This is a genomic window from Lentzea sp. NBRC 102530 (assembly GCF_030269365.1).
Taxonomy (GTDB): domain Bacteria; phylum Actinomycetota; class Actinomycetes; order Mycobacteriales; family Pseudonocardiaceae; genus Lentzea.
The window spans coordinates 1-114208 of the sequence record NZ_BSTF01000022.1 but is presented as its reverse complement, the minus strand read 5'-3'; the positions used below and the strand labels follow the sequence as shown (position 1 = coordinate 114208).

110 protein-coding genes (1 of these 110 cut by a window edge) are annotated in these 114208 nt (G+C 69.7%); 64 read left to right on the top strand and 46 right to left on the bottom strand.

Annotated features, from left to right (window positions below; genetic code table 11):
- The 3 genes from dmpG to QSK25_RS40010 form a co-directional block, all read right to left on the bottom strand.
- Positions 1-192, bottom strand: partial view of a 4-hydroxy-2-oxovalerate aldolase gene (gene dmpG / locus QSK25_RS40020; protein WP_285646353.1) — the beginning only. The gene continues 711 nt to the left of window position 1, outside the view; 192 of the gene's 903 nt are visible here — the first part of the coding sequence; its start codon is at positions 190-192; its stop codon lies off the left edge, out of view.
- 93 nt (positions 193-285) lie between these two features.
- A complete protein-coding gene (locus QSK25_RS40015) occupies positions 286-1215 on the bottom strand; it encodes an acetaldehyde dehydrogenase (acetylating) (RefSeq protein WP_285646352.1) in 930 nt (309 codons plus the stop codon).
- The gene (locus tag QSK25_RS40010) at positions 1215-1991 is read right to left on the bottom strand and encodes a 2-keto-4-pentenoate hydratase (protein WP_285646350.1); all 777 of its coding nucleotides are present in this window, start codon (positions 1989-1991) and stop codon (positions 1215-1217) included. Before QSK25_RS40010 ends, QSK25_RS40015 begins: the two co-directional genes overlap by 1 nt.
- Positions 1992-2071: 80 nt before the next feature.
- Between QSK25_RS40010 and QSK25_RS40005 the strand changes: the two genes are divergently transcribed.
- Positions 2072-2836 carry an IclR family transcriptional regulator gene (locus QSK25_RS40005; protein WP_285646348.1) on the top strand — a complete coding sequence of 255 codons (765 nt, stop codon included), beginning with the start codon at positions 2072-2074 and terminating at the stop codon, positions 2834-2836.
- Positions 2837-2867: 31 nt separating this feature from the next.
- Here the strand turns inward: QSK25_RS40005 and QSK25_RS40000 are convergent, their stop codons facing one another.
- Entirely contained in the window at positions 2868-3875 is a 1008-nt protein-coding gene (locus QSK25_RS40000) for a DUF2891 domain-containing protein (RefSeq protein WP_285646346.1), read from the bottom strand.
- Between the two features lie 165 nt (positions 3876-4040).
- On the opposite strand from QSK25_RS40000, the gene QSK25_RS39995 reads away from it, so the two are divergent.
- A complete protein-coding gene (locus QSK25_RS39995) occupies positions 4041-5429 on the top strand; it encodes a class II 3-deoxy-7-phosphoheptulonate synthase (protein WP_285646345.1) in 1389 nt (462 codons plus the stop codon).
- Between the two features lie 64 nt (positions 5430-5493).
- Here QSK25_RS39995 and pknB read toward each other — a convergent pair whose 3' ends face one another.
- Positions 5494-7527 (bottom strand): Stk1 family PASTA domain-containing Ser/Thr kinase, encoded by a 2034-nt coding sequence (pknB, locus tag QSK25_RS39990; RefSeq protein ID WP_285646344.1) that lies wholly within the window; start codon positions 7525-7527, stop codon positions 5494-5496.
- 77 nt (positions 7528-7604) lie between these two features.
- Between pknB and QSK25_RS39985 the strand changes: the two genes are divergently transcribed.
- Positions 7605-7973, top strand: coding sequence for an Rv2175c family DNA-binding protein (locus QSK25_RS39985; RefSeq protein ID WP_285646389.1), 369 nt, complete (start codon positions 7605-7607; stop codon positions 7971-7973).
- A gap of 95 nt (positions 7974-8068) precedes the next feature.
- Here the strand turns inward: QSK25_RS39985 and QSK25_RS39980 are convergent, their stop codons facing one another.
- From QSK25_RS39980 to QSK25_RS39970, 3 genes are all read right to left on the bottom strand, one after another.
- Positions 8069-8989 carry a phytoene/squalene synthase family protein gene (locus QSK25_RS39980; protein WP_285646342.1) on the bottom strand — a complete coding sequence of 307 codons (921 nt, stop codon included), beginning with the start codon at positions 8987-8989 and terminating at the stop codon, positions 8069-8071.
- Positions 8986-10434, bottom strand: coding sequence for a polyprenol phosphomannose-dependent alpha 1,6 mannosyltransferase MptB (mptB, locus tag QSK25_RS39975; protein WP_285646341.1), 1449 nt, complete (start codon positions 10432-10434; stop codon positions 8986-8988). The genes QSK25_RS39980 and mptB overlap by 4 nt, the downstream gene beginning before the upstream one ends.
- Before the next feature lie 169 nt (positions 10435-10603).
- A complete protein-coding gene (locus QSK25_RS39970; protein ID WP_285646340.1) occupies positions 10604-11665 on the bottom strand; it encodes a polyprenyl synthetase family protein in 1062 nt (353 codons plus the stop codon).
- 124 nt (positions 11666-11789) lie between these two features.
- On the opposite strand from QSK25_RS39970, the gene metF reads away from it, so the two are divergent.
- On the top strand, positions 11790-12671 hold the full coding sequence (gene metF, locus QSK25_RS39965) for a methylenetetrahydrofolate reductase [NAD(P)H] (RefSeq protein ID WP_285646338.1): 882 nt from the start codon (positions 11790-11792) through the stop codon (positions 12669-12671).
- 9 nt (positions 12672-12680) lie between these two features.
- Here the strand turns inward: metF and QSK25_RS39960 are convergent, their stop codons facing one another.
- Positions 12681-13343, bottom strand: a complete 663-nt coding sequence (locus QSK25_RS39960; protein WP_285646337.1) for a DUF3153 domain-containing protein — start codon at positions 13341-13343, stop codon at positions 12681-12683.
- 99 nt (positions 13344-13442) lie between these two features.
- On the opposite strand from QSK25_RS39960, the gene QSK25_RS39955 reads away from it, so the two are divergent.
- Both QSK25_RS39955 and QSK25_RS39950 read left to right on the top strand, forming a co-directional pair.
- Positions 13443-15095 (top strand): DUF885 domain-containing protein, encoded by a 1653-nt coding sequence (locus QSK25_RS39955; protein ID WP_285646335.1) that lies wholly within the window; start codon positions 13443-13445, stop codon positions 15093-15095.
- 80 nt (positions 15096-15175) lie between these two features.
- Positions 15176-15574: a hypothetical protein gene (locus tag QSK25_RS39950; RefSeq protein ID WP_285646334.1), complete on the top strand. Its 399-nt coding sequence runs from the start codon at positions 15176-15178 to the stop codon at positions 15572-15574.
- Here QSK25_RS39950 and QSK25_RS39945 read toward each other — a convergent pair.
- On the bottom strand, positions 15519-16040 hold the full coding sequence (locus tag QSK25_RS39945; RefSeq protein WP_285646332.1) for a VOC family protein: 522 nt from the start codon (positions 16038-16040) through the stop codon (positions 15519-15521). The genes QSK25_RS39950 and QSK25_RS39945 overlap by 56 nt on opposite strands.
- Positions 16041-16064: 24 nt before the next feature.
- On the opposite strand from QSK25_RS39945, the gene QSK25_RS39940 reads away from it, so the two are divergent.
- Positions 16065-17636 carry an alkaline phosphatase D family protein gene (locus tag QSK25_RS39940; RefSeq protein WP_285646330.1) on the top strand — a complete coding sequence of 524 codons (1572 nt, stop codon included), beginning with the start codon at positions 16065-16067 and terminating at the stop codon, positions 17634-17636.
- On the opposite strand, the gene QSK25_RS39935 is transcribed toward QSK25_RS39940, so the two are convergent.
- Positions 17613-18359 (bottom strand): maleylpyruvate isomerase N-terminal domain-containing protein, encoded by a 747-nt coding sequence (locus tag QSK25_RS39935; RefSeq protein WP_285646328.1) that lies wholly within the window; start codon positions 18357-18359, stop codon positions 17613-17615. The genes QSK25_RS39940 and QSK25_RS39935 overlap by 24 nt on opposite strands.
- Positions 18356-18823: an SAV_6107 family HEPN domain-containing protein gene (locus tag QSK25_RS39930; protein WP_285646325.1), complete on the bottom strand. Its 468-nt coding sequence runs from the start codon at positions 18821-18823 to the stop codon at positions 18356-18358. Before QSK25_RS39930 ends, QSK25_RS39935 begins: the two co-directional genes overlap by 4 nt.
- Positions 18824-19026: 203 nt before the next feature.
- Between QSK25_RS39930 and QSK25_RS39925 the strand changes: the two genes are divergently transcribed.
- From QSK25_RS39925 to QSK25_RS39910, 4 genes are all read left to right on the top strand, one after another.
- Positions 19027-19533 carry a YbaK/EbsC family protein gene (locus QSK25_RS39925; RefSeq protein ID WP_285646323.1) on the top strand — a complete coding sequence of 169 codons (507 nt, stop codon included), beginning with the start codon at positions 19027-19029 and terminating at the stop codon, positions 19531-19533.
- Complete coding sequence (locus QSK25_RS39920) at positions 19530-20093, top strand: GNAT family N-acetyltransferase (protein ID WP_285646322.1); 564 nt, start codon at positions 19530-19532, stop codon at positions 20091-20093. The genes QSK25_RS39925 and QSK25_RS39920 overlap by 4 nt, the downstream gene beginning before the upstream one ends.
- Before the next feature lie 82 nt (positions 20094-20175).
- Positions 20176-20805, top strand: coding sequence for a GntR family transcriptional regulator (locus QSK25_RS39915; protein WP_285646320.1), 630 nt, complete (start codon positions 20176-20178; stop codon positions 20803-20805).
- Positions 20802-21788: a 1-aminocyclopropane-1-carboxylate deaminase gene (locus tag QSK25_RS39910; protein WP_285646318.1), complete on the top strand. Its 987-nt coding sequence runs from the start codon at positions 20802-20804 to the stop codon at positions 21786-21788. Before QSK25_RS39915 ends, QSK25_RS39910 begins: the two co-directional genes overlap by 4 nt.
- A gap of 154 nt (positions 21789-21942) precedes the next feature.
- Here the strand turns inward: QSK25_RS39910 and QSK25_RS39905 are convergent, their stop codons facing one another.
- Positions 21943-26487, bottom strand: a complete 4545-nt coding sequence (locus QSK25_RS39905) for an ATP-dependent helicase (RefSeq protein ID WP_285646317.1) — start codon at positions 26485-26487, stop codon at positions 21943-21945.
- 109 nt (positions 26488-26596) lie between these two features.
- On the opposite strand from QSK25_RS39905, the gene QSK25_RS39900 reads away from it, so the two are divergent.
- From QSK25_RS39900 to QSK25_RS39870, 7 genes are all read left to right on the top strand, one after another.
- Positions 26597-28444 carry an Hsp70 family protein gene (locus QSK25_RS39900; protein ID WP_285646315.1) on the top strand — a complete coding sequence of 616 codons (1848 nt, stop codon included), beginning with the start codon at positions 26597-26599 and terminating at the stop codon, positions 28442-28444.
- 53 nt (positions 28445-28497) lie between these two features.
- Positions 28498-29754 carry an MFS transporter gene (locus tag QSK25_RS39895; protein ID WP_285646313.1) on the top strand — a complete coding sequence of 419 codons (1257 nt, stop codon included), beginning with the start codon at positions 28498-28500 and terminating at the stop codon, positions 29752-29754.
- A gap of 9 nt (positions 29755-29763) precedes the next feature.
- Positions 29764-29958, top strand: coding sequence for a DUF3046 domain-containing protein (locus QSK25_RS39890; RefSeq protein ID WP_285646311.1), 195 nt, complete (start codon positions 29764-29766; stop codon positions 29956-29958).
- A gap of 147 nt (positions 29959-30105) precedes the next feature.
- A complete protein-coding gene (recA, locus tag QSK25_RS39885; protein WP_285646310.1) occupies positions 30106-31152 on the top strand; it encodes a recombinase RecA in 1047 nt (348 codons plus the stop codon).
- 13 nt (positions 31153-31165) lie between these two features.
- Positions 31166-31672: a regulatory protein RecX gene (locus tag QSK25_RS39880; protein WP_285646309.1), complete on the top strand. Its 507-nt coding sequence runs from the start codon at positions 31166-31168 to the stop codon at positions 31670-31672.
- Between the two features lie 78 nt (positions 31673-31750).
- A complete protein-coding gene (locus QSK25_RS39875; RefSeq protein WP_285646308.1) occupies positions 31751-32203 on the top strand; it encodes a MarR family winged helix-turn-helix transcriptional regulator in 453 nt (150 codons plus the stop codon).
- 180 nt (positions 32204-32383) lie between these two features.
- Positions 32384-33187, top strand: a complete 804-nt coding sequence (locus QSK25_RS39870) for an alpha/beta fold hydrolase (RefSeq protein ID WP_285646306.1) — start codon at positions 32384-32386, stop codon at positions 33185-33187.
- 70 nt (positions 33188-33257) lie between these two features.
- Here QSK25_RS39870 and QSK25_RS39865 read toward each other — a convergent pair whose 3' ends face one another.
- A complete protein-coding gene (locus QSK25_RS39865; RefSeq protein WP_285646302.1) occupies positions 33258-34058 on the bottom strand; it encodes a S1 family peptidase in 801 nt (266 codons plus the stop codon).
- A 146-nt stretch (positions 34059-34204) separates the two neighbouring features.
- On the opposite strand from QSK25_RS39865, the gene QSK25_RS39860 reads away from it, so the two are divergent.
- The 3 genes from QSK25_RS39860 to QSK25_RS39850 are packed head-to-tail and all read left to right on the top strand — an operon-like array spanning position 34205 to position 36920.
- Positions 34205-34966, top strand: coding sequence for a hypothetical protein (locus QSK25_RS39860; protein ID WP_285646301.1), 762 nt, complete (start codon positions 34205-34207; stop codon positions 34964-34966).
- A gap of 42 nt (positions 34967-35008) precedes the next feature.
- Positions 35009-35776 (top strand): RNA ligase family protein, encoded by a 768-nt coding sequence (locus QSK25_RS39855; RefSeq protein ID WP_285646300.1) that lies wholly within the window; start codon positions 35009-35011, stop codon positions 35774-35776.
- On the top strand, positions 35769-36920 hold the full coding sequence (locus QSK25_RS39850; protein WP_285646299.1) for an AAA family ATPase: 1152 nt from the start codon (positions 35769-35771) through the stop codon (positions 36918-36920). The genes QSK25_RS39855 and QSK25_RS39850 overlap by 8 nt, the downstream gene beginning before the upstream one ends.
- Before the next feature lie 32 nt (positions 36921-36952).
- Here the strand turns inward: QSK25_RS39850 and QSK25_RS39845 are convergent, their stop codons facing one another.
- Complete coding sequence (locus QSK25_RS39845) at positions 36953-38182, bottom strand: DUF4142 domain-containing protein (RefSeq protein ID WP_285646298.1); 1230 nt, start codon at positions 38180-38182, stop codon at positions 36953-36955.
- 257 nt (positions 38183-38439) lie between these two features.
- On the opposite strand from QSK25_RS39845, the gene QSK25_RS39840 reads away from it, so the two are divergent.
- The 3 genes from QSK25_RS39840 (at position 38440) to QSK25_RS39830 (ending at position 42185) form a co-directional block, all read left to right on the top strand.
- The gene (locus QSK25_RS39840; protein WP_285646297.1) at positions 38440-38967 is read left to right on the top strand and encodes a sigma-70 family RNA polymerase sigma factor; all 528 of its coding nucleotides are present in this window, start codon (positions 38440-38442) and stop codon (positions 38965-38967) included.
- A 2-nt stretch (positions 38968-38969) separates the two neighbouring features.
- On the top strand, positions 38970-39398 hold the full coding sequence (locus QSK25_RS39835) for a zf-HC2 domain-containing protein (RefSeq protein ID WP_285646296.1): 429 nt from the start codon (positions 38970-38972) through the stop codon (positions 39396-39398).
- A gap of 246 nt (positions 39399-39644) precedes the next feature.
- Positions 39645-42185 (top strand): helix-turn-helix transcriptional regulator, encoded by a 2541-nt coding sequence (locus QSK25_RS39830; RefSeq protein WP_285646294.1) that lies wholly within the window; start codon positions 39645-39647, stop codon positions 42183-42185.
- Here the strand turns inward: QSK25_RS39830 and QSK25_RS39825 are convergent.
- The 5 genes from QSK25_RS39825 to edd all read right to left on the bottom strand — a co-directional run bounded on the left by QSK25_RS39825 (position 42145) and on the right by edd (position 48388).
- Positions 42145-43380 carry an MFS transporter gene (locus QSK25_RS39825; RefSeq protein WP_285646293.1) on the bottom strand — a complete coding sequence of 412 codons (1236 nt, stop codon included), beginning with the start codon at positions 43378-43380 and terminating at the stop codon, positions 42145-42147. The genes QSK25_RS39830 and QSK25_RS39825 overlap by 41 nt on opposite strands.
- Complete coding sequence (locus QSK25_RS39820) at positions 43380-45344, bottom strand: PEP/pyruvate-binding domain-containing protein (protein ID WP_285646292.1); 1965 nt, start codon at positions 45342-45344, stop codon at positions 43380-43382. Before QSK25_RS39820 ends, QSK25_RS39825 begins: the two co-directional genes overlap by 1 nt.
- Positions 45345-45555: 211 nt before the next feature.
- Positions 45556-46179, bottom strand: a complete 624-nt coding sequence (gene eda, locus QSK25_RS39815; RefSeq protein WP_285646388.1) for a bifunctional 4-hydroxy-2-oxoglutarate aldolase/2-dehydro-3-deoxy-phosphogluconate aldolase — start codon at positions 46177-46179, stop codon at positions 45556-45558.
- A 32-nt stretch (positions 46180-46211) separates the two neighbouring features.
- Positions 46212-46466, bottom strand: coding sequence for a hypothetical protein (locus QSK25_RS39810; RefSeq protein ID WP_285646291.1), 255 nt, complete (start codon positions 46464-46466; stop codon positions 46212-46214).
- A 65-nt stretch (positions 46467-46531) separates the two neighbouring features.
- Positions 46532-48388: a phosphogluconate dehydratase gene (gene edd, locus QSK25_RS39805; RefSeq protein WP_285646289.1), complete on the bottom strand. Its 1857-nt coding sequence runs from the start codon at positions 48386-48388 to the stop codon at positions 46532-46534.
- A gap of 227 nt (positions 48389-48615) precedes the next feature.
- On the opposite strand from edd, the gene QSK25_RS39800 reads away from it, so the two are divergent.
- The 6 genes from QSK25_RS39800 to QSK25_RS39775 all read left to right on the top strand — a co-directional run bounded on the left by QSK25_RS39800 (position 48616) and on the right by QSK25_RS39775 (position 53361).
- Positions 48616-48906, top strand: coding sequence for an Rv0250c family protein (locus tag QSK25_RS39800; RefSeq protein ID WP_285646288.1), 291 nt, complete (start codon positions 48616-48618; stop codon positions 48904-48906).
- 86 nt (positions 48907-48992) lie between these two features.
- On the top strand, positions 48993-49757 hold the full coding sequence (gene sdhC, locus QSK25_RS39795; RefSeq protein ID WP_285646287.1) for a succinate dehydrogenase subunit SdhC: 765 nt from the start codon (positions 48993-48995) through the stop codon (positions 49755-49757).
- Between the two features lie 9 nt (positions 49758-49766).
- Complete coding sequence (locus QSK25_RS39790; protein ID WP_285646286.1) at positions 49767-51635, top strand: fumarate reductase/succinate dehydrogenase flavoprotein subunit; 1869 nt, start codon at positions 49767-49769, stop codon at positions 51633-51635.
- Positions 51632-52381, top strand: a complete 750-nt coding sequence (locus tag QSK25_RS39785) for a succinate dehydrogenase/fumarate reductase iron-sulfur subunit (protein ID WP_285646285.1) — start codon at positions 51632-51634, stop codon at positions 52379-52381. Before QSK25_RS39790 ends, QSK25_RS39785 begins: the two co-directional genes overlap by 4 nt.
- Before the next feature lie 173 nt (positions 52382-52554).
- Complete coding sequence (locus tag QSK25_RS39780) at positions 52555-52956, top strand: hypothetical protein (RefSeq protein ID WP_285646283.1); 402 nt, start codon at positions 52555-52557, stop codon at positions 52954-52956.
- A 27-nt stretch (positions 52957-52983) separates the two neighbouring features.
- Positions 52984-53361 (top strand): hypothetical protein, encoded by a 378-nt coding sequence (locus QSK25_RS39775; protein ID WP_285646282.1) that lies wholly within the window; start codon positions 52984-52986, stop codon positions 53359-53361.
- Between the two features lies 1 nt (position 53362).
- On the opposite strand, the gene QSK25_RS39770 is transcribed toward QSK25_RS39775, so the two are convergent.
- Positions 53363-54019, bottom strand: coding sequence for a response regulator (locus QSK25_RS39770; RefSeq protein WP_285646280.1), 657 nt, complete (start codon positions 54017-54019; stop codon positions 53363-53365).
- A 114-nt stretch (positions 54020-54133) separates the two neighbouring features.
- Here QSK25_RS39770 and QSK25_RS39765 point away from each other — a divergent pair, with 114 nt between their 5' ends.
- Complete coding sequence (locus tag QSK25_RS39765) at positions 54134-54409, top strand: hypothetical protein (RefSeq protein ID WP_285646279.1); 276 nt, start codon at positions 54134-54136, stop codon at positions 54407-54409.
- 50 nt (positions 54410-54459) lie between these two features.
- On the opposite strand, the gene QSK25_RS39760 is transcribed toward QSK25_RS39765, so the two are convergent.
- The 4 genes from QSK25_RS39760 to QSK25_RS39745 form a co-directional block, all read right to left on the bottom strand.
- A complete protein-coding gene (locus QSK25_RS39760; RefSeq protein ID WP_285646278.1) occupies positions 54460-55353 on the bottom strand; it encodes an amino acid ABC transporter permease in 894 nt (297 codons plus the stop codon).
- Positions 55350-55997, bottom strand: a complete 648-nt coding sequence (locus QSK25_RS39755) for an amino acid ABC transporter permease (protein ID WP_285646277.1) — start codon at positions 55995-55997, stop codon at positions 55350-55352. Before QSK25_RS39755 ends, QSK25_RS39760 begins: the two co-directional genes overlap by 4 nt.
- Before the next feature lie 79 nt (positions 55998-56076).
- The gene (locus tag QSK25_RS39750) at positions 56077-56970 is read right to left on the bottom strand and encodes a glutamate ABC transporter substrate-binding protein (protein ID WP_285646276.1); all 894 of its coding nucleotides are present in this window, start codon (positions 56968-56970) and stop codon (positions 56077-56079) included.
- A 40-nt stretch (positions 56971-57010) separates the two neighbouring features.
- Positions 57011-57739: an amino acid ABC transporter ATP-binding protein gene (locus QSK25_RS39745; RefSeq protein ID WP_176960056.1), complete on the bottom strand. Its 729-nt coding sequence runs from the start codon at positions 57737-57739 to the stop codon at positions 57011-57013.
- Positions 57740-57898: 159 nt separating this feature from the next.
- Here QSK25_RS39745 and QSK25_RS39740 point away from each other — a divergent pair, with 159 nt between their 5' ends.
- Both QSK25_RS39740 and QSK25_RS39735 read left to right on the top strand, forming a co-directional pair.
- Positions 57899-58573, top strand: coding sequence for a response regulator transcription factor (locus tag QSK25_RS39740; RefSeq protein ID WP_266042156.1), 675 nt, complete (start codon positions 57899-57901; stop codon positions 58571-58573).
- A 56-nt stretch (positions 58574-58629) separates the two neighbouring features.
- Positions 58630-60015 carry a sensor histidine kinase gene (locus QSK25_RS39735; RefSeq protein WP_285646274.1) on the top strand — a complete coding sequence of 462 codons (1386 nt, stop codon included), beginning with the start codon at positions 58630-58632 and terminating at the stop codon, positions 60013-60015.
- A gap of 51 nt (positions 60016-60066) precedes the next feature.
- Here the strand turns inward: QSK25_RS39735 and QSK25_RS39730 are convergent, their stop codons facing one another.
- Entirely contained in the window at positions 60067-61272 is a 1206-nt protein-coding gene (locus tag QSK25_RS39730; protein WP_285646273.1) for a peptidoglycan DD-metalloendopeptidase family protein, read from the bottom strand.
- 223 nt (positions 61273-61495) lie between these two features.
- Between QSK25_RS39730 and QSK25_RS39725 the strand changes: the two genes are divergently transcribed.
- The gene (locus tag QSK25_RS39725; RefSeq protein ID WP_285646272.1) at positions 61496-62437 is read left to right on the top strand and encodes a hypothetical protein; all 942 of its coding nucleotides are present in this window, start codon (positions 61496-61498) and stop codon (positions 62435-62437) included.
- Between the two features lie 10 nt (positions 62438-62447).
- Here QSK25_RS39725 and QSK25_RS39720 read toward each other — a convergent pair whose 3' ends face one another.
- Positions 62448-63371 (bottom strand): TAXI family TRAP transporter solute-binding subunit, encoded by a 924-nt coding sequence (locus QSK25_RS39720; RefSeq protein ID WP_285646271.1) that lies wholly within the window; start codon positions 63369-63371, stop codon positions 62448-62450.
- A 131-nt stretch (positions 63372-63502) separates the two neighbouring features.
- Here QSK25_RS39720 and miaB point away from each other — a divergent pair, with 131 nt between their 5' ends.
- Entirely contained in the window at positions 63503-64987 is a 1485-nt protein-coding gene (miaB, locus tag QSK25_RS39715; RefSeq protein ID WP_285646269.1) for a tRNA (N6-isopentenyl adenosine(37)-C2)-methylthiotransferase MiaB, read from the top strand.
- Between the two features lie 26 nt (positions 64988-65013).
- Positions 65014-65490 carry an Rv2732c family membrane protein gene (locus tag QSK25_RS39710; RefSeq protein ID WP_285646267.1) on the top strand — a complete coding sequence of 159 codons (477 nt, stop codon included), beginning with the start codon at positions 65014-65016 and terminating at the stop codon, positions 65488-65490.
- Between the two features lie 62 nt (positions 65491-65552).
- Here the strand turns inward: QSK25_RS39710 and QSK25_RS39705 are convergent, their stop codons facing one another.
- Positions 65553-66905 (bottom strand): DUF349 domain-containing protein, encoded by a 1353-nt coding sequence (locus QSK25_RS39705; protein WP_285646265.1) that lies wholly within the window; start codon positions 66903-66905, stop codon positions 65553-65555.
- 171 nt (positions 66906-67076) lie between these two features.
- Here QSK25_RS39705 and QSK25_RS39700 point away from each other — a divergent pair, with 171 nt between their 5' ends.
- From QSK25_RS39700 to dapF, 3 genes are read left to right on the top strand one after another with little or no spacing between them, the layout of a single operon-like run.
- Positions 67077-67757, top strand: a complete 681-nt coding sequence (locus QSK25_RS39700) for a class III extradiol dioxygenase subunit B-like domain-containing protein (RefSeq protein WP_285646263.1) — start codon at positions 67077-67079, stop codon at positions 67755-67757.
- Positions 67754-68677, top strand: a complete 924-nt coding sequence (gene miaA, locus QSK25_RS39695) for a tRNA (adenosine(37)-N6)-dimethylallyltransferase MiaA (RefSeq protein WP_285646262.1) — start codon at positions 67754-67756, stop codon at positions 68675-68677. Before QSK25_RS39700 ends, miaA begins: the two co-directional genes overlap by 4 nt.
- Positions 68665-69459, top strand: a complete 795-nt coding sequence (dapF, locus tag QSK25_RS39690; protein ID WP_285646261.1) for a diaminopimelate epimerase — start codon at positions 68665-68667, stop codon at positions 69457-69459. The genes miaA and dapF overlap by 13 nt, the downstream gene beginning before the upstream one ends.
- 22 nt (positions 69460-69481) lie before the next feature.
- On the opposite strand, the gene QSK25_RS39685 is transcribed toward dapF, so the two are convergent.
- Together QSK25_RS39685 and QSK25_RS39680 are read right to left on the bottom strand one after the other, a co-directional pair.
- The gene (locus QSK25_RS39685) at positions 69482-70363 is read right to left on the bottom strand and encodes an SMP-30/gluconolactonase/LRE family protein (RefSeq protein WP_285646259.1); all 882 of its coding nucleotides are present in this window, start codon (positions 70361-70363) and stop codon (positions 69482-69484) included.
- The gene (locus tag QSK25_RS39680) at positions 70356-71597 is read right to left on the bottom strand and encodes an MFS transporter (RefSeq protein ID WP_285646257.1); all 1242 of its coding nucleotides are present in this window, start codon (positions 71595-71597) and stop codon (positions 70356-70358) included. The genes QSK25_RS39685 and QSK25_RS39680 overlap by 8 nt, the downstream gene beginning before the upstream one ends.
- A 58-nt stretch (positions 71598-71655) precedes the next feature.
- Between QSK25_RS39680 and QSK25_RS39675 the strand changes: the two genes are divergently transcribed.
- The 3 genes from QSK25_RS39675 to QSK25_RS39665 are packed head-to-tail and all read left to right on the top strand — an operon-like array spanning position 71656 to position 74596.
- A complete protein-coding gene (locus QSK25_RS39675; protein WP_285646255.1) occupies positions 71656-72156 on the top strand; it encodes an ArsR/SmtB family transcription factor in 501 nt (166 codons plus the stop codon).
- Positions 72157-72182: 26 nt separating this feature from the next.
- Complete coding sequence (gene hflX / locus QSK25_RS39670) at positions 72183-73643, top strand: GTPase HflX (protein ID WP_285646254.1); 1461 nt, start codon at positions 72183-72185, stop codon at positions 73641-73643.
- The gene (locus tag QSK25_RS39665; protein ID WP_352236889.1) at positions 73640-74596 is read left to right on the top strand and encodes an SdiA-regulated/phytase-like domain-containing protein; all 957 of its coding nucleotides are present in this window, start codon (positions 73640-73642) and stop codon (positions 74594-74596) included. The genes hflX and QSK25_RS39665 overlap by 4 nt, the downstream gene beginning before the upstream one ends.
- Positions 74597-74674: 78 nt before the next feature.
- Here QSK25_RS39665 and lexA read toward each other — a convergent pair whose 3' ends face one another.
- Entirely contained in the window at positions 74675-75352 is a 678-nt protein-coding gene (gene lexA / locus QSK25_RS39660) for a transcriptional repressor LexA (RefSeq protein ID WP_502881945.1), read from the bottom strand.
- A gap of 222 nt (positions 75353-75574) precedes the next feature.
- Between lexA and QSK25_RS39655 the strand changes: the two genes are divergently transcribed.
- The 3 genes from QSK25_RS39655 (at position 75575) to QSK25_RS39645 (ending at position 79490) form a co-directional block, all read left to right on the top strand.
- A complete protein-coding gene (locus QSK25_RS39655; RefSeq protein ID WP_285646252.1) occupies positions 75575-75859 on the top strand; it encodes a hypothetical protein in 285 nt (94 codons plus the stop codon).
- Between the two features lie 273 nt (positions 75860-76132).
- Positions 76133-76603 carry a transcriptional regulator NrdR gene (gene nrdR / locus QSK25_RS39650; RefSeq protein ID WP_089924179.1) on the top strand — a complete coding sequence of 157 codons (471 nt, stop codon included), beginning with the start codon at positions 76133-76135 and terminating at the stop codon, positions 76601-76603.
- Between the two features lie 64 nt (positions 76604-76667).
- Entirely contained in the window at positions 76668-79490 is a 2823-nt protein-coding gene (locus QSK25_RS39645; RefSeq protein ID WP_285646248.1) for a vitamin B12-dependent ribonucleotide reductase, read from the top strand.
- A 90-nt stretch (positions 79491-79580) separates the two neighbouring features.
- Here the strand turns inward: QSK25_RS39645 and QSK25_RS39640 are convergent, their stop codons facing one another.
- The gene (locus QSK25_RS39640) at positions 79581-80102 is read right to left on the bottom strand and encodes an HNH endonuclease (RefSeq protein ID WP_285646244.1); all 522 of its coding nucleotides are present in this window, start codon (positions 80100-80102) and stop codon (positions 79581-79583) included.
- 98 nt (positions 80103-80200) lie between these two features.
- Between QSK25_RS39640 and QSK25_RS39635 the strand changes: the two genes are divergently transcribed.
- The gene (locus tag QSK25_RS39635) at positions 80201-80752 is read left to right on the top strand and encodes a hypothetical protein (RefSeq protein ID WP_285646243.1); all 552 of its coding nucleotides are present in this window, start codon (positions 80201-80203) and stop codon (positions 80750-80752) included.
- On the opposite strand, the gene QSK25_RS39630 is transcribed toward QSK25_RS39635, so the two are convergent.
- Complete coding sequence (locus QSK25_RS39630) at positions 80727-81512, bottom strand: LysR family transcriptional regulator (RefSeq protein ID WP_285646241.1); 786 nt, start codon at positions 81510-81512, stop codon at positions 80727-80729. The genes QSK25_RS39635 and QSK25_RS39630 overlap by 26 nt on opposite strands.
- 37 nt (positions 81513-81549) lie before the next feature.
- On the opposite strand from QSK25_RS39630, the gene QSK25_RS39625 reads away from it, so the two are divergent.
- The 3 genes from QSK25_RS39625 (at position 81550) to QSK25_RS39615 (ending at position 85717) form a co-directional block, all read left to right on the top strand.
- The gene (locus QSK25_RS39625) at positions 81550-82446 is read left to right on the top strand and encodes an ADP-ribosylglycohydrolase family protein (protein WP_285646239.1); all 897 of its coding nucleotides are present in this window, start codon (positions 81550-81552) and stop codon (positions 82444-82446) included.
- Between the two features lie 87 nt (positions 82447-82533).
- Complete coding sequence (locus tag QSK25_RS39620) at positions 82534-85032, top strand: PEP/pyruvate-binding domain-containing protein (RefSeq protein WP_285646236.1); 2499 nt, start codon at positions 82534-82536, stop codon at positions 85030-85032.
- A gap of 28 nt (positions 85033-85060) precedes the next feature.
- Entirely contained in the window at positions 85061-85717 is a 657-nt protein-coding gene (locus tag QSK25_RS39615) for an EcsC family protein (RefSeq protein ID WP_285646234.1), read from the top strand.
- On the opposite strand, the gene QSK25_RS39610 is transcribed toward QSK25_RS39615, so the two are convergent.
- A complete protein-coding gene (locus QSK25_RS39610) occupies positions 85714-86472 on the bottom strand; it encodes a bestrophin-like domain (RefSeq protein ID WP_285646232.1) in 759 nt (252 codons plus the stop codon). The genes QSK25_RS39615 and QSK25_RS39610 overlap by 4 nt on opposite strands.
- A gap of 87 nt (positions 86473-86559) precedes the next feature.
- On the opposite strand from QSK25_RS39610, the gene QSK25_RS39605 reads away from it, so the two are divergent.
- From QSK25_RS39605 to QSK25_RS39590, 4 genes are all read left to right on the top strand, one after another.
- A complete protein-coding gene (locus tag QSK25_RS39605; RefSeq protein ID WP_502881944.1) occupies positions 86560-87756 on the top strand; it encodes a DUF6923 family protein in 1197 nt (398 codons plus the stop codon).
- A gap of 213 nt (positions 87757-87969) precedes the next feature.
- A complete protein-coding gene (locus tag QSK25_RS39600; RefSeq protein ID WP_285646227.1) occupies positions 87970-88131 on the top strand; it encodes a hypothetical protein in 162 nt (53 codons plus the stop codon).
- A gap of 139 nt (positions 88132-88270) precedes the next feature.
- Positions 88271-88699, top strand: a complete 429-nt coding sequence (locus QSK25_RS39595; protein WP_285646224.1) for a CBS domain-containing protein — start codon at positions 88271-88273, stop codon at positions 88697-88699.
- A 25-nt stretch (positions 88700-88724) separates the two neighbouring features.
- Entirely contained in the window at positions 88725-89654 is a 930-nt protein-coding gene (locus tag QSK25_RS39590) for an MBL fold metallo-hydrolase (protein ID WP_285646221.1), read from the top strand.
- Positions 89655-89732: 78 nt separating this feature from the next.
- On the opposite strand, the gene QSK25_RS39585 is transcribed toward QSK25_RS39590, so the two are convergent.
- A complete protein-coding gene (locus QSK25_RS39585; protein WP_285646218.1) occupies positions 89733-90278 on the bottom strand; it encodes an SRPBCC domain-containing protein in 546 nt (181 codons plus the stop codon).
- A complete protein-coding gene (locus tag QSK25_RS39580; protein WP_285646215.1) occupies positions 90262-90609 on the bottom strand; it encodes an ArsR/SmtB family transcription factor in 348 nt (115 codons plus the stop codon). Before QSK25_RS39580 ends, QSK25_RS39585 begins: the two co-directional genes overlap by 17 nt.
- A 91-nt stretch (positions 90610-90700) precedes the next feature.
- Between QSK25_RS39580 and QSK25_RS39575 the strand changes: the two genes are divergently transcribed.
- Together QSK25_RS39575 and QSK25_RS39570 are read left to right on the top strand one after the other, a co-directional pair.
- Complete coding sequence (locus QSK25_RS39575; RefSeq protein WP_285646212.1) at positions 90701-91663, top strand: DUF3500 domain-containing protein; 963 nt, start codon at positions 90701-90703, stop codon at positions 91661-91663.
- The gene (locus QSK25_RS39570) at positions 91641-92306 is read left to right on the top strand and encodes an endonuclease V (protein ID WP_285646210.1); all 666 of its coding nucleotides are present in this window, start codon (positions 91641-91643) and stop codon (positions 92304-92306) included. The genes QSK25_RS39575 and QSK25_RS39570 overlap by 23 nt, the downstream gene beginning before the upstream one ends.
- Here the strand turns inward: QSK25_RS39570 and lspA are convergent.
- The 3 genes from lspA to QSK25_RS39555 are packed head-to-tail and all read right to left on the bottom strand — an operon-like array spanning position 92278 to position 94583.
- On the bottom strand, positions 92278-92763 hold the full coding sequence (gene lspA, locus QSK25_RS39565; RefSeq protein ID WP_285646207.1) for a signal peptidase II: 486 nt from the start codon (positions 92761-92763) through the stop codon (positions 92278-92280). The two genes, QSK25_RS39570 and lspA, sit on opposite strands and share 29 nt — an antisense overlap.
- Positions 92764-92812: 49 nt before the next feature.
- On the bottom strand, positions 92813-93280 hold the full coding sequence (locus tag QSK25_RS39560) for a YybH family protein (protein ID WP_285646205.1): 468 nt from the start codon (positions 93278-93280) through the stop codon (positions 92813-92815).
- Positions 93281-93284: 4 nt separating this feature from the next.
- Positions 93285-94583: a 6-phospho-beta-glucosidase gene (locus QSK25_RS39555; RefSeq protein WP_285646202.1), complete on the bottom strand. Its 1299-nt coding sequence runs from the start codon at positions 94581-94583 to the stop codon at positions 93285-93287.
- Positions 94584-94874: 291 nt separating this feature from the next.
- Here QSK25_RS39555 and QSK25_RS39550 point away from each other — a divergent pair, with 291 nt between their 5' ends.
- Positions 94875-96899 carry a helicase domain-containing protein gene (locus tag QSK25_RS39550; RefSeq protein ID WP_352236884.1) on the top strand — a complete coding sequence of 675 codons (2025 nt, stop codon included), beginning with the start codon at positions 94875-94877 and terminating at the stop codon, positions 96897-96899.
- Here the strand turns inward: QSK25_RS39550 and cutA are convergent.
- A complete protein-coding gene (gene cutA / locus QSK25_RS39545) occupies positions 96882-97196 on the bottom strand; it encodes a divalent-cation tolerance protein CutA (RefSeq protein WP_285646197.1) in 315 nt (104 codons plus the stop codon). The genes QSK25_RS39550 and cutA overlap by 18 nt on opposite strands.
- On the bottom strand, positions 97193-98194 hold the full coding sequence (gene add / locus QSK25_RS39540) for an adenosine deaminase (protein ID WP_285646195.1): 1002 nt from the start codon (positions 98192-98194) through the stop codon (positions 97193-97195). Before add ends, cutA begins: the two co-directional genes overlap by 4 nt.
- A gap of 108 nt (positions 98195-98302) precedes the next feature.
- On the opposite strand from add, the gene QSK25_RS39535 reads away from it, so the two are divergent.
- Together QSK25_RS39535 and QSK25_RS39530 are read left to right on the top strand one after the other, a co-directional pair.
- Complete coding sequence (locus tag QSK25_RS39535) at positions 98303-100102, top strand: Xaa-Pro dipeptidyl-peptidase (protein WP_285646193.1); 1800 nt, start codon at positions 98303-98305, stop codon at positions 100100-100102.
- Between the two features lie 174 nt (positions 100103-100276).
- A complete protein-coding gene (locus QSK25_RS39530) occupies positions 100277-101317 on the top strand; it encodes a DUF4192 domain-containing protein (protein ID WP_285646191.1) in 1041 nt (346 codons plus the stop codon).
- On the opposite strand, the gene QSK25_RS39525 is transcribed toward QSK25_RS39530, so the two are convergent.
- From QSK25_RS39525 to QSK25_RS39510, 4 genes are read right to left on the bottom strand one after another with little or no spacing between them, the layout of a single operon-like run.
- Positions 101287-103290, bottom strand: coding sequence for a S9 family peptidase (locus QSK25_RS39525; RefSeq protein WP_285646189.1), 2004 nt, complete (start codon positions 103288-103290; stop codon positions 101287-101289). The genes QSK25_RS39530 and QSK25_RS39525 overlap by 31 nt on opposite strands.
- 6 nt (positions 103291-103296) lie before the next feature.
- On the bottom strand, positions 103297-104259 hold the full coding sequence (gene galE / locus QSK25_RS39520) for a UDP-glucose 4-epimerase GalE (protein WP_285646186.1): 963 nt from the start codon (positions 104257-104259) through the stop codon (positions 103297-103299).
- A 36-nt stretch (positions 104260-104295) separates the two neighbouring features.
- Positions 104296-105471: a galactokinase gene (gene galK, locus QSK25_RS39515; protein ID WP_285646183.1), complete on the bottom strand. Its 1176-nt coding sequence runs from the start codon at positions 105469-105471 to the stop codon at positions 104296-104298.
- On the bottom strand, positions 105468-106163 hold the full coding sequence (locus tag QSK25_RS39510; protein ID WP_285646182.1) for an iron-dependent transcriptional repressor DtxR: 696 nt from the start codon (positions 106161-106163) through the stop codon (positions 105468-105470). Before QSK25_RS39510 ends, galK begins: the two co-directional genes overlap by 4 nt.
- A 78-nt stretch (positions 106164-106241) precedes the next feature.
- Between QSK25_RS39510 and QSK25_RS39505 the strand changes: the two genes are divergently transcribed.
- Positions 106242-107093 (top strand): sulfurtransferase, encoded by an 852-nt coding sequence (locus QSK25_RS39505; protein ID WP_285646180.1) that lies wholly within the window; start codon positions 106242-106244, stop codon positions 107091-107093.
- A gap of 26 nt (positions 107094-107119) precedes the next feature.
- On the opposite strand, the gene QSK25_RS39500 is transcribed toward QSK25_RS39505, so the two are convergent.
- A complete protein-coding gene (locus QSK25_RS39500; RefSeq protein WP_285646178.1) occupies positions 107120-107725 on the bottom strand; it encodes a DUF3558 domain-containing protein in 606 nt (201 codons plus the stop codon).
- Between the two features lie 78 nt (positions 107726-107803).
- Here QSK25_RS39500 and QSK25_RS39495 point away from each other — a divergent pair, with 78 nt between their 5' ends.
- From QSK25_RS39495 to QSK25_RS39475, 5 genes are all read left to right on the top strand, one after another.
- Positions 107804-108976 (top strand): acetoin utilization protein AcuC, encoded by a 1173-nt coding sequence (locus QSK25_RS39495; RefSeq protein ID WP_285646177.1) that lies wholly within the window; start codon positions 107804-107806, stop codon positions 108974-108976.
- A 6-nt stretch (positions 108977-108982) separates the two neighbouring features.
- Entirely contained in the window at positions 108983-111628 is a 2646-nt protein-coding gene (locus QSK25_RS39490) for a bifunctional acetate--CoA ligase family protein/GNAT family N-acetyltransferase (protein ID WP_285646174.1), read from the top strand.
- Positions 111629-111802: 174 nt separating this feature from the next.
- Positions 111803-112633 carry a glutamate ABC transporter substrate-binding protein gene (locus QSK25_RS39485; RefSeq protein ID WP_285646172.1) on the top strand — a complete coding sequence of 277 codons (831 nt, stop codon included), beginning with the start codon at positions 111803-111805 and terminating at the stop codon, positions 112631-112633.
- Positions 112634-112664: 31 nt separating this feature from the next.
- Positions 112665-113432 carry a GntR family transcriptional regulator gene (locus QSK25_RS39480; protein WP_285646170.1) on the top strand — a complete coding sequence of 256 codons (768 nt, stop codon included), beginning with the start codon at positions 112665-112667 and terminating at the stop codon, positions 113430-113432.
- Positions 113433-113737: 305 nt separating this feature from the next.
- The gene (locus tag QSK25_RS39475) at positions 113738-114085 is read left to right on the top strand and encodes a hypothetical protein (protein WP_285646168.1); all 348 of its coding nucleotides are present in this window, start codon (positions 113738-113740) and stop codon (positions 114083-114085) included.
- Positions 114086-114208 lie beyond the last annotated feature (123 nt).

Here is a 114208-nt window from a genome sequence, read left to right as displayed (position 1 = left end):
CGCGCGCTTCAGGTCGTGCAGCGTGCCGATGCCGGGCAGCAGCAGCGTCGTGAGCTTGGCCCGCGTCAACGCCGCCGCGGCGGCCTCGATCCACTCCCAGTCGGTGTGGCTGCCCGGTCCGTAGACGAGCGAGCCGCCGCTGAGGCCGTCGCCGTGCGAGACCTCGACGGCGTCGACACCGGCGTCGTCCAACGCTTTCGCGATCTCGGCGACCTTACTTCGGGTCGATGCGGTGCCGCAGGGCGTGCATGCCGTCCCGGAGCGTCACGTCCTGGAGGTAGAGCTTCATGCGCGCACCGTCGCTTTCTCGGGCGCGGTCGCCATCGTCTCGGCGACCTGGAGCGCCGCGCTGGTCATGATGTCGAGGTTGCCCGCGTAGGCAGGCAGGTGGTCGGCCGCGCCCTCGACCTCCAGGAGCACGGTGACCTGGTGCGTCACCGGTTCCCCGGTCAGCGTGTGCGGCTGGTCGACCGGGTCGATCTGCACCGGCTGCTTGAGGCGGTAGCCGGGGACGTAGGCGGCGACCTGGGTGATCATGTGCTCGACGGACTCGCGGATCCGGTGCCGCGTCTGCGGATCCGGTGCGTGGACGAGCGCGAACACCGTGTCCCGCATGGTGATCGGCGGGTCGGCCGGGTTGAGCACGATCACGGCCTTGCCCCGCTTGGCGCCGCCCACGTCCGCGATGGCCTGCGCGGTCGTCTCGGTGAACTCGTCGATGTTCGCCCGCGTGCCGGGTCCGGCGCTGCGCGACGAGATCGACGCGACGATCTCCGCGTACGGCACGGGCGTGACCGTGTTGATGGCGGCGACGATCGGGATCGTGGCCTGGCCGCCGCAGGTGACCATGTTGACGTTCGGCGCGCCGAGGTGCTCGTCGAGGTTGACCGTCGGCACCACCATCGGCCCGATCGCGGCGGGAGTGAGGTCGATGACCTTTTTGCCGTGCGCGGCGAGGACCTCCGCGTGCTGCGCGTGGGCGCCTGCGGACGTCGCGTCGAAGACGATCTCGACGTCCTCGAAGCCGGGCATCGCGACGAGACCGTCGATGCCGTCGGAGATGGTGGCGACGCCGAGCCCGCGGGCCTTGGCGAGGCCGTCTGAGCCGGGGTCTATGCCGACCAGCGCCGCCACCTCCAGCACGCTGGACCGCCTGAGCACCTTGATGACGAGGTCGGTCCCGATGTTGCCCGACCCGATGACCGCGACCTTCATCAGGCGTCCCTCCCGAAGCTCGCCCGGACCGTGCCGAGACCGGTGATGGTCGCCTCGACCTCGTCGCCCGCCCGGACGGGCACCACGGGACCGAGCGCGCCGCTGAGCACGACCTCGCCCGCCCGCAGCGGGGTGCCGAGCGCGGCCGACGTCGTGGCGAGCCAGGCGAGGGCGGACAGCGGGTCGCCCATGCAGTCGGCGCCGGTGCCGGTCGAGCGCTCCTCGCCGTTCACGCTGAGCACCATGCGGACGTCCTTCGTCGCGACGTCCCGGAGGTCCTTCCGCTCGCCGCCGAGCACGTACAGCCCCGCCGAGGCGTTGTCGGCGACCGTGTCGGCGAAGGTGATGTCCCAGCCCTCGACGCGGCTGTCCACGACCTCCAGCGACGCCAGCACCGCCCCGACCGCCCTCGCGACGGACTCCTCGTCGAACGGGCCCTCGACGAGGTCCTCGCTCAGCACGAACGCCACCTCGGCCTCGACCCGCGGCTGCAACAGCCGCCCGGTCGGCAGCACGTCGCCGTCCTCGAACGCCATGTCGTCGAGCAGCACGCCGTAGTCGGGCTGGTCGACCCCGAGCTGCCTGCGCACGGCGGGCGAGGTGAGACCGATCTTGCGTCCGACCCGGCCGGCGCCGTCCGCGACGCGCGCGGCGATGTTGAGCTGCTGCACCTCGTAGGCCTCGGCGTCGCCGACGAGGTCCCGGACGGGCGCACACGTGACCTTGTCGCGGCTCGCCTGCGCGAGTCGCTCCGCTGCGGTTCGGACTTCGTTCATGCCGCACATCGTGGAGCCGGTCCCCGGCCCGTGGACACCGCAGAGTTCCGGTCAGCGGAACTCGGTGGCACGATCGGACGATGACCGAGGTCCCGAACACCCTGCTCGGCAAGGTGATGACGGTGCTGAACGCCTTCGGAGCCGACGACGACGAACTCGGCTTCGCCGAACTGGGCCGCCGCACCGGCCTGTCCAAGGCGACCCTGCACCGCCTGCTCGGGGACCTCGCCGAGGTCCGCCTGCTCGACCGCGGCACCCGCGGCTACCGCCTGGGCGGCCACCTGTTCCAGCTCGGCATCCGCGCCTCGGTCGAACGCCGCCTGGTCGAGGTCTCCACCCCGTACCTCGAAGACCTCTACGAACGCACCCACGAGACCGTCCACCTGGGCATCTCGGAGGGCCACGACGTGCTCTACGTCGCCAAGATCGGCGGGCACCGCCAGACCCCGACGCCGTCCCGCCTCGGCGGCCGGATGCCGCTGCACGCGTCGGCGATCGGCAAGGCCCTGCTCGCCCACTCACCCGCGGCGCTGCGCACCGCAGTCCTCTCGGCCCCGCTGGAACGCCGGACACCACGCACGATCGCGACGCCGGGCATGCTGCGGCGGCAGCTCGCCACCATCCGCGAGACGGGCGTGGCCTACGAGTTCGAGGAGTCGCGGATCGGCCTGTGCTGCGTGGCGTCGCCGGTGCTCGGGCACGACGGCGAGGTGGTGGCGGCGGTGAGCGTCGCCGGGCCGACGACCCGGTTCGACCCGCGCGCCCACGCCGCGTCGGTGCACGCGGCGGCGACGGGCATCGCGCTCACCCTGATCCGCCGCGCGAGCCTGACCTCCGCCCACTGATATCCGATATATCAGTGGCCGTCTCCTGGGTTCAGAAGGCCTTCACGTCGAGGTACGCGCCGAACGTCCCGAGCCAGTGGTCGGCCATGTACCCGTGCCCGCCGAACACGTAGCCCCACCCGGCGTCGCGGTGCGCCGACGACGCCGTCCGGGCCAGGTCCACGTACCGGTGCCCCTCCGGCAGGGCGTCCGCGATCGCCTCCCAGTTCCAGGCGCGCGACAACGCGAGGCCCGCGAGGTGCGAGCCGTACGGGTCGCCGGGGTCGTCGACCGGGAACGGCTCGCGCAGCACCCGCCAGCGCTCCGCGGTCAGGTCCGGCAGGTAGGCGTCGAGCCAGCCGGCGAACGCGTCGGCGGGCAGGGCGCGGCGCATCAGGTCGGCCGTCGTCAGCGCGGGGGAGAGGAAGTCGGCGGCGTCCGGTTCGAAACCGCCGTACCCGGCCTCGTCGCCGTGCCAGCGCAGCGCGGCCGCGACGCACGCGCCGGCCAGTTCGGTGTCGCCGACCGCCTGAGCGGAGTCGAACACCAGGCCCGTCGCGAACGCCGTGTTGCTGTGCGTGCCGGTGCGGATCGGCAGGCGCGCGGCCGAGATCCACTCCAGCCAGCGGTCGCGCAGCACGTCCGCGATCGGCGCGACCGACCACGGCAGGCCCGAGGTGCGCAGTTCGGCGTCGAGCAGCAGCAACCAGGCCCAGCCGTACGGGCGTTCCCAGTGTCGTCCGGCCGGCGAGGCGAAGAAGTCGGCCTCGACGGCGCAGTTGTCGGCGGTGACGAGCTTGTCGAGGGCGTTGCGTGCCGTGTCCGCTCCCGAGAGAGAGGGACGCAGCCGCAGCAGTCGCACGGCCAGCCACGTCTGGTGCACGCACGAGTGCCAGTCGAACGACCCGGCGAACACGGGGTGCAGCACCCGTTGCGGCACGAGGCGGTGATCGCCGTCGATCACGTGCGTCCAGTGCACCGGGTGGTCTCGTTGGATGTTGTCGATCGCGATGCCCAGCAACCGGGTCGCGGTGCCGTCATCCAATCGGGTGGCGTCCATGGCCCACATCATGCAGCGAGACGTCTCGATAGGGCAGAGGCGGGTCGTTGACAGGTAACAGACTTCACCCGGCTGCCCGGTGGGCCACGTCGCGTGGAAACCACGTGCTGGACAGCTGACGGGCCCGGGAGGGTCTCTCAGTGTGGGACAACTAGGATGAGCAGCGTGAACTGGACCGTGGACGTGCCCATCGACACGCTTCCCGAGCTTCCGCCGCTGCCCCCCGAGATGCGCAAGCGCCTGGACGACGCCCTGTCGCGCCCGGCCGCCCAGCAGCCCGAGTGGCCCGACGCCGAACAGGTGCGTCGCGTGCGGACCGTGCTCGAGAGCGTGCCGCCGATCACCGTGCCCGCCGAGATCGACCGGCTGCACACGCAACTGGCGCAGGTCGCGAACGGTGAGGCATTTCTACTGCAGGGCGGTGACTGCGCGGAGACGTTCGCTGACAACACCGAGCCGCACATCCGCGCGAACATCCGGACCCTGCTGCAGATGGCCGTGGTGCTGACCTACGGCGCGAGCCTTCCCGTGGTGAAGGTCGGCCGCATCGCCGGCCAGTACGCCAAGCCGCGTTCGTCCGGTATCGACGCCCTCGGCCTGCCGTCCTACCGCGGCGACATCATCAACTCCCTGGTCGCGACCCCCGAGGCGCGCATCGCCGACCCCGGTCGCATGATCCGCGCCTACGCGAACGCCGGCGCGGCCATGAACCTCCTCCGTGCGCTGACCGGCGCGGGTCTCGCCGACCTGCACCGCGTGCACGACTGGAACCGCGACTTCGTGCGCACCTCGCCCGCGGGCGAGCGCTACGAGGCGCTGGCCGGTGAGATCGACCGCGGCCTCAAGTTCATGTCCGCCTGCGGCGTGAACGACCAGTCGCTGCACGGCACCGAGATCTTCGCCTCGCACGAGGCGCTGCTCCTCGACTACGAGCGCGCGCTGCTGCGCCTCGACACGACGGGCGACGAGCCGCGGCTCTACGACCTGTCGTCGCACTTCGTGTGGATCGGCGAGCGCACCCGTCAGCTCGACGGCGCGCACATCGCGTTCGCGGAGATGCTGTCCAACCCGATCGGCCTCAAGATCGGCCCGACGACGTCGCCGGAACTCGCCGTCGAGTACGTCGAGCGCCTCGACCCGCACAACCGCCCCGGTCGCCTGACGCTCATCTCGCGCATGGGCAACCAGAAGGTGCGCGACGTGCTGCCCGCCATCATCGAGAAGGTCGAAGCCAGCGGCCACAAGGTCATCTGGCAGTGCGACCCGATGCACGGCAACACGCACGAGTCGTCGACCGGCTACAAGACCCGGCACTTCGACCGCATCGTCGACGAGGTCCAGGGCTTCTTCGAGGTGCACCGCCGCCTCGGCACGCACCCCGGTGGCATCCACATCGAGCTCACGGGTGAGGACGTCACCGAGTGCCTCGGCGGCGCCCAGGAGATCTCGGACGACGACCTCGCCGGCCGCTACGAGACGGCGTGCGACCCGCGCCTGAACACGCAGCAGTCGCTGGAGCTCGCGTTCCTCGTGGCCGAGATGCTGCGTTCCTGAGCGTTCCCGACTGACGAAAGCGAAGGGCCCCGCGTCGAGAACGCGGGGCCCTTCGCTGTGCGGCCTAAAGACCGACGATCGTGATCTCGGTTCCGCGCCGCACCCGCTGACCCGGCTGGATCGACTGGTTCACCACGGTCGCGTTGTTGCTCTTGTTGAACTCGACCTTCACCTTCAGGCCGGCCCGTTCGAGCTCCTCCTTGGCCTCCCGCACCTTCTTGCGGGCGACGTCGGGCACCTCGACCTCGCGGTTGTTCTCGAAGAACACCGTGACGCGCTTGCTCTGCGTCGGGTCGAGCACGGTGCCCGCGGGCGGGTCCGTGCGGGCCACGCGCGACCCACCGTTCTCGGCGGCGTCCTCGCCACCCGCCTCGACGACCTCGATGCCCGCGCGCTGCAGCTCGGCGAACGCCTCGTCCTTCGTCTTGCCGACGACGTTCGGCACCGGCAGGCGCGGCGGCGGGCCCTTGCTCAGGATCAGGGTCACCGGCGAGTCGATGTCGAGGGTCGTGCCCGGCCGCGGGTCGACGCCCACGACCTTGCCGATCGGCACGGTGTCGTGGAACGCGTCCTTCGCCGCGTCCTTGGCGGCCTTCAGACCCGCCGCCTGGATCTCCTTGGTCGCCGCGTCCACCTCGGCACCGGTCTGGACGAACGGCACCACGGGCTTGCCGCGCGAGACGACGATCTTCACCGCGTCGTTCTTGCGCAGCTCCGCGCCGGCGGCGGGGTCCGAGCTGATGACGGTGCCGTTGGGCACGTCGTTGGACGCCACCTTCTCGACCAGGCCCGTCAAGTCGGCCTTCTGCAGCAGCAACATCGCGTTCTGCTCGGACTGACCGTTCAGCGCCGGCATCTCCGTGTACCGGTTCGCGTTCACGTAGTAGGCGAACGAACCGATGGCGACCAGCAGCACCGCGGCCACCGAGCCCCAGATGATGTAGAGCTTCTTGCGCCGTTGGCGCTGCTCCTCGGCCAGTTCGGCCTTCGTCTTCTTCTTCGGCGGGGTGCGCCTGCGCGGCGGGTCCTGCCGCTGCATCGTGCGCGTCGCCGAGATACCGGGTGGGGGCGTGGGAGGACCGGTGTTGATGGTCGTCATGGCCGCCGCGCCGGTGTTCGGCGGGCCGATCGGGGGCTTCGACACCGGCCTGGTCAGCTCCGCCACCGACGGAGGCGTCGCGCCCACCGCGACCGGGACCGGCCGCATGACGACCGTCCGGTCGTTCTCCGGCAGCGAACCGGGCACGGGCACCGGCTGCGGCGTGAGGCCCAGCTCCGTGCCCACGCGCTCCAGCTCGGCCAGGAACGCGTCGGCGTTCGCGGGCCGAAGCACCGGGCTGCGCCGCGTCGACTTGCGCACCAGCGTGTCGAGCGCCAGCGGGATGTCGGGAACCGACGGGACGTCCGAGTTCACGTGCTGGTAGGCCACCGAGAGGGGCGTTTCGCCCCGGTACGGCGCCTGGCCCGCCAGCATCTCGTAGAGCACGATGCCGGCCGCATACACGTCACTGCGCGCGTCCGCGGCGCCCGTTTCCACCTGTTCGGGTGAAAGATAGGCAACGGTGCCGAGGATCTCGCTGTCACTCGTGACGCCGTTGACGCCGATCGAGCGCGCCAGCCCGAAGTCCGCCACCTTGACCTGGCCACCCGGTCCGATCAGCACGTTCTCCGGCTTCACGTCCCGGTGCACGAGCCCCGCGCGATGTGCCGCGCCCAACGCCGACAGCACCGGCCCGAGGATGCTCAACGCGACGGCGGGAGCGAGCTTGCCGCGCTGGTTGAGCAGGTCACGGAGGTTGCCACCGTCGATGAGTTCCATCACCAGGTACACCTGGTCACCGTCGACGCCCTGGTCGTGCACGGACACCACGGCCGGGTGGTGCAACTGGGCCGCGGCCCGCGCCTCGCGCTCGAAGCGCGCCACGAACGCGGGGTCGGCGGTCAGGTGAGGATCCATCACCTTGATGGCGACATCGCGATCGAGGCGGGTGTCACGACCTCGATAGACGGTGGACATGCCACCCCGTGCGAGCACGGAGTCCACCCGGTAGCGCTGCTCCAGCAGTCCACCCATCACGTTCGAAACCGACCTCTCCACAGTGCGAGATGGTAAAGCTCAGGATGACCCGGTTGGCGGAAGGGCGTTCCCAGTTCGGTTATGGCATTGTGACCCCCGTGAGTGCGATTCCTGCCGCTGCGGATGTACTGGCTGCCGACCTGGAGGTTCTCGACCTCCCGGAGGTCGCCGACCGAATGGGGCTTCCGGTCACCCGGGTCCACCAACTGCTGCGCGACGGGCAGCTGCTCGCCGAGCGGCGCGCCGGCGTTCTCGTCATCCCGGCGGCGTTCCTCGCCGCCGGAGGAGCCGTGGTCAAGGGTCTGCCCGGCACCATCACGGTGCTGCGCGACCAGAACTTCTCCACGGCCGAGATCCTGCGCTGGCTCTTCACGGAGGACGAGAGCCTCCCTGGCACTCCGATCGAAGCATTGCGCGGAGACCGTGGGCGCGAGGTAAAGCGCCGCGCGCAGTCCATGGGCTTCTAGGACAGCCGACACGGCGGTTCCGGGCGTCTCCGCAGACGGGAGACGCCTGGGGCCGCCGTGTGCGTATCCGGAGGCCGTTGCGGCTAAAGCAGGCCTCACCGCTGCGTCACACGGGCTCGGGACGCACGTGCGAGGGGCGCGCGGGCGAGGAGGGCGCGGCCCGCACCGGGCACCGCCACGGCCAGCCGCCGCCACCGCGGCACGGCCACGCGCCGCCACAGCACTTCGCAGCCGACGAGCCCGAGGATGTCGCGGTACAGCGTGAACGCGGTCCGCACGCACGGCCGCGACGACGGCGTCAGCATCCCGATGCCCGGCTCCGCCGACTGATATATCGCATACGAGTGCGCGACGAGGTCGTCGAGCGCGTTGCGCACCCGCTCGTCCGCGCGACGAGTTCGTCGAACCCACCGCAGCAGGTCGAGGTCGACGCCGTGCGCGGCGAGGACGTCCTGCGGCAGGTAGACACGACCGCGGTCGAGGTCCTCGCCGACGTCGCGCAGGAAGTTCGTCAGCTGGAACGCCACCCCGAGCCGCGCCGCGTGCGGGGCGGCCTCCTCGCGCGGCACGACGGTGCCGAGCACGGGCAGCATCTGCAGGCCGATGACCTCCGCCGAGCCGTGCACGTACACGCCGAGCGCGTCGAGGTCGGCGTACTCCGTCACGTCGAGGTCCATCCGCATGGACGTGAGGAAGTCGGTGAACAGCGACCGGTCGATGTCGTAGCGGCGCATCGTGTCGGCGAGCGCGTTCAGGACCGGGTTCGACGGTTCCCCGCTGGTGAGACCACTGTCCAGAAGACGTTCGAGGCGGTCGAGTTCGCCCGCGCGGTCCTCGACCCCGGCGGCGTCGACGATCTCGTCGGCCCAGCGCGCGAACGCGTAGAGCGCGTGCACGGCGGGCCGCTGCTCGGGCCGCAGCAGCGTCGTGGCCAGGAAGAACGTCTTGCCGTACCGCGCGTTCACCCGGCGGCACGCGGCGTAGTCCGACGCCAGGCCTGCTGTCGCGGGGCTCATTCGTAACGGGTGGACAGGCCGAACGGGTCCGGCTTCACCAGCGACCGCGCCGCGACACCCGACACCACCAGCGCGAAGAACAGGTAGCCCCACGAGTACAGGGCCGTGTCGCCGTTCGGGAACGTCACCAGCATCAGGAACAGCGACGCCACCACCACGGTGACCAGCGCGCCCGTCGTCCAGGCGAACCCGGCGGCCAGTGCCAGCGGCCAGCTGAAGTACCAGGGCAGCGTCGCCGGCGACAGCAGCGCCACGGCCAGCATCGTCAGCGCGCCCCGCCGGATCGCGTCGCGCACCTCGCCGTCCCGCGACGCCCACCACTGCGTGTAGGCGATCCACACCAGCACCACGGACCCGATGCCGCGCGCGACGCCGAGGAAGATGCCGCCGTCGACGTAGACGAACCAGTTGACGACCATGCGCACGAAGTCGCCGACCGCGCTCGGCAGCGACAGCCAGTTGATGATCATCGACGAGCTGCGCAGCGCCGGGATCCAGCCGAGGCTCACCCCGGCGATCGCCGTGCACACCGCGAACGTCCCGAGGAACGCGACGAGGCCGGGCACCAGCGCCTTGCGGAACTGGGTCTTCTTGTCGCCGTCGAGCCGCGCCGCCCAGATCCAGACGAGGAACGGCACGATCACGACCGCCGTCGCCTTGACCGAGAACGCGAGCGCGAGCAGCACGAACCCCAGCACGTGCCTCCGGTCGAGCACGAGCAGCACACCGGCCGCCATCAGCCCGATCATCAGCAGGTCGTTGTGCGCGCCGCCGATCAGGTGGATCAGCACCAGCGGGTTCGCCGCGACCAGCCACAGCGCGATCGCCGACTTGCCGCCCAGGTGCCTGCTCAGGCCCGGCAGCGCCCAGCACAGCAGCACGAGGCCGCCCGCGAGCGAGAACCGCATGGCGACGACGCCGAGGATGACGCTCGCGTCCGTGATCCACACGATCGCCTTGGCGACCAGGATGAACAACGGCCCGTACGGAGCCGGCGTGTGCTGCCACACCCAGCTGACGTTCTCGGAGAGCGTGCTCTGCAGGACCGCGGGCCCGACCGTGTACGGGTCGTACCCGCTCAGCGCGAGTTGCCCCTGGGCCAGGTAGCTGTAGATGTCCTTGCTGAACAGCGGCGGCGCGAACAGCAGCGGCAACGTCCAGACCGTCACCGCGACCAGCACCGCGAAGTCGCCGATCTCACCCCACCGCACGAGGCGGCCGAGCCGGATCCACGCCCAGATGACGAGGCCGAGCCCGAGGTACAGGACCATGCTCGCGAGGTCGCGGCCGTGGCCGTAGCGCAGCCAGCTCAGCCCCACCTGGGCGAGCAGCGGGTCGCGCTCCAGGATCGCGCCGGCACCCATGCCCCCGAGCGCGATCAGCGCCACGCCCAGCAGGCCCAGCATGGTCGTGCGGATGGGGATGGCGTAGGTGTTCGTGCGCACGACTGGATCAAGCTCCTGTGGAGACGCCTCGGAGCTCGTGCGGGGGAGGGACGGGGTTGCTGCCATCGCCCGAACATCGTTGCACAACGCGCGGAAGCATCAGCAGGCAACAGCCCACACGGTCACGAGCAGTTAACCAACTCTCAGGAAAGAGCCCTCAAGATCGACTTCAGAAGGCCCGCTTCGTCGAGCTGATCGCGAGGTCCGCGAGCTTGGTCGCGGCCGGTTCGGCGACGGGGGCGTCGTCGAGGGCGGCCAGCGCGCTCTTCGTCAGCTCCTCGATGCGCTCCTCGACGGCGTCGACGGCGCCGACGTCGACGAGCGCGCGGCGGACCTCCTCGACGGTCTCCAGGTCGAGGTCGGGCTTGCCTAGAGCGATATCCAACACATCGGCACCGAACTGCATGCCCAGGGCCACGAGCAGCGTGCGCTTGCCCTCGGCGAGGTCGTCGCCCGCGGGCTTGCCGGTGACCTCGGGGTCGCCGAACACGCCGAGCAGGTCGTCGCGCAGCTGGAACGCGACGCCGATGTCCGCGCCGAACGCCCGCAGGCCGTCGATCAGCTCCGGCGAGCCGCCCGCCATCGCCGCGCCCATGTGCAGCGGCCGTTCGACGGTGTACGCCGCCGTCTTGAGCCGGTCGATGCGCAGCGCGGCGTCGGGGGAGGAGTCGCCCGTGGCCTGCGTCAGCACGTCGAGGTACTGGCCCGCGAGCATCTCCGTGCGCATGTCCCGCCACGGCTCGCTCATCCGGCGCAGCACGTCGGCCGGCAGTCCGGCGGCGAAGAGCATGTCGTCCGCCCACGCCAGCGCGACGTCACCGATCAGCACGGCCGCGGACATGCCGAAGCGTTCCGACGACCCGAGCCAGCCCTGCTCGCGGTGCCGCGCGCCGAACGCGATGTGCACGGTCGGCTTTCCCCGGCGCACCGACGAGGCGTCCATCAGGTCGTCGTGGATCAACGCGCACGCCTGGATCAGCTCCAGCGAGCTGACCGCCGTGAGCACCTCGGCCGCGAGTTCGCCGTCGGGGTCGCCCCCGGCCGCGCGCCAGCCCCACCACGCGTAGGTCGGGCGGATGCGCTTGCCCCCGCCCAGCACGAAGTCGGAGAGCGCGTCGACGGCGCTCGCGAAGCTCGGGTCCATCGCCTCGCCGGACGCTCGCCGGGAGGCCAGGTACGTGGTCAACGCTTGTTCGACGCGTGCGGGCAGAGCCCTGTCCTTATCGGTCATGCCGATCGGGTGGTGGGACACACGTCCATGGTCCGCTGTGTCCCGGGACACGCGCATGTCGGGGCCGCGTACCACATGGTGAGCTGGTGTCTCACCCACCGGAAGACCCACTAGGGTTGGAGCCATGACGTCGGTGGTGGAACGGCTCCAGGGGGAGTCTCCCAAGTTCTCGGTGGAGTTCCTCCCGCCGCGAGACGCGGAGGACGAGAAGGTCCTCTGGAAGGCCGTCCGCGAGCTCGAGGGCCTCGACCCGGCGTTCGTGTCGATCACCTACGGCGCCGGCGGGTCCCGGCGCGACCGCACGATCCGCGCCACCGGCCGCATCGCGCAGGAGACGACGCTGCTGCCCGTCGCGCACCTCACCGCCGTCGACCACTCGGTGGCCGAACTGCGCAACGTCATCGGCTGGTACGCGGCGATCGGCGTGCGCAACGTCCTCGCGCTGCGCGGCGACCCTCCCGGCGACCCGATGGGCGAGTGGGTCGCGCACCCGGAGGGCCTGAACTACGCCGACGAACTCGTGTCGCTCGTGCGCGAGCTCGGCGACTTCTGCGTGGGCGTGGCGGCGTTCCCGTACGGGCACCCGCGCTCGGCCGACCTCGACACCGACCTGAAGTTCCTGCTGCGCAAGCTCAACGCGGGCGCGGACTACGCGGTGGCCCAGCTGTTCCACGCGCCGGAGCCGTTCCTGCGGCTGCGCGACCGGGTGGCGGACGCGGGCTGCACCGCCGCGATCCTGCCGGGCATCATGCCGATGCTGTCGCCGCGCGGGCTGTCCAAGATCGTGGAGCTGTCCGGTGCCGATCTGCCGCTCGACGTCGCGCGCCGGCTGGAGCCGTACCTCGACGACGTCGCGGGGTTCCGGGCGACCGGCATCGACATCGCGACCGAGATGTGCCAGCGGCTGCTCGACGAAGGCGTTCCGGCGCTGCACTTCTACACGATGAACAGGTCGAAGGCGACGAAGGAAGTGCTGGGGCGCCTGGGCCTGGTGGCGCGCGCCTAGATCGTCGCCCTAGATCGTGACGTTGCGTTTGTGCGCGATGAGGGCGAGCACGACGACGATCAGCGCGGCACCGCCGGTGAGCCCGGCGACCAGCAGCGCCCAGCCGAAGAACGACTGGGAGTTCTCGCCCGCGTACTGCACGGTCGCCTGGAGCATCGAGGCCTGACCGGGCTTCGGAGACCACGCGATCGTGTTGTTCTCCTCCTCTCGGCCGTTGGTGTTCACGATCTTGCCGGGGAAGCTGACCTTGACCTGGATGTCCGCGCGTTCCACCGGGACCTGCGTCAGGTCGACCGACCCCGACAGCGTGACAAGATCACCCGACCGGCGGAAGTTGAGGCTGTAGCGGCTGTTGGACGAGCTGGTGGCCGTCGACAGCGTGCGCATCTCGTCGAACGACAGCCCGTTGAAGAACAGCTGCGTACCGGCGTAGGACTCCACCCGGTACGGCTTGGTGGTCACCCGGCTCGCGAGCTCCGGCGGCACCTTGAGCTGCGGGCCGGGATCGTTGTCCTGTGTCGGAGGGGTGGCCGCGACGATCTCGCCGGAGATGCGGTCGTCGTCCGACACGGCCATGGCGGCGTACACGCGCACGCAGCCACTCAGCGAAAACAGGGTGAGCAGCAAGAAGACCGGCAGCAGCAGTGCCCGGGAACGACGCACGGCGGACATCCTGCCAGGGTGGTCCAAACGACGCAGGTCCCCTCCGAAGGTCGTGAGCTTGACTAACTACCTTTTGGTGCCGAGGGGCGCGAGGTAGCGTCTCGAAACATGGCATCCGTGCACGACATCAGCAACAAATTCGTCCGCGACTTCGTGGCGCTCGACCCCATCACGGCCACGAGCCTGGGCTTCGCGGGCTCCGACGACCAGCTGACGGACCTCTCCCCGGACGGGCACGCCGCGCGCGACGACCTCGCCGCCCGCGCCCTCGCCGACGTCACCGCCGCCCAGCCCGCGGATGCCTCCGAGGAGGCGGCCCGCGCCGTCTTCCTCGAACGGATCGGCCTGGAGCACGAGCTGTACGAGGCCGGGGAGACCGAGTCCTCGCTGAACGTCATCGCGAGCCCGATCCAGTCCGTGCGCGACATCTTCGACCAGATGCCCACCGACACCCCGGAGCAGTGGGCCACGATCGGCCGCCGCCTCGCCGCCGTGCCCGCCGCACTGGACGGTCTGCGCGCCTCTCTCTCGCACGCCGCTTCCCGTGGGAACGTCTCCGCGCTGCGTCAGGTCACGCAGGTCGCCAAGCAGTGCGACACGTTCGCCTCCACCTTCTTCATCCCGTTCGCCGCGTCCGCGAACGTCGACGGCGCCGTCCGCACCTCTCTCGACGCGGGCGCACAGGCCGCAGCCGCCGCCTACTCCGACTTCGCGGCGTTCCTGCGCACGACGCTGGCCCCGCAGGCGCCGGCCAAGGACGCCGTCGGCGAGGAGCGCTACCGCCTCGGCTCGCGCTACTTCACCGGCTCGCGCCTCGACCTCGCCGAGGCCTACGCGTGGGGCTGGGAGGAGTTCCTCGGCATCGAGGCCGAGATGAAGGAGATCGCGGCGCGGCTCAAGCCGGGCGCCTCCCTCAAGGAGACCGCCGAGTACCTCGACGAGCACCCCCGCTACCAGGTGCACGGCCAGGACGGCCTGCGCAACTGGATGCAGGAGCTGTCCGACAAGGCCCTGCTCGACCTGCGCGACGTGCACTTCGACCTGCCCGACGCGCTGATGAACCTCGAGTGCAAGATCGCCCCGCCCGGCGGTGCCGTGGGCGCCTACTACACGCCGCCGACCGCGGACTTCTCCCGTCCCGGCCGCATGTGGTGGTCGATCGCCGAGGGCAAGTCGGTGTTCCCGACCTGGCGCGAGACCTCGACGGTCTACCACGAGGGCGTGCCGGGCCATCACCTCCAGTGCGCCACGGCGGTGTACCAGTCCGAGACCCTGAACGACTTCCAGCGCCTCATGTGCTGGGTGTCGGGCCACGGCGAGGGCTGGGCCCTCTACGCCGAACGCCTCATGCGCGAGCTCGGCTACCTCGGTGACGACGGCGACCTGCTCGGCATGCTCGACGCGCACCTGTTCCGCGCGGCCCGCGTCATCATCGACATCGGCATGCACCTGGAGCTCGAGATCCCGGCCGGCACCGGCTTCCACCCCGGCGAGCGCTGGACGCCCGAGCTCGGCCTGGAGTTCATGCTGACCCGCACCCTCTCCGAGGCGGCGCACGTCCACGACGAGATCGACCGCTACCTCGGCTGGCCGGGCCAGGCGCCGTCGTACAAGATCGGCGAACGCCTGTGGCTCGCCGCCCGCGAGGACGCGCGGACCCGCAAGGGCGCCGACTTCGACCTCAAGGTGTTCCACAAGGAAGCCCTGGAGATGGGCGCGATGGGCCTCGACACCCTGCGCGAACGCCTCGCCGCTCTCTGACCGACCGGGTGGTCCGCACCCGATATCCGATGTATCGGGTGCGGAGCGCGCCGCTTCTCGCGCTGGGGTGAGGAAGCCTGATGGACCTGCCTGAACTGTGCTTCCACCTGCGGCACCGGCGCCGGATGTACCTGCCGGACGACCGCTACGCGAGCGCCGTCGCGTTCGTCGTCGGCTTCGACCAGGCGCACGACGGGGTGCCGCTGGCGGGGTTCCAGGAGTACGTGGCGGCGCGGGTGGGCATGACCGGGTCGCCGCTCGTGTGGTCGTACCTGCTCGCGGGCGAGCTGGTGCCCGACGTCGTCGTCGCCGGCGACCGGGTGCCCGCCGAGCTGGACGTCCCGCTCACCGACCGGTTGGTCGAGGTGCTGGAAGCGTTCGTGGTCATCAGCGGGGGAGAACTGATATCCGATGTATCGGAGATCAGGGCGCGGCGAGCTGAGCGGGATCGGCGTAGCGGACGCGCACCCGGTTCGTGATCGGCTCGGGGTCGTCGGTCCGCACGAACTCGAGCCACGGCCCCGGTTCCGGCCGCACCGACGCGAACCCGTCACCGCTGCGGACCACCGGGTGCCCGGTCGCCGCGGCCGACGCCTGCGGGTCGGGGGAGTCGACGACGACGGCCGCGATCACGCCGGGGTACTCGGGGCGGGGTTCGAGGACGCAGAACTCGTTGCCCTGCGGATCGCGCAGCACCACCCACGGCACGCCCGCCTCCGACGCGGACTGACCGACGTCGGCGTGTTCGGCGCCGAGCTTCAGCGCCCGCGCGACGATGTCCGCCTGGTGTTCGGGCGAGGTCGAGGCCAGGTCGACGTGCACCCGGTTCTTCTCGATCTTCGGGGCGTCGCTCCACACGAACGTCAGCTCGATCTCGTCGCCGGCGAACTCGGACCAGAACGCGGCCAGCGCGGAGGGATCCGCCGACTCGAACGTGATTTCCACTCGTGCGAGGGTACTGTCTCGCGCGTGGCGAAGCTGGTGCTCGGACCTCTCCTCAGGTATGTCGACGCAACGTCCGCGACGGTGTGGGTCGAGACCGACTCGTCGTGCGAGGTCGCGGTGAACGGACGTACCGCGCGCACGTTCCAGGCGGGTGATCAGCACTTCGCGCTCGTGCGGCTGGAAGATCTGGGGCCACGCACCGAGTACGAGGTCACGCTCGACGACGAACTCGTCTGGCCGGAACCCGGCAGCGAGTTCCCGAAACCCGTCATCCGCACCACCGAGGTCCGCCGGATCGCCTTCGGTTCCTGCCGCGCCGCTCCCACCCAGCCGCTCGGGCCCGACGCGCTGGACGCGTTCGCGCAACGGCTGATGAAGACACCGGAGCAGGAGTGGCCGCAGGCCATGATCCTGCTGGGCGACCAGGTCTACGCGGACGAGCCGACCGAGGAAACCAAGCAGTGGCTGAAGAAGCGTCGTGACGGCACCGAGGAACCCGACGGCGAGGTCGTCCACTTCGGTGAGTACGCCCGGCTCTACCACGAGACCTGGGGCGACCCGGAGATCCGCTGGCTGCTGTCCGTCGTGCCCACCGCGATGATCTTCGACGACCACGACGTGCGCGACGACTGGAACACCTCGGAGACGTGGCGCAAGCAGATGGCCGACAAGCCGTGGTGGAAGGACAGGGTCCGCGGCGCCATCGCCTCGTACTGGGTCTACCAGCACCTGGGCAACCTCAGCCCGGCCGAGCTGGCGAAGGATCCCTTGTACGCCAAGGTGAAGGCCCAGGACACGGACGTGCTGCCGTTGCTGGAGGAGTTCGCCGAGGCCGCCGACAAGGAGGTGGACGGCCGCAAGTCGACGTGGTGGAGCTTCCGCCGCGACTTCGGCAGGGCCCGGCTGCTCATGGTCGACACGCGCTGCGGCCGCATCCTCGACGAGGGCGCCCGGCAGATGGTGAGCGACGACGAGTTCGCCTGGATCGAGCGCAACACCGAGCACGACGACGAGTACGACCACCTGCTGATCGGGTCGTCGCTGCCGTGGCTGATGCCGCACGCGCTCAGCCACATCCAGTCCATCAACGAGATCGGCGCGCAGAAACCGGGCTGGCAGGGCTGGGCCGCCGAGAAGATCCGGCAGGCCGTCGACCTGGAGCACTGGCCCGCGTTCCGCGCGTCGTTCGACCGGCTCTCCCGCATGATCGAGAAGGCCGGGAACAACGGCGCCGCGACGGTGTGCGTGCTGTCCGGCGACGTCCACCACAGCTATGTCGCCGAAGCCGAGTTCGCCAGGCCCACCAAGGCGTTCGTCGCGCAGCTGGTGTGCTCGCCGATCCACAACGAGGCGCCGAAGATCCTGCGGCCGGGGTTCCGGCTGTCGTGGTCGCGGCCGGCCTCGAAGGTGTTCCGGCGGCTCGCGACGTTCGTGGGGGTGCCGCAGGACCTGGTGCACTGGCGCAAGACCAGCGGCCCGCACTTCGGGAACTCCGTGGCGTTGCTGGACTTCGACGGCCGCCGCGCCCGTTACCGCCTCATCTCGGCAACGGGCGGGGAGACCGCCTCGGTGTCACTTGGTCGCGAGCCGCAGTAGCGCCCACAGCTGCGCGATCGCGTCGTGGTCGCCGATCGTCTCGACCATCCGGTCGGGCAACCGGCCCCACAGCCAGCGGTACATCGTCATCGGGCTCGCCGACACCTGGGCGTCGGCGAGGTGCGCGTCCTCCGGGTCGACGACGCGCCACGCCGACGCACCCTGCGGACCGCAGCGCGTGAGCCACAGGTGGTCCTCCACCCCGATCGCGACGAGGCTGTCCCGCGATCCCAGCACCCCGAGCACGTCCAGCTTGTGGCCCAGCCACAACGTGAGCACCTCGTCGACGCCGTCGACCGCCACCTCGTCGGTGACGGCGCCGACCTCCATGCCCGCGGCGCCCTGGACGTCCATGCGGTGCAGCGTCGTCTCGTGCGCGAGCCGGCGTCGCCAGAACCCGTGGTTCTGCTGCTGCGGCCACCACGTCGCGCATGGTTCGTCCTCGTCGTGCGCTTCGAGCCGGGCGATCACGGCCTGCGCTCCCGTGCGCATGAACTCCAGCGGGTCGGCGCCGGGTTCCGGGTAGTCCTGCCACTCGCCGGGTTCGGGTTCGCGGCCCAGGTCCATCCACGCCAGCGCACCGCGGTAACCGCCGCCGACGTGCCGCACGGTCTCCCCGAGGTTCAGTCCGGGACAGGCCGGCACGCCCTTGTGCGGTGGCTGGCCGATCGCGGACATGGCCAGCAGCTCCGCCTCGTGGCGGAGCACTTCCAGGTGGTTCACCTCCGCGCCTCGCTCATCACGCGGTCGACGAGCGTCACGAACTGAGCGGTCTGGCGCACCAGGTCGTCGGCCGTGCGCGCGTCGACGTGCCGGGTGATGCCCGCGAGCACGGCCGCCCGCGTGGACGACCACGACGCGAAGAACGCCGCCCACTCACCGAGTTCCGGCGCGATCGCGGTGAGCAGCACCCACGCGCTGGTCGGCCGGGAACGCCCGCGATGAGGGCGTCCGCGCAGCGCGAGCACCGCAGCGGCGGCCCGCAACGCGGCGAGGTAGGCGGTCGCGAACCGCTCGGAGGCCTCGGGCGCGCGTTCCGCCTCGGCGAGCGAGTCGTGGGCCTGCCGCAGCAACGCCAGCGCGGACGCGGGCGGCAACGACAGGGGTAACGGTTGTGGCCTCGGTATGGGCAACGGAATCGGGACGGCGACTGGGAAGGCTGCCGGATTCGAAAGTTCGGCTGTCATCTCGGCCTCCTCGTGGCGTCGGCGAACGACGTCACCGCCGAGGGGAAGCCGGCGGCTCTCGGAGGTGGGGTGCTTCCCCCACCCCACCTCCGAGGCATGGTGAGACTCGAACACATGTTCGAGTCCCCCTCAGCGTAGCTCCCGGCCGATGGATTCCTCAACCCGCCCCACCACGTGGGCGCGAGTCGTGGTCTGATGGAGACGTGAGTGCGCTCGAACACCCCGGAATCCGCAGGGTCGCGGAATCCCTGCCGCCCGCCACCGCCGAACGCATCGTCGTGCTGCCGGACGCCGTGCGGACAGCGGCGGCCGCGGCGCAGGCGGTGGGCGTGGAGGCGGGCGCGATTGCGAACAGCCTGGTCTTCGCCGCCGTGCGCGACGGCGAGGCCGCTCCTCTGCTCGTGCTGACGTCGGGCGCGCACCGCGCGGACACGTCGCTGATCGCCGCGCTCGTGGGCGCGGACGCCGTCAAGCGCGCCGACCCCGAGTTCGTCCGCGAGCACACGGGCCAGGTGATCGGCGGCGTCTCGCCGGTCGGGCACCCGGCGCCGATCGAGACCCTCGTCGACGAGTCCCTCTCCGGCTACACCGAGATCTGGGCCGCCGCGGGTCATCCGCACGCCGTCTACCCGACGACGTTCGCGGACCTGGTGGAACTGACCGGTGGCCGCGTCGCCGCGGTGGCTGTTTCCGGGGCGGTGCCGGCGTGACGGCGTCGCCGCGCCTGGAGCGCATCGTCGAGTTCACCGCCCAGGAGTTGAACGTGCGGCTGGGCGAGGCCCTCGCCCTGTACGTGACGGCCATGAACTACCCGCCCGGCACCGTGGAGCAGCGCGCCCCGATGTGGCTCGCGCACATGATGCGCGAGGACTGGCGCTGCGTCGTCGCGCTGGGCGAGCAGGACGAACTCGTCGGCATCGGCTACGGCTACCGCGGCGCGTCCGGTCAGTGGTGGCACGAGCAGGTGCGGCGCGGCCTGATGCAGGTCTCGCCGCCGCCCGTCGTCGAGGAGTGGCTCACCGACTACTTCGAGCTCACCGAACTGCACGTGCTGCCGCGCGCCCAGGGCCGCGGCCTCGGCGAGGACCTGCTGCGCCGCTTGATGGAGGGCGTGCCGTCCTCCCGCGTGCTGCTCTCCACGCCCGAAGGCCCGAGCAAGGCGTGGAAGCTCTACCGCCGCGTCGGCTTCGTCGACGTCCTGCGCCACTACCAGTTCACCGGCGACCCGCGCCCGTTCGCGGTGCTCGGCCGCACGCTCCCGGTCGTCTGACCCCGCGCTCCGCCGCCCCCGAGTCCTGTGGCTCGGGGGCTTTTTGTTGCGATCACCCAGCTCTCGCCCTACTCTCACCAATATGCAATATATTGGATATGGGTCACTGAAGGAGCGGGCGGCGGCCGAGATCCGGACGGCCATCGTGCGCGGCGACCTCGAACCGGGCACGCCGATCAAGGACGTCGAACTCGCCGAGAAGCTCGGCCTGTCCCGCACCCCGGTGCGCGAGGCGCTCGCCACGCTGACCGACGAGGGCCTGGTCGAGACCAAGCCGCACGCCTACACGCGGGTCACCGCACTGGAAGCGGAACCCGTGCGCGACGCCCTCGTCGTCGTGCAGTCCATGCACTCTCTCGCGATCGGCATCGCCGTGCCGAAGATGACGGCCGAAGACATCACCGCGATGCGCGCCGCGAACAAGGCCTTCCAGGCCGCGCTCGACGCCGACGACGCCACCGCCGCGCTGGCCGCCGACGACGAGTTCCACGCCGTCGCCGTCCGCTGCTGCGACAACTTCGCCGTCACCGCGACCATCGACCGCTACACCCCGCTGGTGCGCAGGCTCGAGCACAGCCGCTTCTCCTCGCCGCACGCGCGCCACTCCGTGACGCAGCACCAGCAGATCATCGAGGCCTGTGAGAAGGGCGACGACCTCCGGGCCGCCGCGCTGGCCGATGAGAACTGGAGCACCCTCAAGGAGGAACTGTGAACAGATTCCCGCTGCTCTTCGGCCCCTCGCCCGTCCACCGCCTCGACCGCCTGACCACCCACCTGGGCGGCGCCGCGGTCTGGGCGAAGCGCGAGGACTGCAACTCCGGCCTCGCCTACGGCGGCAACAAGACCCGCAAACTCGAGTACCTAGTCGCCGACGCCCTGGCCACCGGCTGCGACACCCTCGTCTCCATCGGCGGCATCCAGTCCAACCACACCCGCCAGGTCGCCGCCGCCGCGGCCCGAGCCGGCCTGAAGGCCGTACTGGTGCAGGAGAGCTGGGTCGACTGGGCCGACACCGGCAGCGACCGGGTCGGCAACATCCTGCTCAGCCGCATGATGGGAGCCGACGTCCGGCTGGTCAGCGCCGAGTTCGGCATCGGCGTCAAACCCGCCTGGGAACAGGCGATCGAAGAGGTTCGCGCCTCCGGCGGCAAGCCCTACCCGATCCCGGCCGGCGCCTCCGACCACCCGCTCGGCGGCATGGGCTTCGCCAACTGGGCCGACGAGGTCCGCCTGCAGGAAGCACAGCTCGGCGTCTTCTTCGACACCATCGTCGTCTGCTCCGTCACCGGCAGCACCCAGGCGGGCATGGTCGCGGGCTTCGCCGGCGAGAGCGGCCGCCGGGTGCTGGGCATCGACGCCTCCGCCAAGCCCGCCGAGACCCTCGACCAGATCACCCGCATCGCCCACAACACCGCCAAGCTCCGCGAGGTCACGGTGTCCGAAGAGGACATCCTCCTCGACGACCGCTTCCACGCCGGCACCTACGGCATCGCCGACGAGTCCACCGTGGACGCCATGCGCCTCGGCGCGAGCCTCGAAGGCATGATCACCGACCCGGTCTACGAGGGGAAGTCCCTGGCAGGGCTCATCCACCTCGTGTCATCGGGCGAGATCGGCCGCGACTCGACCGTCCTCTACGCCCACCTGGGCGGCCAGCCGGCCCTGAACGCCTACAGCTCGCTGTTCCCCGCCTAGGACACGCCCAGGCGTCCTGCGGCACGATCGTGGCAGGCGCCCGAAACGCCGGTGCGGCAAGGCATTTCGCGAGCGTTGGGGCGGTTGCGGCGAGACCGCCGTGGTCCGGCGGTGGACCCCGGCGGTGTGGCCGGGCAGCAGGTGGGATCGGTCGTCAGGCGCGCAGCCGCAGGCCCTTCGGGGTGGCGCGGAAGCCCGCCTCCTGCAGGACCGTGGCCAGGTGGGAGGTCAGGGCCACCTCGCCGTCGGCTCGCTGGACCGCCAGCTGGCCCAGCCAGCCGTCGCGGACCGCCCGGCTGAGGGCGTTGGCGGCGGTGCGGAGGGTGGGCTCGTCGTCGGTGAACGACAGCAGGGACTTGCCTCCTCTCTCGACGTAGAGGGCCGGGGTGCCGTCCACCAGGACGGCCAGCGCCCCTGCTTTGCGGGCCGGCCGGTGTTTGCCCTCGCCGAGCGGGTCCGGCCAGGACAGGGCCGCCCCGTAGGGCTGGGCCGGGTCGGCCGCGGCCAGGACCACCGCTTCCTGGTCGGACGCCGGTGACTGGCCCGGTGGGCGGGAGAGGGCTCGCATGCGGTCGACGGCGCCCCGGGCCGCGAACTGGGCCGCGCCCAGGCCTTCGACCACGTAGCCGCGGATCACCTGGCCGGACTCCTCCATCGCGCGCAGCACCTTGTAGACGCCGCTGAAGCCGCCCGTCACCCGCTCGGTGTCGAGGGCGCCCCTGGTCAGGACGCCGTGGCGTTCCAGGAACGCCTCCGCCCTGGCGTGGGCGCGACGGGTCGGGTCCTGGGCCGGGACCACGGCCAGGGACCAGCGGCCCGCGGCGGTGGGCGGGCCGCTGCGGGACGGCATGTCCGGGCGAGCCGCTCGCAGGCGGGCGTAGCGACCACGCGGAACCGCCCGGCGGGGTTTGTGGGCCGCTCCGCCGCCGGAGACCATGGCGCGCAAGGGGGACAGGGTGTCGTTGGTGACCAGGCCCGCCCACACCAGGTCCCAGAGGGTGCCGACCACCTCTGCGTCGGTGCACGCCACCGACAGCGAGGCCCGGTCCACCACCTGGCGGAAGAACAGGGCGCCGCCCGCCAGCGCCTCCAGGACGGCGGTGTGCAGCGGCGACTCCGGGACCGACTCCTGCACCAGGTCGGGCAGCAGGAGGTCGGCCACATCGGTGGGGGCCAGCGCGATCCAGCCGTCACCGCCGCTCAGGGCACCGCAGCCGGTCCAGGTCACCTCGCCGGACGCCGTCAGCTCGTCCAGCAACGCCGGGTAGTAGCCGGGCAGGCGCGACGGCAGCAGCAGGGACTCCAGCGCGCTCGCCGGGAGCGGGGCGCCCGCCAGCTGTTCCACCACCGAGAAGACGTCGTCGATCGTCGGGGCCGAGCGCAGGCGGCGGCCCAGGCCGTGCCACTGCGGCAGGAACCGGCCCAGGGCCGCCGGCTCCACCGGTTCGACCTCGGAGCGCAGCAGCGCCAGGGAGGCCCGGCGCAGCCGGCGCAGGACGTCCGCGTCGCAGTACTCGGTGTGCGTGCCGCCGGGGCGCAGTTCGCCGCGCACCAGGCGGCCGGTCGCGGCCATCCGTTCCAGCACGGCCGTCACCACGGCCACGCCCAGACCGAAACGGGCGGCGGGTTCCGCGGCGGGGAACGGGCCGTGCGTGCGGGCGTAACGGCTCAGCAGGTCGCCCAACGGGTCCGCCACCGGTTCGGTGAACGCCTCCGGCACGCCCACCGGCAGGGCCACGCCCAGAGCGTCGCGGACCCGGCCCGCGTCCTCGATCGCGATCGTGCGCTCCTCGCCCGCGATGCGGACCCGGATCGCCCGGCGTTGCGCCAGCAGTTCGTCGAGCCACTCGCGGGGCACACCCCGCTCCAGCGCCTCGGCGTCGGAGAGATCTCCCAGGAACCGCAACAGGTCCGCGGTGTCCTCGGCGTGCCGGGGGCGCCTGTCCTCGCTCAGCCGCTGCAACGCGCGTTCGACCTCGGTCACCACGTCCGGGTCGAGCAGTTCGCGGATCGCCTCGGAGCCCAGGAGTTCCGCGAGCAGCGTCGAGTCGAGCGACAACGCCGCCGCGCGCCGTTCGGCCAGCGGCGCGTCGAGTTCGTAGAGGAACATGCCGACGTACCCGAAGAGCAGGCTGCGGGCGAACGGCGACGGCGACTGCGTCTCCACCTCGACCACCCGCACCCGCCGCGCGCGGACGTCCGACATCAGCTCGCGCAGGCCCGGCACGTCGTAGACGTCCTGCAGGCACTCGCGCATCGCCTCCAGCACCACCGGGAAGCGCTCGTACTTCGAGGCGACCGACAGCAGCTGCGCCGACCGCTGCCGCTGCTGCCACAACGGCGTGCGGCGGCGCGGATCGCGGCGGGGCAGCAGCAACGACCGGGCCGCGCACTCGCGGAACCGGGCCGCGAACAACGCCGAGCCGCCCACCTCCGCGACCACGATCTGCTCGACCTCGTCCGGGTCGAGCAGCACGTCCTCGGCGCTCGCCGTCACCTCCGCGCCCTCGTAGTCCAAAGCGTCCGGCAGCCGCAGCACGATGCCGTCGTCGGAGTGCGCCGCCTGCACCTCGACGCCGCGCTTCTCCCGCAGCCGGGCCGCGATCGCCAACGCCCACGGCGCGTTCACCTGAGCACCGAACGGCGAGTGCACGACGAGCCGCCAGTCGCCCAGTTCGTCGCGGAACCGTTCCACCAGAACGACTCTGTCGTTCGGGACGTGCCGGGTCGCCTCCCGCTGCTCGCCCAGGTACGCGAGCAGGTTGTCCGTCGCCCACTCGTCCAGACCGGCCGACGCGGCCCGTTCCCGGGCCGCCGCGTCCTCCATCGTGGACACTTCGCGCAGGAACTTCCCCATCGCCCGGCCGAGTTCCAGCGGACGGCCCGGCGCGTCGCCCTTCCAGAACGGCATCCGCGCGGGCTGCCCCGGCGCGGGCACCACGATCACCCGGTCGTGCGTGATGTCCTCGACCCGCCACGACGACGTGCCCAGCAGGAACGTGTCGCCGACGCGGGACTCGTAGACCATCTCCTCGTCGAGCTCGCCGACGCGCGAGCCGGGGCCGTTCTCCGAGGCCGGGGTCATGACCGCGAACAGCCCCCGGTCGGGGATCGTGCCGCCGGAGGTGACCGCCAGCCGCTGCGAGCCCGGCCGGCCGCGCAGTTCGGAGTTCACCCGGTCCCAGGTGATCCGCGGCCTCAGTTCGCCGAACTCCTCGGACGGGTAGCGGCCCGACAGCATGTCGAGCACCGCGTCCATCGCCGAGTCCGGCAGCCCGGCGAACGGCGCCGCCCGCCGCACCAGCGCCGTCAGGTCGGAGACGAGCCACGACTCCATCGCCACCATGGCGACGACGTGCTGCGCCAGCACGTCGAGCGGGTTGCGCGGGAACTTCACGGCCTCGATCGCGCCGTCGCGCATCCGTTCCGCCACCACCGCGCACGACACCAGGTCGCCGCGGAACTTCGGGAACATCACGCCCCGCGACACCGCGCCCACCTGGTGCCCGGCCCGGCCGACGCGCTGCAGGCCGGAGGCGACCGACGGCGGCGCCTCGACCTGCACCACCAGGTCGACCGCACCCATGTCGATGCCGAGCTCCAGCGACGACGTGGCCACCACGCACGGCAACCGGCCCGACTTCAGGTCCTCTTCCACGGCCGTGCGCTGCTCACGCGACATGGACCCGTGGTGCGCGCGGGCGACGGACGCCGTCTTCTGCACCGTCATGCCCGACTGCCCGATCGCCTCCGCCGGGAAGGACTCGAGCTCCGCGGCCTCCTCGGCGAGTTCGTTCAGGCGCGCGGTCAGCCGTTCCGCGAGCCGCCGCGAGTTCGCGAACACGATCGTCGACCGGTGGGCCCGCACCAGTTCCAGCACCCGCGCCTCGACCGACGGCCAGATGGAGGTGCGTTGCTCGGCGCCGGCGGCCGACCCCGACACCTCGCCCGTCGGCTGGCCGAGCAGCGTCATGTCCTCGACCGGCACCTCCACCTCGACCTGGATGGTCTTCGGCGTCTTCGGCTGCACGACCGTGATCGGCCGCCCGCCGGACAGGAACGTGCTGATCTCCTCGACCGGCCGCACCGTCGCGGACAACCCGATCCGCTGCGCCGGCCGCTCCAGCAACGCGTCCAGCCGTTCGAGTGACAACGCCATGTGCGCGCCGCGCTTGGTGCCCGCCACCGCGTGCACCTCGTCGACGATCACCGTCTCCACGCCGCGCAGCGACTCCCGCGCCGACGACGTGAGCAGCAGGAACAACGACTCCGGCGTCGTCACCAGCACGTCGGGCGGGGTGCGCCCGAACGCCCGGCGCTCCTCCGGCGACGTGTCACCCGTGCGCATGCCGACCGTGATCGACGGCTCCGCGAGCCCCAGCCGCTGCGAGGCCTGCCGGATCCCGGTGAGCGGCGCGCGCAGGTTGCGTTCGACGTCCACCGCCAGCGCCTTCAACGGCGACACGTACAGCACCCGGCACCGGCGTTTCGGCTCCGCGACGGGAGGCGACGACGCCAGCCGGTCGAGCGCCCACAGGAACGCCGCCAGCGTCTTGCCCGAGCCCGTCGGGGCGATGACCAGCGCGTGCTCGCCCGCCGCCGCGGCCGCCCATGCCCCCGTCTGCGCCTGGGTGGGCGCGGCGAAGGCCCCGGCGAACCACTGCCTGGTCGCCGGTGAGAATGCCTCCATCACGTCCATGGCGACCATCATGACGCCGGGGTCCGACAATTTCTGATTACGCAGGTCCGAGCACCCGGCAGAGGCCGCTGTGGCACGATCACCCCGTACGTCCTGCGAGGGGAGCACGGTGCGCGTCCTGTCCGTCGACCTGGGCACCGCCAACACGGTTGCGGTGCTGTCCGACCACGGAGTCGTGGATGTGGACGGGGGGCCGACGATGCCCTCGTCCGTCTACCTCGACGAGGACGGCTCCCTGCGCGTCGGCAGAGAGGCGGAGCGGCGCTCCCGCGAGGACCCGTCGCGCTACGAGGCCAACCCCAAGCGCCACATCGACAAGGCGACGATCAAGCTCGGCGAGCAGAACCTGCCGGTCAACGACGCGCTCGCGGCCATCTACGCACGCGTGATGGAGGCCGTGACGGCGCTGCTGAAGGGCGAGCACCTCGACGAGATCCGCCTGACGCACCCGGCCGAGTGGGGGCCGAGCAGGCGCAACAGGCTGCTGTCCTCCGCGCGCCTCGCGGGCATGACCGGCGAGCTCGTGCCGGTGCCCGAGGCCATCGCGGTGGCCTCGCTCGGCGGCGGCCGCCCGCTCGCCGTCTACGACTTCGGCGCCGACACGTTCGACGTCTCCGTGCTCGACGCCCAGCACCGCATCCTCGCCGACGGCAGCCTCAGCGACGTCGGCGGTCTCGACATCGACCAGGCGCTGCTCGAGCACATCGGCCGCATGGTGTCGCACAAGGACCCGGCCGGCTGGCAGCGGCTGCTGCGCCCCACCACGATCGACGACCACCGCGCGCGCCTGGGCCTGCGCGAGGAACTGCGCCTGGCGAAGGAGGACCTCTCCGAGCTGCCCCAGGTCGAGGTCCTGATGCCGGAGCCGTTCGAGAAGGTCGTCATCACCCGCGCCGAGCTGGAGGGGCTGGTCAGGTCGAGCCTGATCCGCACCACCGAGGTCCTGATCTCCGCGGTCCGCAGGGCCGGGGTCACGCCCGAGCACGTCTACCTCGTCGGCGGCTCCTGCCGGATGCCGCTGGTCGCGCAGATGATCGCGGAGAAGGTCGGCATCGTCCCGACCAACCCCGACCACCCGGAGACGATCGTCGCGTCCGGCGCGCAGGTCGTGGACCGCGAGATGATCACGCTCAAGACCGAGGACGACAAGCCCAAGTTCGTCGAACCGCCCACGGTCGTGACCGCGCCGGTCAGCCCCGCCGTGACCGGGCCGCACCCGGTGAACCCGAACGTCAGCGGCCCGAACCCGGTGGTCAGCGGCTCGTATCCGAGCGGGTCCTACCCGAGCGGCGCGTACTCGGCGAGCGGCACCTACCAGCTCACCAGCCCGTACCCGAACCCGAACGTCAGCGGCAGCTACCCCGCGAACTTCCCGCAGCAGCAGGCGCCCAAGAAGAACACCAAGAAGGTCTTCATCGGCGTCGGCGCGGCCGTCGTCGCGGTCGCGGCGATCATCGGCGCGACCGTCGCGCTGTCCGGCCCGAACCTGCCGAGCGCCGACGAGTGCAAGGACGACGTCTCGCAGGACGAGCAGGGCTTCACGAAGTGCCTGCGCCAGCTCGCGGGCCACGTGCCCGACGGCGGCGGGTGCGAGAAGGCCGACTCCGCGCAGATCACCGGCATGGAGGAGATCAAGGGCACCGTCGTGAGCTGCACGATCCGCGACGGCTACGCGGTGCAGTACATCCTCACCGACAGCGTCACGGGCGCGGAGAACAACGCCGACGCCATCACCAAGTCGTTCCAGACCGACCGCGTCGAGGCCGACTGGACCGGCAACGGCCTGCAGGGCGACTACCGCGCGGCCACCTCCAGCGGCACCGGCGTGCTCGTGTTCCGGGCCAAGGACCGCCCCATGTTCGGCATCCTCACCAAGAACGCCGAGGAGAACGCCGACGAGCTCAAGCCGGACGAAATGGCCGATTTCTTCGAGAAGTCGGTGCAACCGGGCGAGTAACCGCCCCCGATGGACCTGTCGCAGCGAGGTCCGGCCGTGCCACGATCGTGATCATGGTGACCGTCGCGCCGCAGGTCGAACGCGTGCAGCGCAAGGTCGTCCGCGTGCTGACCGGCACCCAGGTCCTGGGGTCGGCGGCGGTGACGATCGGCCTCGCGTTCAGCACGCTGATCGCCGCCTCGCTCTCCGGGTCCGAGGCCGTCGGCGGCCTCGCGCAGACGGCGGCCGTGGCCGGAGCGGCGTTGCTGGCCCTGCCCGGCGCCCGGCTCGCGCAACGCGGCGGGCGTCGTCCCGCGCTCGTCCTCGGCTACGGCATGGGCGGGCTCGGCGCGGTGATCGCCGCCGTCGCCGTGGGCCTCGGACTGTGGCAGGTGCTGCTGGTCGGCCTGCTCCTGTTCGGCGGGGCGTCCAGCGCGAACTACGCGGCCCGCTACGCCGCGACGGACCTCGCGCACCCGCACCGCCGCGCCCGCGAACTCTCCCGCGTCGTGTGGGCGGCCATGATCGGCGCGGTCATCGGCCCGAACCTCGCCGACCCCGCCGGACGCGCGGCCGGCGCCCTCGGCCTGCCGGCGGGCGTGGGCCCGTTCCTGCTCGCGGCCGTCGTGCTCGGCGCCGCCGTGCTGGTGATCCAGTTCGGACTGCGGCCGGACCCGCTGGTCGTCGTGAAGAGCACACGACCGGTTGAATCCGCCCACTGCGCAGGGGGATCGAGCGCCACTCCCGGTGGCCTGAAGATCTGGGGATCACTCGGTCCCATGGCCCGGCTCGCACTCGTTGGTGTGATGTTGTGCCACACCGCGATGGTCGGGCTGATGTCGATGACACCGGTGCACATGAACCACGCCGGGTCGTCGTTGCGCGTCGTCGGCGTCGTGATCAGCCTGCACGTCGCCGCGATGTACGCCGCCAGCCCGTTGTTCGGGTGGATGGCGGACAAGATCGGGCGCGTGCCGGTGCTCGCGATCGGCGCGTCGCTGGTGGTGGCGGCCTCCGGGGTCGCCGGGATGGCGCCCTCGCACGACGCGCCGCAGCTCGCCGCGGGACTCGCGCTGCTCGGGTTCGGCTGGTCGGCCGGGCTGGTGGCGGGCTCGGCGCTGCTGACCGAGTCCGTGCCGGTGGACGACCGGCCCGCGGCGCAGGGTCTGTCCGATCTGGTGATGAACGTCGGTGGCGCCATCGGGGGAGCGGTGTCCGGCGTCGTCGTGACGGCGTGGTCGTACGCGGCGCTCGGGCTGATCGTCGGGTTCACCGCGCTGCCGTTGCTCGTCGTGTGCCTGCTGACCTCACTGCGCAGGCCCGTTCGTTAGGGTCTCCCGGTGCGCATCACCATGTTCCGCAAACTCATGGCGGGGGAGTTCGGCCAGGTCAGGGCCGAGATGATCGCCCACGACCACGTCCTGTCGTCGCTCGGCGGCCGCACCGCGGACCAGGCACTGGAGGCCGGGATCGGCGCGAAAGAGGTCTGGATCGCGGTCTGCAACGCGTTCGAAGTTCCTGAAAATCGTCGTTGAGCAGCCGGTTCGGAGTGTCACGTGTGCTCGAACACGTGTTCGGCTACAGTGGCCGCGACCCCCGGCTTCGCAGAATTGTCAGACCCCGCCAGTAGCGTCAGGTCCAACATGACGAAGCAACGGCAGACGACAAAAGGTGGACCCAAGATGGCACCCGCAGCACCCGACCGGGACAAAGCGCTCGAGCTGGCCCTGGCGCAGATCGACAAGCAGTTCGGCAAGGGCTCCGTGATGCGCCTCGGCGAGGAGGGCCGGGCCCCGATCGAGGTGATCCCGACCGGCGCGATCGCGCTGGACGTGGCGCTCGGCATCGGCGGTCTGCCGAAGGGTCGCGTCGTCGAGATCTACGGTCCTGAGTCCTCCGGTAAGACCACCGTCGCCCTGCACGCCGTCGCGAACGCCCAGAAGGCCGGCGGCATCGCCGCGTTCATCGACGCGGAGCACGCCCTCGACCCGGAGTACGCGAAGCGGCTGGGCGTCGACACCGACGCACTGCTGGTCTCCCAGCCCGACACCGGTGAGCAGGCGCTCGAGATCGCGGACATGCTGGTCCGCTCCGGCGCGCTCGACATCCTGGTCATCGACTCGGTCGCCGCCCTCGTGCCGCGCGCCGAGATCGAGGGCGAGATGGGTGACAACCACGTCGGTCTGCAGGCCCGCCTGATGAGCCAGGCGCTGCGCAAGATCACGGGTGCGCTCAGCGCGTCCAACACGACCGCGATCTTCATCAACCAGCTGCGTGAGAAGATCGGCGTGATGTTCGGCTCCCCGGAGACCACGACCGGTGGTAAGGCGCTGAAGTTCTACGCCTCCGTGCGTCTGGACGTGCGCCGCATCGAGACCCTGAAGGACGGCGGCGAGCCCGTCGGCAACCGCACCAGGGTCAAGGTCGTGAAGAACAAGGTCGCGCCGCCGTTCAAGCAGGCCGAGTTCGACATCCTCTACGGCAAGGGCGTCTCCCGCGAGGGCTCGCTCATCGACATGGGCGTCGACCAGGGCATCCTGCGCAAGTCCGGTGCCTGGTACACCTACGAGGGCGACCAGCTGGGCCAGGGCAAGGAGAACGCCCGCAAGTTCCTGCTGGACAACCCGGACATCGCCAACGAGGTCGAGAAGCGCATCAAGGACAAGCTCGGCATCGGCGCCACCCTCGACGCCGAAGAGGCGGCCCCCGCCGCGCCGGTCGAGTTCTAAGAGGTAGTGGGGTTTGGACGAGGCTGAGGAGCAGCGCAAGGCGCGGGACATCTGCTACGCGCTGCTCACCGCCAGGGCCCGCTCCCGGCAGGAGCTGCACGACGCCCTGCTGCGCAAGGGAATCAGCGCCGGTGCCGCCGAGGTCGTGCTCGGCAAGTTCGACCGCGCCGGCCTGATCGACGACGCGCAGTTCGCCGAGATGTGGGTGCGGTCCCGGCACACGTACAACGGCCTGGGCCGCCGCGCCCTGGCCATGGAACTGCGCCGCAAGGGCGTGGCGGACGAGGTGGTGGCCGAGGCCGTCGCCGCGGTCGACAGCGAGGCGGAGGAAGAACGCGCCCGCGAGTTGGTCCGCAAACGCCTGCGCACCCTGTCCGGCGTGGACGAGACGACGAAGATCCGCCGCCTCGTAGGAGCGTTGGCGCGCAAGGGTTATGCGGAAGGCCTGGCCTACCGCGTGGTCCGCGACGAGCTGCGCGACGCGGGCGACGAGGCGTCGGCGCTCGACGAGCCGTGGTAGCCGCTCAGTCGGGAACGTCTGAGCGGCGGCGTTCGCGGTAGCACCGAGTTCGGCGCTACCGCGAGTAATCTGGTTGACGTGAGCACCACTCCCGACGCGTCGTCCGCGGTGACCCCCACGGTCTCCGACCTGCTCTGCTTCGACCTCTACACGACGTCGCGAGCGGTCACCGGCTTCTACCGCCCGATCCTCGACAAGGCGGGCATCACCTATCCGCAGTTCCTGGTGATGCTGCTGCTGTGGGAGCGGGACTCGCGGCCGATCAGGGAGCTCGTCAAGGAGCTCGACCTGGAGTACAGCACGCTCTCGCCGCTCATCAAGAGGCTGGAGAAGAGCGGCCTGCTGGTGCGCGTCACGCACCCCGAGGACGAGCGCTCGGTGCTCGTGCAGCTCACGGACAAGGGCCGCGACCTGCAGTGGATCGGCGCCGAGATGACCAACCAGCTCGGCAAGGCCCTCGGCATGACCAGCGAGGAGATCACCGTCCTGCGCAAGGCGCTGCACCGCGTGAAGCACGGCGCCGAACGCTAGGCGCACCGTCGTTGCCGGACAACGGGTCTGCGTTCTGAGCGTCGTTCTGCGGGCCTTCACCCACCGGTGAGCTGAAACACATCGCGCACGAGGTAACTCGTCGGGTAACTTACATCGTGCACGACCTAATCGAGCGCGATGCGACACCTTCAAGGTGCCCGACGAGAGAGTGAGAGAGCAATGCGAGTTCGCAAGGTGATCGCGGTCCTGGGAACGCTGCTGGCGCTGGGTGCCGTTGTCCCGTCCAGCGCGGGCGCTGCCGACGAGACCGCCGAAAAGCACGGTGCCAAGAAGCCCACGGTCGTGCTGGTGCACGGTGCGTTCGCCGACGCGTCCAGCTGGAACGGCGTGGTGGACCGCTTGCAGCGCAAGGGTTTCCCGGTGGTGGCGGTGGCGAACCCGCTGCGTTCGGTCTCCGGTGACGCGAACTACCTGAAGCAGGTGCTGGCCTCGATCGACGGCCCGATCGTGCTCGCCGGGCACTCCTACGGCGGCATGGTCCAGTCGGCCGCGGCGGCCGGCAACAAGAACGTGAAGTCGCTCGTCTACATCGCGGCGTTCGCGCCGGAGAAGGGCGAGAGCGCCCTCGGGCTGAGCAACAAGTTCCCCGGCAGCACCCTCGGGGACGCGGTGCGGCCGATCCCGCTCGGTGACGGCACCACCGATCTGGTGATCGCGCAGGACAAGTACTGGCAGCAGTTCGCGGCCGACGTGTCCCGCAAGGACGCGACGATCGCGGCGGCGACCCAGCGGCCGATCAACGACACCGCGCTGAACGAGGCCGCCGGTGAGCCCGCGTGGAAGACGATCCCGTCGTACTTCCTGGTGGCCGGCAAGGACAAGAACATCCCGCTCGCCGCGACGAAGTGGATGGCCGAGCGCGCCCACGCGCGTGAGCTGGTCGAGGTCAAGAACGCGTCGCACTCGGTGGCCGTGTCGCACCCGGACACCGTGGCTGACCTGATCGTGCGCGCCGCACGGTAAGCACGGCTGGGGACGGGGAAACCGGGACGCGGGCAGGGGCGTCCCGGTTTCGCCGTGTCTGGGGCCGGAGCTACTGCGGCTTCACGACCGTGCAGCCGGGCAGGGTGAGGTCGAGGGTGGAGCCGCGGCCGAAGCAGGCGACCAGGCCGGCGGTCTGCTGGCCGTAGCTGATGCCTTTGTGGACGGTGATCTCGCCGGTGGCGTCGACCTCGCACGGGTTGTTCATCGTGCAACGGCCGCCGCTCTCGTTGCCCGTGTTGTTGACGCCGACGACCTTGCCGCTCGCCGCGTCGATGATCGGCGAGCCCGACGTACCGCCGATGGTGTCGCAGTACGGGGTGTAGCGCAGCGAGTCGTTCCAGGTCCACTTCGCTTCCCTGACCTGGTGGACGACGGCGTCGACCCGACACGAGTAGATCTTGGTCCAGTAGCCGGAGACGATCCGGATGCCGGACCCGGCTGCGGGGCCGGACGCGGACAGGTCGAGCGCGCGGGCGCCGTGCTTCTGCTGGAGCTGGCGGTAGGTCTGGTCGAGCCGGTAGAGCGCGGCGTCGGTGCCGGTCATGGTCGCGTAGACGATCTCGGTGCTCTGCAGCTTCGCGAGGGGTCCGCCGGAGCCGTTGAGCAGCGTGAAGTCGCGGTTCGCCGGGACGTCGGCGAGCGCGGTTCCGGGTTTCATCAGTTCGACGCAGTGGCCGTTGGTGAGCACGAGCGCCTGGTCGGACGAGGTCGAGCCGGGCAGGCGGACGAGCGAACCCGAGCAGTTGTCCAGCTTCACCGCGCCGGTGAAGCCGGCGGCCTGGGCGGGAGTGACCATGACGCCGAGGGCGGTGAACGCGGTGAGCAGAGTTGCGACGAGTCGTCGTGCCATGCACGGATCGTAGTCGATCAACTACCTTCGGGAGTCGGCTGACTGGCCGCTCCGTAACTCGATCGGGTGACGGAGCTGGGTGGAGCTAACAGTCGAAGCGGACCAATCGACGTCGTGGTCACACATCGCAACCGCCAGGAGCCGTGATGACCTACCCGATGCCGCCCGCCTACGCCGAACCCCCGGCCGCACCGCCGAAGCCCGCCCGGTTCGGCGCGCTCGCCTGGACCTCGGTGATCCTCGGGATCGTCGGCATCCTCAGCTCGTGGCTCATCTTCTTCAACAACCTCACCGCGATCGCCGCTTTCGTCGGCGTCGTGCTCGGCATCATCGCGTTGTTCGGCACGCGCAAGGTGCTGGCGGCGATCGGCGTCGTCCTGTGCGTGGTGGCGATCGTGCTGACGGTGGTCGCGCAGAAGGCCGCGGTCGAGGAGCTCGACAAGATCCTCGGCGACACCAACCAGGGCCAGGCCGGCACTCCCGGTGAGACCGCGAAGCAGGACGCGCTGGTGCAGAACCCGACCTGGGGCAAGCGGTTCACCTGGGACAACGGCCTCGCGGTCGACGTCGCCGCGCCGGTCGCGTGCCAGCCGGGCCAGTACGCGGCGCCGTCGTCGATCGCCCGCGCGGTGAAGTTCGAGATCACCATCACCAACGGCACGAGCGCCGCGTTCGAGACCGCGCTGATGTCGATCGGCACCGACGCGCAGTTCAACGGCCAGAAGGCCGAGATGGTGTTCGACAGCAGCGGCGGCTGCGACAGCACGTACGACTCGGCGACCGTGTTGCCGGGCAAGACCTACACGTTCCACGTCGCCTACGCGGTGGGCGCGCAGCCCGGTGAGATGCAGCTCGTGTTCGAGCCGACGTTCAACTCCGCCAAGGCCGCGTTCGTCGGGCAGGCGTAAACCGTTCGCTCGCGGGCACACCGACGGGTTACAAATCGGGGCATGTTGCGCAAGTACCCGCGAACGCCCCACCTCGAGGGCTCGCGCCTGCAACCGGGCGACGAGGACCTCGACCAGGTGCCGTTCCGCGCGATCGCGGGGCGGCACCTCGTCGTCGAGGAGAAGCTCGACGGTGCCAACGCGGGCATCAGCTTCGACTCCGGCGGCGTGCTCAAGCTCCAGTCCCGCGGTCATTTCCTGGCGGGCGGGCCGCGTGAACGGCAGTTCGCGCCGTTGAAGGCGTGGGCCGCGACGCACCAGGGAGTGCTGTGGGAACGGCTCGGCACGCGGTTCGTGCTGTACGGGGAATGGCTCTATGCCAAGCACACCGTGTTCTACGACGCGTTGCCCCACCACTTCTGCGAGTTCGACCTGCTCGACCGGGAGACCGGCGCGTTCCTGTCCACACCGGAACGGCGGCGGCTGCTCGCCGGGACGCCGGTGGTGCCGGTGCCGGTGTTGCACGAGGGGGAGTTGCGCCGGCTGAAGGACCTGACCGCCCTGCTCGGCCCGTCGACGTGCCGCACCTCGGGGTGGCGTGAGGCGTTGGTGGCCTCGGCCCGTGCGTTGGGGCAGGACCCGCAAGTCGTTGTCGCGGAAACGGATTCCGACGACGACATGGAAGGCCTCTACATCAAGGTGGAGGAGGGCGGGCGCACGGTCGAGCGCTACAAGTGGGTGCGGCCGACGTTCCTCACCGCCGTGCTGGACTCGGGCAGTCACTGGCATGACCGTCCGATCCTGCCGAACCAGGTGGTGGCCCGTGGTTGACCGACCCACGTTCGAGCAGCTCTGCCCGAACGGTCCGGAGTGGACTCTCGACTGGGACGCCGTGCGTGCGGCGTTCCCGTGGGTGCGTGCTCTCGAAGGCGTGCCGCAAGATCCCTTGCACCACGCCGAGGGTGACGTCGCGACACACACCCGCATGGCGTGCGAGGCCTTGGCGTCGTTGCCCGAATGGCGCGCGCGACCCGAATCAGACCGCGTGCGGTTGTTCGCGACGGTGCTGCTGCACGACGTCGCCAAGCCGTTCCGCACCCAGGTCACCGACGGCCGCATCACCGCTCACGGCCACTCGCGTGCCGGTGATCTGATGGCCCGCACCCTGCTGTGGGAGATGGGCCGCCCGATCGCCTGGCGCGAGCACGTCGCCGCCCTGATCCGCCACCACCAGGTGCCGTTCTGGGCGCTCGAACGGCCGGACCTCGACCGCATCGCGTTCCGGGTGAGCCTGCTCGCGCGCAACGACGACCTCGCGACCCTCGCCCGCGCCGACATCCTCGGCCGCGTCTGCTCCGACGCCGACGTCGTGCTGGAGAACATCGCGCTGTTCGAGGAGTACTGCCGCGAACGGGCGTGTCTGGACCGGCCGCGCGAGTTCCCGTCCGGCCACGCGCGCTTCCAGTACTTCCGCACGCCCGGCCGTGATCCGTCCTACGCCGCCTACGACGACACGCGCGTCGAGGTGACGGTCCTGTCCGGACTTCCCGGTGTCGGCAAGGACCACTGGATCGCCACCCACCGTCCCGGCTGGAGGGTGGTCAGCCTCGACGCGGTGCGACAGCGGCTTGGTATCGCACCCGATGGCGACCAACGAGCCGTTGCCGCCGCCGCGTTCGAAGAAGCGCGAGTGCTGCTGCGGGCGGGGGAGCCGTTCGTGTGGAACGCGACCAACATCTCCCAGCAGATCCGCGAACGCTGCATCGGCCTCGCCGCCGACTACCGGGCACGGATCACGCTCGTCGGGCTCGAGGCGCCGAAGAACGTGATCCACGCCCGCAACCAGACCCGTCCCGACCCGGTGCCGGCCGCGGTGATCGACCGGCTCGCAGCCAAGTGGGAGGCCGTCGACGTGACCGAGGCGCACGTCGTCGAGGTCGTCGACACAAGCAGGGCCGACATCGCGTTGCGCTGACACATCGGTTGGCGAGGGCGATATCCGATGTATCAGCGGCGGTGTTCGCCGTGGTGGCCCACCGCCCGGACGAGCCAGAGGGTGCCGGCGCCGGCGACGACGAGCACGGCGATGCCGGTGAGGACGCCGACGCTCGTGAACGAGTCGTCGGGCTGGGGTTGCGGACTGCTGTTCGGTGTGGACTGCGTGATGGCCGGGATGTCGGCCATCTGCAGCGAGTTCGCCTTCACCAGGCCGGTGCCCTCCAGCAGGAGCATGTGCTTGAGCAGCAGGGTCAGCGCGGTCTGGGCGGCGATGCGCGCGGGCAGGTTCCTCGTCGTGGCCCGCGCCTGGGCGACCTGCGTGATGAGCGTGCCGTCCGCGGCGCGGGACAGGTTCGCGTACATGCTGTCGAGTTCGTCGCCCGAGCTCGCCGAGATGGCGTTCGCCCACGACTTCTGCTCCGTGGTCGGCTCGGACGGGAGGTCCACGCCGACCTGGCGGGCCGCGTCCGTGACCGCCTGCGTCAGCTGCGTGTGCTCGGCGGCGAGCTGGCCCGCCACCTTGCGGACCTTGGCGTCGCGGGCGCGGTCGGAGCTCTCGCGGCTCGCCGGTTTCTGCCACAGCGTGTGCTGGGTGAGCAGAACGAGTAGTTCCCGGTCCGACGGTTCGATGTTCTGGCCGATGACGCGCACCGCGTTCACCTGTGCCTTGGCCGTCACCAATTCGAATGCGGACGGGTCGACCTTGCCGGTGTTCTCCAGGGTCGTCATGGTGCGGACCAGCATTTGCACGGTCTGGTGAGCCAGCGTGCGAATCGCGGTGTTCTGCGTTGTCGCGCGTGTTTGCACGGCCATCACCAGAAGGCCGCCCTGCGCCTGCCGGACGATCGTCGCGTAGGCGCTGTCGTGGTTCTCGCCAGTGCGTTCCGCCATCTCGCCGATGAGTGACTGGTGTTCACTGCTGACGTCGTTCGGCAGGACCACGCCGAGTCCTTCGGCGGATTTGAGGAGGTCGACGTCGAGTCGTGAATGACCCTCGAAGACGTCCCGTCCGGCATTGCTTATCGACGCATTCGTGGTCCGCGCCGGAGCTTCGTTGCTGATCGGTACCAACCAGGAGTTCGCTTGGCGCAGAGACACCATGAACGAACGATCCGACGGCTGCACTTCTGTCGATTGCGCATTGGCCGGGACGGCTCCGATGAAAGCTCCCAGAAATACGGCTGACAGGATGACAAACAGTGCTGCCTGCTGTCCCAGCGTGCCCAACTGGTGACGCATAGTGCCCGTTCCTCCCCGCGATCGAGCTGCCTTCGAAGGTGATACGCGCTGGTGGGGCCTGAGTTCACGGGTGCGCAAGAATAGGTATGTGATGTGGATCACATGAGCTTTGGCGAACCATTAAGGTCGAATTTACGTACCCGAGAGCTTTTCGCGTTCACGAGGTACGATCCGGTGGATTCCACGCTCGGCCACCGAGTCGCTAGGTCTGCCGCCCGAAGCGAACGTCGCCGATATCTGGGGAGGTCGTCAGCTTCATGGGTGATCAGGGCAAGGTCGCGCAAGTCCATCGGGACGAAGAATTGCTCACGTTGCTCTACGGGCAGTTCCAGAGGATGTTGTTCTCGCAGGTCCTGTGCCTGACCAACTACGACCGCCAGTGGACGGAAGACGTCGTCCAAGAGACGTTGATCAGGGCGTGGCAGAACTCCGAACACCTCGTTCGGGAACCGGGTATGTTGCGTGGCTGGCTTTGTACTGTGGCTCGTCGCATTGTGATCGACGGATGGCGGAGCCGGCAGGCGCGCCCGCAGGAAGTGGAATTGTTGCGACCGGACATCGCCGAATCTCCGGACGACACCGAACAAACACTTTCGGTGATGGTTATCACCGACGTAGTACGCCAATTGAGTGATGAACACCGTTCCGCAATCTACGAAACGTATGTCATGGGACGAACGGTGAAGGAGGCCGCGCACGTTCTCGGAGTCCCGGAAGGAACCGTCAAGTCCCGGCTGTACAAGGCGATGCACACGATCCGCCGGGCGCTGCAGGACAGGAGCTAGTGATGGTGACCCGTCAACCACATCACGAGCAGCAGAACGACGAGAACCGCGCGGTCGTGGACCGAGAAGGGCCTGCGGGACCGTGCGGTGACGTGGCGGCGTACGTGCTGGGTGTGCTCGACCCGGCCGAGCACGTCAGATTTTCGAGGCACCTAGCCGGGTGCGGGGACTGCGAGCGCGACGCGGCCGACTTCGGCATGTTCGCGCCCGTGCTGCGGCCGGTGCTGCGGACCCGCCCACCGGTGCGCGAGCCGTGCTCGATCGCGCGCAGCGTCCTGGTGGTGGCGGCGGGCGTCGTGGTGGCCGTCGCCGCGGTGCTCTCGGTCGTGGAGTCGCTGTCCTCGCACGCGTCCGACACCGTGGACGTCAGCACGCTCACCCGCGCCGCACCCTCTCACCACGAGGGATTCCCGCTGGTCGAACGCATGTGAGCCGGGACGAGAGCCGGTCAGCAGACGGGCAAGGCGCAACCACGCGCGCACCAGCCCGGCGAAGACCATCACTCGCTCCCGTTCTCGACTGCGGCCGATTCCGCGAACAGCTCACAGTTCCGTCAGCCGTTACCTGTGGGTAAGTTTGCCCGACGACGAAGCGCAGGTCTCTACGGTCGGCACCGAAGGAAGACCGGAACCTTCGACCTGCGGTCCTCTCGGTACCGAAGGCAGGGGTAGGCAGAGATGACATCTCCACTGCTCGGCCGGGACGCGGAACTCGCGACTCTCGGACGCTTGCTGGACGACGCGGTCATGGGCACGGGCTCGTGCGTCGTCGTCACCGGTGGGTTCGGCATCGGCAAGACGGCGGTCCTCGACGCGCTCGCCGCAGACGCCCGCGAACGCGGCTTCACGGTCCGCCTCGCCAAGAGCGCCCGGCTGGAAAGCCACCTGCCCGGCGCCGTCGTGCGGCAGCTCGCGCCGTGCCTCGCCAACGAACACGACCTCGAAGAGCTGTACGCGCGCGCCGCGAACTCCGCGCGCAAGACGCCCATCCTCATGGTCATCGACGACGTCCACGTCGCCGACACCTTCTCCAAGCGCGCGCTCGCGTACCTGCGCCCGCGACTGAGAGACATGCCCGTCGTCATCGCGCTCGGTGCGTCCCAGGGGTATCTCGCCACCGACGAGGTCACGCTGCCCGAGATCGCCGGCGCCCACCCGCACCGCCTCGACCTCGACGGCCTCGACGTCGTGACCGTCGAAGCGCTCACCGGGAACCACCCGGACCGGGACCCCAAGCGCTGCCACGAACTCACCGGCGGCAACCCCTACCTGCTGCAGGCGTTGCTGCGCGAGGAAGGCGAGGGCTCGGCCGCGGTCGGCGAGATGGTCGGCGTGCGGCTGCGCGAGTACACCGGCGCCGCCGAGGTCGCGCGGTCCGCCGCCGTGCTCGACGGGGACGCGGGCCTCGAACTGCTGTCCGCGCTCACCGGGTTCGACGCGCTGCCCGCCGTCGACACGCTCGTCCGGCTCGGCGTGCTCGCCGACACCGACCCGCTGACGTTCCTGCACCCGTTCGTGCGCAACAGCATCCTCGCCGACATGCCGGTCGCCGTCCGGTCCGCCGCGCACGCCCGCGCCGCCTGGCTGCTGTTCGAGTCGGACGCCCCGGACGAGCGCGTCGCCGAGCACGTGCTCAAGGCCAGGTCCGTCCGCTTGCCGTGGGCCGTCGACCTGCTGCGCGAGGTCGGCGGTGTCGAGCACCTGGAACGCGCGCTGGACGAACACCTCTCCGAACCCGACCGGCTGGCCGTCGAGGTCGAGCTCGGCCACACCGAACACCTGCGGGACCGGAAACAGGGCCGCGACCGGGTCCGCGACGCGTTGATGCGCTGCGAGGACCCGCACCTCGCCGCGAACGTCGCGCTGTCGTTGATCCAGCGCATGTGCACCGGCACCGACGCGCACTTCGCCGTCTCGCTCGCGATCATGGTCGTCGCCCGGCTGCTGCCCGAGGACCGCGACCTCGTCTGGAACCTCGTCTGCACCACGTACCTGTTGTCCGCCAACAGGGACGCGCACATGGCCAACTGCGCGGGCAAGTACTTCGAGGACCTCGTCGGCGAGATCCCGCAGGCCCCGGAACTCCAGCGCGCCCGGTCGGCGTTGCTCGCGGTCGGCAACGCCCGCAGCGGTGACTCGTACGCCGAAGCCGTCGAACACGCGCTGGAAGCACTCGAAGGCGACTGGGTCGACGTCTTCGGCGAGCCGTACCTCTTCACGTTCCTGGTGCCCGTGCTCGGCGACAACCCCGAGCACATCACCAAGTTCTGGCTCTCGCACAGCACCGCGCCGGTCTCGCACGACCCGCACCTGCGCCGCGGGATGCTCAGCATGATCGCCCGCGCCGGAGCGTTCCACAACAACGGCGACCTCGCGCGCGCCTACACGTTCCTCACCCCGCCGGTGTCGACGGGCAACCGGGACTGCCCCGCCGTCGTGCTCGCCACCGCGAAGCTCGCCGAGGTGTGCATCGAGATGGGGCAGTTCGACGAGGCCGCCCCGCTGGTCGCCGAGGACGGCGACCTGTTGCAGCACATCAACGTCGTCTACGCGCGCGGCCGGCTCAAGCTCGCGTCGTGCCACGCCGAGGGCGGGCTGGAGGACCTGCTGGAGGCGGGCCGCCGCCTCGCCGAGCGGGACATGCCGAACCCGGCGCTCATGCCGTGGCGGCACCACGCCGTGCGCGCGCACCTCGCGATCGGCAACCGCGAGGACGCTGCCCGCCTGGCGCACGAGGAACTCGACCTGGCCAAGCGCTGGGGTTCGCCGCGGGTGATCGGCACGGCGCTGATGAGCGTCGGCATCAGCACCGACGACGTCGAGGTCCTCCTTGAGGCGGAGGAGGTGCTGGCCTCGTCACCGCACCGGCTGCTGCACGCCCAGTCGTCGTACTGGCTCGGCCACCACCTGCGTCGCAAGGGCAGGGCCGACGCCGCGGCCCCGCACCTGCGGCGGGCCTACGACCTGGCCCGGCACCTGAGCGCGCACCCGCTGGCCAAGCTCGCGGGCGACGAGGTCCGCGACGAGGACGACCAGGTGCAGGGCCTTACCAAGCAGGAGAACCGGGTCGCGCGGATGGCGGCGCAGGGCCAGACGAACCGGCAGATCGCCGAAGCCCTGCACCTCACCCGCCGCACCGTCGAACTGCACCTGTCGAGCGCCTACCGCAAGCTCGGCATCACGGGACGAGCTGAGCTCGTCGCCGCCTTGTGGTCCTGACGGCGAGCAGCAGACCCGCCAGCAACGCCATCACGATCACGGTGACGGCCGCCGACAGCACCAGGAACTCGTCGAGCCTGCCACTCGTGAGGTAGGCGCCGAGCGCGATCGCCACGACCGCGCACACGGCACGGTCCATGATGGACTCCATCGAGAGAAGCGTCGCACGGTAACGGGAATCCGGGATCGCGTCGTTGAGCAGCTTCTTCTGGACGGGGAAGCTCATGCCCGCCGTGACGGAGAACAGGCACAGCAACACGATCGTCACCACCCCGCCGGACGGCACGATGAACCCGATCGCCAGCGCCATCACGATCGTCAGCAGGAACACGGACTTCGCCGGTCCGATCTTCCGCGAGAGCCAGTGCGGACGGGCGGCGGCCAGCGCCTCGAAGACCGTCATCGCGGCGAGCACCGAGCCGTACCAGGTGACCGGGACGTCCTTGGTGTCGAGGACCGGCTGGAACAGGTTCACCTGCAGGATGCGCACCAGTGTGAACATCGCGATGCCCTGGATCATCAGGAGCAACAGCCAGCGGGAGGTCCTGAGCGCGCCGAACGCACCGCCGACGCCCGCGAGGAGCTTCGCCGTCTTGCCCTCCGGCCTCGTCCAGCCGGGGATCGGCGGGAGTTTCAGCGCGAAGACGACGGCGATCGCGGCGTTGATCGCCGTCAGCCAGTACGGCGACGGCATGTTCCACTGCATCAGCAGGCCGATCACCGGCCAGTACACGATCTTGCCGATCAGGCTGTACGACCGCCCGACACCCTCGACCCTGAGGTAGAGGTGCCCGGCGTCGTGCGCGTGCAGGTACTCGTACAGGTACGCGCTCTGAGCGCCGGAGATCAACGACCTGGCCAGCGCGATCAGCAGGAAGTGCACCAGGAACCCGGTGTAGTTCCCGGCGAGCACCGGCACCAGGTTCGCGACGACCAGCACGCTCGCGCCGAGCCACAGCGACGTGCGGTAGTCGAAGCGGTCCGCGACCATGCCGGTCGGGATCTCCATGAGGCAGAACGCGATGTAGTAGATCGACTGGATGCCGAAGATCTCGGCGTCGCTCAGCCCGAGCTGCTTCTGGTACTCGTAGAAGACCGGGATCCACAGCAGCAGCCCGAAGAAGAACTGGAAGCCGTACGTCAGGCGGACGGCACGCGCCACTTCCGGAGTCGCCGGTACGCGGAGACCCAGCATCAGATCGAGTACGGCCGCAGCTGCAGGACGTACAGGACGTCGTCGGTGGCGAGCCACTCGATGTCGACCGGCGAGTCGAACGTGTAGTCCGGCGAGAAGTGCGCCTGGAGCAGGCGGCCCACGATCGCGAGCCGTTGCAGCTGCTGGTGGGCTCGGGGGCCGAGGTCCTCGGTGGCGTCACCGAGGGAGACCGTGCGGCCGCCACCCTCCACAGTGGAGTAGAGGTACTGCATCGGCTGTGTCGAACCCTCGACCACGTCGGTGACGTTCGGCGAGACGTTGACGTAGACGTTGCGGAAGTCGGTGCGGTTCATGGGGTTCGTCGTGACCATGACACCGCCGAAGTCGGCCTTGACCTGCTCCTGGATCACGACGCCCATGAAGCAGTCGTCCAGCGAGATGCCCGCCTGCTGGCGGAGCCGGACGCTGCGCGCGGACACGAGCGACGCCCACACCTCCTTCACCGACTCGACGATCTTCTCGGCGCTGGTGACGTGGTTGTACGACTCGTAGATGCCCGCGGCGGAGAACCCGGCGAGGTCCTCGGCGTTGGACGAGCTGCGCACGACGAAGGTCTTGACGCCGGCGAGGTTCTCGACCAGCGCGGAGTCCAGTTCGGACAGCAGGTAGTCCGGCACGCGGGTCTTGCGGATCAGCTGCTGGAGCTCGACGCAGAGCGGTTCGATCTCACGGGCGTTGAGCTCCAGCGCCATCTTGAGCTTGCCGATGGCCTGCTGGATCTTCGGCGACGACTCCAGGAAACCCTGGTGCAGCGAGAACGGCAGCGCGACGCCGCGCGGCACCCGGACCCGTTCCGCGAGCAGCTGCTGGGCGGCCTGCAGCAGGTCGTCGCTCTCGGCGTCGAGCAGCTTCGCCAGGTACGGCAGGAGGTTGTCGCGCGGCGGGCGCGGCACCGAGAAGAACCCGAGCAGACGGCGCGGCGACTCGGTGGCGAGCACGTGGTGCAGTTCGCCGAGGTTCGCGGCCTTCGTGCCGTAGCGGTGGCGGTCGTTGTAGCGGATCTTCGCGAGGTTCACGACCGGGTTGTAGGTGTGCTCGGGCTCGTCGAGCGTGACGCGCTGCGCGTACCAGGCGGGCCGCTGCCCGAGGTCCTGCGGCTCGTCGATCAGCCGCAACCCGACCCCGGCGCTCTTCGGCGACACCTCGTACTCGACCCACTGGCCGTCGAGGTTCTCCCGGTCGATCAGCTCGAACGCGCCGATCTGGATGGCGTTCGGAATCGACCAGCCGGTCGCCAGGACGTTCGTGTGCGACAACGGCGTCGTGTGGCTCGCGTTGATGATGCCGGCGAGCCGCGGAATGTCGTCCGGAACGCGGTGCATCACGACGATGTCGAACCATTCGAGGGTGTTCTCGCGGTACTCCCGCTCGTCGCGGAATGCGCGCAACCGGCCCTTGGCCGTGCCCGCGTTCAATGCGACGAACTCCGCCGTGGAGAAGAGTTCGTGCGCGAGGATCCGCGGCAGCCGTTCCGCCGGAATGTCGGCGACGGCCTGTTCCTGGAGGTGGTTCGCGGGCTTGAAGAACAACGGCGTGGCGGCGTCGACGTTGCGGCGCACCTCGGCGTGGAAGAACTCGATCATGTCCGCCGACATGGTGTCGACCTCGACGGTCTCCAGCGAGAACATGTTCCGGTCCTCGCGCTGGTGCAGCGACAGGATGCCGAGGAAGAACCGCCGGTCAGAGGCGTGGTAGAAGCTGTGGTTGAACTCGTCGATCCGGGCCCGCAGCTCGCTTTCGGCGATCCCGAGGATCTCGGTGCCGATGTAGATCGCGTGGAACTCGTGGCGTGCGTTGTTGAGGAAGTGGATGGTGTCGTTCTGCCGGTCCACCACCACCTTGACGAATGAATAACCACCCAGACTGCCGGACAGCTGGTTGAATGCTGACAGGGTCAGCGGTTCCCCGACCAGCCCCGCCACGTCGGCTTCCTGGACAGCCACATCCGCTCCTCTCGTTTTTGCAAACGAGTGAGTGTGACATCGCCGCGGGTGGGGTTATTCCAGTCCGAATCTCATTTGGTTCGAGTCCGGTTCACCTTCCCTCAACCTCTTGTTAATTGGAGACCGGCGTCACCGCCTGTTGGGTGAAGAATCCAACGTGGTGGGACGCCGGTCTCGTGAGGTGAGCCGAACTTCCGGTTCGTGATCTGGGTTACCCGAGCTGGGTGGACTCCCTGGCGAGCTTCTCGATCCGCTCCCAGTCGCCCTGCACGAGGGCGTCCTTGGGCGCGAGCCACGAGCCGCCGACGCAGCCGACGTTCGCGAGCTTCAGGTAGTCCGGCGCCGTCTGCGGGGTGATGCCGCCGGTCGGGCAGAACCGGACGTGCGGGATCGGCCCGCCGATGGACTTCAGGTAGTCGGCGCCTCCCGCGGCCTCGGCGGGGAAGAACTTGAGCGCCGTCAGCCCGCGCTCGGCCAGCCGCATCACCTCGGACACCGTCGCCGCGCCCGGCAGGTACGGCAGCCCGGTCGCGTCGGCGGCGTCGAGCACCCGCTCGGTCGTGCCGGGGGTGACGAGGAACGCCGCCCCGGCCTTCGCGGCCTGCTCCGCGTGCTCCGGCGCCGTCACCGTGCCCGCGCCGATCACGATCTCCGGCACCTCGCGGGCGACGTTCTCGATCGCGGCGAGCGCGGCCGGGGTGCGCAGCGTCAGTTCGATGACGCGGACGCCACCGCGCAGCAGCGCCTGGGCGAGCGGCACCGCGTGGTCGGCGTCGTCGACCACGACGACGGGGATGACGGGCGACAGGCCGAGGAGGTCCGCGCCGGTGCTCACCCGAAGAACGTCGCTGGGACTGTCACCGTTGGTCACTGCTGCTCTCCTTGCCGAGGTCCTGCTGTTGATGATCCAAAACCGATGTATCGCACATCGGCGTACTGCACGACGTTGACGCCGATGTTGACGACGACGTTGACGAGGTTGATGTGGACGTTGACGAGGTTGATGCCGTCAATACCGACGTTGACGACATTGACCACGTCAACCTCGGCATCGAGGCCGTCAACGTCGAGGTTGACGACATTGACGACATTGACGACGTTCGCCTCATTCCAGCCCGTCACCGTGCCGGCCGCCCACCGGGAGTGGCCGCTGTCACGTCCACCACCCCGGCGGACTGGCCATCCACCTAGTGGTGCGTGACCGGCGCGAAGTGGTCGGCCGTGATCGGGCCGAACACGGTGGCCCCGCGGTCGGCCGGTCCCACGCTCCGCCGCAACGCCGCGAACAGCTCACGCCCGGTGCCCATCCACTCCCGGCTGGTCGGCGGGAAGTCGACCAGCGGCCGCGACGCGAGTTCGTCGGCGGGCACCTGCACCTCCAGCGTCCCCGCCGAGGCGTCCAGCCGCACGACGTCGCCGTCGCGCACCCGTCCCAACGGCCCGCCGACCGCCGCCTCGGGCGTCAGCTGGATCGCGGCCGGGATCTTGCCCGACGCGCCGGACATGCGGCCGTCGGTCACCAGCGCGACCTTGTAGCCCCGGTCCATCAGCACGCCGAGCGGCGGGGTGAGCTTGTGCAGCTCGGGCATGCCGTTGGCCTGCGGTCCCTGCTGCCGGACGACGACGACCACGTCGCGGTCGAGCTCGCCCGCCTTGAAGGCCTCCTGGAACGCCTCCTGCGTGGTGAACACGCGGGCGGGGGCCTCGACGACGTGGTTCTCGACGGCGACGGCCGAGACCTTGATGACCGAACGGCCGAGGTTGCCCGACAGCATGCGCAGACCGCCGTCGGAGGCGAACGGCTCGGTGACGGGACGCAGGACGTCGAGGTCCAGGGAACGGCCGGGGCCGTCGACCCAGATCAGCTCACCGTCGGCCAGCAGCGGTTCCTGGCGGTAGCGGTCGAGGCCCGGCCCGGCGACGGTGTTCACGTCGGCGTGCAGCAGGCCCGAGTCCAGCAGGGTGCCGACGACGAACTGCACGCCGCCCGCCGCCTGGAAGTGGTTGATGTCGGCGCTGCCGTTCGGGTAGACGCGGGCGATCAGCGGCACGACGGACGACAGGTCGGAGAAGTCGTCCCAGCTCAGTTCGATGCCCGCGGCGGCGGCGATGGCGACGAGGTGCATCGTGTGGTTCGTCGAACCACCGGTGGCCAGCAACGCCACCACGCCGTTGACGACGGCCTTCTCGTCCACGATGTGCGCGATCGGGGTGTAGTGCTCGCCGCGGGCCATCTCGACGGCGCGGCGGCCGGCGTGCTCGGTCAGCGCGCGGCGCAGCGGGGTGCCCGGCGGCACGAACGACGCGCCCGGCAGGTGCAGGCCCATGACCTCGACGACCATCTGGTTCGAGTTCGCGGTGCCGTAGAACGTGCAGGTGCCGGGGGAGTGGTACGAGGCGGCCTCGGCCTCCAGCAGCTCCTCGCGGGTGGCCCTGCCCTCCGCGTAGAGCTGCCGGACGCGCGCCTTCTCCTTGTTCGACAGGCCCGACGACATGGGCCCGGCGGGCACCAGGATCGACGGCAGGTGCCCGAACGACAGCGCGCCGATCAGCAGGCCGGGCACGATCTTGTCGCACACGCCCAGCAGCACGGCGGAGTCGAACATCTCGTGCGAGAGCGCCACGCCGGTCGACATGGCGATGACGTCGCGGCTGAACAGCGACAGCTCCATGCCGTCGCGGCCCTGGGTGATGCCGTCGCACATGGCGGGCACACCGCCGGCGAACTGGGACACACCCCCGGCCGCGCGCACGGAGTCCTTGATCCAGGCCGGGTACTCCTGGAACGGCTGGTGGGCCGACAGCATGTCGTTGTAGGACGACACGATCGCGACGTTGGACTTGCGCAGCGCGCGCAACGCCGCCTTGTCGCCGCCGGTGATTCCGGCGAAGCCGTGTGCCAGGTTGCTGCACGCGAAGCCGGACCGGGACGTTCCGTCCTGCGCGGCGGCGGCCACGCGCTCGAGGTACGCACGGCGCGAGTCGGCGCTGCGGGCGGCGATGCGGCGTGTCACCTCGGTCAGAACAGGATGCAGTTCGGTCATGGGGGTCTCCGGGTCATCACGGGCCGTGGTGGGGCCCTTACGAGACGACAACGGTGGCGTCCCACGGACGGGCGTGACGCCACACACACTAAGTCATGGCTGGTCGTAGACACAAAAACGATTCAGTAACTGGGACTGGACCAGTTTTGAATCTTGGCGTGTGGTGCTTGTCACATGGCTTGAGATTGGGCAGAGTGCGGGGCACGACCTTGGAACGGAGGTGTCCCATGAACTCCACGGAGATCGTCGAGCTGCGCCGGGTCATCGGTCAGATGCGGCACGCCGTCAGCAATCTGCGCGCCAGGTACGGCGACGTGGCTGCGGTTCAGCGTCTGGCCAACGACGTGGAACGCATGGACATCGACGCTTCCGAACTCGTCGACCTCAGCACCCCCAGGCAGCGGGAAGCGCCTCAAGTGGAACGCGAGGTCGTGGTCGTGCCTGACACGCCTTACGACGAGTCGCTCTGGAAGGACGCGGACGACGAAGGACTCGGTGGGTACCGGAACCGGACCTGACCCAGCCCGAACTCACGGCCCTCGCGGACAGCGGGGGCCGTTACGCGTTTGTTCCACAACGACGTGGACCCCCAGAAAGGTGACCAATGGCGAGGGCAGAGATCGCCGCCAGGACTCTGCGCACGGACCGATGGTGGTTGCCGCCGCTGACGACGTTCGTCGGCCTGCTGCTCATCTCGATCTACGCGGCGTTCCGCACGTTCCAGGGGGACTACTACTGGGTCGACCAGTACCACTACCTCACACCGATGTACTCGCCGTGCCTCACGGAGGAGTGCGTCCCCGCGGCATCGCACTTCGGGCAGTGGTTCCCCGCGCTGCCCGGGTTCCTGACACCGCCGCTGCTGATCATCCCGTTCCTGCTGGGATTCCGGATCACCTGCTACTACTACCGCAAGGCCTACTACCGCGCGGCCTGGGCGTCGCCGCCCGCGTGCGCCGTGGCCGAGCCGCACAGCAAGTACACCGGTGAGACCCGGTTCCCGCTCATCGCGCAGAACCTGCACCGCTACTTCTTCTACGCGGCCTCGTTGCTGTTGCTGGTCAACATCTACGACGCGGTCTCGGCGTTCAGCACCGGCCTCGGGCTGGGCAACATCATCCTGCTGGTCAACGTCAGCCTGCTCGCCGCCTACACGCTGAGCTGCCACTCGTGCCGCCACATCGCCGGCGGACGGCTCAAGCACTTCTCCAAGCACCCGGTCCGCTACTGGATGTGGACGCAGATCTCCAAGCTGAACAACCGGCACATGCAGCTGGCGTGGGCTTCGCTGATCTTCGTCTGCCTCACGGACCTGTACGTCGCGCTGGTCGCCTCGGGAACGATCTCCGACCTCCGCTTCATCAACTAAGGAGTGGTTTTGCCCGAGCTGGAAAGGCATTCGTTCGACGTTCTCGTGATCGGCGCGGGTGGTGCCGGTCTGCGTGCCGCGATCGAGGCCCGTGAGCACGGCCTGCGCACCGCCGTTCTCTGCAAGTCGTTGTTCGGCAAGGCCCACACCGTCATGGCCGAGGGCGGCATCGCCGCCGCCATGGGCAACGCGAACGAGAGCGACAACTGGCAGGTGCACTTCCGCGACACGATGCGCGGAGGCAAGTTCCTCAACAACTGGCGCATGGCCGAGTTGCACGCACAGGAGGCGCCGCAACGGGTCTGGGAACTGGAGACCTACGGCGCGCTGTTCGACCGCACCAAGGACGGCCGGATCTCTCAGCGCAACTTCGGCGGCCACGAGTACCCGCGCCTCGCCCACGTCGGCGACCGCACCGGCCTCGAACTGATCCGCACGCTGCAGCAGAAGATCGTGTCGTTGCAGCAGGACGACTTCAAGGAGTTCGGCGACTACGAGGAACGCCTGCGCGTCTTCCAGGAGTTCACCGTCACCGAACTCGCGAAGGACGGCGACCGGATCTCCGGCGCGTTCGGCTACTGGCGCGAGTCCGGCCGGTTCGTGCTCTTCGAGGCACCGGCGGTGATCCTCGCGACCGGCGGCATCGGCAAGTCGTTCAAGGTCACGTCGAACTCCTGGGAGTACACCGGGGACGGGCACGCGCTCGCGATGCGCGCCGGGGCCTCGCTGATCAACATGGAGTTCATCCAGTTCCACCCCACGGGCATGGTCTGGCCGCCGTCGGTCAAGGGCATCCTCGTCACCGAGTCCGTGCGCGGTGACGGTGGCGTGCTGCGCAACTCCGACGGCAAGCGGTTCATGTTCGACTACATCCCCGAGGTGTTCAAGGACAAGTACGCCGACAACGAGGCGGAAGCCGACCGCTGGTACGCCGACCAGGCGAACAACCGGCGCCCACCGGAACTGCTGCCCCGCGACGAGGTCGCCCGCGCGATCAACTCCGAGGTCAAGGCCGGGCGCGGCTCACCCCACGGCGGCGTCTTCCTCGACGTCTCGACGCGGCTGCCCGCCGAGGAGATCCGGCGCCGGCTGCCGTCCATGCACCACCAGTTCAAGGAACTGGCCGATGTGGACATCACCGCGCAGCCCATGGAGGTGGGGCCGACGTGCCACTACGTCATGGGCGGCGTCGAGGTCGACCCGGACACCGGATCCTCCTCCGTGCCAGGCCTCTTCGCGGCCGGTGAGGTCTCCGGCGGCATGCACGGCTCCAACCGCCTCGGCGGCAACTCGCTGTCGGACCTGCTCGTCTTCGGACGCCGCGCGGGTGCCGGAGCGGCGGAGTACGTGCGAGCGCTCGGCGACCGGCCGGTCGTCCCGGAGGACACCGTCACCGAGGCCAGGGCCACGGCGCTCAAGCCGTTCCAGGAGGAGGGCGGCGAGAACCCGTACACGCTGCACATGGAACTGCAGCAGTCGATGAACGACCTCGTCGGCATCATCCGCCGCGCCGGCGAGATGGAGGAGGCGTTGCAGCGGCTGGAGAAGCTCAAGGAACGCGCCCGGTCGCTCACCGTCGAGGGCCACCAGCAGTTCAACCCCGGCTGGCACCTCGCGCTCGACCTGCGCAACATGCTGCTGGTGTCGGAGTGCGTGGCGAAGGCCGCGTTGCTGCGCACCGAGTCGCGCGGCGGGCACACCCGCGACGACCACCCCGTGATGGACGCGGAGTGGCGCCGGAAGCTGTTGGTGTGCACCACTTCCGACGAGGGCGTCCGCGTCGAGGAGAAGCCGCAGATCCCCATCCGGTCCGACCTGCTCGACCTGTTCGAGCGCACCGAGCTGGAGAAGTACCTCACCGCGGAGGAGCTGTCATGAGCTACCAGGGGAAGTTCCGGGTGTGGCGCGGTGACGACTCCGGCGGCGCGCTGGAGGACTTCACCGTCGAGGTCAACGAGGGCGAGGTCGTCCTCGACATCATCCACCGGCTCCAGGCCACCCAGGCGCCGGACCTCGCGGTGCGGTGGAACTGCAAGGCGGGCAAGTGCGGCTCGTGCTCCGCCGAGATCAACGGACGGCCGCGGCTGCTCTGCATGACCCGCATGTCGGTCTTCCAGGAGTCGGAGACGATCACGGTCACGCCGATGCGGACGTTCCCGATCATCCGCGACCTCGTCACCGACGTGTCCTTCAACTACACCAAGGCGCGCGAGGTCCCGTCGTTCGCGCCGCCGAAGGACCTGGCGCCGGGCGAGTACCGGATGCAGCAGGTCGACGTGGAACGCTCGCAGGAGTTCCGCAAGTGCATCGAGTGCTTCCTGTGCCAGAACACCTGCCACGTGGTGCGTGACCACGAGGAGAACAAGGAGGCGTTCTCGGGCCCGCGGTTCCTCATGCGGGTGGCGGAACTGGAGATGCACCCGCTCGACACGGCCGACCGCGTCGACCAGGCGCAGGACGACCACGGCCTCGGCTACTGCAACATCACCAAGTGCTGCAGCGAGGTGTGCCCCGAGCACATCCACATCACCGACAACGCGCTCATCCCCATGAAGGAGCGCGTCGCCGACCGCAAGTACGACCCGGTCGTCTGGCTCGGCAACAAGCTGTTCCGGCGGTCCTAGCGGTGTCGCGGGCCGGGGATCCTATCCCCGGCCCGCGGTACGCGGAACAGTTCTCCTCCTTTTGCCACTTTCGTGGGATCCCCCCCGATTTCACCGGGCCGGTGACGAAGTCCCGGTGCTGTACTGATGACGGATCGCGGTGGAGCGGTCCACATCGAATTGGGGGATTCGAAATGCGAATCTGTTTCGCTGCCCTTGTGGCGGCGTTGTTGTCATGTCTGTTCGTCCCGTCCGCGTCGGCGGAAACGTCGTCGTGCAACCCCTACCAGTCGGAGGGGAACGGGACGGTGAACATCTTCCTCGTCGCGCCCACGGGCGAACCGTGCACCATCGCGAGGGTGGTGACGCAGCTGGCGGGGGCGCCGGTGATTCCGACGCAGACCGGGTTCTTCCGGGTGTTCGGCCCGAACGGGCACATCAGCGACAGTCAGACCAAGTTCTGGACGTCGTCGGAGTCCTATCGCGCCGAGGTGAACCAGAAAACGCACGAGGGCACATTGTGGTGTTCGGAGTTCTGGATGCAGACAGGATCCACGTTCACCCGCGCCGACAATCCCGTGTGCATCGAACTCTGACAGTTCCGACAAGTCCTGGGGGACGTTGTGAAGATTCGTGAGTTCTTGGTGGCCGCCGTGATCGCGGCCGTCGTGGTACCCCTGGTGGCGCCGGCCGCGCACGCGGGCGGCGTGACGGGGACGTGCGGCGCGGTGCCGACGCAGAGCGAGTGCCAGATCGCGGCCCTGGACTTCCCGGGCGGCAGGCTCTCGATCGACGTGGACATCGACCGCAGGTGGCCTTACACCAACTACCGCACCACCTGGGACGTCTGGGACAGCCAGGGGCCGACCGGGTGCAAGCGCGAGATCTGGTCCGACGACCCGCCCGGGTCGTGGACCTGCGAGAACATCCACGCCGGCGGGATCACGCTGAGCGTCGACAAGCAGACGACGGACTTCGCCCACCTCGGCCTGCGCTGGTAGCTCACCCGGCGAGCCGCGGGACGACCAGCCCGGACTCGTACGCCATCACCACGGCCTGAGCCCGGCTGGTCAGCCGCAGCTTCGTCATCACGCGGTTGAGGTGCGTCTTCACCGTTCCCTCGGTGACGGTGAGGCGCGCCGCGATCGCGGTGTTCGTCAGCCCGGTGCCGACGAGTCGCAGCACCTCGCGTTCGCGGCCCGTCAGCTCCTCCAGCCCCGCGTCACTCCCGCGGGCCGCCGTGCCGCCCCTCAGGTAGGCCGCCACGAGCCTGCGCATCACCGTCGGGCCGAACTGCATCTCCCCGGACGCCACGGCCGTGATGGCGGCGATGAGGCGGGCCGGTTCGGACTCCTTCAGCACGAACCCCGCCGCGCCGAGCCGCAACGCCTCGTGGACGTACTCGTCCAGGTCGAACGTCGTCAGCACGAGCACCCGCGCGGATCCCGCGACGGTCTTCAACGCCGCCAGCCCCGGCAGGCGGATGTCGAGCAGGATCACGTCGGGCCGCGCCGTCCGCGCCAGAGCGCAGGCGGCGGCACTGTCGGCGGCCTCGCCCACGACGGTCAGGTCAGGTGCGGCGTTCAGCAACGCGACCAGGCCCGCTCTGAACAACGGCTGGTCGTCGACCACGAGCACGCGCGTCACAACGTCCCTCATTCAGGTGACGTCACCGCCGGCAGATCCCCCACCGGGAGCGTACCGCGAAAGTTGACGGGAGATCCACTGTCCGTGAGACGACCCGGTTCCGCTTCCGCCGCTACGTTCCGGCTCATGCGCACCGCATCGGCCGACCTGCTCGCCGTCCGCACGGTCACCGTGGACGGCTCGGACGTCTACCTCCGCGTCACCGACAGCCCGGTCGACCTGGAGATCCGGTGGTTCCGCGACGGACGGGTCGCGGGGGCGCCCGTGCTGTTCCCCGCGGGTGACCGCTCGCGCAGGCTGCTCGGCGCGAACTTCCCCGCGGGCACCACGTTCAGCCTCGACGTCGTGGGGGAGCAGACCGGGCGCTGGCGCGGTGTCGTCGACTGGAACGTCCGGAGATGACGAACGGGGCGTGTCCGAAGTGGACACGCCCCGTCTCGTTCGAGGACCGGTCAGACGGTGACGCCCGCACCGGCCGCCGCCGAGGCGTTGCCGAGCTGGACCTGCCCGGCCGCGTCGCCGTCGGTGTGGATGACCTTCTTGTTGCGGCGGTTGCGCTTCTCGAGGTAGGTCGCGAGCCACGTCAGCAACAGGCACAGTCCGATGTAGATCAGCGCGACCACGATCATCACCGAGATCATCGGGCGACCGAAGTTCACCGCGTCGCCACCGATGCGCGTACCCCACCGCAGCAGCTCCTCGAACGTGATGAGGAAGCCGAGCGCGGTGTCCTTCAGCAGCACCACGAGCTGGCTGATGATGGTCGGCAGCATCGCCCGCAACGCCTGCGGCAGCAGCACGAGCGTCATCACCTGGGTCTTGCGCATGCCCAGCGCGTACGCGGCCTCGCTCTGGCCCTTCGGCAGCGAGTTGATGCCGGCGCGGAAGATCTCCGCGAGCACCGAGCCGTTGTACAGCATCAGGCTGATCACGACCGCCGTGAACGCACTCAGCTTCACCCCGGCCACGGGAAGGCCGTAGTAGAAGAAGAACATCATGATCACGAGCGGGATCGCGCGGAAGATCTCGACGATCACCGCCGCGGGAGCGCGCACCCAGGCGTGGTCCGACAGCCGCGCGGCCGCGAAGATCGCGCCGAACACGAGCGCCAGCACCGCGCCGACGGCGAACGCGGCCAGCGTGTTGCCGATCGCCTCCACCAGCGACAGCTGGATCACCTTGTAGTTGATCCAGTCGAGCCTGCGCGCCGTGAACTGGTCGGTGACGATGAACCGCATGACCACGTACACCACGGCCGCGATCACGGCCGCGATGCCGACGACCGCCATGATCTTGTGACGGACGCGGGCCTTCGGGCCCGGGACGTCGAACAGCACCATGCTCATCGGGCCACGCTCCAGCGCTTCTCGAAGACCTGCTGCACGTAAGTCAGCGGCATGACCAGGATGACGAACCCGAGAGCGACCCAGAGGAGTCCCAGCAGGACGTTGTCACCCTGGTCCGACAGCTGCTCACGGATGTTGCCCGCCTGGAAGACGGCGAACCCCGACGCGACGGTCGTGTTCTTCAGCAACGCGATCATGGTGCTCGTCATCGGCGGCACCACCGAGCGCAACGCCTGCGGCAGCACCACGTTGCCGAGCATCTGCGTGAACGTGAGACCCAGCGCGCGGGAGGCCTCGGCCTGCCCGACCGGCACCGTGTTGATGCCCGACCGCACGACCTCGCAGACGAACGCCGCCGTGTAGAGCGACAGCGCGACGACCGCGGCGGTGTACTCGTCGATCTTCAGGATCTCGAGCAGCGGGTACGCGAACACGAAGAACACGAAGACCAGCGTCAGCGGCGTGTTGCGCAGGATCGTCACGTACGCCGTGCCGATGCCGCGGAACACCGGCACCGGGCTGACCCTCAGCGCGGCGAGGAGCGTACCCAGCACCAGGGACAGCACCGCGGAGATCGCGAAGAGCTGAAGGGTCTGCCCGAACGCGTCGAGGAAGAATGAGAAGTTCTTGGTGAGGACGTTCATCGGTTTCCTTGCCGTCCGTCCGCCTTCAAAGGAACGGCCGGCGGACCCGCGTGGGATCCACCGGCCACGTGAACAACCGTCAGTACCGGTCGATCTTCGGCTTCTCCGCGGACGAGCCCGACTTGCCGAGCGTGCCGTCGTAGATCTTCTGCCAGGTGCCGTCGTCGAGCGAGGACTGCAGGATGTCGTTCACCTTGTCGCGCAGCGCCTTGTCGTCCTTGGGCAGGCCGATGCCGTACGGCTCGCTGGAGAACGTCTTGCCGACGACCTTCAGCTTGCCCTCCTCGGCGGCGGCGTAGCCCTTGAGGATCGCGTCGTCGGTGGTGACGGCGTCGACCTCACCGTTGAGGAGCTTGGTGACGCACTGCGAGTAGCCCTGGAACTCGAGGACGTTGCCGGGCTCGGTGAGGCCCTTCTCCTTGACGTTCTTGGCCGGGGTGGAGCCGGTGACCGAGCAGACCTTCTTGCCCTTGAGGGCGTCCGGGCCGGTGATGTCGGTGTTGTCCTTCTTCACCAGCAGGTCCTGGCCGGCGACGAAGTACGGGCCCGCGAACGCGACCTTCTCCTTGCGGCCCGCGTTGATCGTGTAGGTGCCGACGTAGTAGTCGACGTCCCCGTTGATCAGCGCCTGCTCGCGAGCGGCCGACTGGACGGTCTTGTACTGGATCTTCTCGGGGTCGAAGCCGAGCTTCGCCGAGATGAGCTTCGCGATGTCGATGTCGAAGCCGCTGTACTTGTTCGTCGTCGGGTCCTTGTACCCGAGGCCCGGCTGGTCCTCCTTGACGCCGACGATCAGCGAACCGCGCGACTTCGCCTTGTCGAACGTGGGCGAACCGGCGACGGCGACGTCCTTGGCGACCTCGAACAGACCGGCGGGCGCGGCGCCCTGGTCGGCCGGAGCGCCTTCCTTGCCACACGCGGTCAGGGCCAGTGCGCCCGTCAGCAGCACCGCCGCAAGGGTGCGAACCCTCATCGTCCTTCTCCTGCCATTCGTTCTGGAAGTGGGCTGACTACTAGTGAGTCAGGATCTTGCCAAGGAAGTCCTTCGCGCGGTTGGACTTCGGGGCCGAGAAGAACTCTTCCGGGGTCGAGTCCTCGACCACCTCGCCGTCGGACATGAAGATCACGCGGTCCGCGGCCTTGCGGGCGAAGCCCATCTCGTGCGTGACGACGAGCATCGTCATGCCGTCCTTGGCCAGGCCCGTCATGACGTCCAGGACCTCCTGGACCATCTCCGGGTCGAGCGCGGACGTCGGCTCGTCGAACAGCATCACCTTCGGCTTCATGGCGAGCGCGCGGGCGATCGCGGCGCGCTGCTGCTGGCCACCGGAGAGCTGGGCGGGGAACTTGTCGGCCTGGTTCGCGATCCCGACGCGCTCCAGCAGTTCCATCGCGGTCTTGCGCGCGTCGGCGGCGGGCGTCTTGCGCACCTTCACCGGGGCGAGCATGACGTTCTCGACGATGGTTTTGTGGGCGAAAAGGTTGAAGGACTGGAACACCATGCCGACATCGGCGCGGAGTCGGGCCAGTTCTTTTCCTTCGGCGGGAAGCGGCTGGCCGTCGACCTCGATGACACCGGAATCGATCGGCTCGAGGCGGTTGATGGTCCGGCACAGGGTCGACTTACCGGAACCCGACGGCCCCAGCACGACCACGACCTGCCCCTTCGGCACTTCCAGCTGCACGTTCTTGAGCACGTGCAACGGGCCGAAGAACTTGTCCACACCCGCCACACGAATCATCGGCGGTGCAGAGGCGGCAGTCATCCAGTCCTCCATTTGGGGTCGTCGGCGTTGGCGGAAACCTAGGTGTCCGCCACCACACCAGTCCAGGACATTGAGCAAGACTTAGGGTCTCAACTCTGTCACAGGCAGACATCGGTTGCCCGGGAGGTAGCGAAAGTGCGCGTGCTGCTCGTCGAGGACGACGACAGGGTCGCCGAGGCCTTGGTCCCCGCCCTGACCAGACGGGGTTTCCACGTGGACCGGCAGGCCACGGGCCGCGGCACCCTCGACCGCCTGGCGGGCGTCGACGTGGTGCTGCTCGACCTGGGCCTGCCCGACATGGACGGCGTGACGCTGTGCCGTGCCATCAGGGCCGCGTCGGACGTCGCGATCATCGTGGTGTCCGCGCGGGGGGAGATCGACGACCGGATCCTCGGCCTGCACGCCGGGGCCGACGACTACCTCGTCAAGCCTTATGACGTGGGAGAACTCGTCGCGCGGGTGCACGCCGTGCGGCGTCGTCGCGGCGCGGACCCGGTCGGTGTGGGCGCGGTGTCCACGGAGGTGTTCGAGACCGGGGACGTCCGGGTCGACCTGGGGCGTCACGAGGTCACGGTCGCGGGGGAGTCGGTCGCCCTGTCCCGCAAGGAGTTCCAGGTGCTCGCCCTGGTGATGGCCGCGGGTGGCGCGGTGTGCACCCGGGAGCGCATCCTCGCGGAGGTGTGGGGACGCACGTGGTCCGGTGCGAACCGGACGCTCGACGTGCACGTGGCCACGCTGCGGACCAAGCTCGGGAGGCCGTCGTTGCTGGAGACCGTGCGGGGCGTCGGCTACCGGCTGGGGCAGGTGTGATCTCGATTGGGTGATCTTTCGCGTCGGCGTGTCGCGACCGGGCGGGGTGACGGGCTGTGAGGTCGCGACTGCTGGGCGTGGTGCTCGCCCTGATCGTGCTCGTGCTGGTCGGTCTCGGCGTGCCGCTGGGCCGCAACGTGGCGGCGGCCGAGCAGCAGGAGATGTTCCTCGACCGGCTCACCGACACGAGCCGGTTCGCGTCGCTCGCCGCCCGGCCGCTGATCGACGACAAGCCGGACCTGCTGCTGCCGGAGCTGCAGCGCTACGACGAGCTCTACGACATCGGCGTGGCCGTCGTGGCCAGGGACGCGCCGACGGTGCCGCTGGTGGCGTCGCGCAACGACCTCGCGCTCGGCGAGAGCGGCGTGCAGGACCTGGTCAGCAAGGCCCTGGCCGGGCGGCTGCCGGTCGCGCCGCCGGTGCTGCAGCCCTGGGACACCTCACGGCTGGTGCTCGCCGAACCCGTGCTGGTCGACGGTGAGGTGCGTGGCGCGGTGATCACGTTCTCGCCGACCACGAAGACCCGCTTCGAGGTGCTCGCCTGGTGGTCGCTGCTGCTCGCGGCGAGCCTGCTGGTGCTGGCGCTCGCCGTGCTGCTGGCGCTGCCGGTGGTGCGCTGGACGTTGCGGCCGGTGCAGGCGCTCGACGACGCGACGGGCAAGCTCCTCGCCGCCGTGGTGGCGGGCAGGCCGGTGCCGCCGGTGGGCGCGGAGAGCGGGCCGCCGGAACTGCGGCAGCTCAGCCGTTCCTTCGACCAGATGGCCGCGAACGTGAGCGATGTGCTGGCGTCGCAACGGGCTTTCGTCGCCGACGCCTCGCACCAGCTGCGCAACCCGTTGACGGCGCTGAAACTCCGGCTGTCCAACCTGGAGGGTCACGTCGACGCCGAGGCCGAGGTGCACCAGGTCGAGGCGTTGAGCGAGACCGACCGCCTCAACCGCATCCTCGACGAGCTGCTCGCGATGGCGCGCGCCGAGTCGAGTTCGGTGGACCCGGTGCCGGTCGACGTCGACAAGTCCGTGGCGGCACGGCTGTCGGCGTGGCAGTCGGCCGCGGCGGCCAAGGAGGTGCACCTGGTGCTCGACGGGCAGAAGGTGGGCCTCGCGCTCGTCCCGCCGCGCGGGGTCGAGACGATCCTGGACGCGTTGCTGGACAACGCGTTGAAGTTCACCGCCGAGGGCACGCTGATCGTCGTGGACGCGCGCAAGGCCGACGGGGTGATCACGTTGTCCGTCGCCGACCACGGTCCCGGGTTGCATCCCGACGAGCTCGAACGGGCCACCGACCGGTTCTGGCGCAGCCCCGCGCACCAGAACGTGCCCGGCTCCGGGCTGGGGCTCTCGATCGTGCGGCTGGTGGTCGAACGCGTCGACGGGGCCGTGCGGCTGGAGTCGCCGCAGGACGGCGGCCTGAAGGTCGTGGTCGAACTCCCGGCCGTGTAGCGAGCGCCGCCGGTCCCGCCCCACCACGGGGTGGGACCGGCGGCGCCTGGGTCAGCAGGCCGGGGCCACCGGGTCGTTCGAGCCGGTGTCCACGAAACCGTCGCTGATCCACTTGCCGTCCTGCAGCCGGTTCCACAGGTCCGTGCTGCCCCAGACCCCCTCGACGGCACCGCCGCGGCTGGTGCAGGCGATGGACACCACCGCGCCGTCCGCGACCGTCCCCGCGACCGGGTGCTCCAGGCCGGGGCCGGACCGCAGGTTCACCGTGGTGTTCGGGCCCGCGTCGACCGTGCCGGTAGGCGTCGTCGTGCCACCACCGCCGTAGTTCGTGATCCGGCCGCCGACGCCCACCCGCGTGCTGCCGCGCTGCGCGTAACCGCCGTACGCCTGCGAACCCTCGTAGAAGGTCCAGCCGCCGATCGTCATCCCGTTCACGCTGATGTGGGAGTTGCCGCGCAGCAACGAGAAGTGCACGTGCGCCCCGGTGCTCGAACCGCCGCACGGCAGCTCGTTGCCGATGTTGCCGAGGTACGTGCCGGTGCGCACGGCGCTGCCGTCGGCGAGCGTCGTCAGGTTGTACATGTGGTAGTAGGTGGTGCTGTAACCGTTGTCGTGCACGACTTTCACCAGTGCGCTGCGGCCCACGACGCAGCTCTTGTAGACACGGCCGTTGCCCGCGGACAGCACGCGGCCGTCACCGCCGTTGAAGTCGATGGAGCTGAACGGCCGGCTGTTACCGCTGTTGCCGTGCGGGCCGCCGCCCATCCACCACGCCACGTTCACCGGCCACGGCAGGCCGAGACCGGTCGGCGCGAGTGCTTGCGCGCGGTTGCTCTGGTTGGCCGCGAAGGTCCGTTTCTCGCCGTCGCTGAGCACGCCGGAAGGCGCCAGCGCGGCGAGTTCGGCGAACCCGGACGTGCCGTCGAGCTCGACGCGCCACGCGGATCGTTCCTTGCGGGCCAGGAACAACGCCATGTGCGGCGCCCCGTGGTCCTGACCGTGGGCCATCGGGACGGTGGTGCTGCCGAACACCCACGCACCGGACGTGCGGGTCGGCTCGAACAGCGGTTCACGCAACGTCTGCGTGTCCCACTCCCGCTTCAACGCCTCGCCGTGCTGGTGGAGCATGGTGGCGCGGACGGTGGCGGCGAGATCGGGTGGGGCGGCGATCGCCGACGGCGTGACGAGCACCGCGGCGCCGGCCACGAACGCGGAGAACAGCGCGGTGAATCGCCGCGCGGACAACGGACGGGACATGTGCCCTCCAGGGAAGTCAGCACAAGGCAGGGGGTCGGCGGCTTCGGCAGGGGGCCGCCGCGCTGATGACATACCGGTGGACCGGCACGGTCAAGGTCGTCCCCGCAGAGGACCCACCACTGTGGAAGGCCCGCCAAAACTGTGGAGGAATACCCACCTTCTGTCGGGTTTTCGGGCCCGATCGGCCTTCTAAACTGTTTCTTCCACAGTCGAAGGGCACGCCGTGGCGGTTCCTCCCGATGCGGGCGACGAGGTCGACGTGCGGTTGCGCGCCGGTCCGTTCCACGCCGCGCTGCGGGCCGCCATCGAGCACCGCGGCCTCACCCTGGAACGCCTGCGCGACCGCCTCGACCGCCGGGGCATCCACGTCAGCCTGTCCACGCTCAGCTACTGGCGACTGGGCCGCAGCCGTCCCGAACGAGCCGACTCGCTGCGCGCGGTGCAGGCCATCGAGGCCATCCTCGGCCTGCCCAGGCACTCCCTCGAGGCGTTGCTCGGACCGCCGCGCCCGCGTGGCCGCTGGGCGTCGAAGCAGCGGCGCACCCGCGACTTCGGGCAGATGCTGGAACCCGCGCAGTCGCTGGCGGAGACCGTGCAGGCGCTCGTCGGACCGTCCGACGGCGACCTGCGCCTGTGGTCGCAGGACGACGCGGCCGCGGTGGACCGCCACGGCGCGCTCCGCTCGGTCCACACCAGACAGGTGCTGCGCGCGGTCGCGGGCCGGCCCGACCGTTACGTGGCCGTGTACTGCGCGGACGACGGCACGCCGCCGGACGCGTTGGAGGTGGAGGCCGTGCGCGACTGCCGGCTGGGACGCGTGCGGCGGCACTCCCGGGAGCCGGTGATCGCCGCGGAGCTGCTGTTCGACCACAGCCTGCCCGTGGGCCGCACGCACCTGCTGGAGTACCGGTTCACCATCGCCGAGACCGGCGCGCGGTCCCGCGACTACCGCCGCGCGTTCCGGTACCCGGTGGGGACGTACGTGGCGAGCGTGCAGTTCACCGAACCCCGCCTCCCGGTCCGCTGCTACACCCTCGCGCAGCCGGGGGTGGACGCGACCCTGGCGCACGGCGACGAACTCGCGCTCACCCCGGGGCGGGTGCTGCACCTGACGGCGAAGGACGTGCGGCCCGGCGTGCTCGGCATCGGCTGGGACTGGTTCTAGACCCCGGAGATCAGACCTTGGTCTCCCGGTAGTAGCGCATGGCCCCGTTGTGCAGCGGTACCGGCGAAGTCTCGATCGCCGACCGTTGCTCGATCGTGCGGGCGGCCGAGTGCGCCTTCACGAGTTCGGGTTGCCCCTCGAACAGCTGCCGCACCAACGCCTCGGCCACGTCGTCCGGCATCTTCTCGTTGACCAGCAGGAAGTTGCGCACGACGAGGGTGATGACGGGCCCGACCGGGTCGGTCTGGAGGTTGTAGGTGGACGCGGGCAGCGTCGCCGAGCCGTAGACCGGCTTCTCCTTGCGGAACGTCGACAGCACGTCGCTCAGGTCGAGCATCCGCACGCCCAGACCCTTGGTGAGGTCGGTGATCGCCTTGGTGGGCAGGCCGCCGGACCAGAAGAACGCGTCGAGCCTGCCCTCGCGCATCGCCTGCGCCGAGTCGTCGAGGTTGAGGTTCACCGCCTCCGGGGTGACGCCCGCGGACTTGAGCAGCGCGCTCGCGATGATCTCGACGCCGGACTCCCGCCCGCCGATCGACACGCGCTTACCCGAGAGGTCGCGCAGCTTCGTCACCGGCACGTCGGCGCGGACGATGACCTGGAGGTAGTCGTCGTGCATGCGGGCCAGGGCGCGCAGCTTCTCCGAACCGGGGACGCCCTCGAGCGCGTCCGCCTGCGAGAAGCCGACCTGGGCCTGGTCGTTGATCAGCCGGGTGATGTTGTCCTTGGACCCGGCCGTGGCGACGACCTGGGGTTTCACGATGCCGAGGCGGCCGCTCCAGATGTCCGCGAGGCCGTTGCCGAGCGAGTAGTAGACGCCGCCAGGGCTGCCCGTGGCCATCGTGATCTTGACGTCCGCGACCGTGCTGCTACAGCCCGTCACGAGCGTCGCGGCGGTCAGCAGGCTCACGGCGGCATGCATTCGTCCCAGCACCAGCGCATCGTGCCACGGGGGTCGTGCGCGATTGCACCCGACGAAGGTCCTGCCTGGTCAACGTGTGGATGCGCCCGCCTAGGGGCGGTCCGCGCGACTTGGGCGTGTGACCAGGAGTTATGGTTTCGGGCGTGAGTACCGCGCAGGTTCGCAAGAGCTTCCAGATCCGCACGTTCGGGTGTCAGATGAACGTGCACGACTCCGAGCGCCTCGCCGGACTGCTCGAGGACGCGGGTTACGAGCGGGCCGTCGAGGACGAACAGCCCGACGTCGTCGTCTTCAACACCTGCGCGGTCCGCGAGAACGCCGACAACAAGCTGTACGGCACGCTCGGCCACCTCGCCCCGCAGAAGGCGGCGAAGCCCGGCATGCAGATCGCCGTCGGCGGCTGCCTCGCGCAGAAGGACCGCAGCGAGATCGTGCGGCGCGCGCCGTGGGTCGACGTCGTGTTCGGCACGCACAACATCGGGTCGCTGCCGGTGTTGCTGGAACGCGCTCGGCACAACGAGGAGGCGCAGGTCGAGATCCTCGACGCGCTGGAGACGTTCCCGTCGTCGCTGCCGGCCGCGCGCGACTCCGCCTACTCGGGCTGGGTGTCGATCTCGGTGGGCTGCAACAACACCTGCACGTTCTGCATCGTGCCGTCGTTGCGCGGCAAGGAGAAGGACCGCCGTCCGGGCGACGTGCTGGCCGAGGTGCAGACGCTGGTGGACGAGGGCGTGCTGGAGGTGACGCTGCTGGGCCAGAACGTCAACTCCTACGGCGTCGAGTTCGGCGACAGGCTGGCGTTCGGCAAGCTGCTGCGCGCGTGCGGGGAGATCGACGGGCTGGAGCGCGTCCGGTTCACCTCGCCGCACCCCAAGGACTTCACCGACGACGTCATCGCCGCGATGGCCGAGACGCCGAACGTGTGCCACAGCCTGCACATGCCGCTGCAGTCCGGTTCGGACCGGCTGCTCAAGGCGATGCGCCGCTCGTACCGCACCGAGAAGTACCTGGGCATCATCGAGAAGGTCCGCGCCGCGATGCCGGACGCCGCGATCACCACGGACATCATCGTCGGCTTCCCCGGTGAGACCGAGGAGGACTTCCAGGGCACGCTCGACGTCGTGCGCCAGGCGCGGTTCTCGTCGGCGTTCACGTTCCAGTACTCGAAGCGCCCCGGCACGCCCGCCGCCGACCTGCCGGACCAGCTGCCGAAGGCCGTCGTGCAGGAGCGGTTCGACCGGCTCGTGGCGTTGCAGAACGAGATGACGCACCAGCTCAACATCGAGCAGGTCGGCCGCACGGTCGAGGTGCTCGTCGCCACCGGCGAGGGCAAGCGCGACGCCGAGACGCAGCGCATGAGCGGCCGCGCCCGCGACGGACGCCTGGTGCACTTCACGCCCGGTGGTACCGCGCCGCGTCCCGGTGACGTCGTGGAGACCGTCGTGACCTACGCGGCCCCGCACTACCTCGTCGCGGACGGCGAACCGCTGTCGTGGCGCCGCACGAAGGCCGGTGACCGCTCCGAGGCCGGCATCAAGCCCAAGACCGCGGGCGTCGGCCTCGGTCTGCCCTCGTTCGGAGCGCCCGCGCCGCTGCCCGCCGCCGTCTCCGGGTGTGCGGCTCAGTGAGCGATCCACGAGAACAGGACGACTTCTTGCGCAAGGAAATCGACGCCGTCGAACACCAGGCCGCCAAGCGCATCGACCCCGGTACGGGCGCGCTGACGATCTCGATCGCGGTGCTCGCGATCCTGGTGTCGCTGATCCTGCCGTGGGTGGGGGAGCACACCGGGCTCGCGGTGCTGCTCGGCGAGTCGGACCTGTTCCTGCCCCGGCTGTTCTCGTTCCTCGCGCTCGGCGTCGGCGTGGCCGGGTCGGGCATCACCCTGGCCGTGCGCCGCTGGGGCCTCGCGTGGGTGTGCTCGCTCGGCCTGTTCGCGGGCTCGATCATCGGGGTGCTGTCGATCTGGACGCAGCAGACCACGACGAGCAACAAGACCATCGGTCCCGGCCCCGGCGCCGGCCTGATCATCGCGGCGATCGCCACGATCGTCCTGCTGGTGAAGTGGCTGAAGATCGCGGCCTCGCGCCCGCCCCAGCTCGGGGAGACGCAGCGGTCCGACCAGCAGTAGGCCCTGAAACGTCCGAGAGCCCCTCTTCCAGCCGGAAGAGGGGCTCTCAGTCGTTAGAGCCTCTAGCGGGTCGCCAGGGCCTGCTCAGCGGCGGCGAGCCACTCGCGCCACTGGGCGGCCTGCGCCTCGGCCTGCTCGGTGCGGCGCTTGTCGCCCGCGGCACGGGCCTTGGCGGCCTGCGCCTCGAACTGCTCGACGCGCTCGCGGAACTGCGCCACGCGGGCCTCGGCCTCGGGGTCGGACCGGCGCCACTGGGCGTCGACCGCGCCGCGGACCCGCTCCTCGATGGCGCGGAGCTTGCCCTCGAGCTCGCGGATGCGCTCCCTCGGCACCTTGCCGATCGCGTCCCAGCGCTCCTGGATCTTGTAGAGGGCGTTGCGCGCCGCCTCGAGGTCGGTCGACGGGTCGATGCCCTCGGCCTCGGCGAGCAGCTCCTCCTTCAGCTTCGCGTTGGCCGAGAACTCGGCGTCCCGCTCGCTGAACGCCTCGGAGCGCTTCTGGAAGAACGCGTCCTGCGCGGCCCGGAACCGCTGCCACAGGGCGTCGTCGGCCTCCTTGGGCGCACGCCCGGCGGCCTTCCACTCGACCATGAGCTCCTTGTAGCGACCAGCCGTGGGGCCCCAGTCGTCGGAGTCGACGAGCTTCTCGGCCTCTTCGACCAGCGCCTGCTTGGAGGACTTGGCCACCGAGCGCTGGCGGTCGAGGTCCGCGAAGTGGGAGCCGCGACGGCGGTTGAACGCGTCGCGGGCCTTCGAGAACCGGCGCCACAACTGCTCGTCGGTCTTGCGGTCGACGCCGCGGATGGTCTTCCACTCGTCGAGGATCTGGCGCAGCCGGTCGCCCGCGACCTTCCACTGCGTCGACTCGGTGGCGATCGACTCGGCCTCGTCGACGAGCGCCTGCTTGCGCTGCACGGACTGGGCGCGGGCGGCCTCCTTGGCCTCCTTCGCCTTCTCCATGCCGGCCTCGGCCCGCTCCAGCACGTGCTCGACGCGGGCGGCCAGCGCCTTGAGGTCACCGACGACGGCGGCCTCGGCCAGCTGCTCCTTGACGTGCTTCGCGCTGGTCAGGGCGTGCTTGGGGTCGCCGGCGCCGGACGCGAGCCGCGACACGAGCAGCTCGACCTCGGTGCGCAGGTCGTCGAAGCGCCGCGCGAAGTGCGCGAGACCCTCGACCGGCTCCCCGGCCTGCCACGACCCGACAGCGCGTTCGCCGTCCTCGGTCTTCACGTACACGGTGCCGTCGGCGTCCACGCGCCCCCAGCGGTCAGGGTGGTCCGACGCCACGGGGACGGCCGGGGTGCCGGCCGGCGCCGCCGCGGTCTCCTTGGGCGTTTGTTCGACCCCACCCTCGGCTGCACCCTCGACCGGTGCGTTCTCCGCCACGGCCTGCGGTGTGCTGTCCTGCTCCGACATCGCCGGTTCCTCCCGTCTGACGCCCGTGCCTGCCACGGGCGCCCCGCCACCAGGCGGGGCCGATGCGATACGGGCGCTGGAGGGTCTCCCGTCCCCAGTTCCCCGCGCGCATTCAAACAGGTCAGAGCTCGACTCGGTACTGGGAGTCCACGATAGGTAGCCTCGTTCGTTGTGATCACCCGCGCTGCGGTGGTGCCGCACCCGCCTCTTCTGGTGCCAGAACTGGTGTCCGGCGCCGCTTTGGAAACCGAGTCCGTGCGCGCCGCAACCCTTGCGGCAGCAGGGAAACTGCCAGGTCCGTGGATCGCCGTGGCGGTCGGCGACGGAGGGCGCGCGACGTACGCGCCGCCGTTGTCGGGAAGTTTTCTCGGTTATGGGGTCGACGTGCGGGCGTCACTCGGCGGTGACCTGCCCGCGGACGCCACGATTCCGTTGCCGGTGCTCATCACCGCGTGGCTTCGGGAACGCTGCGCGGTCGAGGTGTCACGCGTTGAACTCGTTCCCCGTGACCTGCCCGTTTCCGACTGTGTCTCGTTTGGACGACAACTCGCTGCCGAGGACTGCGGACTGCTGGTCCTCGGTGACGGATCGACACGGCACGGGCCGCGTTCGCCAGGAGCGGACGACGAGCGTTCGGGACCTTTCGACTCCTCGGTGCACGACCTGCTGGCCGCCGCCGATGTGGACGGCCTGCTCGGGCTCGACGTGGAGCTGGCCGCCGAGCTGGGCGCGCAGGGCCGGGCCGCGTGGCAGGTCCTCGCCGGGGTGCCCGGCCCGTGGCGTTGTTCGTCCGCCGAGTTCTTCGCACCGTTCGGCGTGGGCTACCACGTCGCTGTCTGGGAGCGCCCGTGATCACCCCCTCGAAAAAGGTTCCGATCGCCGTTGTCGGCCCTACCGCCACCGGCAAGTCCGACCTCGCCGTTTCGCTCGCCGAACGGTTCGGGGGAGAGGTCGTCAACGCCGACGCCATGCAGCTCTACCGGGGCATGGACATCGGCACGGCCAAGATGCCCGTCGCCGAACGACGCGGGGTGCCGCACCACCTGTTCGACGTCCTGTCGGTCACCGAGACCGCGTCCGTCGCCGCCTACCAGCGCGAGACCAGGGCCGTCGTGGAGTCGCTGCTGGCCGCCGGGCGGGTGCCGGTCCTCGTCGGAGGTTCGGGACTCTACGTCCAGGCCGTGCTGGACGACCTGAAGTTCCCCGGCACCGACGACGCCGTCCGCGAGCGTTTCGAGGCCGAGCTGGCGTCGGTGGGCTCCGAGGCGCTGCACCAGCGGTTGCGGGAGCTCGACCCGGCCGCCGCGATCGCGATCCTGCCGTCCAACGGCCGCCGCATCGTGCGCGCGCTGGAGGTCATCGAGCTGACCGGGCAGCCGTTCTCGGCGAACCTGCCCAAGCCCGGTCCCGCCCGCTACGGCACCGTCCAGATCGGCGTCGACCGCGAGGTGTCCGAACTGGACTCGCGCGTCGACCAGCGGGTGGACGCGATGTTCGCGGCCGGACTGGAGGACGAGGTCCGCGCCCTGGTCCGGATCGGTCTGCGTGAGGGCAGGACGGCCTCCCGCGCGCTCGGCTACCAGCAGGTGCTGTCCGCAATGGACGGAGCCTGCACGATCGACTTCGCCGCCGAGGAGACCAAGCGCGCCACCCGCCGGTTCGTGCGCCGCCAGCGTTCCTGGTTCCGGCGTGACCAGCGCATCACCTGGCTCGACGGTGCTGACCCTGATCTTTTGACCGCCGCCGGTAACCTGGTGCCGTGGAGTTCGTGAAGGGGCACGGCACGGAGAACGACTTCGTCATCCTGCCCGACCTCGATGACCAGCTGGACCTGACCGCCGCGCGCGTGCAGGCGCTGTGCGACCGCCAGCGCGGCCTGGGCGCCGACGGCGTGCTGCGCGTCGTCCGCGTGGACGGCAAGTGGTTCATGGACTACCGCAACGCCGACGGCTCCATCGCCGAGATGTGCGGCAACGGCCTGCGCGTCTTCGCCCGCTACCTGGTCGACGCCGGTCACCAGGAGCAGGGCGAGTTCGTCGTGGGCACGCGCGCGGGCGACCGCACCGTGACGACGCACCCGGACGGCTCCGTCACCAACGACATGGGCCCCGCCCGCGTCACCGGCACCTCCATCGCCGCGGTCGACGGCGCCGGCATCGGCGGGTTCGCCGTCGACGTCGGCAACCCGCACCTCGCCTGCGTCACCGAGACGCCGGTCGAGTCGTTCGACCTGACCGTGCCGCCCGGCTTCGACCCGGTGATGTTCCCGCACGGCGTCAACGTCGAGCTGATCAACGTCATCGGGGACGGCGCGCTGCGCATGCGCGTCTACGAACGCGGCGTCGGCGAGACCCGCTCGTGCGGCACCGGCACCGTCGCGTCCGTCGCCTCGTGGCTCGCGGGCCAGGGCCGCACGACGGGGTCGGCGACCGTCGACGTCCTCGGCGGCCAGGTCTTCGTGACCGTCGAGCCGACGACGTCGACCCTCACCGGACCTGCCGTGCTCGTCGCGCGCGGCGAGCTCGACAAGTCCTGGTGGGACGCCCTCGCATAACTGATGTATCGGCTGCGACACATCAGTTCAGGTCGTAGACCTCGATCTTCCCGAGCCGTTCGGGCTTGACCACCTTCGGGTTCGAGTCGGGCGCGGTCAGGCACACCAGCCGTTCGCCGACGACGGCGACGGCGAACACCGTCTGCGTCGTCTCGACCCGGTGCGTGATCGTGCCGCCCTCGGTCACCCGGAACACCGCGGGCTGCAACGCCGGCGCCACCCACACGCCGTCACCGTCGCCCGCGATCCCGTCCGGCGCGATCCCGAACTCCTTGACGTCGGCCCACGTCCTGCGGCCGCGCAACGACCCGTCGAGGTCGACCGAGAACGCGGTGAGCTTGAACGCGACGGTCTCGGCGACGACGAGGATCTGGCCGCTCTCCGACTCGCCGGCCGGATCGGGCAGCAGCGCCATGCCGTTCGGGAACTTGAGGTCCTCGGCGACGACGCCGACGGAACCGTCGGGCCGCACGAGCGCGAGCGAGGCGCCCAGCGGGTCGAAGTCGGGTTCGAGCAGGCGCGGGATGCCGACCTCGTCGATCAGGCCGTGCAGGTCGAACCCGAAGTTGCCGACGTACGCGCGGCCCTCGCCGTCGACGAGCATGTCGTTGGCGTGGAAGGTCGCGATATCCGATATATCGGCGTGGACGACGAGGTCGTCGCCCTCCAGCCGGCGCACCGTCCGGTCGAGCATCGAGACGACGAGCAGGCGTCCGTCGGGCAGCGAGCCGAGGCCCGAGGGCTGCCCGTCGAAGGCGACGACGACCTCGTCGTCACCCGTCGCGAGGTCGAGGGCGTGCACCTCGCCCGCGTAGAAGTCCGAGTAGTAGAGGCGCCCGTCGGGGCCGCGCCGCGGCCCCTCGCCGAAGTGCAGACCGTCCCGCACAACCTTCGTGTCAGCCATGCGCCTCGACGCTAGCCGTGGTGGGCAGGTCCCGCATAGTCCGCAACGGCGAGAACAGCACCCACAGCATCCCGGCGACGGAACCGACCAGCGACACCCACAGCGTCGGCACGATCCCGATCCACGACCCGAGCCCGCCGCCGAGCAAGGCGCCCAGCGGCGTCGCGCCCCACACGACCCACCGGATCGAGGCGTTCATCCGCCCCAGCAGGTGGTCGGGGCAGATCGCCTGCCGGTAGCTCACCTGGCCGACGTTGTAGACGACGACGCCGAACGCGCTCACCGCGAGTCCGGCCATCGCGAACGCGATGCCCCAGCCGGGCTTGGTGAACGGCATCAGCAACACGAACGGCCAGGTCAGCAGCGGCACGAGCCAGATCAGCCGCGCCTGCCCGAGCAGGACGCCGAGCCGGTGCGCGACCACCGCGCCGAGCACCCCGCCGACGCCGCTCGCGCTGAAGACCAGGCCCGCGGTGCCCTCGCTCAGTCCCGCGACCCGCAGCAGGAACAGCACGCTGACGGCGTTCTGGATGCCGTGGAAGAAGTTCGACGTGCCGGTGCAGGCCACGATCTTGCGCAGGGTGGGGTTGCCGAAGACGAACCTCAGCCCCTCCACGACCTCACGGCGCAGGTGCGGGTCGGGGTGGCGTTCCGGCGCAGGCTCCGCCGCCTTGATCCGGAACAGGAAGAACGCCGAGCTCAGGTAGCCCAGCCCGGTCGCGAGCACGCCGTTCGCGGCGCCGAGGAACTGCGCCACGTACCCGCCGATCGCAGGCCCCGACACGTCGGCCACGGACAGGCTGGCCTGGAGCTTCGAGTTGCCCTCGACGAGTTGCTCGCGACCCACCAGCGACGGCAGGTACGACTGGTAGGCGACGTCGAAGAAGACCGTGCAGACCCCGATCGCGAGGCTCACGACGACCAGCTGCGGCAGGTCGAGCACGCCCATCCACCACGCGACCGGCACGCTCAGCATCAACGCGGCGCGCACGACGTCCATCGCGATCATCAGGGGCTTGCGCCGCATCCGGTCGACCCAGACGCCCGCGGGCAGTCCGATCAGCAGGAACGCCATCGTGCTCGCCGCGGCCAGCAGGCCCATCTCGAAGGGCGTCGCGTGCAGCGCGCCGGCCGCGAGCAGCGGGATGACCGTGATGCCGATGCTCACGCCGAACTGGCTGATCGTGTCTCCGACCCACAGCCGGCGGAAGTCCTGATGCCCCCAAAGCGTCATGGCGGCGAGTCTGCGCTGAGTGATTGGAAACTGTCAATCGCTCGCCTACACTGGAGTCGTGCCACTCTCCGGGAAGCGACGCCCCGCGACGCAGGAGGAAGCCGCCGCGCTGAGCTCTGAGCTGCGGATTCGGATGATCCGCCTGACGTTCGACCGCCCGCTCACGAACAAGGAGCTGGCCGAACGCCTCGGCAAGGACCCGGCCACGACGCTGCACCACGTCCGCAAGCTCGTCGCCGCCGGATTCCTCGAGGCGATGCCGCCGCGCGCGGGCAACCGGGGGGCGAAAGAAATCCCCTACCGGTCGACAGGGCTGTCCTGGCAGCTCGACAACAGCGAAAATGCGGTCGCCGTCGGCGAGGCGATGTTGCACGCTTTCCTCGGCGAGGTTGCCGACATCGGGCTCAGTGACGTGGAGCAGAGCCGCCTGGTCGTCACCGTCGACCCGGAGGAACTAAAGCAGCGGCTCGCGTCGTTGATGGATGAGCTGGCCGCGCAACCGGTCAAGCCGGATGTTCCCCGTGTGGCGATCTACCTCGCGGTGTATCCGGGGGACTGAACTGTCCGTGGGACGATGAAGGGCAAATGACGGAAAACATCCAGAGCACAGAGTTCGACCCGGAGTTCGACAGCACCTGGGACGAGGACGACTTCTCGACCGGTGACTTCGAACTCGCCGAGCGCGCCGCACTGCGCCGCGTCGCCGGGCTGTCCACCGAGCTCGAGGACGTCACCGAGGTCGAGTACCGCCAGCTTCGCCTGGAGCGGGTCGTGCTCGTCGGGGTGTGGACCGAGGGCACCGCGGCGGACTCCGACGCGTCGATGGCCGAGCTGGCCCGCCTCGCCGAGACCGCGGGGTCCGAGGTGCTGGAAGGCGTCGTGCAACGCCGGGACAAGCCGGACGCCGCGACGTACATCGGTTCCGGCAAGGTCTCCGAACTGCGCGACGTCGTGCAGGCGACCGGCGCGGACACGGTGATCTGCGACGGTGAGCTCTCGCCCGGCCAGCTGCGGCAGCTGGAGGAGAAGCTCAAGGTCAAGGTCATCGACCGCACCGCGCTGATCCTGGACATCTTCGCGCAGCACGCGCGGTCCAAGGAGGGCAAGGCGCAGGTCGAGCTGGCCCAGCTGCAGTACCTGATGCCCCGCCTGCGCGGCTGGGGTGAGACGTTGTCGCGGCAGGCCGGTGGTCGCGCCGGTGGCGGCAACGGCGGTGTGGGTCTGCGCGGTCCCGGTGAGACCAAGATCGAGACCGACCGGCGCCGGATCCGCGCGCGCATCGCCAAGCTGCGCCGCGAGATCGCCGCGATCGGCGTCATCCGCGAGACCAAGCGGGGCCGCCGCACGGCGAACGAGATCCCGAGCGTCGCCATCGCGGGCTACACGAACGCGGGCAAGTCGTCGCTGCTCAACGCGTTGACGGGCGCGGGCGTGCTGGTGGAGGACGCGCTGTTCGCCACCCTCGACCCGACGACCCGCCGCGCGCTGACGCCGGAAGGCCTGCCGTACACGCTGACCGACACGGTCGGCTTCGTCCGGCACCTGCCGCACCAGCTGGTCGAGGCGTTCCGCTCCACGCTCGAGGAGGTCGGCGGGTCCGACCTGCTCGTGCACGTGGTCGACGGCTCCGACGCCATGCCGGAGAAGCAGGTCAAGGCCGTGCGCGAGGTCCTCGCCGAGATCAACGAGGAGTCCGGCACGCCGATGCCGCGCGAGCTGCTCGTCGTGAACAAGATCGACGCGGTGGGCGACCTGGGCATGGCGCGGCTGCGCCACCTGTTCCCGGACGCGTCGTTCGTGTCGGCGCACGCGGGCCTCGGCATCGAGGAACTGCGGGTGCGCATCGCCGAGCTGATGCCGCGTCCCGAGGTCGTCGTCGAGGCGCTCGTGCCGTACGCGCGCGGCGAGGTCGTCGCCCGCGTGCACCGCGACGGCGAGGTGCTGTCCGAGAAGCACACGGAGTCGGGCACGCTGCTGTCCGCCCGCGTGCGCCCGGACCTCGCCGGCGTCCTCGAGGAGTTCGCGACGAACGGGACGCCTGCTTGATCCTCCCGCCTCCGCCGGTGGACGTGTGCCCGGTAGCAATGCAGGAGCTCTCCGGGCTCACGTCCAACGGCACCGACTTCTTCGCCGTCAGCGACAGCGACAACGGCACGCTGCGCATCCAGGTCACGGGTCGCGACTGCGTCGTGAAGCGCACGATCACCGCGCCCGTCGACCCGTTCGACGTCGAGGACCTGGCGATGACGCCGGACGGCACCCTCTGGGCGTCCGACACCGGCGACAACGGCAAGTCCCGCCCCACGGTGGCCCTGCACAAGGTCTCGCCCTCGGGTGCCGTGGAGCGGTACCGCCTGACCTACCCGGACGGCAAGCACGACGCCGAGGCGTTGATCGTCGACAAGTCCGGGACGCCGTACATCGTCACCAAGGAACCCCTGGGTTCCGCACTGGTATATCGCCCGACGGGTCCCCTGCGAACCGATGTACCAGTTCCGATGGAGCAGGTCGCGCGCGTGTCGTTGTCGACGACCGACACCCCGGGCGGCCCGCTCGAAGGCACCCTCGACTCGCGTCTCGTGACCGGTGCCGCCCAGACCGCCGACGGCTCCGTCATCGCGCTGCGCACCTACACCGACGCGTACCTCTACCCGGTCCCGGACGGCGACATCGTCAAGGCCCTGGCCGGCGACCCCGTCCGCGTCCCCCTGCCGGACGAACCCCAGGGCGAGGCCGTCGCGTTCGACCCGGACGGCACCCTGCTGTCCGCCTCCGAAGGCGTCGGCACCCCGATCCGGGCCGTCGCGGGTGCCGCGGCCCTGGCCCAGCCACCGCCGCCGACGACCACGACGCCTCCGCCCGCGGCGGCCGAGCAGCAGTCGACGTCGTCGGAAGCGCCGGCCGGCTCCTGGCAGAACTGGCCGCTGGCGCTGACCCTGGGCGGCCTCGTGCTCGTCGCCGCCCTCGTCATCGGCCTGCGCCTGCGCCGCCGTGCCTGAACTCGGGGCCTGACCACACGACGATGCCCCGGCACTGATATCCGATATATCAGTGCCGGGGCATCGGTCTGCCGTGAGCTACGGAAGGCGCCTGAGCACGGTCACGACCTTGCCCAGGATGGTGGCCTCGTCACCGTTGATCGGCTGGTAGGCCGTGTTGTGCGGCATCAGCCACACGTGGCCGTCCTTGCGCTTGAACGTCTTCACCGTCGCCTCGCCGTCGATCATGGCGGCGACGATCTCGCCCTGGTCGGCCGTGGGCTGCTTGCGGATCACGACCCAGTCGCCGTCGGTGATCGCGGCGTCGATCATCGAGTCACCGACGACGCGCAGCAGGAACAGCTCGCCCTCACCGACGATCTCGCGCGGCAGCGGGAACACGTCCTCGATCGACTCCTCCGCCAGGATCGGGCCACCGGCGGCGATCCGGCCGACCATCGGCACGTACGCGGGCGTCGGCTTGGACATCGGGTCGAGACCGGGGTCGATCTCGGTGGGCAGCATCCCGACCGCGCGCGGCCGGTTGGGGTCGCGGCGCAGGAAGCCCTTCCGCTCCAACGCGCGCAGCTGGTAGGCGACCGACGAGGTCGACGTCAGGCCGACGGCCTCACCGATCTCGCGCACGCTCGGCGGGTAACCGAAACGGTCGACCCAATCGCGAATCACGTCGAGCACCTTGCGCTGCCGCAAAGTCAGGCCGGCGTTTCCCGCGATCTCGCTTACCTCTGTCTCCACGAGAGCGGGGTCCGGGTCGATCGTCTTGCCTGCCACGGTCGCTGTCCTCCTCGCCGCCCCCAGTTCGAATGGGATTCCGGCCTCCGTCGATCTTCGTGGTCGACGGTAGTCGTGTTTGCTGCACAGATCAAACACCTGTTCGAGGTATTTGGGCGCGTGTTGTGGCGTTCGAGGAGTCGGTCTGGTAGAAATTCGCACGGACGTTCGATCGAACCCCTGTTCGATCAAGGTGGCTGACCTGCGATGGAGGTCGTGATGGCGGTGCTCGTCGAGAAGCGGTTGCGCGTTGCTGAGGACGCGGATGTCGCAGCAGGTCGTCCACTCCGTTCGGGTCCCCGGGTCATGCCGCGGCGACCCGCCACGAGGCCGCACCCCGTCGTCGTCCCGGCCAAGCGCGAGTCCAGCTCGTGCGAGGTCCGTCCGCAGCGCGAGTCGTTGTTCGAACTGGTCGCGGTCGGCGTCTTGAGCGCACTCACGGTGGTCGCGCTCGGCGTCCTCTACCTACAGCAGGCGGGGGTCACCCCGTAGGTCTGCCCCTACATCTTGTGTTTCGCTGCCCGCAGGTGACGTGGACGCTCCGTCACCGGCGGGCATTTTTGCGTAATCGCCGCTGATCGTCGCCGGTTCGCCCAACAGGGTGACACGCGACGCGCCGTGTCGAGTTGCGTTGCCGTCCGCCGCGATCTAGGTTCTACCCCTACATCTAGTGGTTGCACCGTTGTAAGTAGTCCACAGGTTGTGGGTAACCCGACCAGTGAGGCTGCTGCGTCGGATGCTGCGCGGGGGAAGGGGTGAGGTGGCGTGCGGTGTCCGTTCTGCCGCCATTCGGACTCGCGGGTGGTCGACTCCCGCGAGGTCGACGAGGGACAGGTGATCCGTCGTCGGCGCTCCTGCAACAGCTGCAGCCGCCGGTTCACCACGGTCGAAGAAGCGGTTCTCGCCGTGGTCAAGCGCTCCGGGGTGACGGAGCCGTTCAGCCGCGACAAGGTGGTCGTCGGCGTGCGCAGGGCGTGCCAGGGCCGCCCGGTCGACGAGGACGCGTTCCAGGTGCTCGCACAGCAGGTGGAAGAGTCGATCCGGTCGACGGGGTGCGCGGAAATCGCGAGTCACGAGGTCGGTCTCGCCATTCTCGGCCCCCTGCGTGAGCTCGACGAGGTCGCTTATCTGCGCTTCGCGAGCGTTTACAGGTCCTTCTCGTCCGTCGAGGACTTCGAGAAGGAAATTCTTGATCTTCGCACTGCGCGTGCCGAGGAAGCACCGGCCGAGCAGTGATCCGCGCGCACTTAAGCGCGCGCGGCAACCATCTTTCTAAGCACCAGCACGAGGGAGATCCACCGTGACCGAGACCGTCGGCGGCTCAGCCAAGAAGACAGCCGCACGGGCGGCTGCCAAGCCTGCCGCGCTGAAGGTCCAGCGCGTCTACACCACCGAAGGCCGCCACCCCTATGACGAGGTCACGTGGGAGCGCCGCGACGTCGTCATGACGAACTGGCGCGACGGCTCGGTGAACTTCGAGCAGCGCGGTGTCGAGTTCCCCGAGTCGTGGTCGGTGAACGCCACCAACATCGTCACCAGCAAGTACTTCCGCGGTGCCGTCGGCAGCGAGAAGCGCGAGCAGTCGCTGCGCCAGCTGATCGACCGCGTCGTGAAGACGTACGTGGGCGCCGGCAAGGAGCACGGCTACTTCACCGGTGACGCGGACGCCGAGATCTTCGAGCACGAGCTCACCTACATGCTCCTGCACCAGGTGTTCAGCTTCAACTCGCCGGTGTGGTTCAACGTCGGCACGAGCTCGCCGCAGCAGGTCAGCGCGTGCTTCATCCTCGCGGTCGACGACACGATGGAGTCGATCCTCAACTGGTACCGCGAGGAGGGCCTGATCTTCAAGGGCGGCTCCGGCGCCGGCCTGAACCTCTCGCGCATCCGTTCGTCGAAGGAGCTGCTGTCCTCCGGCGGCACCGCGTCGGGCCCGGTGTCGTTCATGCGCGGCGCCGACGCGTCCGCGGGCACCATCAAGTCCGGTGGCGCCACCCGCCGCGCGGCCAAGATGGTCGTCCTCGACGTGGACCACCCGGACGTCGAGGAGTTCATCGAGACCAAGGCGAAGGAAGAGAACAAGATCCGCGCGCTGCGCGACGCCGGGTTCGACATGGACCTCGGCGGCGCGGACATCGTGTCGGTGCAGTACCAGAACGCGAACAACTCGATCCGCGTCTCGGACGAGTTCATGCACGCCTACGAGAGCGGCGGCGACTTCGGTCTGCGCGGCCGTCAGACCGGCGAGGTCATCGAGCGCATCGACGCCAAGGGCCTGTTCACCAAGCTGGCGAAGGCCGCCTGGGAGTGCGCCGACCCCGGCATCCAGTACGACGACACGATCAACGACTGGCACACCTGCCCCGAGTCGGGCCGCATCACCGCGTCCAACCCGTGCTCCGAGTACATGCACCTGGACAACTCCAGCTGCAACCTCGCGTCGCTCAACCTGATGAAGTTCCTCGGCGACGACGGCCGCTTCGACGCCGTCACGTTCGCCAAGGCCGTCGAGCTGATCATCACCGCGATGGACATCTCGATCTGCTTCGCGGACTTCCCGACCGAGCCGATCGCGGACACCACCCGCAAGTTCCGCCAGCTCGGCATCGGCTACGCCAACCTCGGCGCGCTGCTGATGGCGACCGGCCACGCGTACGACTCCGAGGGCGGCCGCGCGCTCGCCGCGACCATCACCTCGCTGATGACGGGTGTCTCGTACCGCCGTTCCGCGGAGCTCGCGGGCTTCGTCGGCGCCTACGACGGCTACAAGCGCAACGCCACCGCGCACCAGCGCGTCATGCGCAAGCACGCCGCCGCCAACGACCTGATCCGCACCTACCACGCGAACGACTCCGCGGTGCACAAGGTCGCCACCGAGGCCTGGCAGCAGGCCCTGGAGATCGGCGCGAAGAACGGCTGGCGCAACGCCCAGGCGTCCGTGCTGGCCCCCACCGGCACCATCGGCCTGATGATGGACTGCGACACCACCGGTATCGAGCCGGACCTGGCCCTGGTCAAGTTCAAGAAGCTCGTCGGCGGCGGCTCGATGCAGATCGTCAACCAGACGGTGCCGCGCGCCCTCAAGGCGCTGGGCTACCTGGACGAGCAGATCGAGGCGATCGTCGAGTTCATCGGCGAGCACGGCCACGTCGTCGACGCGCCGGGCCTGCGCCGCGAGCACTACGAGGTCTTCGACTGCGCCATGGGCGAGCGTTCCATCGCGCCCATGGGCCACGTGCGGATGATGGCGGCCACCCAGCCGTTCCTGTCCGGCGCGATCTCCAAGACCGTCAACATGCCGGAGACGGCGACGGTCGAGGACGTCGAGGAGATCTACTACCAGGGCTGGAAGCTCGGCCTGAAGGCGCTCGCGATCTACCGCGACAACTGCAAGGTGGGCCAGCCGCTCTCGGCCGGCAAGTCCGCGAAGGCCGCCGAGGAGAAGAAGTCCGAGACGGTCGTCGAGTACCGCCCGGTCCGCAAGCGCCTGCCGAAGAAGCGCCCGTCGCAGACCGTGTCGTTCACCGTCGGCGGCGCCGAGGGCTACCTGCACGCCGGCTCGTACCCGGACAACGGCCTCGGCGAGATCTTCGTCAAGCTCGGCAAGCAGGGCTCCACGCTCGCCGGCGTGATGGACGCGTTCTCGATGTCCATCTCGGTGGGCCTGCAGTACGGCATCCCGCTCGAGTTCTACGTCTCGAAGTTCCAGAACCTGCGCTTCGAGCCGGCGGGCATGACCGACGACCCGGACGTCCGCATCGCCACCTCGGTGCTCGACTACCTGTTCCGCCGCCTGGCGCTCGACTACCTGCCGTACGACAAGCGCGCGCAGCTCGGCATCTTCACCGCCGACGAGCGCTCGGCCCAGGTCGCCAGCGAGTACGGCGCCCCGGCGTCGTCCGACGTGGACCTCGAGGGCCTGCGCGGCTCCGTCGAGGCCGCCCCGGCCGTCGAGGTCGAGGCCGCCGCGCCGAAGCAGGTCGGCAGCTCGACCGAGCTGCTGGAGCTGCACCTGGGCAAGGCCGCGGACGCGCCGCTGTGCATGACCTGTGGCACGAAGATGCGTCCGGCCGGCTCGTGCTACCTGTGCGAGGGCTGCGGCAGCACCTCCGGCTGCAGCTGATCGCGTCCGTCTGCCCCTGCCGCTGGAGGCAGGGGCAGACGCTGACAGCCAGTCACGATAGTTAGACGCTGTAACAGAAGTGGCGGGTCGTCACGGCAGTGCGATGCCGTGGCGGTCCGCCAGTTTCTTCTCGACCTCCGCGATCACGCAGGCGATGGTCGACGGGTTGAGCCGCCCCTCCCCGAACCGCACCACGGTCTTCGCGAACTCGTCCGCCGCCAGAGCCCGGCACTCCGCGTTCAGCGACCGGTGGTCGACCGGGGCCTCCTTGAAGCACTCCAGCGGCTTGCGCCCGAAGATGACCTCGAACTCCTCCCAGCCGCGCAACGTCCAGTACGTGTCGAACGACGACGTCGACGTCGCGCGCAGCCACCGCCACAGGTACTGCGGATCCACGTGGCTCGGCGACTCGCTGACGCAGCGCCCGCACAGCAGCACGACGTTGTCCGTGGTGCGGCCGCCACCCATCGACGCGGGCACCACGAGGTGTTGCTCCAGCGAGGACCTGTAACCGCAGCGCCAGCATCTCTCGTGTGCTGTGCTCCAGTCGATGACGAGGTCGACCTCGTGCTCGACCCAGTACGCGACGATCTGCTGGTTGCTGATGCGCATGTGATCCTTCCCCAGGCGTTGCTTCCCCTGTCGGTGACGAAGGCGATTCCGTTTCACCCACTCGCAACTGATAGAACATCTCGCAGTAAGGGGGAGAGATGCCTTCGTTCGACGACTTGCGCCGGTACCTGCTCGGTCAGCTCAACGCCGCTGTCCGGCGTCCCGGCATGTACGGCGGTGAGGCGGTGATCCTCACCCTGCTCGACGCGTTGGCGTTCGCCGACGACCGCACCGACCGGTGGCAGAACGAGCTCGACGCGCTGGTGAAGCGCGGCGCGGCCAACGCGGCGATGGTGAGCGGCGCGGTCCACGAGGCCCTCGGCCACCGCAGCGAGGACGTCATGGCGTCGGTGTACGCGGACCTCGCGCACCGCCAGGGCTGGCTGAGCCTCGACGCCGACAGCCGCATCCCCGGTGTGCTGGGGGAGCGGGACTGCCTGCTCGACGACGTCATCGCCGAGTACGGTGAGCCGCCGTTGTGGCTGGGCGGCACGAACCCCAAGTACTCGAAGACGCTCGGCTACCCGGACCGTTCGGGCTCGCTGGTGTTCTTCCACTTCATGCCGGAGCTGCGGCTGATGGCGACGCGGCGCGGCGACGGCGGCTTCCGCGACAGCTTCGTCTTCACACCTGCTGGGCTATCGCGATGAACTCGGTGAGCAGCGGCGTCTGCCGGTGCGCCGCCCACGCCAGCGCGACCTCATCCGGTGCCATGTCCGAGACCGGCACGTGCACGAGGTCCTCGCGCGAGTAGAACACCGCCGTCGACAACGGCAACACGGCCACACCGCCGTGCAACGCGACGTGCTCCAGCTTCTCCTCGACGGTCCGGATCTCCGGCATGGTGGCGTGGTGCACGCGCCGTTCCCCGGCGAGGTCCGCCTCCAGCACGCTTTCCTTGCCCGCCAGCCGATGCGACGCGGGCAACACCGCAACACGCGGCTCGGTGAACAGCGGCAGGCACCGAAGTCCGTCGAGAGGCACGGGCAACCGCACGTACCCGACGTCGACGCGCCCGTCGTGGATCACCTCGGCCTGGTCCTCCCACGTCGTGCGCAGCACGTCGATCCGCACCCCGGGATGCCGCGCGGCCAGCACCCGCACCGCGGGCGTCACGATCAGCCCCGGCATGAACCCGACGGTGAACGACTCGGACCCCACCCGCCGCAGCAACGCCGAAGCCTGCGCGAGCAACGGCCGTGCGTCGTCCAGCAGCCGCACACCGGAAGCCGTCAGAACCGTGCCCGACGACGACCGGTCGAACAGTTGCGCGCCGAGCTCGGCCTCCAAAGCACGGATCTGCCGCGACAACACCGGCTGCGCGATGTGCAACGCCTCCGCCGCGCGGCCGAAGTTCAGATGCTCCGCCACAGCAACGAAATAGCGCAGCTTCCGGAGGTCCAAATCCATGTGCCCAGCGTAGGCCAAACCGGTAAAATCGCAGGTGATGCGCATAGTTCTGCACACTCGTGCGCGCCTGGACCTCGCATACGCCTCGCTCGACGGACTCTCCGTCGGCGACGCTCTGGGCGCTCAGTTCTTCATGGTCGGCCGCTCGTTGCCCGACCTCGTGGCTGGCAAGCCGCCGCGGGGCCCGTGGGAGTGGACCGACGACACCGAAATGGCCTGCAACCTCGTCACCGAACTGCGTGACCACGGCGAGGTCGACCAGACCCGCCTCGCCACCACGTTCTCCGAACGCTGCGAGCCCTACCGCGGCTACGGCGCCGGTGCGTTCACCATCCTGCGCAAGATCCGTCAGGGCACCCCGTGGAAAGACGCGGCCTCCAGCGCGTTCGACGGCCAGGGTTCGTGCGGCAACGGCGCCGCGATGCGGATCGCACCGCTCGGCGCGTACTTCGCCGACGACCCGAAAACCGTGACGGCACAAGCGATCCGGGCCAGCGAGGTGACGCACCAGCACCCCGAGGGCGTCCTGGGCGGCCTCGCCGTGGCGCACGCTTCGGCGATCGCGGCTAGGGCCCGGCTGACGGGCTCGCCGCCGTGTGATCTGCTCGGCGAGGTGCTCGACCACCTCGAAGACTCCTTCGTGCGCAAGGGGATCGAGAAGGCGCGCAAGATCGGCACCGCCGAGGAGGCCGCGTACGTGCTCGGCAACGGCTCGCGCGTGACGGCCCAGGACACCGTCCCGTTCGCGCTCTGGGCCGCCGCCCGCCACCTCGGCGACTACCGCGCCGCCGTCACCACGTGCGTCCGGGCGGGTGGCGACATCGACACGACGGCCGCGATCGTCGGGGGCGTCGTCGCGCACCCGCCGGAGGAGTGGCGGCGTGAACGCGAGCCGCTGCCGGAGTGGTCCGACCGTGCTGAACAGGAGTTTTGACCTCGGCGGGCGATTTATTCATCGCGTGTTGAGTTTTTGGCCGAACCCTCGTACCCTCCTCTTCAGGGAGAACCTGGAGGGGTCGCCATGGCGTTCACGATCGGCTTCAAGTCCATCGACGGCACGATGCTCGCGACCGTGGGCGGCAAGGCTGCCAACCTCGGTGAGCTCACCAGGGCTGCCCTGCCGGTGCCGCAGGGCTTCTGCGTCACGACCGACGCCTACCGCGAGGTGGCCGAGGCCGACGCGCTCGCGAGCACGACGCCGGAGAACGCCCGCCGAACGTTGCTGGAAACCCCTGTCCCGCAGGAGATCCGGGACGCGATCGTCGCCGAGTACCGCGAACTCGGCGACGACATCCCGGTTGCGGTGAGATCCAGCGCCACGGCCGAGGACCTGCCGTTCGCGAGCTTCGCGGGCCAGCAGGACACGTTCCTCAACGTCGTGGGCGAGGACGCGGTGGTCGACGCCGTGCGCCGCTGCTGGGCGTCGTTGTGGACGGACCGCGCCGTCAGCTACCGCGAGACGAACGGCATCGACCACACCACCACCTACCTGGCCGTCGTCGTGCAACGGATGGTGCAGTCCGCGGTGTCCGGTGTGATGTTCACGGCGAACCCGGTCACCGGCAAGCGCGACCAGGTCGTCATCGACGCGAGCCCCGGCCTCGGCGAGGCCGTCGTGTCCGGCGCCGTCAACCCCGACCACTTCGTCGTCGACGGCGGCGAGATCGTCGAGAAACGACTGGGGGACAAGAAGTTCGTCATCCGCTCGCTGCCCGGTGGCGGCACCGAGCACGTCGACGTCGGCGAGAGCGCCGAGCAGTGCCTCACCGACGGCCAGATCCACGCGCTCGCCGTTCTCGGCCGCAAGGTGCAGGCGCACTACGGGTCACCGCAGGACACCGAGTGGGCGATCGACGACGACGGCGAGCTGCACCTCACCCAGGCGCGCCCGATCACGACGCTGTTCCCGTTGCCGGACAACCCGGACGGCGGCGCGCACGTCTACTTCTGCTTCAGCCTCGCCCAGGGCCTCGAACGCCCGATCACGCCGATGGGCCGCGCGGCGTTCCGGGAGGTCGCCAGGTCCGCCTTCGAGATCGTCATCGGCGATCCGGCGAGTCAGTCCTATGTGGAGAACGGCGAGCGCATCTTCTTCGACGTCACCAAGGTGTTGCGGAGCAAGGTCGGCCGCGAGTTCATCACGCGCCTGCTCGCCGTGATGGAGGCACGCTCCTCCGAGGTGTTGCGCGGCCTGTTCGACGACCCGAGGTTCGCGATCAGGAGCAACTCGCCGACTCCCGCCCTCAAGCGCGTGTTCCGGCTCGCGCGGCGGTTCCACGTGCCCGTGACCGCGGTGAAAGCATTGGTGAACCCCGAAAAGGCCGTGCGGACCGCGTTGCGGATGGAACGCGACGTCCTGGAGAGGTCCGACCGGCTCACGATCGAACAGGCGCTGCGCCAGTGCGTCGTGCCGGTGCTGCCGGGGCTCGCGCCGACCGCCCTGATCGGGTTCGCGATGCTCGGCCTCGTCGGCAAGGTCGTGAGGACCGAGCCGGGGGAGCTGCAGACCGTGCTGCGCGGCCTGCCCAACAACATCACCACCGAGATGGACATGGCGATGTGGGACCTGGCGCAGGAGATCCGCCACGATCCCGTCGCGCTGCGGCAGTTCCAGAACGGCGAACGCCCGGCCGCGCTCGACCTCTTCCTCGCGCGGTGGGGTCACCGGGCCGTGGCCGAGATCGACCTGGGCCTGCCCCGGTGGTCCGACGACCCGGCGCACGTCGTCGGCGTCGTCAGGAACTTCCTGCGCCTGGAAGACGACCAGGCGCACCCCGACGCGGTCTTCGCACGGGGTGCCGCCGAAGCCGAGGCGATGATCGAGACGCTCGCCCGGCGCGCCTGGGGACGCGGCTGGTTCGTGCGCTTCGCGTTGCGCCGCACCAGGTTGCTCGCCGGCCTGAGGGAGTACCCGAAGTACCTGATCATCACGTTGTTCGGCGCGCTGAGGAAGCGGATCACCGCCATCGGTACCGAACTCGTGGCCTCCGACCGGCTCGACGCCGCGGACGACGTGTTCTTCCTGAACTTCGAGGAGATGCGGTCGGAGCACGGGGACCTGCGCCCGCTGGTGGCGCGGCGCCGTGAGGTCTACGACCGCGAGATGCGGCGCAGGCACATCCCGCGCGTGCTGCTGTCGGACGGCACGGAACCCGAAGCCGTGCACCACGGCGGCCCGGTCGAGGGTGACCTGGTCGGCACGCCGGCGTCGGCGGGCACGATCACCGGCGTCGCGCGCGTCGTCATGGACCCCGTCGGCGCCCACCTCGAACCCGGCGAGATCCTCGTGGCGCCGTCGACCGATCCGGGCTGGACACCGCTGTTCCTCACGGCGGGCGGCCTGGTGATGGAGATGGGCGGCGCGAACTCGCACGGTGCGGTGGTGGCGCGGGAGTACGGGATCCCGGCGGTCGTGGGCGTGCGCGAGGCCGTCACCCGGATCAGGACGGGGGAACTGATCACCGTGGACGGCAGCACCGGCGCGGTGACCACGGCCGACTCGCCCGTTGAGGTCTCGTGACGGACGCCGGACGCGTAATGTCGGGATTGTGGCTGAGTCCAAGGGTGAGCTGAACAAGGCCCAGCAGGGCATCGCCGACTACCTGCTGCGGGCGGGTGTGGACGGCTTCGGGCCGTTCAAGAGCGCGAAGGAGTCCGCGTCCGACGCGCTCGTCAAGAAGGGCGACGAGGCCGACGCGGTGAAGCACCTCATCCGCACGCACGTGGCGCTGGCGGGCGCTCAGGGGTTCATCACGAACCTCGGTGGCCTGATCACGTTGCCGATCTCGCTGCCGTCCAACGTCGCGGCCACCTACGTCATCCAGACGCACCTCATCGCGTCCATCGCGTCGTTGCGCGGCCACGACGTGGACAGCGACGAGGTGCAGATGGCGATCCTGCTCTGCCTGCTCGGGAATGCCGGAACCGAGCTGTTCAAGAAAGTCGGCATCAAGCAGTTCACCAAGAAGGCCGCGTCGGCGCTCATCACAAAATACGGTACAAAGAAACTCGGCACCGTCGCCGTCAAGGGCGTTCCGGTGTTGGGCGGCGTCATCGGCGGTACTGTCGACGCCGCCTCTACCAGAGCCGTCGGAGCATTTGCAAATCGCTACTTCGCTCACTCGGACGCACTGCCGAAGGTGATCGACGGCGAGGTGCTGCACGTGGAGATCGAAGAGGCGGACGGAACGACCGATTCGCGCTAACTGAGTCGGTCCACGGCGGAGCTGAACGCGTCCGAGGGGATGAGAACACCGCCGTCGAACGGGTTCTGCAACTGGTAGATCGCGAACAGGAGCAGGACCAGTGTCGAGGTCAGCGTGACGGTGATCAGCAGCTGTGAGGTCAGGTTCGGGCCGCCGAAGAGGTACGGGAACAGCAACGAGAGCGCCGTGCCGATCAGCAGCGCGAGCCACACCACCGGATTGACGCCGTTGTCCGCCGCGTCGAGCCGTTCCTGCCTCGCCTGGTAGACGTCCCACAGCTGGTTCGCGGCCTCGGCCTTGCGGTCCTCCTGCCACCCACCGTCCGGTGCGGCGGTCGCGATCGTGTCCCTGAGCTGGTTCAACAGGAGCCAGCCCTTGTTGTCCACGGCCTCGCCCTCACGCATCCGGGGCCACTCGTCCTGCACGACGGTCGAGACGTAGTCGCGGATCAGCTCGTCGACCTTGTTCTTCGCGGGCTGCGGCAAGGAGTCCGACGCCCAGTCGACGGCGACGAGCGCGTTCGCCTCCTTCTGCACCTGCTCCTCCGCGCCGTTGGCGGCGTCGAAGAGCGAGATCAGGATGAACGCGGCCAGCACCGCGTGCAGGCCGGCGACGATGCTGAACACCGAACCGCCCGCGCCGAGGTTCTTCTCGTTCACTTCGTCCGAGCCGAACCGGCGAGTGATGACGACGAGAACGGCGGAGATGACGGCAGCACCGAGAACCCAGAGCGTGCCGCTGAGGTAAATGCTCAATTCGGCTCCTTTCTGGTGTGGGATTAGACCACGGTCTACTGTGACCGGTACAGCACGGTCTGGTTAACGAGTAATGGTCAGGTGGGAATGCGCGGCAACGACAGAAATACCCGGTTGTCGTATTGGGCTACTCCATACCGGTGGCGGCGGGATTCGCTCGCGTTGGGTGCGGTCTCGACGCTATTGGTGCTTTCCGCGCCGTTCACCAGCGCCGTTGCTCAGGCCGCGCAGCCGAACTGTGACGCTTATCAAGTACGTTCATCCAATCGTGGTGGGTTCTCGTCGTTCACGAAAGTGGAACCGTCATCCGGTGGGGTGACGGAAGTGGCCCGCCTGGACTACGCGGTGAACGCATTGGGGTACTCGGCGTCGTTGGGCCGTTTGGTTGGTCTTACCGCCAGAGGACCTCACTGGTGGAAGAACCCCTCACATGTGGTGCTGATCGACACGAAGGGCGTGGTCAACGACCTCGGACCCGTTGGGGCGCACTGGTTCCGCACCGACGACGTGTCCGCAGGTGCGGTCGTCGGCACCACGTTCTACGTGCGCGACACCGCCCGGCTGCACGCCATCGACATCGATCCCGCCAGCCCGTCGTACCTCAAGATCGTGCGGACCGTCGTGCTGGACTGGCCCGCGTTGACGCTCGACGACTTCGCCGTCGACCCGGTGAGCGGCAAGCTGACCGGGGTGTCGGCCGCGGGCTGGGGACCGGGCGAGGTCGTGTCGTTCGACCCGGTGTCCGGGCGCGTGCTGAGCCGGACCGAGATCGCCGGGTTGCCCGGCAAGTCGACCTACGGCGCCGTCATCATCGACGCTGCCGGCACCGTCTATGCCATCAACAACGGCTATAAGGGCCACAGCCGCCTGTACCGCATCACGGGCACCACGGCGGTGGAGCTGTCGACGGGCCCGCAGATGGGCATGATCGACGCGGCGGGCTGCCTGCCGAACCCGATGCCGCCGCGCGTCGAACCTCCCGCACCACGCCCGGAGGTGCCGGCTCCTCCACCCCCGCCCGCTCCTCCCGTGCCCGCTCCGGCGCCGGTGCCCGTACCCGTCCTGCAGCAGCCGCCGCCTCCTCCGGTGGTGACGCCCCCGCCGCCTTCCGTTCCGCAGCAACCGGTTCCGGTGCGGGCCGCACGTCAGCGACCCGAGCCGCGCGAGGAACTCCCGCTCGCCGCCGAGACCACGCCGATGACCAAGTCCCGCAAGTGGGCGATGGTCACCGTCATCCTCGTGATGCTCGGCGCCGGTGCCGCGGCAGCACGGGTCCGGGGCTGACCCTTCGCCGTTAATTCAGTTGGCGTGCGACGACGACGTCGCTAGCGTTGCGGACATGTTCCTCATCTGATGAACCTCCGCAGCGCTCTCGACGCTGCCCTCGCGACCTATGCCGTCGCGCTCTCTCACGGTGACCCAACGCGCGGGTCGATCTCTCACGGCCGTTCTCTTCGCCGTGCCCTTTGCACGCCCTCTTCGTGAGGAGGCTTTCGCATGCCTGACACCAGCCAGCCCGAGCCCGGCAACCGCGCCGCACGCCGTGCGCAGAAGCGGGCCAAGCAGGACCAGAAGACGCACTTCCCGCTGCCGCAACAGCGGGCACCGATGGTCCAGCCGCGCCAGTTCGCGACCCGTCGCCGCGGGGGAACCGCGTAGCCGACGCCGAACCGGCGCGACACCGCGGGGGGACGCGATCGAGCGCGTCCCCCTGCTCCCTTCGTGGTTCGATCTCCCGTTCTGTCCGGATCCGATCTAGCCTGAGTTGCTACCGGACCGACAGGATCGGAGGCGCCAGATGAGAATCGCTGACGTTTTGCGGACCAAGGGATCGGCGGTCGCGACGATCGACCCGGACGTTCCCGTGTCCGAACTGCTCAGAGCGCTCGCCGAACACAACGTCGGCGCGATCGTCGTGGTCGGCCCGTCCGGCGTGGCGGGGATCGTGTCCGAGCGGGACGTCGTGCGCCGGTTGCACGAAACCGGCGTCGACCTGCTCGCATCACCCGTGTCGGCGATCATGACCGCCGACGTCTTCACCTGCACGCCCTCAGACACCGTGGACAGTCTCACGGTCGTGATGACCGAACGGCGCTTCCGCCACGTCCCCGTCGTCTCCGACGGCGAGCTCGTCGGGATCGTGAGCATCGGTGACGTCGTGAAGAGCAGGATCGGTCAGTTGGAACAGTCGCACGACCAGCTGCAGGCGTACATCGCCCAGGGCTGAACGCCACCTCACTACGCTTGATCGGGTGAAACCTTCCACCGGTCAGCCCGAACTCGCCGAGGTGGCGCCGGGAGTGCACGCCTACGTCCAGCCGGACGGCTCCTGGATGATCAACAACACGGGCGTCGTCGTCGGCTCCGACGGCACGCTCCTGCTCGTGGACACCACGTCCACCGAGGCCCGCAACCGCGCGTTGCTCGCCTCGGTGGCGTCGGTGTGCCCGGCCGACCCCAGTTACGTGGTCAACACCCACCACCACGGCGACCACACGTTCGGCAACTGGCTGGTCCCGCCGACGACCACGATCATCGGCCACGACGCCTGCCGCGAAGAGGTCATCACCGCCGGGCTGCTCGCCTCGCAGGTCCTGGCCGGCCCGGACTACGGCCACATCGAGGTCCGCCCGCCGTCGCTCACCTACGCCACGACCCTGACCCTGCACCTGGGCACGCGCGTCGTCGAACTGCACCACCCCGGCCCCGCCCACACGCGCGGCGACACCGTCGTGTGGCTCCCGGCCGAGCGCGTCCTGTTCACCGGCGACCTCGTGTTCGCGGGCGGCCAGCCGTTCCTGGCCGAGGGAAGCATCCACGGCTACCTGTCGGCCCTGGAGTTCCTCCGCGCGTTCGACGCCGACGTCGTCGTCCCCGGCCACGGCCCGCTGCTGCGCGGCCCGGAGATCACCCGCGTCCTCGACGACCTCGTCGCCTACACGACCTACCTCGCGGAACTCGCGTCGTCCGGCCACGCCGACGCCAAGACACCGATGGAGGTCGTCCGCGAGGCGGGGGAGTCGCGCTTCTCGTCGTGGCAGGAGTCCGAACGCCTGGTCGGCAACCTCCACCGCGCCTACCACGAGCTCGACGGCAAGCCCCTCGCCGAACGCCTCGAACTCCCGCGCGTCTGGATGGACATGATGGAGCTGCACGGCGGACCCATCGCCTGTCACGCCTGACCCGTATCCAATACATCGCCTCGCCCTTCGGAGTTCGACGACGTCGTCGAACTCCGAAGGCCTCGCAGTAGCCAGGTGTTAGACGGCTTGGCCGATGCCGGGCGGTTCGGGGACGTTCTCGGTCTTGGTGCCTGACGGCATCGCCCACATGAAGGCGCGCATCATCGCGTACTGCAACTTCAGGCCGCCGCCGACGTCGCCGGACTCGACGACCTTCTTGAGCGCGACGAGGATGCCCTTCCACGTGACGTCGACCTTGTCGAGCCGCTTGACGCCCTCCGGCCACCCGGAGTTGCGCACCGTGACCCGCGTGCCGCCGTCGACTTCCTCGAGCTCCCACGAGACCACGGTCCACGGGTCGTCGCGCATGGTCAGCCGTTGCGTGTGGGACAGCAGCCGCGGCGGGTCGACCTCGACGACGCGGCCGACGACGAAGACCCGCTTGCCGTCGGTCGACCGGTAGTACAACGGCGCGCCGGGTTCGAGCGCGGAGTCGAGGACGGCGTCCATCATCGCGCGCTGCTTGCCGTCGAGTTTGGTGATCTCCGCCCACACCTTCTCGATGGGCGCGGCGATCACGATGCTGTGCACCAGCTCGGTGCCCGGTTCAGCCAACGTCCTCATCCTCCTGTCCGGCGCTCTCGACCGCGATCTTCAAGCCGACCAGCGCCGCTGCCCAGTCCTGCTCGTAGTGCGAGACCCACCGCTGGTGGATCTGCTGGATGGGCACGGGATTCAGGTGGTTGACCCGCTTCCGGCCCCGCGGCTCCACGAGCACCAGATCGGCCTCGCGCAGCACACCGAGGTGCTGCATGACGACGTGCCGGCTCGTCTCCAACGCCTCGACCAGCTCACCCGTGGTGCGCGGGCCGGTGCGCAGGACGTCGAGGATCGCGCGCCTCAGCGGGTTCGCCAGGGCGCGCCAGACGGCGTCGTCATCATGTGGCAACTTCATTACGTAAGGTTTTTAGCACCTGTCGAGATCGAAGTCGAGCGCTCTGATCGAGCGTGCTGCCCCGCGACCTCAAGGCCGATAAGTTCGAGTGATGCTGCACGACGTCGCCGACGCCACGCGCCGATACATCAATCTGCTCGCCGCCGACGAGCGCGACGAAGCGATCCGCGCGGTCACCGACGACGACCTCCGCCACCGGTGGGCGTACACCCCGGGCACCCGCCCCGGACTGGCCTTCAACGACCTCCAGCGCGACCAGCGCAAAGCGGTCCACGGCATGCTCGCGACCGTCCTCAGCCCCCACGCCCACGCGCAAGCGGCGGCGGTGATGGCGTTGGAAGACGTGCTCGACCACCGCGAAGGCGGCCACCGCGATCGCCATCAGGGCGACTACTGGACGGTCCTCTTCGGCACGCCCGGCGACGAACCGTGGGGCTGGCGCGTCGAAGGTCACCACCTGTCGGTGAACGTCGTCGTCGCCGACGGCCGCGTCTCCGCGACCCCGTTCTTCCTGGGAGCGAACCCGGCCCGCGTCACCTACCGCGGCCGCGTCGTCGGCCAGCCGCTCCGGCTCGAAGAGGAACTCGCCCGCGAACTCCTCGACCGCATGGGCCCGACCGCCCGCCGCCTGGCCGTCGTCGCCGACACCGCGCCCCACGACATCCGCACCGGCAACGCGCCGCGCGTCAGCCCGTCCGAACCGGTGGGCGTCACGCCGGCCCAACTGGGCAAACCCGCCGCCGAGTTGTTCGTCGACATCGTCCGCCTCTACCTGGACCGGCTCTCGTACGAACTGGCCGACGAGGAGTTCGACCGCCTCGACCCCGAACGCCTGCACTTCTCGTGGGAGGGCTCGCTGCGCCGGGGCGAGGGCCACTACTACCGCGTCCAGGGCCCGGACCTGCTCATCGAGTACGACAACACGGCCAACGAGGCCAACCACGTCCACACCGTCTGGCGTCGCCACTCGGGTGATTTCGGCGACGACCTCCTCGCCGCCCACTACGACACGTCACGGCACACTGTCGCCCGTGGAGTGGCCCAGAACGGTTGACGACGCCGTCGCGACGCAGGAACGCCTGCGCACCCAGGTGATCACCACCAGCGCACCCGGCCTGCGCATCGACACCGCCGCCGGCCTCGACGTCGGCTACCGCGGCGACGACGCCGTCGTCGGCGTCTGCGTGGTGTTCGACGCGACGACCCTGGCCGTCCTCGACGAGGTCGTCGTCGAGGACAAGACCGACTTCCCATACATCCCCGGGCTCTTCGCTTTCCGCGAGATGCCCGTGCTGCTGCGAGCGCTCGATCAGGTGACCGTCGCACCCGACCTGTTGGTCGCGGACGGCCAGGGCCTCGCGCACCCGCGCCGGTTCGGCCTGGCCTGCCACCTCGGCGTGCACACCGGCATCCCGAGCATCGGCGTCGCCAAGAACGCGATGGGCGGGTTCGAGCCACCCGGCCACTCCCGCGGTTCGACGAGCGACCTCGTCATGGACGGCGACGACGGCGACGAGGTCGTCGGCAAGGCGCTCAGGACGCAGGACGGCGTGAAGCCCGTCTTCGTGTCGGTCGGCCACAAGATCGACCTCGACCGGGCGTGCGCCGAAGTGCTGCGCCTCGCCCCGCGCTACCGGCTGCCGGAGACGACCCGCCGCGCCGACACGCTCACGAGGCGGGTTGCTTCGTCGGGGTGAAGCTCAGCAGCACGAGCAGAATCGCCCCGCAGACCAGCGCGATGTCCGCGACGTTGCCGACGAACCAGCCGTTGTAGTCGATGAAGTCGACGACGTGCCCGCGCGCGAACCCCGGCGGCCGGAACAGCCGGTCGAGCAGGTGCGTCGTCGCACCGCCCAGCATCAACGCGAGCGCGGCCGCCCGCAGCTTCGTCTGCGGCTGCATCCCGTACCGGGCGAGCATCACGACGGCGACGGCGGCGACGATGGTGAAGATCCACGTCGACCCCGCACCGATCGAGAACGCGGCACCGGGGTTGTAGAGGAGCCTGAACTGCAGGAACTCCCCGAGCACGGGAATGGGCGCGCGGCCGGTCAGCGCGCTCTCGGCCCAGAACTTCGTGGCCTGGTCCAGCAGCAGCACGAGCACGGCGATGCCCACGACGAGTGGCACGCGGCGAGAGGTGGTGGTGTCCATTTGCCGACGAGCGTAGTTAAGAACACCACCACTCGGCATCAGACCCTGGTCACGCCCTGAACGCGTCGACGTCGTCGACCGCCGCAGCGGCCTGAAACTCCTCCTCCAAAGTCTCCGACCGCTCGTTGGTGTCGTAGTCGACGCAGATGCGCCACCGTCCGTCCGTACGCCGCGAATACGTGTGGAAACGCCCATAGAACGTGCGCCCGTCACCGTCCGCACGTGTCGCCACGAGCTGAAAGATGCCCCGCTCGCTCGCGACGTCACCCGCCACGATCCGCTCGACGAACCGGAACGAGATGCTCACCGCACTGCCACGCTCAGCGAGTTCGGCGAACCACGACTCCGTCTGAGCCGCGAACTCGGCGTACCCGAGCACCTCCTTCGCCGGCCCACCCGCCCGGATCAGGTCGGGCGAGTACAGGCTCAGGAACGCCGGCGCGTCCAACTTCCCGTAAGCCAGCCGGAACGGGTGCCAGACGTCGTCGTTGAGCTGCCGGACCAGGTCGTCGTCCACGACCTCAGAAGGTAGCGCCGAAGACCCCCGCCAGGAGCGGATGCGCGTCGACGATCTTGCGGGCGACGCCGACGGAGTCGACGAGCGGATGCAACGCCAACGCCTTCACCGCGTGCGCACGCTCACCACTGATGGCCGCCTTGATGGTCGCCCGCTCCACGACCTTGAGTGCCGTGACGAGTCCGACGCCCTCGTCCGGCACCTGACTGACCGACACCGGCCGCGCGCCGTTCGCGTCGACGAGACTCGGCACCTCGACAATGGCGTCCGCGTCGAGACAGGACAACGTCGTCCTGTTCGGCACGTTGAGGATCAACGTCGCCCGCTTGTCCGACGCGATCGCGTGCATCAGGTCGAGCGCGACCCGTTCGTAGCCGCCGCCGTCAAGGTCGTCAGCGTCCCGCTCGTCCTCACGCGTCTCCGCCATGTAGGTCTGTTCACGTTCGAGACGGGTCCGCTCCCAGCTCTCCCACGAAGGCGCCGCGTAGAACTGCTTCTGCTGTTCCAGCAAGAACGCCCCGCGCGACGCACCGGCCTCCACGGCCTCACGCGTGAAGTAGTAGTAGTGCAGGTACTCGTTCGGGATGGCCCCCAACGTCCGCAGCCACTCGGCCCCGAACAGCTTGCCCTCCTCGAACGACTCCAGCCGCGCGGTGTCGGCGAGCAGGTCCGGCAACACGTCGCGCCCACCCACGTGAACACCCCGCAACCAGCCGAGGTGGTTCAGACCGGCGTAGTCGAGCCACGCGTCGCCGAGATCGGCACCGGCGGCCCGCACGACCCGCTTGCCGAGTCCGACGGGGGAGTCGCAGATGCCGATGACGCGGTTCCCGAGGTGTGCCGACATCGCCTCCGTGACCATGCCGGCGGGGTTGGTGAAGTTGATGACCCACGCGTCCGGCGCGTGCACCGATATACGGCGTGCGATGTCGACGGCGACGGGCACCGTGCGCAACCCGTACGCGACGCCCCCGGCCCCGACGGTCTCCTGCCCGAGCACACCACACCCCGCCGCGATGCTCTCGTCGGCCGCCCGCCCCTCGAGCCCGCCGACGCGAATCGCCGAGAACACGAAGTCCGCCCCGCGCACCGCCTCGTCGAGGTCCGTCGACGTCGTCACGACGGGAGCGTCCGGCACATCGGTTGCGAGTTCGGCCAGCACACCGCCGATCGCGGACAGCCGGGCGGCGTCGAGGTCGTGCAGGACGACCTCGGTCACGCGGCCGGGCGAACGATCGGCCAGCAACGCGCGGTAGACGAGCGGCACGCGAAAGCCGCCCCCACCCAGGATGACCAGCTTCATGCCTCGACCACGTCCATTCCGGTCTCTCCCAGCAGTGTGCTCCGCCCAGCCGAATCTAACATTTCCAGGTGCGGCGGACGACGAACAACAACGGTCTGGAAAGTCGACTTCTCAAGTCCGCGCGGACAGCAGACCAACGCGACTTATCGCTGGTAGGAGTGGGTGCGGCGACTCAGTCGCGGGATCGCTCAACGGGTTCCGCGCACGACTGGAGTGTGATACAAAGAATGGCTTTGCATTTTCGGAATGAATTTTCCGGGAAGACAGAATTATTGTATCACAGGGGGCAAGGTGTTGGCGAGCGAACAGGCACGGATCACCTCTCTGTATGAAAGGCTCGACAAAGAACGGAACAAAGCGGCCGCCGACCTCGCGGCCGTCCTGCGGGACACCGTCACCCAGCGACTGGACCGCGAAGCCTTCGTCGAGCTGCTGACCAGGGAAGTGGGCAAGTACCGCGCGGCCGAGGAAGGACTGTGCTTCGGCCGCATCGACTCGGAGAGGGGCGACCAGACCTACATCGGCCGCGTCGGGCTCTTCGACGACGACTTCGAACCACTCCTGCTGGACTGGCGCGCACCCGCGGCGCGCCCGTTCTACACGGCGACCGCCGCGAACCCGGAGGGCGTCGTACTACGACGGCACTTCCGCGTCCGCGACCGGGAACTGTGCGACTTCCACGACGACGAACTGCTGACCGACACGACAGCACTGCTCGACGCCCTCAACGCGCCGCGCACCGCGACGATGCGCGACATCGTCTCCACCATCCAGGCCGAGCAGGACGAGATCATCCGCTACTCGGGCCCCGGCGTCCTGGTCATCGAGGGCGGCCCCGGCACAGGCAAGACCGCCGTGGCACTGCACCGAGTGGCATACCTGCTGTACACGCGCCGTGAACGCCTCTCCCGGCACGGCGTGCTGATCGTCGGCCCGAACACCGGCTTCCTCCGCTACGTCGGCGACGTCCTGCCCTCCCTGGGAGAGACCGACGTCGTGTTCGCGACACCCGGCGAGCTCTACCCCGGCGTCACGACAGACCTGGAGGACACCCCGCCGCTACAACGGCTCAAAGGCGACACATCGGTGCTGGACCTCTTGGCCGTGGCCGTCGCCGACCGCCAGGAACTCCCCGACGACCCGATCGAGATCGAACTGGAGGACGTGGTCGTCCCCCTGGACGCGCATATCGCCGCCGTCGCCAGGGAGAAGACCCGCTACTACGGCCTCCCGCACAACGCCGCCCGCAAGTACTTCTTCCTCGCACTCGCCGAGGAACTCGTCGCGCCGGCGCTGCGCCTGATCGGCGTCGACTGGCCGGAGATCGAGGAGGACGTCCGCCACGAACTCCGCCACAGCCAGGTCCTGCGCGATGCCGTCGACCGGCTCTGGCCCCTCCTCACCCCCGAACAACTCCTCGCCGACCTGTACGGGGGCCGCTGCTTCCGCATCGGCGCCCCGGAGCTGTACCGCCCCGACGCCGAGGCGTGGACGGTGTCCGACGTCCCCCTGCTCGACGAACTGGCGGACCTCCTCGGCTCCGACGGCACCGCCGAGCGCGCCGCGAAACGAGAGGAAGAGGAACACCTCGAATACGCCCGCGGCGTCATGGACGTCCTGTCCATCGACAAACGCGCCGACTCCGACGAGTACATCGTCACCGACTTCGTCAACGCCGAGGTGCTGGCCGCGAGACACGAGACGCGCGACCACCGAACCCTCGCCGAACGCGCCGCCGACGACCGCACGTGGACCTACGGCCACGTCGTGGTCGACGAGGCACAGGAACTGTCCGCGATGGACTGGCGCGTCCTGCTGCGCCGATGCCCCAACAAGTCCATGACCGTCGTGGGTGACCTGGCCCAACGCCAGGCTGCCGGCGGTGTCCGCAGCTGGGGATCGGTGTTCGACCGCTTCACCTACCGCCGCCTCGAGGTCAACTACCGCACCCCTGGCGAGATCATGGCCGTCGCCACCCCGGTCCTGAAACTCGTCGACCCCGACGCGTCGGCACCGGTCTCGGTCCGCAAAGCCGGTACGAGCCCGTGGGCCCGCCGCGTGACCGACATCGCGTCCGCCGTCCACGACGAACTCGACGCACACGCCGAGACACACACCAACCGCACGATCGCCGTCATCGGCGAAGGCTGGATGCCGCCGCGCGCGGCGAAGGGACTGGAGTTCGACGTCGTCCTCGTCGTCGAACCACAACGCATGTCGCCCAGCGAGCTGTACGTGGCGTTGACGAGGGCGACGCAAAGACTGGGCGTCTTGCACACCGAACCGCTACCCCGTCGCCTACGAGGTCTCCTCTGAAACCCACGCCAGGTAGTCGTCGTTGCCCCCGGCCACGGGGGTGACGACGACCTCGGGCACGTCATAGGTGTGCTGCGCCTTGATGTGCGCGACGAGGTCGTCGGCGCGGACAGCGGTCGTCTTCACGACGCACTGCCACTCCGCGTCGACGCGCACCTCTCCGTCCCACCGGTAGACACTGCGGATCGGCACGATCTGCACGCACGCGCCCAACCGCGCCTCGACGATCCCCTTCGCCAGCGACTCGGCGGCCTCGACGGAATCGACCGTCGTCGTCACCACGCACACACCACTCACAGCGCGTCGATCTCCTTCAGCATCCGGTCCTTCAGCTCCACTGGCGCGAACGACGCCCGCACCGCCGCCCGCGCGAGGCCGGCGAGCTCGTCACGCCCGAACCCGAACCGTTCATGACAGATCAGGTACTCGCGATCGAGATCGGTGTGGAACATCCCGGGGTCGTCGGTGCTGATCGCCACCGGCACCCCGGCCTCCACCAGCCGGGGCAGGTGGTGCTCGTCCAACGACCTCACCGCACCCGTGCGGATGTTCGACGTCGGACACACCTCCACGACGACGCCCTCGTCGGCCAGGTGCCTCACCAACTCGGGGTCCCGCACCGCGCTGACGCCGTGCCCGATCCGTTCGGCACGCAGATCACGCAACGCGGCCCAGATTTCGCTGGGCGGCGTCGTCTCACCGGCGTGCGGCACCATGTGCAACCCGGCGTCCCGCGCCATCGCGAACGCCTCGCGGAAGTTCGCCCGCGGCGAATCCGACTCGAACCCGCCCAGCCCGAACCCGACCAACCCCTCCGGCCGGTACTCGGTCGCGAACCGCGCACTCGTCACACCCCAGTCGCGATCCCAGATGCCGGGCACGTCGAAGATCCACTGCAACTCGACGCCGTGCGCCGCGAGTGCCTCTTCCCGCCCCGCCCGCAAGGCCTCGACGAGCTCGTCAGGCGCGATGCCCGCGCGCAGATGACTCGTCGCACTGATCGTCAACTCCGCGTAGCGCACGTTGGTCCGTGCGGCGTCACGGGCGTATCCGACGACGAGGGTGCGCACGTCCTCGCCGGTCGTGACGAGGTCGTTGACGACGCCGTAGACGTTGATGAAGTGCCGGAAGTCCGTGAACTCGTAGAACTTCCGCAACTCCGCCTCATCGACCGGCACGCGCCCGTCGGGGTGGTTCCGCGCGAGCGTGAGGACGGTGTCGACGGAGGCGGCGCCCACGAGGTGGACGTGCAGCTCGGCCTTCGGCAACGCGTGGACGAAGTCGGAAATGTGCACGGTCCATGCTCTCAGGTCAAGGGCCGTTCGACGGGTGACATGTCTTGCAGTCAAAGGAGAGGGTGCAGGGCGAATCCCTGTCTCTGGCTTCCGCATTGGGGGTGCCTCGTGAGGGGCGCACGAAGAGTTGCACTGCTGACAGCGGTGCTGGTCCTGCCATTCCTGCCCGCGACGGCGAACGCGGCCGAAGGGCCGGTGTTCTCCGACGGCGAGGCGCAACCCGTCTTCGACCCGAAGGACGTGGTGAAGGAGAGCTTCTGGGTCCGCGCACCGGTCGACAGCGACCGTGACGGCAAGGACGACGAGGTGTACACCGAGGTCGTCCGGCCTCGCGCCACCGAACGCGGCCTCAAGGTTCCCGTCGTCTACATGGTCAGCCCGTACTTCTCGGGCGGCAACGACGTCGCCAACCACAACGTCGACGTCGAGCTGTACGTGCCCGACAAGCGCAACGGCCGTTTGCTGAAGTCCTCCTCCGACGAACGCATCACCGCCGCGCTCGGCCCGAACCCGATCACCTCCGGCCGCTACGAGGCGTACTTCATCGCACGCGGCTATGCCGTCGTCTACGCCGAATCGCTCGGCACCGGCAAGTCGACGGGCTGCCCGACCACCGGCGACGTCAACGAGACGATCGGCGCACGTGTCGTCGTCGACTGGCTCAACGGCCGTGCATCCGCACGCACCGCCACGGGCGAAGCCATCAAGGCGACCTGGTCCACCGGCAAGACCGGAATGATGGGCGTCTCCTACAACGGGACGCTGCCCAACGCCGTCGCCTCCACCGGCGTCCGCGGCCTCGAGGCCATCGTGCCCATCGCCGCCATCTCCAACTGGTACGACTACTACCGCGCGGACGGCGCCGTCGTTGCACCCGGCACGTTCCAGGGCGAGGACGCCGACGTGCTCGCCGAGTACGTCTACACGCGCGCGGACCGCGAGATCTGCAAACCGATCATCGCCGAGATCGCCAAGGACCAGGACCGCGTCACCGGTGACTACAACCGGTTCTGGGACAAGCGCAACTACATGAACGACGTCCGCAAGGTCCGCGCGGCCGTGCTCGCCGTGCACGGGCTCAACGACTGGAACGTCAAGATGACGCACGTCGAGCAGTGGTACTCGGCGTTGAAGAAGGTCGGCGCGCCGCACAAGATCTGGCTGCACCAGTCGGGTCACACCGACGCCGACACGCTGCGTTCGGTCGAATGGCGGCGCACGCTCAACCGCTGGTTCACGCAGTACCTGTGGGGTCACCGCAACGGCGTCGACAAGGAGCCGAAGGCGACCATCCAGCGCGAGGACAAGACATGGGTCGACGAGAAGGACTGGCCGGCGCCCGGCACGTCCGACGTCAAGCTGCGCCTGTCCGCCGGGGGAGCCACCAAGGGCGGGCTCGGCGTCCTGCCCGGCCGCGGCGTCGAGAAGCTGACCGACGACGCGACGAAGACGGCAGAGTCGTTGATCGACCTGGCGACCTCGCCGAACCGCCTCTCCTACACCTCGGAGGCGGCGAAGAAGCCGGTGCGGCTGTCCGGCAAGTCGACGGCGAACCTGCGCCTCGCGTTCGACCGCCCCGCGGCCAACGTGACGACGCTGCTCGTCGACCGCGCCCCGGACGGCAGGTCGCACGTCATCACGCGTGGTTCGACCGATCCGCAGAACCGTGAACGGCCGGACAGGACCACGCCGATCAAGCCCGGCAAGTTCTACGACGTCGAGGTGCCGATCGTGCCGGACGACTACGTCCTGCAGACCGGGCACCGGCTCGAGTTCGTCGTGATCTCCAGCGACTACGACTACACCCTGCGCCCCCAGCCGGGTGCGGGTCTCGCGCTGGACCTCACCCGGACGTCGGTGGAACTGCCGGTCGTCGGCGGCTGGCGCACGCTGTTCCAATCGTTCTGAGGTGGTGCCGCGCTTCGGTCTCCCGAGACCGAAGCGCGGCACCCTAGCAGCAACCCCCGACAAACCCCGGTTCCCGAACCTTCCAAGATCTCAACCTGTCCACACCCGCTGACTTGTCCACAGCTCCGCGCCGACCCCGGACCCCAACCCCGCCCCATGCTCCACAGTGGGCCCATGCCCTCAACCCTCCCGAAACCCATCCGCGTTCGCGGAGCAGGCGACCTCTACGCCGCGATCCCGCACCTGATGGGGTTCCACCCGGCCGACTCGCTCGTCGTGCTGGTGCTGCAGGACGAGATGGTCAGCATGACCATGCGCGTCGACCTGCCGAGACCGCGACATAGGGGATACCTGGCAGCTCAGCTGGAAGGCCCGTTGCTCGAACACAACGCGGCGGAAGTGATCCTCGCCGTCGTGAGCGCACCCTCGGAGAACATGCCCGAGGAGCTGCCGCACGAGCAGCTGGTCACCACGCTCAGAAATCGCCTGGGCGGTGTCGGCATCGACGTCGTCGAGGCCGTGTGGCTGCCGTCGTGTCAGAAAGACGCGCAGTGGCTCTGCTATCTCGACATCGACTGCCGCGGCACGTTGCCGGATCCCCAGCTGTCCGCTCTCGCCGCCGCGTCCGCGCACGAGGGCAACGTGACGTTCGAGTCGCGTGCCGCCCTGGCCGCGATCGCCGCGCTGGATCCGCCGGAAGCGCTGGAACGCAGATCCGCGTTGCTCGACGAGCTCATGACCGTCGAAGAAGACCCCGACCCGGGCACCGAACTGCGTCGGGTGAGTGACGCGATCGACGCCGTCGAACACCGCAAGGGACCGTTGCCGGACAAGGAGATCGTCGCGCTGACGAGAGCGTTGGCGATGCCCGAGGTCAGGGACGCGAGCATCGGGTTCGCGACACAGGCGAGGTCCAGGCTCGCGGAACGGCTGTGGCTCGAACTCACCAGGACCTGCCCGGCACCGGAACGAGCGGAGCCGGCGGCCCTGCTCGCGTTCTACGCCTACCAGCGCGGCGACGGCGGTGTCGCGTCCATCGCGCTCGACGCCGCGGACGAGGCCTGCCCAGGCCACGCCCTGAGCAGCCTGATCCGCAGCGCGGTCAGCTCCGCGTTCCCGCCCTCGGACCTGCGGGCGTTGTCCGCGACGTGCATGGACAGCGCCCGCCTGCTGCTTTCCCGCGGTCAGAGCAGTTCGGGTCGTTCCCAGTCCTGATCCAGCACGTGCTCGGCCAGGAACGCCCACACCGTCTCGTACCAGACCCGAGAGTTGCCGGGGGTGAGAATCCAGTGGTTTTCAGTTGGGTAGTAAAGATATTTCGCCTTCACCCCGTGGCGGACGAGGTCGAAGTACAGGCGATGTCCCTCACCGATGGGAACCCGGTAGTCCTTGTCCCCGTGGATGACGAGCATCGGGGTCTTGATGTCGGCCACCCGCAGGTGCGGGGAGTTGGCCTGGATCCGCTCCGGCTGCGTGAGGGGGTCGCCCATCTCCCGCATCCAGAAGTAGGAACTGTCGGTGCCGCCGGAGAAGGCGTCGAGGTGCCACAGCGAGGCGTGCGTGACGATGGCGCGGAACCGGTCGGTCTGAGTCGCGATCCAGTTGGCCATGTAGCCACCGAAGGAGCCACCCATGGCGGCGGTGCGGGAGGCGTCGATGTCGGCCCGCTCGACCGCGACGTCCGTGATAGCCATCAGGTCCGTATAGGGCTCAGCACCCCACCGGCCCCAGCCGGCCTTGATGAAGTCCGGCCCGTAGCCGGTCGACAGGGCGGGGTCGGGCAGCAGGATGGCGTAGCCCCGGGCGGCCATGAGCCACGGGTTCCAGCGCCAGGTCCAGCCGTTCCAGCTCATGACCGGACCACCGTGCACCCACAGCACCAGGGGAGCGGGGGAATCGGCGGAGGCGCCTTCGGGCAGCACCAGCCAGGAACGGACCGTCCGGCCATCGGCGACGACCGTGGAGATCTCGGTGAGCGTGCCGGGCACCGACGGGAGGGCGCCGGGCGCCCGCAGCCGTTCTGGATCCTGATCGGCACCGGTGGCGGCGAGCCGCACGGGCTGCGGCGGGTGGTCGACCGAATTGCGCAGCGCGTACAGCGTCTTGCCGTCCGGGCTCACGACCAGATCGCTGTAGTAACCGGACACCGTCAGCTTGGTGATCTCACCGGTCGTGAGGTCCAGCCGCCAGAGCGGCTGGTGCCCGAGATGGCTCGCGGTGAAGAACACCGCGGACCCGTCCGGGCTCACCACCGGGTGGTCCGGCTCCTCCTGGAAGCCGGGCGCCACTGGCGTGACCGTGTTGTCGCCCAGGTCGATGCGCACCAGATCGCGCCGGTACGGGGAGTCCGAAGTGGACTCGCGGAACCGGATCGCGATCACGGCGGACGAGTCCGGCGTGAACGCGGCGCCGTAGAAGGAGAAACCCTCCTCGGAGGCGATGGCGCGGGACTCACCGCCGCTCGTCGCCACGATCCGCAGTTCGGTGCGGCGGCCGTAGGCGGCGCTGACGTCGACGTCGTGGCCGTAGACGGCGAGCTTCCCGTCCGGGCTGAGCGTGATGTCCTCGTCGCTGAGCCTGCTCTCGGCGTCCTCGCTCAGGGCGGCGACCGTGTCGACGCCGACGTCCGCGAGGGGAGCGGCGAACAGCCGCGGGTAGGCCGGGCCGAGGTCCGCGTCCCAGTACCTGATCGGGTACGACTCGTGCAGGATCGCTGTCACGCCGGCGTCCTCGCGGGCCTTGCGCTTGGCTTCGTCGCTTTCGCCGAACTCCGTGAAGCGGTACGCCGACGACGTGAACAGCACCGTGTCGCCGGCGGCACGCACCTGACCGACTCCGCCACCCGGCCGCAGGACCTCGGCGGCCTCACCGCGGACCGGAAGCCGCCACAGCGCCTTCTTGTCCTTGGCCTCGCCTGGTTTCGCGAGCGGGTCGGGGCGCGCCGACAGGAACAGCAGCGATCCGTCCGGCGCGAACACCGGGGAGGAGTCCCCCTTGGCGGAACGGGTGAGCCGGACGGCCTCCCGCTCGCCGGTGGGGTCGACCTCCCAGAGCGCGCCCTGCCACGTCTTGCCGTCCGCGGCGAGCGTGGACACGACCGTGACGAGCCGGGTGCCGTCCGGGGACAGCGCGAGCGACGCGAGCCGCGGGGTGGCGTTGTAGCTCTCGAAGGAGGCGAAGTCGGTCATCCCGGCTCAGGCCCCGTGCCGGGCGCGGGTGAACTCCCACGCGTCGCGGACGATGCCGGTGATGTCCGCGCGCTCGGGCTTCCAGCCGAGTTCGGTGCGGGCCTTCTCGGCGGAGGCGACGAGGACGGCCGGGTCGCCGGCGCGCCGGGGGGCGACGACGGCGGGGATCGGGTGGCCGGTGACCTCGCGGCAGGTGTCGATGACCTGCTTCACCGAGAAGCCGGTGCCGTTGCCCAGGTTGTAGATCCGGTGCTCGCCCGCGGTGGCGTTCTCCAGCGCGAGGAGGTGGGCGTCCGCGAGGTCCAGGACGTGGATGTAGTCGCGGACGCAGGTGCCGTCCTCGGTGGGCCAGTCCTCGCCGTAGATCGAGATGTGCTCCCGCTGCCCGAGCGCGACCTGCAGCACGAGCGGGATGAGGTGGGTCTCGGTCGCGTGCCGCTCGCCGATGCTGCCGTAGGCGCCGGCGACGTTGAAGTACCGCAGGCTCGTCGCCGCGAGGCCGTGCGCCGCGGCGTACGACGTGATCGCGTGGTCGATGGCCAGCTTGGTGGCGCCGTAGGTGTTGGTCGGCGAGGTGGGAGCGGTCTCGGGGATCGGTACCTCCCGCGGCTCGCCGTACGTCGCGGCAGTCGAGGAGAAGACGAGCTTCGGCGTGCCGTGATCCTTCATCGCGTCGAGCAGGTCAATCGCGGTAAGGACGTTGCCCGTCCAATACTTGCCGGGGTCCTGCATGGACTCGCCGACGAGGGACTTCGCCGCGAAGTGCAGAACTCCGTCGAACCCTTCCGCGAGGACATCGCCGATGACCTCGGCGATGTCACCCTGGATGAAGCGCGCTCCCGCGGGCACGGCGTCCTCGTGGCCGGTCGAGAGGTCGTCGAGGACGACCACCTCGTGGCCGGCTTCGAGCAGCCTGGCAGCGCACACACTGCCGACGTATCCGGCCCCGCCCGTGACGAGCAGCTTCACCACAGTCCTCGCATTCCTGGTCAAGATCGTTCTTCGCTACCGGTCCCTGCCCGCACCCGCGGACGGAACCGCCGTGAAAAGCCTCGGCCGCGTGAGCGAGCGCGAGGCGAAGCCGGCGAGCACGGACCGCTCGACCTCGTCGTGCCGTTCGACAGGCACGAGGGCGATGGCCGAGCCACCGAAACCGCCGCCGACCATCCGGGCTCCCAGCGCGCCGGCCGCCATCGCGGAGTCGACCGCGACGTCGAGCTCCAGGCAGGAAACGCGGTAGTCGTCCCGGAGGCTCTCGTGGGAACCCGAGAGCAGGGGGCCGACGTCGGCGAGCCGGCCCGCGCGGAGCAGTTCGACCGTGCGCAGGACCCTGTCGTTCTCGGTCACGACGTGCCGCACCAGCGGACGCAGGTCTTCGGGCAGCCGGACGAGCGCCTGGTCGAGCTCCGCGATGTCGACGTCCCGCAGCGCGGGCACGCCGAGGATCCCGGCCGCACGTTCGCAGCCGGCCCGCCGGGCGCCATAGCCGCCGTCGACGAGGGCGTGGCTCGCGCGCGTGTCGATGACGAGGACCTCGAGGCCGCTGGCAGCCGCGTCGAACGCGACCTGTTCCGGCTTACCGGACCGCACGTCGTAAAACAGCGCGTGCGCTTCGACGCAGCACAGCGATGCCGTCTGGTCCAGGATGCCGGTTGGCGCACCCACGAAGTCGTTCTCGGAACGCTGCACCCAGCGCGCGATGTCCGGCCGCTCGGCGTCGACGCCGGCGAGGCCGAGCAGCGCGAGCGCGACGGCGCACTCCAGGGCGTGCGAGGAGGACAGACCGGCCCCCGCGGGCACGTCGCCCGCGATGACGAGGTCCGCCCCGCCGGTGACGGGGATCCCCTGCTCGCGCAGGGCCCAGGCGACGCCACCGGGGTACGCGGCCCACCCCTTGACGGTGCCGGGGACTAGGTCGGCGACCACGACCGGGTCCGCTTCCTGCACCTCGCCGTCGTCGCCCATCGTGCCGACCTTCATGACGCCGTCGGTACGGGGCGACGCCGCCACCGCGATGCGGTGGGGCAACGCGAACGGCAGCACGTAGCCGTCGTTGTAGTCGGTGTGCTCGCCGATGAGGTTGACGCGGCCGGGAGCCGACCACACCCCCTCCGGCGTGCGCCCGTACAGGCGCTGGAACGCCTCGGCCGCCTTCGCCGCCGGTGTAGTCGCCTGGGTCACCGGGCGAGCACCAGGACGGCGTGGGCGACCGCGGGGTCGAGTTCTGCGGAGTTGCCGTTGCCGCCGCGCACCTGGACGACCTTGGCGCCACCCAGCGCCTCGACCTCCACGGTGCCGCCCGGCACCACGCCGGCGTCCTTCAGTTCGGCCATCAGGTCCGGGTCGAGCTGGACGTGCTCGGCGATGCGGCGCACCTCGACGCGTCCGCCACCGCGGCGGGCCACCTCGTCCACGCGCACCAGGTCCGCCTCGGCGGGCGGCGCCGGCTCGCCGTCGCCCAGCTTGTCGAGGCCGGGGATCGGGTTGCCGTAGGGCGAGGTGGTGGGGTTGCCGAGGAGCTTGATGAGCTTGCGTTCGACCGCCTCGCTCATCACGTGCTCCCAGCGGCACGCCTCGCTGTGCACGTGCTCCCATTCGAGTCCGATGATGTCCACGAGGAGGCGCTCGGCGAGCCGGTGCTTGCGCATGACGGCGATCGCGAGGTTGCGGCCCTGCTCGGTGAGCTCGAGGTGGCGGTCCTCCGCCACGACCACCAGGCCGTCGCGTTCCATGCGGCCCACGGTCTGGCTCACCGTCGGTCCACTTTGGCCGAGGCGCTCGGCGATGCGGGCGCGCAGTGGCACCACGCCCTCTTCCTCAAGCTCGTAGATCGTGCGGAGATACATCTCCGTGGTGTCGATGAGGTCGTTCACACCCGCTCCCCTTCGTATGGTGTCAATGGTAGTCGTGCCGGGGGACACAGGTGTCCGCGCGGGTGCAGGATGTGAGCCGTGCATCCCTTGATCACTCCTGAGGCCCTCGCCGACGCTCTGAGTGAGCGCCCGGCCACCGTTGTGCTGGACGTCCGGTGGCGTCTCGGTGGACCACCCGGACGCCAAGACTACGAGGTCAGCCACGTGCCTGGCGCGGTGTACGCGGATCTGGACACCGAGCTGTCCGCTCCGCCCGGTGTCGGGGGCCGCCATCCGCTGCCGGAACCGGAGCGCCTGCAGGAGGTGCTGCGCCGCGCCGGCGTGCGCGAGGGTGGCCGGGTCGTGGCCTACGACGCGGGGGACGGGTCGGTCGCCGCGCGGGTGTGGTGGCTGCTGCGGTGGGCCGGGTTCGGTGAGGTGGCGGTGCTGGACGGCGGGTTCGCCGCGTGGGAGGCCGCCGGGCTGCCGGTGACCGCCGAGGTGCCGGCCGAGCTGACCGGGGACGGTCTTGGTGACGTGGTGGTGCGGCCCGGGCAGATGCCGGTGCTGGACGCGGACGGGGCGGCGGCGCTCGCGCGGGACGGCGTGTTGCTCGACGCTCGCGCGGCCGCTCGGTACCGCGGGGAGACCGAGCCGGTGGACCCGAAGGCCGGGCACATTCCGGGTGCGCTCAACGCGCCGACCACCGGGCACGTCGGTGCGGACGGGCGGTGGCTTCCGGCTGAGGAGCTGGCCGCGCGATTCGGTGGGCTCGGGGTGTCGGACGGGGTGGCTGTCGGGGCGTACTGCGGGTCTGGGGTGACCGCCTCGTCCGTGGTGCTCGCGCTGGAGGTTGCCGGCGTGACGTCGGCGGAGAAGCCGGCCGCTTTGTACGCCGGGTCGTGGTCCAACTGGTGTGCGTTGGACCGGGAGGTCGCTACCGGCGGCTGAGTTGTGGGTGGTGGTGCCGCTGGGGGTCAGGCGTTGGGGATCCGGTTGAAGCCCTCGGTGGCGAGTTTGAGGGCGGTGGCGCAGGTGTCCAGGTCGTCGATCGCCAGGACGCTCACCGAGAAGGCCGAGGTGATGACGGTCGGGTCGTCGGTCAGCACGACGGTGACCTGGCAGTCCTCCTTAGAGGCGGCTACCTGCCAGGCGGTGTTGCCGCCGATTTCGATCTGCTTCATCTCGCCGTCCTGGTCCGCGATGTCCGGGACCGTGACGATCTGGGTGATGACGGCGGACGGGCCGGTGGTGGTGTGGATGCAGCCGCCGTCCGCTGAGGACTTGCCGCCGGTGGCGGCTTCGATGTCCGCCGCTTTGAGGACGCCGCAGGTTTCGAGGCCGGTGGCCTTCTTCTTGGTGGTGACCTTCACGGCGCCCTGCTGGTGCGGCTTCGTGGGGGTGGCCGGCTTGGAGTTGGCGGTGCTGGCCGGCGCCTTCCTCGAGGTCGTGGTGGGGTCGGCGGCCTCTTGGGTGGCGTTCGGGTCGGCTGTGGCGGTGCCCTTGACCTCCGCGGCGCAGCCCGTGACGGCGACGAGGGTCAGGCACAGTGCTGCGAGTACGGCCGCTGGTCTCCGGTGCATGCGCCTCTGACCCCTGTTCGGTGAGATCGGTTCCGCCGGCCAGGTGCGCCGTGGCGAAGCGACTGTAGGTTGCTGGGCATGGGTAAGCCAGCCGGTGTTGTCTGGGACAGGTCCTTCCTCGCGTACGACCTCGGTGGCGACCATCCGCTCAATCCCGTCCGGCTCGATCTGACGGTGCGGCTCGCCACCGCGCTCGGGGTGTTGGACGGTGTGGAGTTGAGGGTGCCCGAGGCGGCCAGCGACGAAGAGATCGAGCTGGTGCACAAGCCCGGGTACCTGAGTGCCGTGCAGGCCGCGCCTACTGCCGGGTGGGACGTCGGGCACGGGTTGGGGACGGCGGACAACCCCGTGTTCGAGCGGATGCACGAGGCCTCGGCGTTGGTGGTGGGCGGGTCGTTGGTGGCGGCTCGGGCCATCGCGTCGGGGGAGGTGGATCGGGCCGTCAGCATCGCCGGTGGGTTGCACCACGCGATGCCGGACAGCGCGGCTGGGTTCTGCGTCTACAACGACTGTGCGGTGGCCATCGAGTGGTTGTTGCGCAGTGGGGTGGAGCGGATCGCTTACGTCGACGTCGACGTGCACCACGGGGACGGGGTGCAGACGGCGTTCTGGGACGACCCGCGGGTGCTGACGGTGTCGTTGCACCAGCATCCGATGAGTTTGTGGCCGGGGACCGGGTGGGCCGGTGAGGTCGGGGGCGCCGGGGCCGAGGGGAGCGCGGTGAACGTGCCGTTGCCCGCCGGGACTCGGGACGGCGGGTGGTTGCGGGCGTTCCACGCGACGGTGCCGGCCCTGTTGCGGGCGTTTCGGCCTCAGGTGCTGGTGACGCAGTGCGGGGTGGACACGCATCGGGAGGACCCGTTGGCGGACCTGTCGTTGAGCGTGGACGGGCACCGGGCGATCTACCAGGCGTTTCGTGACCTCGTCAACGAGCACGGGTACAAGTGGCTCGCGTTGGGCGGGGGCGGGTACGAGTTGCTGCGGGTGGTGCCCCGGTCGTGGACGCACCTGTTGGCGACCGTGCTGGATCGGGACGTCGATCCCGACCGGCCGTTGCCCGCGGACTGGATGGCTCATGCGACACGGATCGCACCTGAGTGGCCTTTGGCTGCGTCCATGACTGACGGATGCGACCCTGGGTACCAACCGTGGGGCGGGGACGTGGAGGAGCCGGTGGACAAGGCGATCCGCGAGACGCGTCGTGCGGTGTTCCCGTTGCACGGACTCGATCCCGACGACCCCAGGGACTGACACAAAGTGGTGGACAGCGCGCCGGGCAGGGATCCGTTCGACTTTCCGCGGCGGTGGGAGGCCGACGTCGTCCTGAGCGACGGCGGAACGGTCCATCTGCGGCCCATCACGCCGGACGACGGCGAGAAGCTGCGGGAGTTCCACGGGCGGTTGTCGGAACGCACGCGGTACTTCCGGTACTTCGGGCCCTACCCGCGGATCCCACAGCGGGACCTGGAGCGGTTCAGCACCGTCGACCACCGCGATCGGGTCGCGCTCATCGCGTTGCTCGGGGACGACATCGTCGCGGTCGGGCGGTTCGACCGGCTGCAGGGCGAGGGGCACCGCGGGGACAGCGCCGAGGTCGCGTTCGTCGTCGAGGACGGGCACCAGGGGCGCGGGCTCGGCAGCATCCTGCTCGAACACCTCGCCGCGGCGGCCCGGGAGGTCGGGCTCGCGAGGTTCGAGGCCGAGGTGCTCGCCGAGAACGGGCAGATGGTGCGGGTGTTCCGCGACGCCGGCTACCAGGTCAGCAGGGCGTTCGAGGAGGGCGTGCTGCACCTGGAGTTCGCGATCGACCCGACCGACGAGTCCGTCGCGGTCGCCAGGGCGCGGGAACAGGCCGCCGAGGCGCGCAGCGTGCACAACCTGCTGCATCCGAGGTCGGTCGCCGTCATCGGCGCGTCCACCGACCCCACCAAGATCGGGCACGCGGTCCTCAAGAACCTCCTCGAAGCCGACTTCAACGGCCCCGTCTACCCCGTCAACGCCGAACATCGCGCCGTACGGGGCGTGCGGGCCTATCCGACCGTGCTCGACATCCCCGACGACGTCGACCTCGCCGTCGTCGCCGTGCCCGCGGCCAGCGTCGACGAGGTCATGGACGGATGTCTCGCCAAGGGCGTGAAGGCGCTCGTCGTCGTCAGTTCCGGCTACGGCGAGACGGGGCCGGACGGGCTGTCGGCCGAACGCAGACTCGCGGCGGAGGCGAGAGCGCACGGCATGCGCGTCGTCGGACCGAACGCGCTCGGCGTGCTCAACCTCGACCCCAAGGTCCGCCTCAACGCGAGCCTCGCCCCCAAGCTGCCGGAACGGGGCCGCGCGGGCTTCTTCTGCCAGTCCGGCGCCCTCGGCACGGCCATCCTCGCGAACGCCGCCGGCTGGGGACTCGGCCTGTCGACGTTCGTCTCGGCCGGCAACCGCGCCGACGTCTCCGGCAACGACCTGCTGCAGTACTGGGAGACCGATCCCGCGACCGACGTCGTCCTGCTCTACCTGGAGTCCTTCGGCAACCCGCGCAAGTTCGCCCGGCTCGCGCGACGGCTCGGCCGCACCAAGCCCATCGTCGCGGTGAAGTCCGGGCGGCACGCCGTCGTGCCCGGCCTCGCCGCCACCGCCGCGAAGGTCGACGAGGCGAGTGTCCAGGCCCTGTTCGAGCAGGCGGGCGTGATCAGGGTCGACTCGCTGGCCCAGCTCTTCGACACCGCCCTGCTGCTCGCCCACCAGCCGTTGCCCAAGGGCAAGCGCGTCGCCGTCGTCGGCAACTCCACCGCGATCGGCCTGCTCGCCGCCGACACCCTGCTCGCCCAGGACCTGGACCTCGCGGGCGACCCCGTCGACGTCGGCGCCCAGGCCACGCCGGAGGAGTTCGCGAAGGCCGTCCGCGAGGCCCTCGACCGCCCCGACACCGACGCCCTCGTCGTCGTGTTCGTGCCGCCGGTCGCCGTCCCCGGCACCGCCTACGCGCGCGCCATCCGCGAAGCCGCGCACCGCGCGAAACCGATCGTGTCGACGTTCCTCGCCGTCGAGGGCGTCCCCGACGAGCTGCGGATTCCGGGCAAGGGCGGGATCCCCAGCTACGCCAGTCCCGAACGCGCCGTGCTCGCCCTCGCCAGGGCCGTCCGCTACGCCCGCTGGCGCGCCGCGCCGCAGGGGACGTTCGTCCGGCCGGAGGGCATCGACCCCGACCGAGCTCGATCCATTGTGGACAGTCCGGACACCGAACGCAGGCTCACCGACGAGCAGGCCGTGCAACTGCTGCACTGCTACGGCATCGACGTCGTCCCGTTCCGCATCGCCCACAGCGAAGAGGAAGCCGCCGAGGCTGCTGACGAACTCGGCTACCCCGTCGCCATGAAGGCCACCAGCGAACGCCTGCGCCACCGCACGGACCTGGTCGGCGTGCGCCTCGACGTCGCCCAGCAGGAGTCCGTCCGGGCCGCCTACCACGACCTCGCCGCGCTGTCCGGCAACACCGGCGTCTACGTGCAACGCATGGCGCCCAAGGGAGTCAGCTGCGTCCTGGGTCTGCAGGACGATCCCAGCTTCGGCACGCTGGTCTGGTTCGGACTGTCGGGACTGGTCAGCGATCTGCTCGGCGACCGCGCCTACCGCGCGGTGCCGCTCACCGACACCGACGCGGCGGAACTCGTTGCCGCACCGAAAGCAGCGCCGTTGCTCACCGGTTATCGCGGTGACGAACCCGCGGACCTGAAGGCACTTCAGGAACTGGTACTCCGTTTGGCGGCGTTGGCCGAGGACCTTCCGGAGGTGCGGTCGTTGAAGCTCGAACCGGTTCTTGCTTCTGCCGCAGGGGCTTTCGTGAGCAGTGCGCGCATCGTGGTAGGACCCCCGCCGTCGCTGCACGACGCAGGTCCACGCCGCCTCCGGTAACCGGCTACTGATGAGTTACCGCAACGATTCCGATGTTTCATTCGCGTTGAGGTATGGACATGCGTCCTTTCGGCGCTTAGGTTTCCCGCATCGCCGACGCAGCGCCTCCCAGGTGCGCAGGCGCACGCCCGTGGAATAAGCGTTGTTGCTGAGAATCGCTGTGAGTAGGGACGAATGACGCCGAGAGCACTTCTCCGCCTGGTGGCGACCATTGCCGCCGTGCTCCTGCTCGCATCTTGCGCGGGCGGCGGCGGAACCGGAATGGCCGGCAAGGTCAGCTCCGACGACCGCATGGTCATCGCCGTGTCGTACGACCAGCCAGGACTGTCGGTGCGCAGGCTCGACGGCAGCTACCGCGGCTTCGACGTCGACGTCGCGAAGTACATCGCGAACGAGCTGGGCGTCAAAGAGCAGAACATCACCTGGAGGGAAGCGCAGCCGGGCAACCGGGAAACGCTCCTGACCAGCGGTGAAGCCGACATGGTCGTCTCCACCTACTCGATCACCGACAAGCGCAAGCAGATCGTCGACTTCGTCGGCCCCTACTTCGTCGCGGGCCAGGACCTGCTGGTGCGCATGAACGAGAACCGCATCGAGGGCCCGAAGTCGCTCAACGCGAGCCTGCGCCTGTGCTCCACCGCGGGGTCGACGTCCGCCGAGTACGTCCGCGACCAGTTCGCGAAGGACGTGAAGATGGTCGAGTACGCGAAGTTCAGCGACTGCGTCACGGCCCTGCTCGCGGAGAACGTCGACGCCGTCACCACCGATGACGTGCTGCTCGCCGGGTACGCCGCCCAGAACCCCGAGCTCCTGCGGGTCGTCGGCGACCCGTTCAGCAAGGAGGAGTACGGCGTCGGCCTGCACCGCGACGACCCCGACAGCAAGGCGAAGGTCCAGGCCGCGATGCAGAAGATGATCGACACGGGCGCGTGGCGCAAGTCGCTCGAGGCGAACATCGGATCTTCCGGCTACAAGATCCCCGACCCGCCGAAGCTGGCCCCGTGATCACACGCGGCGTCACGTAGGCTCACGCCACGTGAACCGCGTCCCGCCGCACCGCGCTGATCGACCCGTTCGCGCGGGCATTCCAGAACACGGCCGCGTCCCGCGTTACTACGCGGTCAAGGCCGAACTGTTCGACCTCGTCGAGAACCTCGGCGAAGGCACCGTCCTGCCGTCCGAACGCGAGCTCGCCGAACGGTTCTCCGTCTCGCGCGTCACGCTCCGCCAGGCCGTCAGCGAACTCGTGCTCGAAGGCAAGCTCATCCGCCGCCAGGGCAGCGGCACGTTCGTCGCGCCGCCCAAGCTCGTCCAGCCGTTGTCCCTGGTCAGCTACACCGAGGGCATGCGCCGTCAGGGCGTCGAACCGAACCGCACGGTCATCACCGTCGAGGAACTCGGCGCCGACGAGGGCCTCGCCCGCGACCTGACGCTCGAACCCGGCGACCCGATCCTGCACCTCGAACGCGTGCTGCTCGCCGACGACGAACGCATCGGCCTCGAATCGACCTACCTCAGCCTGACCCGCTTCCCGGACCTGCTGGACAAGCTCGACCCCGCCGGCTCGCTCTACGCCTGCCTCACCGAACGGCTCGGCGTGCGGTTCGCGGAGGCCGAGGAACGGGTCGAGACGGTGCTCGCCACGCCCCGCGAGGCGTTGCTGATCGGCACGAACCCGGCACTGCCGATGCTGTTGCTGCACCGCGTCTCCTACGACGTCGAGGGTCACCCGATCGAACGCGCCCGATCGCTGTACCGGGGTGACCGCTTCAGCTTCGTCGCGAGGCTGCACGCCGAACGCTGACCCCGGGCCCGCCGCGATGCCCTGTCCGCCGCAGTGCCCTGTCCACTGTGGAGGGAATTCCTTTCGGGCCCCAACGGACAACGCTCTGCACTTTGCGTGACTTCCTTGGCGCGTCCGGGAGAGTGACGTTCGGCCGCGCTGACGCGAGCGCCGCCACACCGGCGGACGAAGTGACTGCGGGTCACCGGAACCCCGTGCGGGCACAGGAAGAGACCGCCCGTTCGCACTCGTTCCCCGCTCAAGTCGCGGAGGTACTGTTGGTGGGACGAACTTCAGGACGTCCGCAACGGTGCGGAGGAGCGGGGGTGGCCGTGTCCTTCAAGGCGGAGTTCCTCGCAGAACTCGAAGACTGCTTGCGCGGCTACGGCGCGGTCCCGGTGAGCAACCCGGACGCGCTCGCGTTGTTCATCGAGTTCGTGCGCGCCCTTCCGGAGACCGACCAGAGGCTGCGGTGCCTCGAAGGCGTCGACCAGGGCTCCGGGTCGTTCTGGAACAACCCCGCCGTGTGGTGGGAGCAGGTGCCTCGGTTCGGCGCCGGGTTGCCGCGGTGTGGGTCGGCGGAGTGCCGCAAGTTGCTGGACGACATGCTGGACGAGGCGATCAGCGACGAGATCGACGTGCTGGAGATGGAGATCCGCGAACTCCCCAGCTAGGAGCTGTTTTAGGTTCGGATCATGTGGTTGGAGTCAAGGTTTTCAACCACATGATCGCCGCGCGTAGGTGCAACCCGGCCTCGTAGCTTTGTGGTGACTTGTCATAGCGTGTGGCCAGGCCGC

Bases quoted from the DNA above. Each gene is read 5' to 3' on its own strand.
- QSK25_RS40015 (WP_285646352.1), bottom strand. From the start codon at position 1,215: ATGAAGGTCGCGGTCATCGGGTCGGGCAACATCGGGACCGACCTCGTC.
- QSK25_RS40010 (WP_285646350.1), bottom strand. From the start codon at position 1,991: ATGAACGAAGTCCGAACCGCAGCGGAGCGACTCGCGCAGGCGAGCCGC.
- QSK25_RS40005 (WP_285646348.1), top strand. From the start codon at position 2,072: ATGACCGAGGTCCCGAACACCCTGCTCGGCAAGGTGATGACGGTGCTG.
- QSK25_RS40000 (WP_285646346.1), bottom strand. From the start codon at position 3,875: ATGGACGCCACCCGATTGGATGACGGCACCGCGACCCGGTTGCTGGGC.
- QSK25_RS39980 (WP_285646342.1), bottom strand. From the start codon at position 8,989: ATGAGCCCCGCGACAGCAGGCCTGGCGTCGGACTACGCCGCGTGCCGC.
- QSK25_RS39970 (WP_285646340.1), bottom strand. From the start codon at position 11,665: ATGACCGATAAGGACAGGGCTCTGCCCGCACGCGTCGAACAAGCGTTG.
- metF (WP_285646338.1), top strand. From the start codon at position 11,790: ATGACGTCGGTGGTGGAACGGCTCCAGGGGGAGTCTCCCAAGTTCTCG.
- QSK25_RS39960 (WP_285646337.1), bottom strand. From the start codon at position 13,343: ATGTCCGCCGTGCGTCGTTCCCGGGCACTGCTGCTGCCGGTCTTCTTG.
- QSK25_RS39955 (WP_285646335.1), top strand. From the start codon at position 13,443: ATGGCATCCGTGCACGACATCAGCAACAAATTCGTCCGCGACTTCGTG.
- QSK25_RS39950 (WP_285646334.1), top strand. From the start codon at position 15,176: ATGGACCTGCCTGAACTGTGCTTCCACCTGCGGCACCGGCGCCGGATG.
- QSK25_RS39930 (WP_285646325.1), bottom strand. From the start codon at position 18,823: ATGACAGCCGAACTTTCGAATCCGGCAGCCTTCCCAGTCGCCGTCCCG.
- QSK25_RS39915 (WP_285646320.1), top strand. From the start codon at position 20,176: ATGCAATATATTGGATATGGGTCACTGAAGGAGCGGGCGGCGGCCGAG.
- QSK25_RS39905 (WP_285646317.1), bottom strand. From the start codon at position 26,487: ATGGACGTGATGGAGGCATTCTCACCGGCGACCAGGCAGTGGTTCGCC.
- QSK25_RS39895 (WP_285646313.1), top strand. From the start codon at position 28,498: ATGGTGACCGTCGCGCCGCAGGTCGAACGCGTGCAGCGCAAGGTCGTC.
- recA (WP_285646310.1), top strand. From the start codon at position 30,106: ATGGCACCCGCAGCACCCGACCGGGACAAAGCGCTCGAGCTGGCCCTG.
- QSK25_RS39870 (WP_285646306.1), top strand. From the start codon at position 32,384: ATGCGAGTTCGCAAGGTGATCGCGGTCCTGGGAACGCTGCTGGCGCTG.
- QSK25_RS39865 (WP_285646302.1), bottom strand. From the start codon at position 34,058: ATGGCACGACGACTCGTCGCAACTCTGCTCACCGCGTTCACCGCCCTC.
- QSK25_RS39860 (WP_285646301.1), top strand. From the start codon at position 34,205: ATGACCTACCCGATGCCGCCCGCCTACGCCGAACCCCCGGCCGCACCG.
- QSK25_RS39855 (WP_285646300.1), top strand. From the start codon at position 35,009: ATGTTGCGCAAGTACCCGCGAACGCCCCACCTCGAGGGCTCGCGCCTG.
- QSK25_RS39845 (WP_285646298.1), bottom strand. From the start codon at position 38,182: ATGCGTCACCAGTTGGGCACGCTGGGACAGCAGGCAGCACTGTTTGTC.
- QSK25_RS39840 (WP_285646297.1), top strand. From the start codon at position 38,440: ATGGGTGATCAGGGCAAGGTCGCGCAAGTCCATCGGGACGAAGAATTG.
- QSK25_RS39835 (WP_285646296.1), top strand. From the start codon at position 38,970: ATGGTGACCCGTCAACCACATCACGAGCAGCAGAACGACGAGAACCGC.
- QSK25_RS39830 (WP_285646294.1), top strand. From the start codon at position 39,645: ATGACATCTCCACTGCTCGGCCGGGACGCGGAACTCGCGACTCTCGGA.
- QSK25_RS39825 (WP_285646293.1), bottom strand. From the start codon at position 43,380: ATGCTGGGTCTCCGCGTACCGGCGACTCCGGAAGTGGCGCGTGCCGTC.
- edd (WP_285646289.1), bottom strand. From the start codon at position 48,388: ATGACCGAACTGCATCCTGTTCTGACCGAGGTGACACGCCGCATCGCC.
- QSK25_RS39800 (WP_285646288.1), top strand. From the start codon at position 48,616: ATGAACTCCACGGAGATCGTCGAGCTGCGCCGGGTCATCGGTCAGATG.
- sdhC (WP_285646287.1), top strand. From the start codon at position 48,993: ATGGCGAGGGCAGAGATCGCCGCCAGGACTCTGCGCACGGACCGATGG.
- QSK25_RS39785 (WP_285646285.1), top strand. From the start codon at position 51,632: ATGAGCTACCAGGGGAAGTTCCGGGTGTGGCGCGGTGACGACTCCGGC.
- QSK25_RS39780 (WP_285646283.1), top strand. From the start codon at position 52,555: ATGCGAATCTGTTTCGCTGCCCTTGTGGCGGCGTTGTTGTCATGTCTG.
- QSK25_RS39770 (WP_285646280.1), bottom strand. From the start codon at position 54,019: ATGAGGGACGTTGTGACGCGCGTGCTCGTGGTCGACGACCAGCCGTTG.
- QSK25_RS39765 (WP_285646279.1), top strand. From the start codon at position 54,134: ATGCGCACCGCATCGGCCGACCTGCTCGCCGTCCGCACGGTCACCGTG.
- QSK25_RS39760 (WP_285646278.1), bottom strand. From the start codon at position 55,353: ATGAGCATGGTGCTGTTCGACGTCCCGGGCCCGAAGGCCCGCGTCCGT.
- QSK25_RS39755 (WP_285646277.1), bottom strand. From the start codon at position 55,997: ATGAACGTCCTCACCAAGAACTTCTCATTCTTCCTCGACGCGTTCGGG.
- QSK25_RS39750 (WP_285646276.1), bottom strand. From the start codon at position 56,970: ATGAGGGTTCGCACCCTTGCGGCGGTGCTGCTGACGGGCGCACTGGCC.
- QSK25_RS39745 (WP_176960056.1), bottom strand. From the start codon at position 57,739: ATGATTCGTGTGGCGGGTGTGGACAAGTTCTTCGGCCCGTTGCACGTG.
- QSK25_RS39730 (WP_285646273.1), bottom strand. From the start codon at position 61,272: ATGTCCCGTCCGTTGTCCGCGCGGCGATTCACCGCGCTGTTCTCCGCG.
- QSK25_RS39705 (WP_285646265.1), bottom strand. From the start codon at position 66,905: ATGTCGGAGCAGGACAGCACACCGCAGGCCGTGGCGGAGAACGCACCG.
- QSK25_RS39685 (WP_285646259.1), bottom strand. From the start codon at position 70,363: ATGGCTGACACGAAGGTTGTGCGGGACGGTCTGCACTTCGGCGAGGGG.
- QSK25_RS39680 (WP_285646257.1), bottom strand. From the start codon at position 71,597: ATGACGCTTTGGGGGCATCAGGACTTCCGCCGGCTGTGGGTCGGAGAC.
- hflX (WP_285646254.1), top strand. From the start codon at position 72,183: ATGACGGAAAACATCCAGAGCACAGAGTTCGACCCGGAGTTCGACAGC.
- QSK25_RS39655 (WP_285646252.1), top strand. From the start codon at position 75,575: ATGGAGGTCGTGATGGCGGTGCTCGTCGAGAAGCGGTTGCGCGTTGCT.
- QSK25_RS39640 (WP_285646244.1), bottom strand. From the start codon at position 80,102: ATGCGCATCAGCAACCAGCAGATCGTCGCGTACTGGGTCGAGCACGAG.
- QSK25_RS39635 (WP_285646243.1), top strand. From the start codon at position 80,201: ATGCCTTCGTTCGACGACTTGCGCCGGTACCTGCTCGGTCAGCTCAAC.
- QSK25_RS39630 (WP_285646241.1), bottom strand. From the start codon at position 81,512: ATGGATTTGGACCTCCGGAAGCTGCGCTATTTCGTTGCTGTGGCGGAG.
- QSK25_RS39625 (WP_285646239.1), top strand. From the start codon at position 81,550: ATGCGCATAGTTCTGCACACTCGTGCGCGCCTGGACCTCGCATACGCC.
- QSK25_RS39620 (WP_285646236.1), top strand. From the start codon at position 82,534: ATGGCGTTCACGATCGGCTTCAAGTCCATCGACGGCACGATGCTCGCG.
- QSK25_RS39605 (WP_502881944.1), top strand. From the start codon at position 86,560: ATGCGCGGCAACGACAGAAATACCCGGTTGTCGTATTGGGCTACTCCA.
- QSK25_RS39600 (WP_285646227.1), top strand. From the start codon at position 87,970: ATGCCTGACACCAGCCAGCCCGAGCCCGGCAACCGCGCCGCACGCCGT.
- QSK25_RS39595 (WP_285646224.1), top strand. From the start codon at position 88,271: ATGAGAATCGCTGACGTTTTGCGGACCAAGGGATCGGCGGTCGCGACG.
- QSK25_RS39585 (WP_285646218.1), bottom strand. From the start codon at position 90,278: ATGAGGACGTTGGCTGAACCGGGCACCGAGCTGGTGCACAGCATCGTG.
- QSK25_RS39580 (WP_285646215.1), bottom strand. From the start codon at position 90,609: ATGAAGTTGCCACATGATGACGACGCCGTCTGGCGCGCCCTGGCGAAC.
- QSK25_RS39575 (WP_285646212.1), top strand. From the start codon at position 90,701: ATGCTGCACGACGTCGCCGACGCCACGCGCCGATACATCAATCTGCTC.
- lspA (WP_285646207.1), bottom strand. From the start codon at position 92,763: ATGGACACCACCACCTCTCGCCGCGTGCCACTCGTCGTGGGCATCGCC.
- QSK25_RS39555 (WP_285646202.1), bottom strand. From the start codon at position 94,583: ATGAAGCTGGTCATCCTGGGTGGGGGCGGCTTTCGCGTGCCGCTCGTC.
- QSK25_RS39530 (WP_285646191.1), top strand. From the start codon at position 100,277: ATGCCCTCAACCCTCCCGAAACCCATCCGCGTTCGCGGAGCAGGCGAC.
- QSK25_RS39525 (WP_285646189.1), bottom strand. From the start codon at position 103,290: ATGACCGACTTCGCCTCCTTCGAGAGCTACAACGCCACCCCGCGGCTC.
- QSK25_RS39500 (WP_285646178.1), bottom strand. From the start codon at position 107,725: ATGCACCGGAGACCAGCGGCCGTACTCGCAGCACTGTGCCTGACCCTC.
- QSK25_RS39495 (WP_285646177.1), top strand. From the start codon at position 107,804: ATGGGTAAGCCAGCCGGTGTTGTCTGGGACAGGTCCTTCCTCGCGTAC.
- QSK25_RS39485 (WP_285646172.1), top strand. From the start codon at position 111,803: ATGACGCCGAGAGCACTTCTCCGCCTGGTGGCGACCATTGCCGCCGTG.